This is a genomic window from Pseudomonas sp. PIC25 (genome assembly GCF_002286785.1).
In the GTDB taxonomy this organism is placed as follows: Bacteria; Pseudomonadota; Gammaproteobacteria; order Pseudomonadales; family Pseudomonadaceae; genus Pseudomonas_M.
This window is the reverse complement of the sequence record NZ_MUJY01000062.1, coordinates 1-106,500: the sequence shown is the minus strand read 5'-3', so window position 1 is coordinate 106,500 and position 106,500 is coordinate 1. Positions and strand designations below refer to the sequence as shown.

92 protein-coding genes and 1 pseudogene are annotated in these 106,500 nt (G+C 63.8%); 62 read left to right on the top strand and 31 right to left on the bottom strand.

Translation table 11 applies throughout. The features are described from left to right. Positions 1-127: 127 nt before the first annotated feature. Positions 128-1,495, top strand: coding sequence for a DUF1329 domain-containing protein (locus BZL41_RS07295; RefSeq protein WP_095598668.1), 1,368 nt, complete (start codon positions 128-130; stop codon positions 1,493-1,495). Between the two features lie 84 nt (positions 1,496-1,579). On the opposite strand, the gene fabB is transcribed toward BZL41_RS07295, so the two are convergent. The 5 genes from fabB to BZL41_RS07270 form a co-directional block, all read right to left on the bottom strand. Continuing rightward, the gene (gene fabB / locus BZL41_RS07290; protein ID WP_095598667.1) at positions 1,580-2,797 is read right to left on the bottom strand and encodes a beta-ketoacyl-ACP synthase I; all 1,218 of its coding nucleotides are present in this window, start codon (positions 2,795-2,797) and stop codon (positions 1,580-1,582) included. A gap of 11 nt (positions 2,798-2,808) precedes the next feature. Next, positions 2,809-3,324, bottom strand: a complete 516-nt coding sequence (gene fabA, locus BZL41_RS07285) for a 3-hydroxyacyl-[acyl-carrier-protein] dehydratase FabA (protein ID WP_084333807.1) — start codon at positions 3,322-3,324, stop codon at positions 2,809-2,811. A gap of 190 nt (positions 3,325-3,514) precedes the next feature. Next, entirely contained in the window at positions 3,515-5,437 is a 1,923-nt protein-coding gene (locus tag BZL41_RS07280; protein ID WP_095598666.1) for an ATP-binding protein, read from the bottom strand. Beyond that, entirely contained in the window at positions 5,434-6,360 is a 927-nt protein-coding gene (locus tag BZL41_RS07275) for an ABC transporter substrate-binding protein (protein WP_256578094.1), read from the bottom strand. The genes BZL41_RS07280 and BZL41_RS07275 overlap by 4 nt, the downstream gene beginning before the upstream one ends. After that, positions 6,361-8,472, bottom strand: coding sequence for a TonB-dependent receptor plug domain-containing protein (locus BZL41_RS07270; RefSeq protein WP_371916494.1), 2,112 nt, complete (start codon positions 8,470-8,472; stop codon positions 6,361-6,363). 147 nt (positions 8,473-8,619) lie between these two features. Here BZL41_RS07270 and BZL41_RS07265 point away from each other — a divergent pair, with 147 nt between their 5' ends. From BZL41_RS07265 to BZL41_RS07245, 5 genes are all read left to right on the top strand, one after another. Continuing rightward, positions 8,620-9,642, top strand: coding sequence for an NAD(P)H-dependent glycerol-3-phosphate dehydrogenase (locus BZL41_RS07265; RefSeq protein ID WP_095598664.1), 1,023 nt, complete (start codon positions 8,620-8,622; stop codon positions 9,640-9,642). A 42-nt stretch (positions 9,643-9,684) separates the two neighbouring features. Next, positions 9,685-10,032: a DUF4389 domain-containing protein gene (locus BZL41_RS07260; RefSeq protein WP_084333802.1), complete on the top strand. Its 348-nt coding sequence runs from the start codon at positions 9,685-9,687 to the stop codon at positions 10,030-10,032. Next, the gene (gene sixA / locus BZL41_RS07255; RefSeq protein WP_095598663.1) at positions 10,029-10,493 is read left to right on the top strand and encodes a phosphohistidine phosphatase SixA; all 465 of its coding nucleotides are present in this window, start codon (positions 10,029-10,031) and stop codon (positions 10,491-10,493) included. The genes BZL41_RS07260 and sixA overlap by 4 nt, the downstream gene beginning before the upstream one ends. 127 nt (positions 10,494-10,620) lie before the next feature. Beyond that, positions 10,621-12,288 (top strand): AMP-binding protein, encoded by a 1,668-nt coding sequence (locus BZL41_RS07250; protein ID WP_095598662.1) that lies wholly within the window; start codon positions 10,621-10,623, stop codon positions 12,286-12,288. 28 nt (positions 12,289-12,316) lie between these two features. Then, positions 12,317-12,745 carry a hotdog fold thioesterase gene (locus tag BZL41_RS07245; RefSeq protein ID WP_095598661.1) on the top strand — a complete coding sequence of 143 codons (429 nt, stop codon included), beginning with the start codon at positions 12,317-12,319 and terminating at the stop codon, positions 12,743-12,745. 224 nt (positions 12,746-12,969) lie between these two features. Here the strand turns inward: BZL41_RS07245 and BZL41_RS07240 are convergent, their stop codons facing one another. Further along, on the bottom strand, positions 12,970-13,800 hold the full coding sequence (locus tag BZL41_RS07240; protein WP_095598660.1) for a hypothetical protein: 831 nt from the start codon (positions 13,798-13,800) through the stop codon (positions 12,970-12,972). Between the two features lie 36 nt (positions 13,801-13,836). Beyond that, positions 13,837-14,916: a hypothetical protein gene (locus tag BZL41_RS07235; RefSeq protein ID WP_095598659.1), complete on the bottom strand. Its 1,080-nt coding sequence runs from the start codon at positions 14,914-14,916 to the stop codon at positions 13,837-13,839. Between the two features lie 177 nt (positions 14,917-15,093). Between BZL41_RS07235 and BZL41_RS07230 the strand changes: the two genes are divergently transcribed. From BZL41_RS07230 to BZL41_RS07215, 4 genes are read left to right on the top strand one after another with little or no spacing between them, the layout of a single operon-like run. Continuing rightward, positions 15,094-15,402: a PepSY domain-containing protein gene (locus tag BZL41_RS07230; protein ID WP_095598658.1), complete on the top strand. Its 309-nt coding sequence runs from the start codon at positions 15,094-15,096 to the stop codon at positions 15,400-15,402. Then, positions 15,402-15,713 carry a PepSY domain-containing protein gene (locus BZL41_RS07225; protein WP_095598657.1) on the top strand — a complete coding sequence of 104 codons (312 nt, stop codon included), beginning with the start codon at positions 15,402-15,404 and terminating at the stop codon, positions 15,711-15,713. Before BZL41_RS07230 ends, BZL41_RS07225 begins: the two co-directional genes overlap by 1 nt. Continuing rightward, a complete protein-coding gene (locus BZL41_RS07220) occupies positions 15,713-16,381 on the top strand; it encodes a response regulator transcription factor (protein ID WP_084333794.1) in 669 nt (222 codons plus the stop codon). The genes BZL41_RS07225 and BZL41_RS07220 overlap by 1 nt, the downstream gene beginning before the upstream one ends. Then, positions 16,378-17,706 (top strand): sensor histidine kinase, encoded by a 1,329-nt coding sequence (locus BZL41_RS07215; protein ID WP_095598656.1) that lies wholly within the window; start codon positions 16,378-16,380, stop codon positions 17,704-17,706. Before BZL41_RS07220 ends, BZL41_RS07215 begins: the two co-directional genes overlap by 4 nt. A gap of 19 nt (positions 17,707-17,725) precedes the next feature. Here the strand turns inward: BZL41_RS07215 and BZL41_RS07210 are convergent, their stop codons facing one another. Next, a complete protein-coding gene (locus BZL41_RS07210) occupies positions 17,726-18,322 on the bottom strand; it encodes an NADPH-dependent FMN reductase (RefSeq protein WP_095598655.1) in 597 nt (198 codons plus the stop codon). 226 nt (positions 18,323-18,548) lie between these two features. On the opposite strand from BZL41_RS07210, the gene BZL41_RS07205 reads away from it, so the two are divergent. The 3 genes and pseudogenes from BZL41_RS07205 (at position 18,549) to BZL41_RS29370 (ending at position 21,732) form a co-directional block, all read left to right on the top strand. Then, on the top strand, positions 18,549-19,868 hold the full coding sequence (locus BZL41_RS07205; protein ID WP_095598654.1) for a Na+/H+ antiporter family protein: 1,320 nt from the start codon (positions 18,549-18,551) through the stop codon (positions 19,866-19,868). 64 nt (positions 19,869-19,932) lie between these two features. Continuing rightward, positions 19,933-20,874, top strand: a pseudogene (locus tag BZL41_RS29375) (cache domain-containing protein); the annotation flags it as partial. Between the two features lie 36 nt (positions 20,875-20,910). Next, a complete protein-coding gene (locus BZL41_RS29370) occupies positions 20,911-21,732 on the top strand; it encodes a methyl-accepting chemotaxis protein (RefSeq protein WP_371916496.1) in 822 nt (273 codons plus the stop codon). 67 nt (positions 21,733-21,799) lie between these two features. Here BZL41_RS29370 and queD read toward each other — a convergent pair whose 3' ends face one another. Next, a complete protein-coding gene (gene queD, locus BZL41_RS07195) occupies positions 21,800-22,156 on the bottom strand; it encodes a 6-carboxytetrahydropterin synthase QueD (protein ID WP_084333789.1) in 357 nt (118 codons plus the stop codon). Positions 22,157-22,337: 181 nt separating this feature from the next. Here queD and BZL41_RS07190 point away from each other — a divergent pair, with 181 nt between their 5' ends. The 5 genes from BZL41_RS07190 to BZL41_RS07170 all read left to right on the top strand — a co-directional run bounded on the left by BZL41_RS07190 (position 22,338) and on the right by BZL41_RS07170 (position 26,724). After that, positions 22,338-23,147 (top strand): alpha/beta fold hydrolase, encoded by an 810-nt coding sequence (locus tag BZL41_RS07190; RefSeq protein WP_095598652.1) that lies wholly within the window; start codon positions 22,338-22,340, stop codon positions 23,145-23,147. Then, positions 23,144-24,007: an alpha/beta hydrolase gene (locus BZL41_RS07185; RefSeq protein ID WP_095598651.1), complete on the top strand. Its 864-nt coding sequence runs from the start codon at positions 23,144-23,146 to the stop codon at positions 24,005-24,007. Before BZL41_RS07190 ends, BZL41_RS07185 begins: the two co-directional genes overlap by 4 nt. Positions 24,008-24,058: 51 nt before the next feature. Beyond that, complete coding sequence (locus tag BZL41_RS07180; protein ID WP_095598650.1) at positions 24,059-24,721, top strand: glutathione S-transferase family protein; 663 nt, start codon at positions 24,059-24,061, stop codon at positions 24,719-24,721. A 7-nt stretch (positions 24,722-24,728) separates the two neighbouring features. Next, the gene (locus BZL41_RS07175) at positions 24,729-25,535 is read left to right on the top strand and encodes a DUF4892 domain-containing protein (RefSeq protein WP_095598649.1); all 807 of its coding nucleotides are present in this window, start codon (positions 24,729-24,731) and stop codon (positions 25,533-25,535) included. Between the two features lie 103 nt (positions 25,536-25,638). Continuing rightward, entirely contained in the window at positions 25,639-26,724 is a 1,086-nt protein-coding gene (locus tag BZL41_RS07170; protein ID WP_095598648.1) for an AI-2E family transporter, read from the top strand. Positions 26,725-26,738: 14 nt separating this feature from the next. Here BZL41_RS07170 and xopAW read toward each other — a convergent pair whose 3' ends face one another. The 3 genes from xopAW to BZL41_RS07155 all read right to left on the bottom strand — a co-directional run bounded on the left by xopAW (position 26,739) and on the right by BZL41_RS07155 (position 29,362). Then, complete coding sequence (xopAW, locus tag BZL41_RS07165) at positions 26,739-27,428, bottom strand: EF-hand domain-containing protein (RefSeq protein WP_095598647.1); 690 nt, start codon at positions 27,426-27,428, stop codon at positions 26,739-26,741. A gap of 99 nt (positions 27,429-27,527) precedes the next feature. After that, positions 27,528-28,592, bottom strand: a complete 1,065-nt coding sequence (locus BZL41_RS07160; RefSeq protein ID WP_095598646.1) for an ATP-binding protein — start codon at positions 28,590-28,592, stop codon at positions 27,528-27,530. After that, positions 28,589-29,362 carry a response regulator gene (locus BZL41_RS07155; RefSeq protein WP_095598645.1) on the bottom strand — a complete coding sequence of 258 codons (774 nt, stop codon included), beginning with the start codon at positions 29,360-29,362 and terminating at the stop codon, positions 28,589-28,591. The genes BZL41_RS07160 and BZL41_RS07155 overlap by 4 nt, the downstream gene beginning before the upstream one ends. A gap of 282 nt (positions 29,363-29,644) precedes the next feature. On the opposite strand from BZL41_RS07155, the gene BZL41_RS07150 reads away from it, so the two are divergent. The 7 genes from BZL41_RS07150 (at position 29,645) to glsB (ending at position 38,517) form a co-directional block, all read left to right on the top strand. Beyond that, a complete protein-coding gene (locus BZL41_RS07150) occupies positions 29,645-29,734 on the top strand; it encodes a potassium-transporting ATPase subunit F (protein WP_084333782.1) in 90 nt (29 codons plus the stop codon). A gap of 9 nt (positions 29,735-29,743) precedes the next feature. After that, positions 29,744-31,450, top strand: a complete 1,707-nt coding sequence (kdpA, locus tag BZL41_RS07145; protein ID WP_095598644.1) for a potassium-transporting ATPase subunit KdpA — start codon at positions 29,744-29,746, stop codon at positions 31,448-31,450. Between the two features lie 12 nt (positions 31,451-31,462). Continuing rightward, complete coding sequence (kdpB, locus tag BZL41_RS07140) at positions 31,463-33,517, top strand: potassium-transporting ATPase subunit KdpB (RefSeq protein ID WP_095598643.1); 2,055 nt, start codon at positions 31,463-31,465, stop codon at positions 33,515-33,517. A 30-nt stretch (positions 33,518-33,547) separates the two neighbouring features. Beyond that, entirely contained in the window at positions 33,548-34,108 is a 561-nt protein-coding gene (gene kdpC / locus BZL41_RS07135; RefSeq protein WP_095598642.1) for a potassium-transporting ATPase subunit KdpC, read from the top strand. Beyond that, positions 34,105-36,771 carry a sensor histidine kinase KdpD gene (locus tag BZL41_RS07130; protein WP_095598641.1) on the top strand — a complete coding sequence of 889 codons (2,667 nt, stop codon included), beginning with the start codon at positions 34,105-34,107 and terminating at the stop codon, positions 36,769-36,771. The genes kdpC and BZL41_RS07130 overlap by 4 nt, the downstream gene beginning before the upstream one ends. A 28-nt stretch (positions 36,772-36,799) precedes the next feature. Then, the gene (locus BZL41_RS07125; protein ID WP_095598640.1) at positions 36,800-37,501 is read left to right on the top strand and encodes a response regulator; all 702 of its coding nucleotides are present in this window, start codon (positions 36,800-36,802) and stop codon (positions 37,499-37,501) included. Between the two features lie 107 nt (positions 37,502-37,608). Then, positions 37,609-38,517 carry a glutaminase B gene (glsB, locus tag BZL41_RS07120; protein WP_095598639.1) on the top strand — a complete coding sequence of 303 codons (909 nt, stop codon included), beginning with the start codon at positions 37,609-37,611 and terminating at the stop codon, positions 38,515-38,517. A gap of 19 nt (positions 38,518-38,536) precedes the next feature. Here the strand turns inward: glsB and BZL41_RS07115 are convergent, their stop codons facing one another. Then, positions 38,537-39,568: a patatin-like phospholipase family protein gene (locus BZL41_RS07115; protein WP_095598638.1), complete on the bottom strand. Its 1,032-nt coding sequence runs from the start codon at positions 39,566-39,568 to the stop codon at positions 38,537-38,539. Positions 39,569-39,667: 99 nt separating this feature from the next. On the opposite strand from BZL41_RS07115, the gene selD reads away from it, so the two are divergent. The 4 genes from selD to BZL41_RS07095 all read left to right on the top strand — a co-directional run bounded on the left by selD (position 39,668) and on the right by BZL41_RS07095 (position 42,914). Then, positions 39,668-40,702, top strand: a complete 1,035-nt coding sequence (gene selD / locus BZL41_RS07110) for a selenide, water dikinase SelD (protein ID WP_095598637.1) — start codon at positions 39,668-39,670, stop codon at positions 40,700-40,702. Next, a complete protein-coding gene (gene mnmH, locus BZL41_RS07105) occupies positions 40,702-41,802 on the top strand; it encodes a tRNA 2-selenouridine(34) synthase MnmH (RefSeq protein ID WP_095598636.1) in 1,101 nt (366 codons plus the stop codon). Before selD ends, mnmH begins: the two co-directional genes overlap by 1 nt. A 148-nt stretch (positions 41,803-41,950) precedes the next feature. After that, positions 41,951-42,229, top strand: a complete 279-nt coding sequence (locus BZL41_RS07100) for a hypothetical protein (protein WP_084333772.1) — start codon at positions 41,951-41,953, stop codon at positions 42,227-42,229. A gap of 73 nt (positions 42,230-42,302) precedes the next feature. Beyond that, positions 42,303-42,914 (top strand): flavin reductase family protein, encoded by a 612-nt coding sequence (locus tag BZL41_RS07095; protein ID WP_095598635.1) that lies wholly within the window; start codon positions 42,303-42,305, stop codon positions 42,912-42,914. Positions 42,915-42,929: 15 nt separating this feature from the next. Here the strand turns inward: BZL41_RS07095 and BZL41_RS07090 are convergent, their stop codons facing one another. After that, on the bottom strand, positions 42,930-45,626 hold the full coding sequence (locus BZL41_RS07090) for a cation-transporting P-type ATPase (protein ID WP_095598634.1): 2,697 nt from the start codon (positions 45,624-45,626) through the stop codon (positions 42,930-42,932). 162 nt (positions 45,627-45,788) lie between these two features. Here BZL41_RS07090 and BZL41_RS07085 point away from each other — a divergent pair, with 162 nt between their 5' ends. The 5 genes from BZL41_RS07085 (at position 45,789) to BZL41_RS07065 (ending at position 51,419) form a co-directional block, all read left to right on the top strand. Beyond that, complete coding sequence (locus BZL41_RS07085; protein WP_095598633.1) at positions 45,789-46,706, top strand: MoxR family ATPase; 918 nt, start codon at positions 45,789-45,791, stop codon at positions 46,704-46,706. Further along, positions 46,706-47,665: a DUF58 domain-containing protein gene (locus BZL41_RS07080; RefSeq protein ID WP_371916493.1), complete on the top strand. Its 960-nt coding sequence runs from the start codon at positions 46,706-46,708 to the stop codon at positions 47,663-47,665. Before BZL41_RS07085 ends, BZL41_RS07080 begins: the two co-directional genes overlap by 1 nt. Then, positions 47,662-49,656, top strand: a complete 1,995-nt coding sequence (locus BZL41_RS07075) for a DUF3488 and transglutaminase-like domain-containing protein (RefSeq protein WP_095598632.1) — start codon at positions 47,662-47,664, stop codon at positions 49,654-49,656. The genes BZL41_RS07080 and BZL41_RS07075 overlap by 4 nt, the downstream gene beginning before the upstream one ends. Positions 49,657-49,742: 86 nt before the next feature. After that, positions 49,743-50,510 carry a CHAD domain-containing protein gene (locus BZL41_RS07070; protein WP_095598631.1) on the top strand — a complete coding sequence of 256 codons (768 nt, stop codon included), beginning with the start codon at positions 49,743-49,745 and terminating at the stop codon, positions 50,508-50,510. A 114-nt stretch (positions 50,511-50,624) separates the two neighbouring features. Continuing rightward, complete coding sequence (locus BZL41_RS07065; protein ID WP_095598630.1) at positions 50,625-51,419, top strand: acyl-CoA thioesterase II; 795 nt, start codon at positions 50,625-50,627, stop codon at positions 51,417-51,419. Positions 51,420-51,426: 7 nt separating this feature from the next. Here BZL41_RS07065 and BZL41_RS07060 read toward each other — a convergent pair whose 3' ends face one another. The 3 genes from BZL41_RS07060 to BZL41_RS07050 all read right to left on the bottom strand — a co-directional run bounded on the left by BZL41_RS07060 (position 51,427) and on the right by BZL41_RS07050 (position 54,317). After that, on the bottom strand, positions 51,427-51,789 hold the full coding sequence (locus BZL41_RS07060) for an Mpo1-like protein (protein ID WP_095598629.1): 363 nt from the start codon (positions 51,787-51,789) through the stop codon (positions 51,427-51,429). 89 nt (positions 51,790-51,878) lie between these two features. Further along, the gene (locus BZL41_RS07055; protein ID WP_095598628.1) at positions 51,879-53,360 is read right to left on the bottom strand and encodes a methyl-accepting chemotaxis protein; all 1,482 of its coding nucleotides are present in this window, start codon (positions 53,358-53,360) and stop codon (positions 51,879-51,881) included. A 150-nt stretch (positions 53,361-53,510) separates the two neighbouring features. Continuing rightward, the gene (locus BZL41_RS07050) at positions 53,511-54,317 is read right to left on the bottom strand and encodes a TatD family hydrolase (protein ID WP_095598627.1); all 807 of its coding nucleotides are present in this window, start codon (positions 54,315-54,317) and stop codon (positions 53,511-53,513) included. A 225-nt stretch (positions 54,318-54,542) separates the two neighbouring features. Here BZL41_RS07050 and BZL41_RS07045 point away from each other — a divergent pair, with 225 nt between their 5' ends. Continuing rightward, positions 54,543-55,964: a transglycosylase SLT domain-containing protein gene (locus BZL41_RS07045; protein ID WP_095598626.1), complete on the top strand. Its 1,422-nt coding sequence runs from the start codon at positions 54,543-54,545 to the stop codon at positions 55,962-55,964. Between the two features lie 101 nt (positions 55,965-56,065). Continuing rightward, entirely contained in the window at positions 56,066-56,500 is a 435-nt protein-coding gene (locus tag BZL41_RS07040) for a DoxX family protein (protein ID WP_095598625.1), read from the top strand. Between the two features lie 64 nt (positions 56,501-56,564). On the opposite strand, the gene BZL41_RS07035 is transcribed toward BZL41_RS07040, so the two are convergent. The 3 genes from BZL41_RS07035 to thpR all read right to left on the bottom strand — a co-directional run bounded on the left by BZL41_RS07035 (position 56,565) and on the right by thpR (position 59,303). Next, a complete protein-coding gene (locus BZL41_RS07035; protein ID WP_095598624.1) occupies positions 56,565-57,578 on the bottom strand; it encodes a lipase secretion chaperone in 1,014 nt (337 codons plus the stop codon). A 50-nt stretch (positions 57,579-57,628) separates the two neighbouring features. Next, positions 57,629-58,570, bottom strand: coding sequence for a triacylglycerol lipase (gene lipA, locus BZL41_RS07030; RefSeq protein ID WP_095598623.1), 942 nt, complete (start codon positions 58,568-58,570; stop codon positions 57,629-57,631). A gap of 202 nt (positions 58,571-58,772) precedes the next feature. Then, complete coding sequence (gene thpR, locus BZL41_RS07025; protein ID WP_095598622.1) at positions 58,773-59,303, bottom strand: RNA 2',3'-cyclic phosphodiesterase; 531 nt, start codon at positions 59,301-59,303, stop codon at positions 58,773-58,775. Between the two features lie 185 nt (positions 59,304-59,488). Here thpR and BZL41_RS07020 point away from each other — a divergent pair, with 185 nt between their 5' ends. After that, a complete protein-coding gene (locus tag BZL41_RS07020; protein WP_095598621.1) occupies positions 59,489-59,797 on the top strand; it encodes a hypothetical protein in 309 nt (102 codons plus the stop codon). On the opposite strand, the gene greB is transcribed toward BZL41_RS07020, so the two are convergent. From greB to BZL41_RS07005, 3 genes are all read right to left on the bottom strand, one after another. After that, complete coding sequence (greB, locus tag BZL41_RS07015; RefSeq protein ID WP_095598620.1) at positions 59,784-60,293, bottom strand: transcription elongation factor GreB; 510 nt, start codon at positions 60,291-60,293, stop codon at positions 59,784-59,786. The genes BZL41_RS07020 and greB overlap by 14 nt on opposite strands. Positions 60,294-60,469: 176 nt before the next feature. Continuing rightward, positions 60,470-62,965, bottom strand: coding sequence for an ABC transporter permease (locus tag BZL41_RS07010; protein WP_371916495.1), 2,496 nt, complete (start codon positions 62,963-62,965; stop codon positions 60,470-60,472). Between the two features lie 8 nt (positions 62,966-62,973). After that, a complete protein-coding gene (locus tag BZL41_RS07005) occupies positions 62,974-63,657 on the bottom strand; it encodes an ABC transporter ATP-binding protein (protein ID WP_095598618.1) in 684 nt (227 codons plus the stop codon). 10 nt (positions 63,658-63,667) lie between these two features. Here BZL41_RS07005 and BZL41_RS07000 point away from each other — a divergent pair, with 10 nt between their 5' ends. The 3 genes from BZL41_RS07000 to BZL41_RS06990 all read left to right on the top strand — a co-directional run bounded on the left by BZL41_RS07000 (position 63,668) and on the right by BZL41_RS06990 (position 65,708). Continuing rightward, positions 63,668-64,273: an arylesterase gene (locus BZL41_RS07000; protein ID WP_174706138.1), complete on the top strand. Its 606-nt coding sequence runs from the start codon at positions 63,668-63,670 to the stop codon at positions 64,271-64,273. A gap of 123 nt (positions 64,274-64,396) precedes the next feature. Then, positions 64,397-64,666 (top strand): hypothetical protein, encoded by a 270-nt coding sequence (locus tag BZL41_RS06995; protein ID WP_095598617.1) that lies wholly within the window; start codon positions 64,397-64,399, stop codon positions 64,664-64,666. Between the two features lie 85 nt (positions 64,667-64,751). Further along, positions 64,752-65,708 (top strand): L,D-transpeptidase family protein, encoded by a 957-nt coding sequence (locus BZL41_RS06990; protein WP_095598616.1) that lies wholly within the window; start codon positions 64,752-64,754, stop codon positions 65,706-65,708. 121 nt (positions 65,709-65,829) lie between these two features. Here BZL41_RS06990 and oprI read toward each other — a convergent pair whose 3' ends face one another. Then, the gene (gene oprI, locus BZL41_RS06985; protein WP_003239826.1) at positions 65,830-66,081 is read right to left on the bottom strand and encodes an outer membrane lipoprotei OprI; all 252 of its coding nucleotides are present in this window, start codon (positions 66,079-66,081) and stop codon (positions 65,830-65,832) included. Between the two features lie 384 nt (positions 66,082-66,465). Between oprI and BZL41_RS06980 the strand changes: the two genes are divergently transcribed. Both BZL41_RS06980 and BZL41_RS06975 read left to right on the top strand, forming a co-directional pair. Next, a complete protein-coding gene (locus BZL41_RS06980) occupies positions 66,466-67,737 on the top strand; it encodes a hypothetical protein (protein WP_095598615.1) in 1,272 nt (423 codons plus the stop codon). Between the two features lie 19 nt (positions 67,738-67,756). Then, complete coding sequence (locus BZL41_RS06975) at positions 67,757-68,038, top strand: GNAT family N-acetyltransferase (RefSeq protein WP_084333750.1); 282 nt, start codon at positions 67,757-67,759, stop codon at positions 68,036-68,038. Between the two features lie 57 nt (positions 68,039-68,095). Here BZL41_RS06975 and BZL41_RS06970 read toward each other — a convergent pair whose 3' ends face one another. Then, positions 68,096-69,172, bottom strand: a complete 1,077-nt coding sequence (locus tag BZL41_RS06970; RefSeq protein WP_095598614.1) for a 3-deoxy-7-phosphoheptulonate synthase — start codon at positions 69,170-69,172, stop codon at positions 68,096-68,098. A 158-nt stretch (positions 69,173-69,330) separates the two neighbouring features. After that, a complete protein-coding gene (locus BZL41_RS06965) occupies positions 69,331-69,741 on the bottom strand; it encodes a PilZ domain-containing protein (protein WP_095598613.1) in 411 nt (136 codons plus the stop codon). Positions 69,742-69,765: 24 nt separating this feature from the next. On the opposite strand from BZL41_RS06965, the gene BZL41_RS06960 reads away from it, so the two are divergent. The 4 genes from BZL41_RS06960 to cysB all read left to right on the top strand — a co-directional run bounded on the left by BZL41_RS06960 (position 69,766) and on the right by cysB (position 73,013). Beyond that, the gene (locus BZL41_RS06960; protein WP_095598612.1) at positions 69,766-70,125 is read left to right on the top strand and encodes a thioredoxin; all 360 of its coding nucleotides are present in this window, start codon (positions 69,766-69,768) and stop codon (positions 70,123-70,125) included. Continuing rightward, positions 70,125-71,081 (top strand): putative 2-dehydropantoate 2-reductase, encoded by a 957-nt coding sequence (locus BZL41_RS06955; RefSeq protein ID WP_095598611.1) that lies wholly within the window; start codon positions 70,125-70,127, stop codon positions 71,079-71,081. The genes BZL41_RS06960 and BZL41_RS06955 overlap by 1 nt, the downstream gene beginning before the upstream one ends. A 200-nt stretch (positions 71,082-71,281) precedes the next feature. Next, on the top strand, positions 71,282-71,782 hold the full coding sequence (locus tag BZL41_RS06950; protein ID WP_095598610.1) for a universal stress protein: 501 nt from the start codon (positions 71,282-71,284) through the stop codon (positions 71,780-71,782). A 256-nt stretch (positions 71,783-72,038) separates the two neighbouring features. Then, the gene (gene cysB, locus BZL41_RS06945; RefSeq protein ID WP_095598609.1) at positions 72,039-73,013 is read left to right on the top strand and encodes an HTH-type transcriptional regulator CysB; all 975 of its coding nucleotides are present in this window, start codon (positions 72,039-72,041) and stop codon (positions 73,011-73,013) included. Positions 73,014-73,064: 51 nt separating this feature from the next. Here the strand turns inward: cysB and BZL41_RS06940 are convergent, their stop codons facing one another. Next, complete coding sequence (locus tag BZL41_RS06940) at positions 73,065-73,799, bottom strand: phosphoadenylyl-sulfate reductase (protein ID WP_095598608.1); 735 nt, start codon at positions 73,797-73,799, stop codon at positions 73,065-73,067. A 188-nt stretch (positions 73,800-73,987) separates the two neighbouring features. Between BZL41_RS06940 and thrH the strand changes: the two genes are divergently transcribed. Beyond that, positions 73,988-74,605 carry a bifunctional phosphoserine phosphatase/homoserine phosphotransferase ThrH gene (thrH, locus tag BZL41_RS06935; protein ID WP_095598607.1) on the top strand — a complete coding sequence of 206 codons (618 nt, stop codon included), beginning with the start codon at positions 73,988-73,990 and terminating at the stop codon, positions 74,603-74,605. A 42-nt stretch (positions 74,606-74,647) separates the two neighbouring features. Here thrH and pabB read toward each other — a convergent pair whose 3' ends face one another. Next, a complete protein-coding gene (pabB, locus tag BZL41_RS06930) occupies positions 74,648-75,994 on the bottom strand; it encodes an aminodeoxychorismate synthase component I (RefSeq protein WP_095598606.1) in 1,347 nt (448 codons plus the stop codon). Between the two features lie 163 nt (positions 75,995-76,157). On the opposite strand from pabB, the gene BZL41_RS06925 reads away from it, so the two are divergent. The 7 genes from BZL41_RS06925 (at position 76,158) to BZL41_RS06895 (ending at position 86,905) form a co-directional block, all read left to right on the top strand. Further along, positions 76,158-78,869 (top strand): LuxR C-terminal-related transcriptional regulator, encoded by a 2,712-nt coding sequence (locus BZL41_RS06925; RefSeq protein WP_256578092.1) that lies wholly within the window; start codon positions 76,158-76,160, stop codon positions 78,867-78,869. Continuing rightward, on the top strand, positions 78,866-81,577 hold the full coding sequence (locus BZL41_RS06920) for a helix-turn-helix transcriptional regulator (protein WP_095598605.1): 2,712 nt from the start codon (positions 78,866-78,868) through the stop codon (positions 81,575-81,577). The genes BZL41_RS06925 and BZL41_RS06920 overlap by 4 nt, the downstream gene beginning before the upstream one ends. A 240-nt stretch (positions 81,578-81,817) precedes the next feature. Further along, complete coding sequence (locus BZL41_RS06915) at positions 81,818-82,249, top strand: DUF6160 family protein (protein WP_095598604.1); 432 nt, start codon at positions 81,818-81,820, stop codon at positions 82,247-82,249. 75 nt (positions 82,250-82,324) lie between these two features. Beyond that, positions 82,325-83,086 (top strand): C39 family peptidase, encoded by a 762-nt coding sequence (locus BZL41_RS06910; RefSeq protein ID WP_095598603.1) that lies wholly within the window; start codon positions 82,325-82,327, stop codon positions 83,084-83,086. Between the two features lie 49 nt (positions 83,087-83,135). Beyond that, positions 83,136-84,140 (top strand): transporter, encoded by a 1,005-nt coding sequence (locus BZL41_RS06905; protein ID WP_095598602.1) that lies wholly within the window; start codon positions 83,136-83,138, stop codon positions 84,138-84,140. 15 nt (positions 84,141-84,155) lie between these two features. Further along, positions 84,156-85,748, top strand: a complete 1,593-nt coding sequence (locus BZL41_RS06900; protein WP_090257137.1) for an outer membrane protein transport protein — start codon at positions 84,156-84,158, stop codon at positions 85,746-85,748. An 8-nt stretch (positions 85,749-85,756) separates the two neighbouring features. Beyond that, positions 85,757-86,905, top strand: a complete 1,149-nt coding sequence (locus tag BZL41_RS06895; RefSeq protein ID WP_095598601.1) for a MalM family protein — start codon at positions 85,757-85,759, stop codon at positions 86,903-86,905. 92 nt (positions 86,906-86,997) lie between these two features. Here BZL41_RS06895 and BZL41_RS06890 read toward each other — a convergent pair whose 3' ends face one another. From BZL41_RS06890 to BZL41_RS06880, 3 genes are read right to left on the bottom strand one after another with little or no spacing between them, the layout of a single operon-like run. Continuing rightward, a complete protein-coding gene (locus BZL41_RS06890; protein ID WP_095598600.1) occupies positions 86,998-87,984 on the bottom strand; it encodes an alpha-L-glutamate ligase-like protein in 987 nt (328 codons plus the stop codon). A 3-nt stretch (positions 87,985-87,987) separates the two neighbouring features. Continuing rightward, entirely contained in the window at positions 87,988-89,514 is a 1,527-nt protein-coding gene (locus tag BZL41_RS06885; RefSeq protein ID WP_095598599.1) for an inactive transglutaminase family protein, read from the bottom strand. A 5-nt stretch (positions 89,515-89,519) separates the two neighbouring features. After that, positions 89,520-90,056 (bottom strand): ATP-dependent zinc protease, encoded by a 537-nt coding sequence (locus BZL41_RS06880; RefSeq protein WP_095598598.1) that lies wholly within the window; start codon positions 90,054-90,056, stop codon positions 89,520-89,522. Between the two features lie 282 nt (positions 90,057-90,338). Between BZL41_RS06880 and BZL41_RS06875 the strand changes: the two genes are divergently transcribed. The 8 genes from BZL41_RS06875 to BZL41_RS06845 all read left to right on the top strand — a co-directional run. Next, complete coding sequence (locus BZL41_RS06875) at positions 90,339-91,061, top strand: GntR family transcriptional regulator (RefSeq protein WP_095598597.1); 723 nt, start codon at positions 90,339-90,341, stop codon at positions 91,059-91,061. Continuing rightward, positions 91,058-91,945 (top strand): methylisocitrate lyase, encoded by an 888-nt coding sequence (gene prpB, locus BZL41_RS06870; protein ID WP_095598596.1) that lies wholly within the window; start codon positions 91,058-91,060, stop codon positions 91,943-91,945. Before BZL41_RS06875 ends, prpB begins: the two co-directional genes overlap by 4 nt. Positions 91,946-92,009: 64 nt before the next feature. Beyond that, positions 92,010-93,137 (top strand): 2-methylcitrate synthase, encoded by a 1,128-nt coding sequence (prpC, locus tag BZL41_RS06865; protein ID WP_095598595.1) that lies wholly within the window; start codon positions 92,010-92,012, stop codon positions 93,135-93,137. 77 nt (positions 93,138-93,214) lie between these two features. Further along, positions 93,215-95,803, top strand: coding sequence for a Fe/S-dependent 2-methylisocitrate dehydratase AcnD (gene acnD / locus BZL41_RS06860; protein WP_095598594.1), 2,589 nt, complete (start codon positions 93,215-93,217; stop codon positions 95,801-95,803). Positions 95,804-95,910: 107 nt separating this feature from the next. Beyond that, entirely contained in the window at positions 95,911-97,092 is a 1,182-nt protein-coding gene (gene prpF / locus BZL41_RS06855; RefSeq protein ID WP_095598593.1) for a 2-methylaconitate cis-trans isomerase PrpF, read from the top strand. 1,187 nt (positions 97,093-98,279) lie between these two features. Then, on the top strand, positions 98,280-98,618 hold the full coding sequence (locus BZL41_RS29365; protein WP_168190959.1) for a lysozyme inhibitor LprI family protein: 339 nt from the start codon (positions 98,280-98,282) through the stop codon (positions 98,616-98,618). An 81-nt stretch (positions 98,619-98,699) separates the two neighbouring features. Then, positions 98,700-99,581, top strand: a complete 882-nt coding sequence (locus BZL41_RS27860; protein ID WP_143518036.1) for a hypothetical protein — start codon at positions 98,700-98,702, stop codon at positions 99,579-99,581. A gap of 22 nt (positions 99,582-99,603) precedes the next feature. Beyond that, positions 99,604-106,500: calcium-binding protein (locus BZL41_RS06845; protein ID WP_143518035.1), on the top strand; the 6,897-nt coding region annotated here is incomplete at its 3' end.

The following is a 106,500-nucleotide window of genomic DNA, read 5'->3' as shown; positions in this document are numbered from 1 at the left end:
TAGCGTGATATGGACGGCCAGCCTTCTTTGAGGGCTGGCCGTGCCCCCTTCTAGGGGGCCAAAAGCAAGTCCACGTTCTACGAACGTGGATGTTTACTCTGATCTTGCAGCCATGGAGAACCGCCGTATGCCGAAGACGATTTCCCTGTTCGCCATCCTGTCCCTGGGCCTGTTCTCGCCGGTGGCGCTTGCTGCCGTTTCCGCCGAAGAGGCTGCCCGTCTGAAGAGCGACCTGACGCCCCTGGGGGGCGAAAGGGCCGGTACGGCTGATGGACGTATCCCCGAATGGGCGGGCGGCATTACCCAGCCCCCGCCGGGGTACAAGGGGTCGGGTCAGCATCACCCCGATCCGTTTTCCGCCGACCAGCCACTGCTCACCATCGACAAGAGCAACCTGGAGCAGCACAAGGCGCACCTGACAGCGGGCCAGATTGCCTTGCTCAAGACCTATCCGGAAACGTTCCGTATGCCGGTCTACCCGAGCCGGCGTTCGGCCTCGGCGCCGCAGTGGGTCTATGACAACACCTTCGCCAATGCCACCAGCGCCAAGTTGCTCAACGGCGGCAACGGTTTCGCCGATGCCTATGGCGGCATTCCATTCCCGATTCCGCAGAACGGACTGGAGGCGCTGTGGAACCACATTGCCCGTTACCGGGGCACCTATATCATGCGGCGCTCGGGGGAGGTCGGGGTGCAGCGCAACGGGGCTTATTCGCTGGTGATTTCCCAGGATGAAGCGTTGTTCCGTTTCTACGACCCGCGCGGCAGCTATGCCACGCTGAACAACACGCTGTTCTACTACCTGTCTTTCACCACGGCACCGGCGCGCTTGGCCGGCAATGGTTCGCTGGTCCAGGAAACCCTCGATCAGGTCAAGGAGCCGCGTCAGGCGTGGGGATACAACCCCGGGCAGCGCCGGGTGCGGCGCGCTCCGACACTGGCCTACGACACGCCCATCGATGCCAACGACGGGCTGCGCACCGCCGACGACACCGACATGTTCAACGGTGCGCCGGACCGCTACGACTGGACCCTGCAAGGCAAGCGGGAAATCTACATTCCCTACAACAACTACCGAGTCACCAGCCCGGAAGTGTCGTACAAGGCGCTGCTGACCCCCGGCCATATCAATCCCGCCTACACCCGCTATGAGCTGCATCGTGTCTGGGTCGTCGAAGGGAAGCTCAAGCCCGGCGCCCGGCACATCTACTCCCGGCGTACCCTGTACCTCGACGAAGACAGTTGGAGTGCCGCAGTGATCGACCAGTACGACGGGCGCGACGAGCTGTGGCGGGTCTCCATGGCTTACCTGAAGAACTTCTACGAGCTGCCCACCGTCTGGACCGCCCTGGACACCTTCCACGACCTGCAGGCACGCCGCTACGGCGTGCAGTGGTTGGACAACGAAGAGCCCGGCACGGTGGACTTCAGCCAGCCGCCACCGCCCGATTCGGCATTCAGCCCGGCGGCTCTACGGCGCAAGGCGACGCGTTGACGGCCGGTAGCAGAAGCGAATCGAAACACCGCCACAACGAAAAAGGGCACCTCGCGGTGCCCTTTCTAGTGCCGTTCCGGCAGCTTACTGGCCGGTCCAGCGCTTCAGTACCAGCGTCGCGTTGGTACCGCCGAAACCGAAGCTGTTGCTCATGACGGTGTTCAGCGTGGCGTCGCGGGTCTCGCGGAGAATCGGCAGGTCGGCGACCTCGGGGTCGATTTCCTCGATGTTGGCCGAGCCGGCGGCGAAACCGCCTTCCATCATCAGCAGGCAGTAGATAGCTTCCTGGACGCCGGCGGCGCCGAGGGAGTGGCCGGAGAGGCTCTTGGTGGAGCTGATCATCGGCGCCTTGTCGCCGAACACGGCACGTACCGCGCCAGCTTCCGCGACGTCGCCCACTGGAGTGGAGGTGCCGTGGGTGTTCAGGTAGTCGATCGGGTCCTTGACGGTGGCCAGGGCTTGCTGCATGCAGCGGATGGCGCCTTCGCCGCTCGGGGCGACCATGTCGTAGCCATCGGATGTGGCGCCGTAGCCGACGATCTCGGCGTAGATCTTCGCGCCACGCTTGAGCGCGTGCTCCAGTTCTTCCACCACCACCATGCCGCCACCGCCGGCGATGACGAAGCCGTCGCGCTTGGCATCATAGGCGCGGGAGGCCTTTTCCGGGGTTTCGTTGTACTGGGTGGAGAGGGCACCCATGGCATCGAACAGGAAGCTCTGGCTCCAATGCTCTTCTTCACCGCCGCCGGCGAAGACCATGTCCTGCTTGCCCATCTGGATCAGTTCCATCGCGTTGCCGATGCAATGGGCGCTGGTGGCGCAAGCCGAGGAAATGGAGTAGTTGACGCCCTTGATCTTGAACGGCGTGGCCAGGCAGGCGGAAACGGTGCTGCCCATGGTGCGCGGTACGCGGTACGGGCCAACGCGCTTGACGCCTTTCTCGCGCAGGATGTCCAAGGCTTCCATCTGGTTGAAAGTGGAGGCGCCACCGGAGCCGGCGACCAGGCCGACGCGCGGATCGGAGATTTCTTCCGGGGTGAGGCCGGCGTCCTTGATCGCCTGCTCCATCGACAAGTAGGCGAAAGCGGCCGCGTCACCCATGAAACGGTAGACCTTGCGGTCGATCAGGGCTTCGAGGTCCAGGTTCACCGAACCGGAGACCTGGCTGCGCAGGCCCATCTCGGCGTATTCCGGGTTGAACCGGATGCCCGGGCGGCTGGCACGCAGGTTGGCGGAGACGGTGTCTTTGTCATTGCCCAGGCAGGAGACGATGCCCAGACCGGTGATCACGACGCGACGCATGGGAAAATCCTTCAGAAACTGTCGGTAGAGGTGAACAGGCCGACACGCAAGCCTTCGGCGCTGTAGATCTCGCGTCCATCGACGCTGACGGTGCCATCGGCGATGCCGAGAATCAGCGAGCGGTTGATGGTGCGCTTGATATGAATGTTGTAGGTGACTTTCTTCGCCGTCGGCAGTACCTGGCCGAAGAACTTCACTTCGCCGGAGCCGAGGGCCCGGCCGCGGCCCGGATTGCCCTGCCAGCCAAGGTAGAAGCCGACCAACTGCCACATGGCGTCGAGGCCGAGGCAGCCGGGCATCACCGGATCGCCTTCGAAATGGCAGGCGAAGAACCAGAGATCGGGATGGATATCCAGCTCGGCGACCAATTCACCCTTGCCGAATTTGCCGCCGGTTTCGCTGATATGGATGATGCGATCGACCATCAGCATGTTGGGGGCGGGCAGTTGCGCATTACCCGGACCGAACAGCTCGCCGCGACTGCAGCGCAGCAGGTCTTCCCGAGTGAAAGCGTGTTGTTTGGTCATGCGAGCTCCTCAATGGTCCCCGTGAGAAGGGCTGGGCGAATCGTCCTGGCTGCGGAAGGTTAGCCGGCAGCCTAGTCATAGACTGTTGCGTTGTGGTGAAAGTCACAGCGCGCCGAGTACAAGTGTTCACTCGGGGCGGTACGGCCAACGCAACGCCGCTCCCGGAGGCGGTCAAGCCTGAAGCACTTTATCACTGTTGGCCACTCGCCGAAGGTCGGGGTGACAACCAGCGCTGCAGCACTTGTTGCAGATCCGCTCGTTTGAACGGCTTGGCCAGGTAATCGTTCATTCCGGCGGCGAGACAGATTTCCCGGTCGCCCTGCAGGGCGTTGGCGGTCAGGGCAATGATGGGAACCCTCGCGCCGCCGTCCAGCCGGCGAATCTGTCGGGTCGCTTCATAGCCGTCGAGCACCGGCAGGCGGCAGTCCATGAGGATCGCGTCGAATGCCTGGTTCTCGACGCGCCGGACCGCCTGGGCGCCATCACCGACCAAGCTGACGCTGTAGCCAAGGCTGCGTAGCATGGCTTCGATCACGGTCTGGTTGACTGGATTGTCTTCCACCAGCAACACGTCCTGGCCGCCTCCGGAACCGCCGGCCTGCTGCGGCAAGCGGGTGGGTTGGGCTTCGCACAGACGGAACGGCAGCGGGATTTCCAGGGTGAATACGGAGCCGCGGCCTTCCTCGCTTTCGGCGCTGAGAGTGCCGCCCATCCGCTCGGCCAGGGTGCGGGCGATGGGCAGGCCGAGCCCGGTACCGCCGTAGCGGCGGGAAATCGAGCTGTCGGCCTGTTGGAAGGCGTCGAACATGTGCTCCAGGCGTTCCGTTGGGATGCCGATGCCGCTGTCGCGTACCGCGCAGGTGAACCAGAGCACCTCGGTATCCAGCGCCTGCCAGCGGATTTCCACGCGGATGCTGCCTTCTTCGGTGAATTTCAAGGCATTGCCGATCAGATTGACCAGGATCTGGCGGAGCCGGGTGGGATCGCCCTGTACCTCCATGTCCTCCAGGCCGGGCTGGGTTTCGATGCGCAGGTCCAGGCCGCGCTGCTGGGCGCTGTGCTGGAACACCAGCACCGAGCCCTGGATGAGCTCGAGGAGGTTGAACGGAATCCGCTCCAGCTCCAGCGCGCCGCGCTCGATACGGGAGAAGTCGAGGATGTCGTTGATGACTTTGAGCAGGTGCTCGGTGGATTCGGTCGCCAGTGCCGCGTATTCAGCCTGCTCCTGGTTCATTTCGGTGGTTTCGAGCAGTTGCAGCATGCCCAGTACGCCGTTCATCGGCGTGCGCAGTTCATGGCTCATCATCGCCAGGAAGTCGGACTTCGCCCGGTTTGCCTGCTCGGCTTCTTCCCGCGCCTTGACCAGTTGCTCGATGGATTGCTGCTGCTCCTGGCTGGCCTTTTCCAGGCCATTGGCGAGGCGATTGATGTGTCGCGCCAGCTCCCCCAGCTCGCCGTCGTCGACTTCCGGTAGGGCCGCCCGGTAATCGCCGGCCTGAATGGCTTCCACCGCCTTGCCCATGGCGCTGATCGGCTCCGACAGGCGCAGGGCCAGGCGGCGGGCAAGGAAAAAGGCAAGCATCAGGGCCAGCAGTGCGAGGCCAGCGGCCTTCAGCAGGATGACCTGCTGCTGGCTGGTGAAGGCGTCGCCGGACATGCCCACCACGACCCGCCCCAGAATGTCCTGATCCGGATTGCCGGCGGGCTCGCTGTCGAACAGCTCGTCACCCTGGAGGTCGACCCGTTGCAGGCGGATCGGCGCATGGAACACCTTCACCTGGGGCGTGCTCTGGCCCTGGTCGCTGGGGCGCTCCACGTACACCAGGATGTTGTCTTCGCGGTCGCGGACTTCCAGGAAACGCACATGAGGCGTGTCCAATGTGGCTTGGAGCAGGCTGCGCAGGACCGGCAGGTTGCCGGCGATCACACCGTATTCGGCCGCGGGAGCCAACTGATTGGCGATCAACTGGCCGGTGTGGTCCAGCTCCTGGCGGAGGTCCTGCAGCCGGGCGAAGGTGAAGAACGCGGTGAGCAGCAGCGTCAGCAGCAGGGCGGGGCCCACACTGATCAGCTGGGTTCGGGCATGGATGTCCCATCCTTTGAACGGGATCACTGAGTTTTCTCCCCTGCAACCAATTGCCGCTCCAATTCGCTATCGCTGGCCAGCTCCATGCCGAGCGCACGGGCCACTTGCCGGTTCCCCATCACTTTGTAATAGGCCGGATAGGCGGCCCTTGGCCAGTGCCCGGGCGGCTGGTCGAGCAGCTCGTCGAGCGTCGCCAGCCAATCGGCCTGGTCGCTATAGCTGCTGGCCAGGCTGCCGGCCCTGACGAAGCTGGCGCTGGGGCCGAGCAGGGCGCGTTGCTGGGTGTAGCTGGTGAGCAGCAGACTCTTCGCGGTCCTCGCATTGTAAAGATCCTGATCGTCCAGGCCGAGTAGAAGATCGCTGTCGCCGAGCAGGGACAGCAGCGGGCGACTGTCGCCCTGATCCGGCCAGGGCTGGCCGACCACCGTCAGGCCCTGGGCGGCGGCGGCATGGCGCAGCTCCTCGAGCAGGAAGGCGCTGTGCTTGTCGTAGAGCACACCGATGCGTTGGGCGCGGGGAAAAAGCAGGCGGGCCAGGCGCAACTGACGTGCCGGTTGAGGATCGCTCCAGAGCAGGGTGACGCCATCCGGGCGCTTCTCGCCGAGCAACCGGCGGGCCTGGATGCGGCTGATCCGCAGCGCCAGAGTCGGCGGACCCGAGGGGGAGGAAAGGCGCCATTCCAGGGCCTTCTCGCCGAGCAGGATCAGACGGCTGTCAGCGGGCAGGCGGTCAGGTGGCGGCAATTGGTCCAGCGGCAGGAAACGCACCTCATCCTGCGGACGGCGTTCGGCCAGTTGGTTGACGAAGCCACGCACGGCCGGACTGTCTTCGGCACTCAGCAACAGTTCGGCAGCCCATGTCGGCAGGCTGGCGAGAAGACAGCAGAGCAGGAGCAGGCTGGTGGACCAAGGGGCGTTTCGCCGGCTCGTCCGTGAGGCGGAGTGGCGCATCTAGAAGGCCAACTCCGCACTGAAATAGAGCAGGTGTCGATCTGCGTAGCGGTTCTCGCGCCAGGTCAGGGGCTCGTCATCGAGACGCTGCTGCAGGACACCGGACAGTTCCAGGTCCGCACGGCCGAGCGCAAGGCGCTTGGCGACACGCAGGTCGACACGCTCGAAACGGTACTCGTTGAGCTGGTCGGCACCGTAGTAGAAGAGGGCGCTGGACCAGCCCCGGCCCCAGTCGCGCAACCAGCCGGCCGAGCCGCTGTGGCGGGGAGTGAGGCGCTGGTCGAGGCGGTGACTGGCGTCGAATTCGATGTAGGCGTAGGTCAGGCGCAGGCGATCCTGCCGGCCCAGGCGCCAATCCAGCTGGGTTTCCGCGCCATCGAAGCTGATGCGGTTGCCGTTGCTCGGCGTGAAGTCCACCAGGCGCAGGGGCTCGCTGATCATCCGGGTGATTTCGTCGTGGAACAACTTGATATCGACGTTCAGGTCCGGGGTTTCGAACTGGCCGTTATAGCCCAGCTCGCGGGAGCGCATGATTTCCCTGTCCAGGGTTCCCGAGCCCTGGGCGCGGGCGAAGTAGCGGTCGTTCTGCAGCGGCCGGGAGGGGGATTGCAGCCGGTAGCTCCAGTCGGCGTTGTCTTCGAACATATCCGGGGAACGCACTGCTTCCGAATAGACAGCGCGCAGCCCGTGGCGCGGCGTGATCAGGTAGTTGGCAGCCAATCGCGGGCTCAGCGAGCTGCCCGAAAGCTGATCGCTTTCCAGCATGGCGCCTCCCTGCAACAACCAGTGCTCACTCATTCGCCATTCCAGGTGGCCGAACAGTCGCCACACCTCGTTATTTATCCGACCGCCAAGGTAGGTTTCTGAGACCGCTCGGTCGTAGCGGTAGTTCACGCCGCTGACCAGGCGCAGACGATCGGACAGGCTCAAGGTGTCCTGCAGCTCCAGGTCGTAGCGGGTTTCCCGGGTGTTTTGGTCGATGTAGCCGCAAACCGGCTGCTGGCCCGGCCCGGCGAGTTGCTGCAATACCTGCGTTGCCAGGCCCTGCTGCTGGGCGGTGCCGGACGGCGGACTGAACACGCCTCGGCGGATGTTGGCGGTCAGGGCTTCGACGTAGCCGGGATCGATCTGCCAGAGCGCGCCCAGTTGAGGGCTGAAGGCGATGGTCGCTTCGCAGGGGCGCCATTCCTGCAGGCGTTCCCATTGCTGCGCATAGCCCTGGACGTACAGGCTGTGGTCGGGGCTGGCATCGAAGGTCCAGCGTAGCGACGCGGCATAGTCCCGGGCTTCGATGTCGGCGTTGTCGCTCCCGTTAGGGATGCCGGCAAACACCGGACGGTAGGAGTTGGGCCGCTGCTTGCTGCCTTCCTTCGCGGCCAGTTGCCAATCGAGGGTCTGGTCGGTGGCCAGCGCATGGCTGGCGGACAGGTTGAAACGGCTCAGGCGGCGGCCGTCGCGGTAGTCCTGGCCAATCTCGTCATGGTCGAAGCCATCGTCCTGCTGGCCGGACAGCGACAGGCGCAGATCGTGACCGCCCTGGCCGAACCCCTGGCTGGCGTACCAGTCGCGGATGTCGCGCTGGCCCTGGGTGTACTTGAGCCGGGTGCCGTCGCTGTCGGCCGGCGCGCGGGTGATGATATTGATCACTCCCATCAGCGCATTGGCGCCATAGCTCACGGTGTTCGGCCCGCGGAAGACTTCGATCCGCTCGATGTCCTCGATGGCCACCGGAATGTCGCTCCAGTCGACGGTGGCCAGACCGGGTCGGTACTGCGAGCGGCCATCGACCAGCACTTGCAGGCGGCGGGCCTCGGTGGCGTTGGTGCCGTGGTAGTTCACCGTCGCCTGGTTGCCGTTGCGATAGCCAACCAGCATGCCCGGAACCAGGCGCAGCAGTTCGGGGATATCGCGCGCCCCGGAGGCGTCGATCAACTGGCGGTCGAGTACGGTCATGCTGCCTGGAACCGCGGCCGCCGCCTGTTTCAGACGGGTGGCGGTGAGCACCTGCGGCAGGGCGGGATCGTCCAGGAACAGGTCGTCGGCCAGCGTATGACCGCCAGTGAGCAGGGCGAGGAAGGTGATCGGCAGTGAAGTGCGCAGGCTCGGCAGCACGACGAAGCGTCTTATGGCGGTGGCAGGATGGCGGCATGTTAACCGAGCCGGGCGCGTTTGCCAGTCGGAAAATCCCGACTGGCCGGTCGCTCGGGCCTCCGTATAATGCCCGCTACTGCCACTCCGGTGGTCACTCATGGATGCGTTATGACTGCACAGCAACCCATCGCGGTTCTCGGCGGCGGCAGCTTCGGCACCGCTATCGCCAACCTGCTGGCCGAGAACGGCCAGCGTGTCCTGCTCTGGATGCGCGACCCGGAACAGGCCGAGGCGATCCGCAGCAACCGCGAGAACCCCCGTTACCTGAAAGGCGTGAAGATCCATCCGGCGGTGGAGGCGGTGACCGACCTGCCGGCCACCCTGGTCGCCTGCGAGCTGATCTTCGTCGCCCTGCCGTCCAGTGCGTTGCGCCAGGTGCTGCAGCCGCTGGCGGCGCAATTGGCCGGCAAGCTGCTGGTGAGCACCACCAAGGGCATCGAAGCGCAGAGCTTCAAGCTGATGAGCCAGATTCTCGAGGAAATCGCCCCGCTGGCGCGCATCGGCGTGCTGTCCGGGCCCAACCTGGCCAAGGAGGTCGCCGAGCATGCCCTGACCGCCACGGTGGTCGCCAGCGAAGACGAAGAGCTCTGCCAGCGCGTCCAGGCCGTGCTGCACGGCCGGACCTTCCGCGTCTATGCCAGCCGCGACCGCTTCGGCGTGGAACTGGGCGGGGCCCTGAAGAACGTCTACGCGATCATTTCCGGCATGGCCGTGGCCCTGGGTATGGGCGAGAACACCAAGAGCATGCTGATCACCCGGGCGCTGGCCGAGATGACCCGCTTCGCGGTGAAGCTGGGCGCCAACCCGATGACCTTCCTCGGCCTGGCCGGGGTCGGCGACCTGATTGTCACCTGTTCCTCACCGAAGAGCCGCAACTATCAGGTCGGCTATGCCCTCGGCGAGGGGCTCAGCCTGGAAGACGCGGTGGCGCGGCTCGGCGAAGTGGCTGAGGGGGTCAACACGCTCAAGGTGCTCAAGGCCAAGGCCGAGGAGCTGCAGGTCTACATGCCGCTGGTCGCGGGCTTGCATGCCATTCTCTTCGAAGGGCGCACCCTGGCCCAGGTGATTGAGGCCCTGATGCGCGGCGAGCCGAAGACGGACGTGGATTTCATTCCCACCAGCGGTTTCTAGCCGCGCAGCCTAACTTGATTGGAACGGATAAGGAGCTATCCCATGAGCGAACCCACCGACGACCTGCAACGCGAATCCATCCTGCTGCGCATTCTCTGGATGGTGATCTTTACCCTGGTCTGGCAACTGGCCGAGCTGTTGCTGGGGGCGGTGGTCCTCTTGCAGCTGGGCTACCGGCTGTTCTATGGCGCGCCGAGCGGCAGCCTGATGAACTTCGGCGACAGCCTCAGCCAGTACTTGGCGCAGATCGGCCGTTTCGGCACCTTCCACACTGACGAGAAGCCCTGGCCGTTTTCCGATTGGCCGGTGCCGCGCGCTCCGGAAGGCGAGGCTCCCCACGATATTCCCCCGGCGCCCAGCCCGGTGCGTGACGAAGAGCCCAAGCTGTGAGGCTCTGGCTGCTCCGTCATGGCGAGGCCGAGCCCCATGCTCCGACCGACGCCGAACGCGAGCTGACCAGGCATGGGCGCAAGGAAGTGCTGAGAGCGGCCGCGCATCTGGCCGGGCGGCCGCTCTCGGCGATTCTGGCCAGCCCCTACGTGCGGGCCCAGCAGACCGCCGAGCTGGTGCGCGAGGCACTGGGGTTCGCCGGGGCGGTCGGTGTCGCCCCCTGGCTGACGCCGGACAGCGATCCCCGCGAGGCATTGAAGTATCTGGCCGAGCGCGAGGACGAGGAGCTGTTGCTGGTGACCCACCAGCCCTTCGTCGGCACCCTCGCCGGATTGCTGATCCATGGGCATCGGCAGGACCCGTTGCCGATGAAGACCGCCAGTCTCGCCGAACTGGAGGGTGAGATGATCCTGGCCGGAGCGATGCGTCTGGCTGAACTGCATCACCCGAAACACCATTGATCCGGGCTTCGCAGCAGCGTGGCGGATCCCGATACATTTCTTAACTTGCTTCGCTCCTTTGTGCGTGGAATATTCGACCAAGCAAGTGCTTGGTTGACCCTACAAGAACAACAAAGGAGAAGACCCAGTGACTCATGCCGTCCGTTTGCCGCTCGAGCTGTTCTATGAGCGCGAGGTGCGTCACCCGAACAAACGCTATCTGGTCCAACCCCTGGGGGACGGGCGCGTGGAGGAACTGAGCTGGTCCGACGTGGGTGACCAGGCACGCCGTACCGCCGCCTGGCTGCGTGGCTTGGATCTGCCTCAGGGCAGCCGCATCGCGATTATCTCGAAGAACTGCGCGCACTGGATCGTCACCGATCTGGCGATCTGGATGGCCGGCCATGTGTCCGTACCGCTCTACCCGAACCTCACCGCCGATTCTGTCCGCCAAGTGCTGGAGCATGCCGAGGCGGTGGTCGCTTTCGTCGGCAAGCTGGACGACTGGCCGAGCATGGCGCCGGGTGTTCCCGAGGGGGTGCCCACGGTGGGCATGCCGATGCGCCCCGAAGGGCGTTTCGACTATCTGTGGAGCGACCTGCAGGCCTGCGCGCCGATCCAGGACGACCCCCGGCCCGCCGCCGATCGCCTGGCCACACTCATCTATACCTCCGGCACCACCGGGGCGCCGAAAGGGGTGATGCACACCTTCGCCAACTTCGGCTTCGCCGCCAGCCACGCCACCGAGCTGTTCGGTGTTGGCGAGAACGACCGGCTGCTGTCCTACCTGCCGCTGTGCCATGTGGCCGAGCGTATGTTCGTCGAGCTGTCGTCGATCTATGCCGGGCAGACGATCTTCTTCGCCGAGAGCCTGGACACCTTCATCGAGGACCTGCGCCGTGCGCGGCCCACGGTGTTCTTCGGCGTGCCGCGGATCTGGACCAAATTCCAGATGGGCGTCTACTCGAAAATGCCGGCGAAACGCCTGGACTTTCTCCTACGCTTGCCGCTGCTCGGCCCGCGGGTCGGTCACAAAGTGCTCGCCGGCCTGGGGCTGGATGCGGTGCGCTACGCGGTCTGCGGGGCGGCACCGGTACCGGAGGCGCTGCTTGACTGGTACCGGCGCCTGGGCCTGGATGTGCTCGAGGTCTATGGCATGACCGAGAACGCCGGTTACTCTCACATCTGCCGGCCGGGCAAGCAGAAGCACGGCTGGATCGGCCAGGCCAACCCGGGCGTCGAGGTGCGTATCAGCGAGGAGGGCGAGGTGCTGGTGCGCAGCGGCGCGACCATGCAGGGCTACTACAAGGACCCGCAGAAGACTGCCGAGGCTCTCACCGAGGACGGTTTCCTGCGCACTGGCGACAAGGGCGAGGTGGATGCCGAGGGCTATCTGCGCCTGACTGGACGGATCAAGGAAATCTTCAAGACCAGCAAGGGCAAGTACGTCGCCCCGGCGCCCATCGAAAACCGCTTGGCGGTACATTCGCGCCTGGAGCAGGTTTGCGTGGTCGGCGACGGCCTGCCGCAGCCCATGGCGCTCTGCGTGCTCTCCGACGTCGGTCGTCAGGAGGCGGCGAACGGCGCGCGTTCGGTGCTGGAGCAGAGCCTGCGCGAGCTGCTCGAAGAGGTGAACGCCGCCTTGGACAAGCATGAGCGGCTGCTCGGGTTGGTGCTGGTCAAGGACGCCTGGGCCGTGGACAACGGTTTCCTCACCCCGACACTGAAGATCAAGCGGAACGTGGTGGAGGGGGCCTACGGGCCGCGTATCCCTGAGTGGATCGCCCGTGGTGAGGCGATACTCTGGCACGAATGATCACCCGACTGCACCGAAGGAGAAGCCCATGAGCCTATGGCGCCAGCCCCCCGATCTGGAACAGCTCAACGCCACCTTGACGAACACCATCGGCGAACAACTGGACATCCGTTTCGAAACCTTCGATGACGAGTCTCTCACCGCCAGCATGCCGGTGGACCGGCGCACCCACCAACCCTATGGCCTGCTGCATGGCGGCGCGTCGGTGGTGCTGGCGGAAACCCTCGGCTCCACCGCCAGTTTCCTGTGCATCGACAGCAGCCGATACCGCTGCGTCGGCCTCGAGGTGAACGCCAATCACCTGCGTGGTGTGCGCAGCGGACGGGTCACTGCGGTGGCCCGTGCGGTGCATCTGGGGCGGACCACCCATGTCTGGGATATCCGCCTGTCCGGCGACGACGGCAAGCCCAGTTGCATCTCGCGCCTGACCATGGCCATCGTGCCGGTGGACAAATAGTCCGGGGGGAGGGGCTGCTGCGCGGTCCTTGGCGAATGAATTCGCCCTACAGGCCGGCCGAATGCTTTTCCGTAGGAGCCAGCTCTGCTGGCGAAGCTTTTGTGTGGTCCATTCGCGAGCAGAGCTCACTCCTACAAAGGGTTGCGTCCGAACCTCGACCGTAGGGGCGAATTCATTCGCCCGAGCAACCCGAAGGGTTGCCGTGTTCGCCTACGGCCATCCCCTCATTCGTCGATGCACGCGGGCAGCAACTGGCGCAGGTAGTTCGCCACATAGCGGTGAAATCCCGGATCGCGCCAGTATTCCATGTGGCTCAGGGGCGTGTGTCGTTTGTACCAGGCGCCGGCGGGCCAGGCATGGTCTTCGTTGACCACCGCCGCGTAGCTGGGCAGGGTGCGCAGCGGATAACCCAGCGGGTCGGCCGGGGCGTAGTAGTTCAGCCAGCGTGCCTGCTCGCGCACGGCTGGGGTCAGGTGGTCGCCGGGGAAGCGGATCGGCACCACCTTGTCGTAAGCGAAGGTGAACAGCGGGATATTGCAGCCGAAGGTGACCAGCCCGGCCAGCGTTTCCAGGGCGAGAAACGGGTCGTCCGGGCGGCTCGACGTCTCGTTGAGCTTCTGCTGGTCCCAGACGAAGTTGGAAAAGATGTGCCCACCGAGCGAATGTGCGAGCACCACCAATGGAGTGTCAGGGCCGACCTCGGCGCGCAGGGCATAGATGCCCTGGCGCACGCGCTGGTGGACCTGCTCATAGGTGTCGTCGTAGGCCTGGCTGACCTTGCGGTAGCCGCTGGCGTCGCCGAGGAACAGCGTCACCAGCCGGCGCAGCCAGCGCCAGGTGACCGGTTGGTTGTCCAGGCTGTCGAGGAAGTCGTGCTCGCGTTCGTCCATCACGCTGGCCCAGAACAGGCTGCGGAAGACGATCTGCCCGGCTTCCTCGCCGAGCTGCCGGCGAATGCCCCGGATCAGGCCCTGGGCGTATTCGTATTGTCCTTCTTCATCCTGCCGGTCCAGCTTGGGACCGATGCCATGAATGATCGCCACTGCCAGTTTCATGCATCTTCCTTGGTCGGTGCCGGGAGGGATCGGGGATCAGAGCGGCAACAATCGTTCTCCGAGGCGACCGCTTTCCACCAGTTCGAGGAACTCGTCGCCGAGACGCTGGCTTTCGTCCATCGCCTTGCGCCAGTAGCGCTCGCGTCCGGCATCGTCGCCCAGGTAGCGGGTGAAGTCCTTGCGGTCCGGCAGCTTGCCGTGGGGCAGGCGGGCCAGGTACTCGCGGGACGGCGAAACCAGCAGTACATCCTGCAGGCGCGTGGTACAGCCACGGCGCCAGGGCAGTCCCTTGTCGAACCAGCCGGGGATGACCCGGTCAGTGAAGTGCGGGTAGAGCACGATGTCGTCGCCGCGGTAGGGCAGGTCCAGGTGGTAGTCGAGCAAACCGCCATCGCGGTAGGTGCCGGGGCCGGCGCCGGGGATGTCGCGCACGCCCTCCATGACCATCGGAATGGAGCCGGAGGCGAGCAGGGCATGCCGCAGGTTGCCGGTGTCCAGGGCGAGGAAGCGTGAGGGGAAGTCGTTCAGCGGCGCCAGCGGCGGCGGCAGGCGTTCGTCGTGGAGGATGATCCGTTCGAAGTGCCTGGCCAGGCGCGGGCGGCCCAGCAGGTTATTGCCGATCACCGAGGACAGCCCCAGGCCGAGCGTGCCGCGCTGGTCGTGGGCGAGCAGGCCATGACTCTTCACCACCACCACGTTCAGCCGGTAGTGCGGGTTGGCGAGGATGTCCGCGTCACGGCCGTCGAGCAGCTCATCCAGCATGCGCACGCAACTGCGGCTGACCTCGGCCATGGTCACGCCTTTGGCGAAGCGTTGCGCGGTATACAACTCGCCGAGGCGGCGGATACCGGCCGCGGCATTCGGCAGGCAGACACTGGCGAAGCGCCAGGAGCCGATCGAGGCGCCGATCAGCGAGCGTTCCCGCGGCGCACGGGGCAGCCAGTCGCCGAACAGCGCCAGGTCCAGGCCCTGGATACCCAGCGCCTTGGGTCCGCCGGCCGCGCCGGGAAGGATACCGACGTCGGTGGGCGTCAGGCCGCGTTCGCGGATGCGCGCGGCGGCACGTTGTCCGGCACGCAGAGTCAGGGCGGGGAATTTGATCTGAACGGCGCTCATACTGGCCTCCATCGCACAAGGCAGCGATTATAGAGGGCAATGGTGGGCGGCCAAGTGGCTTCAGCGGATGAATGATGGGCAACAGGGTGATCGAACGGCGCGAGGGAAATTCAGGTTGGCTTAAGTCCGCTTGAATAACCTGAACACGTCGAAACCAATCCCGTGAGGAGAATCACCATGAACAAACTGACAGCCCTTTTCGCCACTGCCGCCCTTGCCGCTACCGCGAGCATCGCCCAGGCCCGCGACCTCGGCCCGGACGAGGCGCTGAAGCTGCGCGACGCCGGCACCATCCAGTCCTTCGAAAAACTCAACGCCGCCGCCGTGGCCAAGCACCCCGGTGCCACCGTCGAGGAAACCGAGCTGGAAGAGGAGTACGGCCGCTATATCTACCAGGTCGAACTGCGTGACGCCCAAGGCGTGAAATGGGACCTGGAGCTCGACGCCACCAATGGCCAGATCCTCAAGGATCACCAGGACGATTGATGCATACGACGCTGCACCGGATCGGGTTGCTTTTTCTGCTGCTGGGGTTACTGGGCCGGGATGTCTCGGCCCGTGACCTGGACCAGGACGCGGCCCTGCGCCTGCGCCAGGAAGGTGTTATCCAGTCGCTGGAGAGCCTGATCCAGGACGCGCTGGCGCGTTACCCCGGCTCGACCCTGCTGGAAGCCGAGCTGGAAGAGGAAGACGGTGTCTACGTCTATGAAGTGGAGCTGTTGACCCAGGGCGGTGTAGTGCGTGAGCTGGAATTGGATGCCCGCAATGGGGCCATCCTGAAGGACGAGGAAGACTGATGCGCCTGCTGTTGGTGGAAGACCACGTGCCCCTGGCCGACGAACTGGTCGCCGGCCTTGGTCGCCAGGGGTATGCCGTGGACTGGCTGGCCGATGGCCGCGATGCGGCCTACCAGGGAGCCTGCGAACCCTATGACCTGATCATTCTCGACCTGGGCCTGCCCGGCAAACCGGGGCTGGAGGTGTTGCGCGAATGGCGTGCCGGCGGGCTGACCACCCCGGTACTGATCCTTACTGCACGCGATTCTTGGGCCGAGCGCATCGAGGGGCTGAAGACCGGTGCCGACGACTACCTGAGCAAGCCGTTCCACCCCGAAGAACTCAACTTGCGCATCCAGGCGCTGTTGCGGCGGGCCCATGGGCTGGCCAACCAGCCACAACTGGAGGCCGCGGGCCTGCAACTGGACGAGGCGCGGCAGTGTGTCGGGCGCAACGGCGAATGGATCGAGCTGACCGCCGCCGAGTTCCGGCTGCTGCGTTATTTCATGCTACATCCGGGGCAGTTGCTGTCGAAGACGCACCTGGCCGAGCACCTGTATGACGGCGAGAAGGAGCGCGACTCCAACGTCATCGAAGTGCACGTCAACCGCTTGCGCGGCAAGCTCGGCCGCGAAGTGATCGAGACCCGGCGCGGACAGGGCTACCGCTACAACGGTGCCGGCGGGTGATAGCCCTGCAGCATCGGTTGAGCCTGGGGCTGGTGGCGGTATTGCTGGTCGTCGGGCTGATCTTTGCCCAAGGCAGCCTCTGGTTGTTCGACCTCGGTCTGCGCCGCTATCTGCAGAATTACCTGCGTGAAGAAGCCGAAGCGCTGTTGATCGCCATGGTGCGTGGGCCGCAGGGCCTGCAACTGGACGAACAGCGCATCGGCCCCGGTTACCAGCGGCCGTTGTCCGGGCATTACTTCCGCATCGATTTCGACGACCATGTCTGGCGCTCCCGCTCGCTCTGGGACCATACGCTGCCACGCCCGAAAACGGCCGGATTGCAAGAGGGGCTGAGCGACGGGCCGAGCGATCAGCACCTGCTGGTCTACCGGGCGGACTACCGGCGCTTCGGCCGCGAGCTGTCGATCAGCGTGGCGCACGACTACACGCCGGTGCTCGACAGCTTCCGCCGCCTGCGCCAACTCATCCTCTGGCTGGGTGCCGGCGCCTTGCTGCTGATCGTTCTGTTGCAGCGCTGGACAGTCCACCGCGCCCTGCGCCCGCTGGAGTCGGCACGCCAGCAGATCGCCCAGCTGCAGAGCGGCCAGCGCGGCGAATTGGATCGCGACGTCCCACCGGAGCTGGAGCCGCTGGTGGCTCAGGTCAACCACCTGCTGGCGCATACCGAAAGCACGCTCAAGCGTTCGCGTAATGCCTTGGGCAATCTCGGTCATGCGCTCAAGACGCCGCTGGCCGTCCTGCTCAGCCTGGCCAATCGTGAGGAATTGCAGGGTCATCCGGACTTGCAGGCACGGTTGCAGGAGCAACTGGCGCAGATCGAGCAACTGCTGGCCCGCGAGCTGGGCCGTGCACGGCTGGCCGGGGAGGCGTTGCCCAAGGCGCGTTTCGATTGCGCGGGGGAGCTGCCCGGCCTGTTTGAAACCCTGGCGATGATCCATGACCGCAACCTGGACCTGCGCTGGCAAGCGCCGCCAGGACTGCGCCTGCCGTGGGACCGTGAGGACCTGCTCGAACTGCTCGGCAATCTGCTGGACAACGCCTGCAAGTGGGCGCAAGGCCAGGTGCGCCTAGACATCGAACCGGTGGAAACGGGCTATCAGTTGACCATCGATGACGACGGTCCCGGTATTGCTGCCGAGGCTCGCGAGCAGGTGCTCGATCGGGGCTCACGGCTGGACGAGCAGGTGCCGGGGCATGGTCTGGGGCTGGGCATCGTGCGGGATATCGTCGATGCCTGGGCGGGACGCCTGGCGCTGGAGGAAAGCCCGTTGGGCGGGCTGCGGGTGCGAATCTTCCTGCCGGCGCGAGGCCCGGACATACGCTGATCCAGGCCTCTGCGCGTTCTTACATGCCGTTGGTAAACGCAGGATTCCCCATATCGATGGCCGCACGCACCGGCTTCAGCGCTTCCCCGTACTTCGCCAGGATATCCAGCGCATAGTCGATCCGCCCGCGCAGGCGCTGGTCGTCTTCGCTGGCCGGTTCCGGCGTGTTCAGCACCTTTTCCACCTGGCGCACGATCAGGTGCTCCGGCAGGTAGCACAACCGGCAGTTCTTGTAGCTGGAGGCGCGCAGTTCGCTGATCGGCGAGGCGCCGCCGATGCCGGCGGAGACCGCTACCAGCAGGCCGGGCTTATGGGCCAGTTCGGCCTTGCTGGCGTAGACGAAGAAGTTCTTGATCGCCGGGCAGGCCATGCCATTCCACTCCGGCGCCACCACTACCACCGCATCGGCGGCCTTCAGTTGTGCGGCGTACAGGTCCCAGGGACCGCTGTCTTCACCTGGCCACAGCGGCAGCGGGGCAAGTCCGAGGTCAATGACGGAGCTGGTGTCTTCGGTAGTGGTTTCGAGCTGGATTAGGCGTTGGCGCAGGAAACGCGCGACCTTGCCGGATTGGCTGTTGTTGCGGCTGGAGCCGGCGACGAGGGCGATGTTGAGCATGAGGGACTCCCAGGGAAAAGTGCACGCAGGCTAGCCGTGGGAACCCTTTGGAACAAGGGCGGAGATGCCGACGTGGGTGGCGGAATGCGCCAGCTGAGTCGTGGGTCACGCCCTGCGGCAATTCGCCTGTCGAACCGGACAGGTTGTGTTTTGACAGGCACGGCGGCCATGGGGCAGAGTACGCGCCTTTTTTCCGGGCCTTCCGGTCGAATCCTGGAGCTTATCGATGAATGCTGTGATCGCAGCGGTCGGCATCATGCTGATCCTCAGTCTGTGCCGTGTGCACGTGGTAGTGGCCCTGATCGTTGGCGCGCTGGCAGGCGGCCTGATCGGCGGCCTGGGTGTGGAGGGCACGCTCAATGCCTTCAACCAGGGCCTCGGCGGCGGCGCCACGGTGGCGCTGTCGTATGCCTTGCTCGGCGCGTTCGCGGTCGCCATCGCCAAGTCCGGTCTGGCCCATGCCCTGGCCGACAAGGTGCTGGCGCTGGTCGGTCGCCAGGACGCACAGGGCGGCGGGGCGGTGAAGTGGGTGCTGATCGTGCTGCTGCTGGCGGTTTCGGTATCCTCGCAGAACATCCTGCCGATCCACATCGCCTTCATCCCGCTGCTGGTGCCGCCGCTGCTGTACGTACTGACCAAGTTGTCGCTGGACCGCCGCCTGATCGCCTGCGTCATCACCTTCGGACTGATCACGCCCTACATGTTCCTGCCGGTGGGCTTCGGCGGCATCTTCCTCAACGAAATCCTGCTGGCCAACGTGACCAAGGCCGGGGTGGACGTCAGCGGCGTGAGCGTTACCCAAGCCATGGCAATCCCGGCCCTGGGCATGCTCTTCGGCCTGCTGGTGGCGGTGCTGTTCAGCTACCGCAAGAAGCGCGTCTATGACCTTGCCCGGATCGAGCAGGTCGAGCGTGCCGGTGTGCAGTACAACCCGCTGAGCCTGCTGATGGCCGGCGTCGCCATCGCCGCCGCGTTCGCCGTGCAGCTGTGGCTGGACTCGATGATCATCGGTGCTCTGGTGGGTTTCGTGATCTTCTCGGTGTCTGGCGTGGTGCGCTGGCGGGAGGCCGACGACCTGTTCACCGAAGGCATGAAGATGATGGCCATGATCGGCTTCATCATGATCGCCGCCGCCGGCTTCGCCGAAGTGATGAAGGCCACCGGCGAGGTGAAGACCCTGGTGGATGCCTCGGCCGCCTGGATCGGCCACAGCAAGGCGGTCGGTGCGCTGCTGATGCTGCTGGTCGGCCTGCTGGTGACCATGGGTATTGGTTCGTCCTTCTCCACGGTCCCGATCATTGCCGCCATCTTCGTGCCGCTGGGCATGCAGCTCGGCTTCAGCCCGCTGGCGATCGTTTCCATCGTCGGTACCGCCGGGGCCCTGGGCGATGCTGGCTCGCCGGCTTCCGACTCGACCCTGGGCCCGACCTCCGGCCTCAACGTCGATGGCCAGCACAACCACATCTGGGACACCGTGGTGCCCACCTTCCTGCACTACAACCTGCCGCTGCTGGTGTTCGGCTGGGCCGCGGCGATGCTGCTGTAAATCCTGCCGGGCCGCTGTCCTGGCGGCCTGTGTCGACATCTGGTGAGCTGTCCGTTCGATCAAGATGTCATTGAAGTGCCATCATTTTGGCGTCAAACTATTCGCTCAATTTTCCAGCGGGGTGGCCGATACGAAGGCCACCCCGTTTTCATTCCGCTTGCCGTCTCACGAGGAAAGGACAATGCGTCTGACGCTGAAATCGAAAGTTCTGTTGCTGGCCCTGGTACCGGTGCTGCTGTTCGCCCTGGTGCTCAGCGGCGCCACGGCGAAGGTACTGCTCGGTCTGGCGCAAGAAGAGCTGGAGGAAACCCGCGAACGCCTGATGCAGGAAAGCCGTGAAGAGTTGGAGCACTACGTGCAGATCGCCCTCGGCTCCGTGCAGGGTATGTACGACGCCGCCGCGTCCGGCGACATGGCCAGCCGCGAGGCGGCCATCGCCGTGCTGTCGAAGATCAAGTACGGCAAGGACTCCTACATCTTCGGCTACGACTCGGAGATCGTCCGGCTGTTCCGTGGCGACAGCCCGGTGGACGTTGGCAAGAGCTTCAAGGGTCGCCGTGACTCTAACGGCGTGCTACTGAACGAGGAATTGGTGAGTGTCGCCAAGAACGGCACGCATTTCGTCCAGTACTCCTCGCCGCTGCCGGGCAACGAGAGCGTGCAGGTCCCCAAGCTGGCCTACACCTATTACCTGCCGAAGTGGGACATGGTGATCGGTACCGCCGTCAACCTGGACGGCATCGAGGCCCAGGTGGTCGAGGTGGAGAAGGCCATCGACGACCGCATCAGCACCGTGGTCAGCAGCATCGTGGTCATCGCCGTGATCCTGCTGGTCCTGCTGGGTATTGCCGGTCTCGCGCTGAGCAACTCCATCCTGCGTCCGTTGCAGCAGATCAAAGACAACCTGGACGACATCGCTGCCGGTGACGGCGACCTGACTCACCGTCTGCCGGTGAACAGCCATGATGAACTGGGTGAGCTGGCCGGTTCGTTCAACCGTTTCGTCGAGAAGATTCATGGCCTGGTGCGCCAGATCGTCGAGATGACCGGCCAACTGACCAGCTTGGTCGGCGAGGTGTCTGCCCAGGCGCAGCGCTCGGAGCAGGCCATGGAGCGCCAGCGCCATGAGACCGACCAGGTAGCGACCGCGATCAACGAAATGTCCGCCGCCGCCAACGAAGTGGCCCGCAGCGCGCAGAATGCCGCCGAAGCGGCTCGCCAGACCGACCAGGAAGGCCAGGCCGCGAAGAAGGTGGTGGATGGCAGCATCCAGCGCATTCATGCCCTGGTGGACGATATCCGCAAGAGCGGCGTGTCTCTCGACAGCCTGCAGCAGGACGTGCAGTCCATCGTCAGCGTGCTCGGTGTGATCCGCTCCATTGCCGAACAGACCAATCTGCTGGCGCTCAACGCGGCCATCGAAGCGGCACGTGCCGGTGAGGCCGGGCGCGGTTTTGCGGTGGTTGCCGACGAGGTTCGCGCGCTGGCCAGCCGCACCCAGCAGAGCACTCAGGAAATCCAGGGCATGATCGATCGCCTGCAGCAGGGCACCCAGGAAGCGGTGACCGCCATGCGCCGCTCCAGCGAGGCCGGCGACACCACCAGCGAGCAGGCCAACCAGGCCGGCTCTTCACTGGACGCCATCGCTCAGTTGATCGGCACCATCAACGCCATGAACGCGCAGATCGCCAGTGCTGCCGAAGAGCAGACCGCGGTGGCTGAGGAGATCAACCGCAGCGTGCACCAGATTGCCGTGGCGGTGGACAGCGTGGCCGACGAAACCCAGCAGGGCGCCCAGACCGCCCGCAGCCTGGCCGGCCTCGGCGAACGCCTGGGTGCGCTGGTGAAGCAGTTCCGTATCTGAGTAAGGAAAAGGCCCACCCGTGATGAGGGATGGGCCGTGAGGTCAGGGCGGCCGTGGGGGATGGCGATCAATCGCCGCGATATTCGCAGCCGCTGGTGCAGGTCTCGTGGATACGTACGCGCGACAGTTCGGGCAGGAGCGGCTTCAGTTTCTGCCAGATCCATTTCGCCAGCACTTCGCTGGTGGGGTTCTCCAGGCCGGGGATGTCGTTCAGGTAGTTGTGATCGAGCTGCTCGTAGAGCGGCTTGAAGATCTGCTTGATCTCGGAAAAGTCACGGATCCACCCAGTGTAGGGGTCCACTTCGCCTTCGATGTAGATCGCCACGCGGAACGAGTGACCATGCAGGCGCCCGCATTTGTGTCCTTCCGGTACGTGGGGGAGGCGGTGGGCGGCTTCGAAGATGAATTCTTTGAACAGTTCCAAGGGACAACGCTCTGAAAGGGCCGGACGACGGGCAGAGGCGGCATTTTAACAGGTTCCGCGCATCCGGCGACCGGGACCATGGACATGGCCGGAGTGTCGTCATTCCTGGCCATTACGGTCATTGCTCCCTTTCTCGAAGGTGCCGGACAATCCTGCTCATCTTCGCCATCCGTACGCAGCCATGGTCCAGACTGTTTTTTTCGCCCATGCAAATGGCTTCCCTTCAGCCACCTACGGCAAGCTGTTCGCGGCCCTGGAGCCGGATTACCGGGTGCTGCATCTGGCGCAGCATGCCCATGACCCGCGCTTTCCCGTAAACGACAACTGGGAAAGCCTGGTTGAAGAACTGCTCCATCATCTCGGCGAGCTGGACGAGCCGATCTGGGGTGTAGGGCATTCGCTCGGCGGCGTGCTGCATTACCACGCGGCACTGCGGCGCCCTGAGCTTTACCGGGGCGTGGTGATGCTGGATTCGCCGGTCCTGACCCTGGCCGATCGGGTGCTGATCCGCGCGGCGAAGCGCTTCGGCCTCATCGATCGCATCACGCCGGCGGGGCGGACGCTGGGGCGGCGCGAGCACTTCGGCGGCATCGAAGAGGCGCGCCGATACTTTGCCGGCAAGACCCTGTTCCGACGCTTCGATCCGGATTGCCTGGATGCCTACGTACGGCATGGCTTGCAGGAGGCCGACAATGGGCTGCGCCTGCGTTTCGATCCGGCCACCGAGATCAGCATCTACCGCAGCGTCCCGCATACCACCCCCGGCCGTCCCCAGCAGCTCAAGGTGCCGCTGGCGGTCGTGCGGGGTCGCCACAGCCGGGTCGTGCTGCCGCATCATGCACGCCTGGTGCGGCGCGTGCCGCAAGGGCTTTACCTGACGTTGCCGGGCGGCCATATGTTTCCGCTGGAGCGTCCCCAGGAGACTGCCGAGTTGCTGAGGCGTGTGCTGGCCCGCTGGGATGGTTCGGCAGAAAGCGAGGAGAGCGCATGAGCAACCTGTTCGAAGAGGTCCGCCTGAATCTGCCGCATATCGAGCTGGCAGCCCACCTGTTCGGCCCGGAAGACGGGCTGCCGGTGATCGCATTGCATGGCTGGCTGGACAACTCCATGAGCTTCGCCCGCCTGGCGCCGAAGCTGAAAGGCGTGCGCATCGTCGTCCTGGATCTTGCCGGCCACGGGCATTCCGGGCATCGCCCGGCCGGTGCGGGATACGCGCTCTGGGATTACGCCTACGACATTCTGCAGGTGGCGGAGCAGTTCGGCTGGCAGCGTTTCTCGCTGCTCGGGCATTCGATGGGGGCCATCGTTTCCGTGCTGCTCGCCGGCGCGTTGCCGGAGCGTGTGGAGCGCCTCGCGCTGATCGACGGGTTGGTGCCGTTCACCGGCGAGCCGGAAACCGCCCCGGAGAAGCTGGGCGAGGCACTACGGGCGAAGCTGGCGCTGGGCAGCAAGCGCAAGCCCGTCTACGAGACGGTCGAGCGTGCGGTCGAGGCGCGCATGAAGGGTGTCGGCGCAGTCAGCCGGGAGGCGGCCGAGCTGCTGGCGCAACGTGGGCTGATGCCCGTGCCGGGCGGTTACACCTGGCGCACCGATCCGCGCCTGACGCTTCCATCGCCGCTGCGCCTGACCCAGGCCCATGCCCTGGCGTTCCTGCGCCGCCTGGGTTGCCCGGTTAGTCTGGTCCTGGCGGAGCAGGGCATGCTGGCGCATCAGGCGGCGGTGGTGAAGATGCTCAGCGAATTCTCCTTCGACGTGACCCACCTGGCCGGCGGGCATCACCTGCACCTGGACGATGAAAAAGGCGCGGATGCCGTAGCAGACTGTTTCAATCGCTTCTTTACTGTGGCTTGACTTGCCCTGACCAACTGCGGAGGCTGGGCGGGTTGCCACAGGAGAGAAGCAATGATCGACCTGTATACCGCCGCCACCCCGAACGGACACAAAGTCTCCATCGCGCTCGAAGAGCTGGGGTTGCCCTACCGCGTGCACGCGCTGAGTTTCGACCGAAAGGAGCAGAAGGCGCCCGACTACCTGAAGATCAATCCGAACGGACGGATTCCGGCCATCGTCGATCGCGAGAACGATGATTTCGCCGTTTTCGAATCCGGGGCCATCCTCATCTATCTGGCCGAAAAGACCGGGCGCCTGATGCCGCAGGACGTCAAAGGCCGCTCCCGTGTCATCCAGTGGCTGATGTTCCAGATGGGCGGCGTAGGGCCGATGCAGGGGCAGGCGAATGTCTTCTACCGCTACTTCCCGGAGAAATTGCCGGGCGCCATCGACCGTTACCAGCATGAGACTCGCCGCCTGTACGAGGTGCTGGACCGGCGCCTGGGCGAGTCGGAATACCTCGCCGGCGACTACAGCATCGCTGATATCGCCACCTTCCCCTGGGTTCGCATCCATGACTGGTCCGGGGTATCGGTAGACGGACTGGCGAATCTTCAGCGCTGGATGTCCGCGTTGGAAGCCCGGCCGGCCGTGCAGCGGGGACTGGAAATTCCCAAGCGAGAGGCGGATACCGACAAGGCCGTGAACACCGCTCAATCCATGCTGACGCTTTGAGGCCGGGATGCGCCTGATCATTCTGTTGAGCTTGTGTCTCGCGGGACCTTCGCTGTTCGCGGCCGATCTGCCGGGCAGCCGCGATCTCGAGATTCTTCCACGCTTCCCGCGGGCGGAGATTACCGACTTCCGCTCCGAGCCCACGATGGAGCGGCTCTATCCGCAAGGTTCCATCCGTCGTATCAGCGGCCAGTTGCGCTATGAGCGCGAGGTACTGGCGGAAGGAGCCTTCACCGCGGTGACTTACCGGCTGTCCAGCGAGCATTCCAGTGCGGAAGCCTTCGAGGCGGCGCGCCGGGCGCTGATGGAGAAGGGCGCCGAGCTGCTCTACTGGTGCCAGGGCCGCGACTGCGGGTCCAGCAGCCTTTGGGCCAACTCGGTGTTCGGCAAGGCGACCCTGTACGGCCCCGACGATCAGCAGGCCTACGCCTTGCTGAGGCTGGCGGAGCCGAACCCGGAGAGTCTGCTGGCGCTCTATGCGATCACCCGCGGCAACCGGCGTGCCTACCTGCATGTCGAGCAGTTGGATTCCGCCGCTTCGCTGGGAACGCTGCTGCCGGCGCCGGCCACCTTGCTCCGCCAATTGAAGAGTACCGGCGAGTTGAAGTTGCTGCGGTTGGGCGGCGAGCCGGAGCAGCCCTGGGTCGAAGTGCTGGCGCGCAGTCTCAACCTGGATACGACCCTCCGGGTCAGCCTCGACGGGCCGAATGCCGAAGCCTGGCGTGAAGCGCTGGTGGCTCAGGGCGTCAGGGCGGCCCGGCTGGAGCTGGGCGAAGGCGACGAAAAGGGCCTGCACCTGAACGTATTGCGTTGAGCACGCCGCAGCGGGGTTGAGCGCTGGCTCAAATCCGCCGGACAGGCCTTTCCCTACAATGGCCCGCTTTCGGCCTGCCTTCCTTGGATGCGGAGCGCTTTGCATGTTGAACAATGACCGTCTGCTGGTGCAAATCCTGCTACTGGCACTACTCGGTGCGTGTCTCTGGGTGCTGGCACCGTTCTGGTCCGCGCTGTTCTGGGCGGCGGTGCTGGCGTTTGCCAGTTGGCCCCTGATGCGTCTGCTGACGCACTGGTTGAAAGGCCGGGAGGCCGCGGCCGCCGCGATCCTGACCGCGGGATGGATGGTGTTGGTCGCCGTGCCGTTGGTCATGCTGGGTTTCAACCTGGCCGACCATATTCGCGATGCCACCGTGCTGGTCAAAAGCCTGCAAGTGGAAGGCTTGCCTCCGCCTCCTGCCTGGCTGGGCGATCTGCCGCTGGTGGGGGATCGGCTGGTGGCGTTCTGGCTGACCATCGATCAGCAGGGCGCGGCGTTCTTCGCCACCTTACGGCCCTATGTCGGGCAGGTGGGTAACTGGCTGCTGGCACGCAGCGCTCAGGTGGGCGGCGGAATGCTGGAGCTGGCCCTCAGCCTGGTGCTGGTGTTCTTCTTCTACCGCGACGGTCCGCGCCTGGCCGCCTTCGTACACCGTGTGCTGGAGCGGCTGATCGGCAACCGCGCCGACCACTACCTCGAACTGGTCGCCGGGACCGTGCAACGGGTCGTCAACGGGGTGATCGGTACGGCGGCGGCCCAGGCGGTGCTGGCGCTGATTGGCTTCTGGATCGCCGGTGTGCCGGGCGCCATCGTGCTGGGCATCCTGACCTTCGTCCTCAGTCTGATCCCCATGGGGCCGCCGCTGGTGTGGATACCAGCCACGGCCTGGCTGGCCTGGAAGGGCGACTACGGGTTCGCTGTGTTCTTGGGCATTTGGGGAATGTTCGTGGTCAGCGGGGTCGACAACGTCCTCAAGCCCTACCTGATCAGCCGGGGCGGGAACCTGCCGCTGGTCGTCGTGCTGTTGGGGGTGTTCGGCGGCATCCTGGCCTTCGGCTTCATGGGGCTTTTCCTCGGCCCGACGCTGCTGGCGGTCGCCTACAGCCTGCTCGGCGACTGGGTGGGTAATGGCAATGGAGACGTTCTCGACCCTGCCGAGCCGCTGGAAAAAGCCGGCCGCCAGGGGTAGGTGGCCGGTGGCCGTCAGGCCGAAAGGTTGAGTTGGCTACCGAGCCGGGAACTGTAGCTGGCGGCGCCGGCCTGGTAATGCTTGAGCAGGTTGGCCACGAGGTTGTCGTAAGCCTCATCGCTGCTGCTCTGGGCGGCCGACGTATCGGCCTCGGCATAGGTGCCTTGGCTGCTGGAAAACGCTCCGGGCGGCGGCGGAGGGGGCGGAGCCAGGGCGGCGCTTTCTTCCAGGCTCAGGCTGCCGTCCTCATCGGTGTCCAGGGCGGCGAACAATTCGCTGAGATCGGTGCCGCTGGTTCCCTGGACCGATTCGATGGCTTTGGCCAGTTCATCGAGGCTGACGCTGCCGTCGCTATCACTGTCCAGTTGAGCGAACAGCTCTTCCGGGTTGGGGCCGCCATGGGGCGGCGGAGCCAGGGCGGCGCTTTCCTCCTCGCTGATGCTGCCGTCGCCGTTGGCGTCGAGTTGGGAAAACAGTTCGTCGATATCGATCTCAAGGCTGCTATCGCTTTCCTGGGCGGCGCTCACCGCGGCAGTCAGTTCGTCCTTGCCGATCCCGCCATCGCTGTTGCTGTCCAGCTTGCTGAACAGCTCCGCCTGAAATTTCGCCGGATCAGGCGCGTCGCCGGCGGGCGGGCGCGCTTTGCTGGCGAAATTCGAGGTACAGCCGTACCCCGAATAAGCGCTGCTGACACCACTGATCATGGGAGTCACTCCTCTGTTGTATGCCTGGAGAAGGTTCTCCGGCCATGGCAGAGTCGGCGGGTCTGTTGTCAGGGGTGTGTGTGCTTTGTATCCGGCTTCTTACGCGCGTGGCAGGCGGAGTATGGCAGTCAGGCCGCCGCCCGGGGTTTCCTTCAGCGCGAGGCTGCCGCCCAGGCGCTTCGAGGCTTCCAGGGCGATGCTCAGGCCGAGGCCGACGCCCCCCGAGTTCCGGTTGCGTGAGCTTTCCAGGCGAAAGAACGGCTCGAAGACGGCCTCGCGCTTGTCCTCCGGTATGCCCGGCCCCCGGTCGATGACGCGTACCTCGATCTCTTGCTCGCCATCCAGCAACTGGATGTGTGCGTGTCCGGCGTAGCGCAGGGCGTTTCCCAGCAGGTTGCCGAGGCAGGAGCGTAGCGCCATGGGCTGGGCGCGCACCGGCCGGCAATGTCCTTCGACCTGGACATCGGCCCCTTGGTCTTGGGCGTTTTCCGCCAGCGACTCGGCCAGGGCCTGCAGGTCGAACAACTGGGCTTCCTCCTGGCTGCGTTGTTCGCGCAAATAGGAAAGCGTGGCCTCGAGCATCTGGTTCATCTCGCCCAGGTCCTGGGCTAGTCGATCTCGCAGCGCTTCGTTCTCGACCTGCTCGACCCGCAACTTCATGCGCGCCAGCGGCGTGCGCAGGTCGTGCGAGACCGCCGTCAGCATGCGGCTGCGCTGCTCGACCTGCTCGCGGATACGCGCCTGCATGCGGTTGAAGCTGTGCGCCGCCTGGCGGACTTCCGCCGGCCCGGTTTCGTTCATCGGCAGGCTGTCGAGGTTTTCGCTCAGTCGCTCGGCCGCCTGGGACAGGCGCCGGATCGGCCGTGTCAGCAGGCGTGCGCCAATCCAGGCGGCGATCACCAGCGCCAGCGACTGGGAGGCGAAGGGAATCCAGGGCCCGCCGAATACGCCGGGCTTGGGTGGAGGCCGGTCGTCAGGGGGACGAGGTCCCGGTGGTTGCCCGCCCGGTTCGCCGGGAGTGGTCCGGGGTGGAGGAGGATTCTGGCGTTCGGAGGGTGGCTTGCCCTGCTCGAACCAGGCGAATGCCAGCAGGTGGGCGAGAACGATGGCCAGCAGGAAGATGCCGAACAGCCGGGCGAACAGCGTGTCGGCATTTCGCATCATTCGATGTCTCGGGCGTCGAACAGGTAGCCCTCGCCGCGTACCGTCTTGATCAGCCGGGGAGCGCGCGGGTCGTCGCCCAGCTTCTGCCGCAGGCGCGATACCAGCAGGTCGATGCTGCGATCGAAGGCTTCAATGGCGCGTCCACGGGCGGCGTCGAGCAGTTGTTCGCGGCTGAGGACGCGGCGCGGCCGTTCGAGAAAGACCCAGAGCAGGCGGAACTCGGCATTCGACAGCGGCACCACCAGCCCCTCGGCGGAATGCAACTGGCGTAGCACGCCGTCCAGCCGCCAGCCATCGAAGCGCAGGTTGTTGCGCGGCTCCGGCTGGGCCGGCGCGCGCTCGTCGCGGACCCGGCGCAGGATCGTCTGGATGCGCGCCACCAGTTCACGGGGTTCGAACGGCTTGGCCATGTAGTCGTCGGCGCCCAGCTCCAGACCGATGATGCGATCCGTAGGCTCGCAGCGGGCGGTGAGCATGAGGATCGGAATGTCCGACTCGGCCCGCAGCCAGCGGCACAGCGAAAGGCCGTCCTCGCCGGGCAGCATCAGGTCCAGCACTACCACGTCGAAGCGCTCGTTGGCCAGGGCCTGGCGCATGCCGTCGCCGTTGCTGACGCCATGGGCGAGGATGTTGAAGCGTCCCAGGTAGTCGCAGAGGAGTTCGCGGATCGGCTGGTCATCGTCGACGAGCAGGGCGCGGACGTTCCAGCGGCGGCTGTCGGTGGTCGGGGCGGTCGGCATATCGCCAGGGCTCTGGGGCTTGTACTGCATGAGGTCCTGCCATGGGCTGGCTGCTGGAAAGCGGTGCCGGCAGGGCACCGGGTTCGTCGCCGGACATGCCCGCATCCTACTCGGCGCGAGGGGCCGCGGCCAGTGTAGAAGGCTCTTAGCCTGACGTATCGCAAGCATGTGTGCTTTGTATCCAGTTCGATACAAATCGGCTCCTCGGGGGAAATTTACGGCTTCTTTACGGGCGGACCGGCGTTGTCATCTCGTTCCTTTACGTCGGTGGGGAAAACAATGCCTCCATGCACATTCGCACAGGAGGCAAGCATGACCGTTCTCGATGGAATCTCACTGACACTCGCCGTGGCGCTGTTCGCGTTCCTGCTGGTCGCGCTGTTGCGCACCGGCCGGAGCTAGGGGGCGATCATGGCGATGCATGATGTACTGCTCATCGGCGCGTTCTTCGTTCTGGTGCTGGCACCGGGACCCTGGCTGGGACGCTTCATTCACCGGGCGATGGAAGGGCAGCGCACCTGGCTCAGCCCGCTGCTTTCGCCGCTCGAACGCTTCTGCTACCGGAGTGCGGGCGTCGACCCGGCCATCGAGCAGGACTGGCGGCGCTATGCATTGTCGCTGCTGGCGTTCAACGGCGCCTGCCTGCTCCTGTTGGTCGCGATCCTGATGCTGCAAGGCGCGCTGCCGCTCAATCCGCAGAAGGTGGCCGGGATGGACTGGCCGCTGGCGTTGAACACCGCGGTCAGTTTCGTCACCAACACCAACTGGCAGGCCTACAGCGGCGAAGCGCAGTTGTCCTATTTCAGCCAGATGATCGGCCTCGGCGTGCAGAACTTTGTCAGCGCCGCCACCGGTCTCGCTGTGTTGGTGGCGTTGTGCCGGGGCATCGCCCGGCGTTCGGCCGCGACCCTGGGCAATTTCTGGGTCGATCTCACCCGCGCCACGCTCTATGTACTGCTGCCGCTAGCGATCCCGCTGGCGCTGTTGCTGGTCTGGCAGGGCGTGCCGCAGAGCTTTGCCCACGCGGCTACGGCCACTACCTGGCAAGGTGCGGAGCAGAGCCTGCCCCTGGGGCCGGCCGCCAGCCAGATCGCGATCAAGCAGTTGGGCACCAACGGCGGCGGTTTCTTCGGCGTCAACTCCGCCCACCCGTTCGAAAACCCCACGGCGTTCAGCAACCTGCTGGAGATGGCGGCGATTCTCCTGATCCCGGCCGCCCTGGTGTTCAGCTATGGCCACTACGTCAAGGACCTGCGCCAGAGCCGCGCCATCCTCGCCTGCATGCTGTTGTTGTTCTGCATCGGGCTGGGTGTCGCGGTCTGGGCCGAGTGGCAGCCGAATCCGGCCTGGGCCGGGCTGCCGGTCGAGCAGGCGGGCTCCCTGGAAGGCAAGGAAAGCCGTTTCGGCATCACCGCCTCGGCACTCTGGGCGACCGCCACCAGTGCGGCCTCCAACGGTTCGGTGAACGCCATGCACGACAGCTTCAGTGCCTTGGGCGGCATGGTACCGCTGGTCAACATGATGCTCGGCGAAGTGATCTTCGGCGGTGTCGGCGCCGGCCTCTACGGCATGCTGCTGTTCGTCCTGATCGCGGTGTTCCTCGCCGGCCTGATGGTCGGCCGCACGCCCGAATACCTCGGTAAGAAGCTGGAGGCGAGGGAAGTGCGCCTGCTGGTGTTGAGCCTGCTGGTGATGCCGATCGGCGTGTTGCTGCTCGGTGCGCTGACAGCCATCCTGCCGGCCGGCGTGGCGGCGGTAAGCAATCCGGGCCCGCACGGCCTCAGCCAGATCCTCTACGCCTATACCTCGGGCGCCGGCAACAACGGATCGGCCTTCGCCGGCTTCGGCGCAGGCTCCACCTACCACAACCTGATGATCGCCCTGGCCATGCTGCTCGGCCGCTACGGGATCATCCTGCCCGTGCTGGCCATTGCCGGTGGCCTGGCGATGAAGCGTGCCGCGCCGCTCGGGCGGGACAGCTTCCCCACCCACGGCCCGCTGTTCGTCGGCCTGCTCACCGCCACCCTGCTGCTGGTGGGTGGCCTCACCTTTTTCCCGGTACTGGCTCTGGGACCGCTGGCCGAGCACCTCGGCCAACTGGCCGGCCTGAGCTGGTAAGTGGAGCGAGACATGAACGCACGAAACGAACTCATCGATCAGCCGGTACGTCACGAGGCTGACGCGCACCCGGCGCCGCTCTGGCGCGAGGCGCTGCTCCAGGCCTTCGTCAAGCTGGACCCGCGTCAACTGGTGCGCCAGCCCGTGATGCTGCTGGTGGAAATCACGGCCTTGATGACTGCCTTGCTCTGCTTCGTCCCCGGTCAGGCGGTGGCCACCGGGGTTGCCGTGCAGATCGCCCTGTGGCTGTGGTTCACCGTCCTGTTCGCCAACTTCGCCGAGGCGCTGGCCGAAGGGCGCGGCAAGGCGCGGGCGGACAGCCTGAAAGCCGGGAGCCAGGGTTTGATCGCCCGCCGGCAGGTCGCGCCGGGGCAATACGAAGGCATTGCCGCTTGCCGCCTGCGCAAAGGTGATGTGGTGCGGGTGCAGGCCGGTGAGCTGATTCCCGGCGATGGCGAGGTCATCGAAGGTATCGCCGCGGTCAACGAGGCGGCGATCACGGGCGAATCCGCCCCGGTGATCCGCGAATCCGGCGGCGACCGCTCGGCCGTCACCGGCAACACCCGGGTGGTGTCCGACTGGCTGCTGGTGCGCATCAGCGCCAATCCCGGCGAATCGACCCTGGACCGGATGATCGCTTTGGTGGAAGGCGCTCGGCGGCAGAAGACCCCAAACGAAGTGGCGTTGGACATCCTGCTGATCGGTCTGTCGCTGATCTTCCTGCTGGTGGTGGCGACTCTGCAGCCGTTCGCCCGCTTTTCCGGCGGCGAGCTGCCTCTGGTGTTCCTCGTCGCACTGCTGGTGACGCTGGTGCCGACCACCATCGGCGGCCTGCTCTCGGCCATCGGTATCGCCGGCATGGACCGTCTGGTCAGGCTCAACGTCATCGCCAAGTCCGGCCGGGCGGTGGAAGCGGCGGGGGACGTCCAGGTGCTGCTGCTGGACAAGACCGGCACCATCACCTTCGGCAACCGTCGTTGCAGCGCGATGCTGAAAAGCCCGGGCGTCAGCGGCCAGGCACTGGCCCAAGGCGCGCTGCTGGCGTCGCTGGCCGACGACACCCCGGAAGGCAAGTCCATCGTCGAATACCTGCGCAATCTGCACCCGATGCCGGAGCCGGCCCGTGATCGCTTGACGGTGGTGCCGTTCAGCGCAGAAACCCGCCTGTCCGGTGTCGACTGGGAAGGCCATGTCTATCGCAAAGGGGCGGTGGATGCGGTGCTGGGGTTCCTCGGCCTGGCCCGCGAACAGCTTCCCGAGCCGCTGGCGCGGGAAATCGAACGCATCGCCCAGAGCGGCGGCACGCCGTTGCTGGTCTGCGCCGATGGTCAGTTGCTCGGCGCCATTCACTTGAAGGATGTGGTCAAGCCGGGTATCCGCGAGCGTTTCGCCGAGCTGCGCCAGTTGGGCATCCGTACCGTCATGGTGACCGGCGACAACCCGCTGACGGCGGCAGCCATCGCGGCCGAGGCGGGCGTCGACGATGTGATCGCCGAGGCCACGCCGGAGAAGAAGCTGGCGCGCATTCGCCAGGAACAGGCCGACGGCCGATTGGTGGCAATGTGTGGCGACGGCGCCAATGACGCACCGGCACTGGCTCAGGCCGACGTCGGCCTGGCGATGAATGACGGTACCCAGGCGGCGCGCGAGGCCGCCAACCTGGTCGACCTGGATTCCGATCCCACCAAGCTGCTCGATGTGGTGCAGGTGGGTAAGGAGCTGTTGGTCACCCGTGGCGCCCTGACCACCTTCTCGGTCGCCAACGACGTGGCCAAGTATTTCGCCATCCTGCCGGCGCTGTTTTCCGGGATCTACCCGCAGCTCGGCGTGCTCAACCTGATGGGGCTGGCCAGCCCGCAGAGCGCCATTCTCTCGGCCATCGTGTTCAACGCCCTGATCATCGTTGCGCTCATCCCGCTGGCCCTGCGTGGGGTGCGGGTGGAGGCCGCCGACGCGGCCAGCCTGCTGCGGCGCAACCTGCTGATCTATGGCCTGGGCGGGCTGGTCGCGCCCTTCGTCGGGATCAAGCTGATCGACCTGTTGCTGACCGCCGTGGGGCTGGCCTGAGCGGCTTCGATTTTTCCGGAGGAACTGCATATGCTTGACGCACTACGTCCCACCTTCAGTCTTTTGCTCCTGATGACACTGATCACCGGCGTCGCCTATCCCCTGGGCGTGACCGCCATTGCCGAACTGGCGTTTCCCTGGCAGGCCAACGGCAGCCCACTCGTCGACGACAACGGCCTGGTGCGGGGCTCGCAGCTGCTGGCCCAACGCTTCGACGGTGCCGGCTGGTTCCAGCCGCGCCCGTCGGCCGCCGACTACGCCACCCTGCCCAGCGGCGCGAGTAACCTGGCGCCGAGCAGCGCGGCCTTGACCGAGCGTGTCGCCACCGAGAGCCGCCGCCAGCACGGATCGGGGCCGGTGCCGCTGGCCCTGGTGACCACCTCCGGCAGCGGGCTCGACCCGGACCTGCCGCCGCATGCCGCGATGTACCAGATTCCGCGCATCGCCGAGGCCCGGGGCATACCGGAGGCGTCCCTGGCACACCTGGTACGTGAACACACCGAGCGTCCGCTGTTCGGCCCGCCGGTGGTCAACGTGACCGGACTCAACCGGGCGCTGGCCGCACTCTCCAGCGGCGAGGGCGCTCGATGAGCGACACGGCGCGCGCCGAGGCGCTGCTGGCCGAGTTGCCCGACAGCACGCGGCCGAACGGCCGTGGGCGGCTGAAGGTTTTTCTCGGCGCCGCGCCGGGCGTGGGCAAGACCTACGCCATGCTGCAGGCGGCCCAGGCGCAGCTTCGCCAGGGCGTGAAACTGAGGGCTGGCATCGTGGAGACCCACGGCCGGGCGGAAACCGAAGCCTTGCTCGCCGGCCTGCCGCAACAGCCGCCGAGACGCCTGGAGTACCGCGGCCTGCCCCTGTTCGAGCTGGACCTGGACGGATTGCTGGCCGCTCGCCCGCAACTGGCGCTGGTCGATGAGCTGGCCCACAGCAACGTGCCAGGCAGCCGCCACGCCAAGCGCTGGCAGGACGTGCAGGAACTGCTCGCCGCCGGCATCGATGTCTTCACCACGGTCAATGTCCAGCATCTGGAAAGCCTCAACGACCAGGTGCGCGACATCACCGGCGTGCACGTTCGCGAAACGGTGCCGGACTGGGTGCTCCAAGAGGCTCACGAAATCCTGCTGATCGATCTGCCGCCCCGCGAACTGCTCGAGCGCCTGCGCGACGGCAAGATCTACGTACCCGAACAGGCGCGGGCGGCGATCGATGCCTTCTTCACCCAGACCAACCTGACCGCCCTGCGCGAGCTGGCCATGCAGACCGCCGCCGCGCGGGTGGATGCCGATCTCAACCGGCGCTACCGCCAGCAGGGGCAGGATGCACCCAGCCTGCAGGGGCGCCTGCTGGTCGGCGTCGATGGCGACGATCAGGCCGAGCGGCTGGTACGCCACGCCAGCCGGGTGGCCGAACGGCGCCATCTGCCGTGGAGCCTGGTGCATGTCGATGTCGGCCGGCCCCTGGGCGAGCCGTCGCGGGCCCGTTTGCAGGCCGCGCAACAGTTGGCTGAGCGGCTGGGCGGCGAGGTGGTACGGCTACGCGGCGGCGAAGTGGCGCGGACCTTGATCGAGCATGCCCGCGAGCGCCGCGCCAGCGTGCTGCTGGTGGGCGTCAGCCGGCCGCGCTGGCAACGGCGCTGGCTGGGCAGTCGGGGCGTGGCGGAGCGCCTGCTGGCGCGGGGGCGGGGCCTGGAAATCAGCGTGCTGGACAATGGCGACAACCTGCTGCCATCCCGGCATTTCGGCCTACACCAGGCGACGCGGCGGGACTACCTGCTGGCGGTGATCGCATCGGTGATCGCCACAGCCCTGGCCTGGGGCGTGTCCCATCTGCTCGCGCTGCCGAACATTTCCCTGGTGTTCCTCGCCGCCGTGCTGTTGGTGGCGGTGCGCAGCAGCCTGGGGCCGGCCTTGGTCTGCGCCGGGCTGGCGTTCCTGGCCTATAACTTCCTGTTCATCCCGCCCCGGCTCACCTTGTTCATCCAGCGCCAGGAAGACCTTCTGACGTTGCTGTTCTTCCTGCTCATGGCCGGGTTGACCGGCAACCTGGCCGCACGGCAGCGCCGGCAACTGGAGAGCCTGCGGCAGACCCAGCAGGAGACCACCGCGCTGCTCGACCTGACGCGCAAGCTGACCGCCGCCACCGACCGTCGCGCCGTGCTCGCCGCGGCGATCCAGCAATTCGAGCTGGCGCCCGATCTGGAGAGCTGCCTGATGTCGCGCGGCAAGGACGGCGTGTGGAAGGTCGAGGCCGGTGTCCATCGGTTGCTCGCCGAGCAGGAGCGCGCCGCGGCCGACTGGGCCTGGCAGCATGGCCAGCCGGCCGGCCTGGGCACCGGGACCTTGCCTGTCGGCCGCTGGTGGTGGTGCCCCTTGGCCAGTGAAGACGGGTCGCTGGCCCTGCTGGGCATGAGCCCGAAGGATGGCCATCCGCTGCCGCCAGAGCGTCGCCGTCTGATCGGGGCGCTCTGCCAGCCGCTGGTCCAGGCGCTGGAACGCGCGCAATTGGCCGAGGACTTGGAGGCCGCACGCCTCAAGGGGGAAACCGAGAGCCTGCGCAGCGCCTTGCTCGCTTCGGTGTCCCACGACCTGCGCACACCGCTGACCGCCATGCGCGGCTCCATCGACAGCCTGCTGGCCCTCGGTGAAAGCATTCCCGAGGCCGAGCGCCGCGAGTTGCTGGAAGGCACCCGTAACGAGGCCGAGCGCCTGGACCGCTATATCCAGAACCTCCTGGACATGACCCGGCTGGGCCATGGAGGGCTCAAGCTGAGCCGCGACTGGGTGGCGCCGGCGGATATCGTCGCCAGCGCCCTGCAACGTTTGCGGCCGGTGCTGGCGACCTTGCGTGTGGAGACCGAACTGCCCGCCGAGCTGCCGCTGCTGTATGTTCATGCGGCGCTGATCGAGCAGGCGCTGGTCAATGTGCTGGAGAATGCTGCGCGCTTCTCGCCACCGGGCGGCCGTCTGCGTCTGACGGTGACGGTGGGGCGCGATGAGCTGTGTTTTTCCGTCAGCGACCAGGGGCCGGGTATTCCGGAAGAGGAACGCAGCCGGATCTTCGATATGTTCTACACCGCCAAGCGCGGCGATCGCGGCGGCCAGGGCACCGGCCTGGGCCTGGCGATCTGCCAGGGCATGGTCGGGGCGCACGGCGGGCGGGTGACTGTCGACGAAGGGCTGGACGGCCGGGGCGCCACCCTGACGCTGCACCTGCCGTTGCAGGAGCAGCCGGCCGCGGAGGAGGAAACCTGATGACAGGGTTTGGGAGACAGGCCTGAGCATGACCGACAACAGCCACGTTGTTCTGGTGATCGACGATGAGGCACAGATTCGCAAATTCCTGCGTATCAGCCTGACGGCACAAGGCTACCGGGTGGTCGAGGCGGCCGATGGCCGGAGCGGGCTCGCCGAAGCGGCCCTGGCCCGGCCGGACCTGGTGGTACTCGACCTCGGCCTGCCGGACATGGACGGCCAGGAGGTGCTGCGCGAGCTGCGTGGCTGGTCGACGGTGCCGGTGCTGGTGTTGTCGGTACGTTCCGGCGAGGGCGAAAAGGTCCTGGCGCTCGATGGCGGTGCCAATGACTACGTGACGAAGCCATTCGGCATCCAGGAATTCCTCGCCCGGGTCCGCGTGCTGCTGCGCCAGAGCGGGCAGGGCGATAGCGGTGCGGCGGCGGTGGAGAGCGGCCCGCTGCGGGTGGATTTCGCCTTCCGCCAGGTCACCCTCGACGGCCGCGAGGTGGCGCTGACCCGCAAGGAGTACGCGGTCCTGGCGACCCTGGCCCAGTACCACGGACGGGTGGTGACCCAGCAGCAACTGCTCAAGGATATCTGGGGCCCGACCCACGTCGAGGACAGCCATTACCTGCGGGTGGTCGTGGGCCATCTGCGGCAGAAGTTGGGCGACGACCCGGCCAATCCCCGATTCATCGTCACCGAGGCGGGGATCGGGTACCGCCTGCGGGCAGAGCGGGACGCATAAGACAGGCCCTGGGCGGGCCACGAAAAATCCGTGTGATTCCACCGGTACGGCCGGCGTCTAGCGAGCTACCGTGCGGAGGGTTCCGCACAGCTTGAGCGAAGGACGTCATGCAAGAACTGTTGAATGAGATTCTCGCCGAAGTCAGCCCCCTTATCGGGCGGGGCAAGGTGGCCGATTACATTCCCGCATTGGCCCAGGTTCCACCCGCCCAGCTGGGTATCGCGGTCTACAGCAACCAGGGCGAGCTGTATGTGGCGGGCGATGGCCAGGTACCGTTTTCCATCCAGAGTATTTCCAAGGTGTTCAGCCTGGTCCAGGCGATCCAGCATTCCGGCGAGGCGATCTGGGAACGTCTGGGGCAGGAACCGTCCGGCCAGCCGTTCAACTCGCTGGTGCAGTTGGAATTCGAGCGCGGTGTGCCGCGCAACCCCTTCATTAACGCCGGCGCGCTGGTGATCTGCGACATCAACCAGTCGCGCTTTGCCGCCCCGGCCCAGTCGATGCGCGATTTCGTCCGCCGCCTGAGCGGCAACCCCCTGCTGGTCTCCGACGAGGTGGTGGCCCGCTCGGAATACCAGCACCGTTCGCGCAACGCGGCCATGGCCTACCTGATGCAGTCCTTCGGCAACTTCCACAATGACGTCGAGGCGGTGCTGCGCAGCTATTTCCACCATTGCGCCCTGCGCATGAGCTGTGCCGACCTGGCCCGGGCTTTCAGCTTCCTGGCCAACCGCGGGCATTGCCTGCACAGCGGCGAGCAGGTGCTGACGCCGCGCCAGGTGAAGCAGGTCAACGCCCTGATGGCCACCAGCGGCCTGTACGACGAAGCCGGCAACTTCGCCTATCGGGTCGGCCTGCCGGGCAAGAGCGGCGTGGGCGGCGGGATCGTCGCGGTAGTGCCCGAGCGTTTCACCGTCTGCGTCTGGTCGCCGGAGTTGAACGCGGCGGGCAACTCCCTGGCCGGCATGGCGGCGCTGGAGTTGCTGTCCTCGCAAATCGGCTGGTCGATTTTCTGACGAGACTTTGGACAGATTCTCAGTGGGATTCGTACTTATCCAGGGTATCGCGGGCAATCTGCCGTCCCAGCAGGATCAGCTCCGGTGCCTTGTAGAACTCGAAGAAGCGGCAGACCCGCTTGGGAATGTTGATCAGTACGTCCGGCGGGTAGCCGGCGATCTTGTACTGGGCGAGCGAGGTCTGCATGACTTCGAAGCTCTGGTTGATCAGTTCGAGCAAGGAAGCCGGGCCGCCGATATCCACCACGGTGGAGTCGCTGGCCGAGCGCGGGGCGCCTCCCGTCTCCGGCGCAGCCGGTGGCTGGACGGCCGGCACCGGCGGTTCGTCCAGCCAGGGGTCGCTGACCTCGGAGTCGTTCAAGGCAGTCTCAGATTCCAGCAGCGCGATCTCTTCGCCGGCCTTGCGGCGGAACGGTAGCCGCGAACCGAGCGAACTCATCAGCAGGTCGAAGCGGCCCTTGATCGCATCCGGCCGCTCAATGATCGGCAGTTGGTATTGCTTCTGGTTGGTGGCGTTGAGGTTGACCGCGATGATGAGGTCGCAATGGCTGGACACCACCGGAACAATGGGCAGCGGGTTGAGCAGCCCGCCGTCGACCAGCATCCGCTTGCCTTGCTGGACTGGGGTGAACAGGCTGGGAATCGCCGCCGAGGCGCGCATGGCCTTGTGCAGGCAGCCTTCCTGGAACCAGATTTCCTGCTGGTTGGTGAGGTCGGTGGCGACGGCGGTGTAGGGGATCGGCAGGTCCTCGATGTCGATCTCGCCGAGGATTTCCCGGATCTGGCCGAACACCTTCTCGCCGCGGATCGCCCCGAGGCGGAAGCTGACGTCCAGCAGGCGCAGCATATCCAGGTAGTCCAGGCTTTCGATCCATTCGCGGTACTGCGGCAGCTTGCCGGCGGCGTAGATGCCGCCGACCACGGCCCCCATGGAGCAGCCGGCGATGCAGCCGATTTCGTAACCCCGCGCTTCGATTTCCTCGATGACGCCGATGTGCGCATAACCGCGCGCACCGCCCGAGCCCAATACCAACGCCACTTTCGTCCCCATCGTACCCACCCCCGGCAACTCTCTTTCGACAATACGCGCGCGACAGGGCGGCGCCAAGGTAAAATCCGCCGCCAGTTGTCGTCTGCAGAGAGATTCCCCATGAGCGATCCCATTCGCCTGACCCAGTACAGCCATGGTGCCGGCTGTGGCTGCAAGATTTCCCCCAAGGTCCTGGAGGTGATTCTCGCCGGGAGTGGTGCGCAGAACCTCGATCCGCGTCTGTGGGTCGGCAACGCCTCGCGCGACGACGCAGCGGTCTATGCCCTGGACGACGAGCGCGGTGTCGTTTCCACCACCGATTTCTTCATGCCGATCGTCGACGACCCCTTCGATTTCGGCCGGATCGCCGCCACCAATGCGATCAGCGACATCTACGCCATGGGCGGCGACCCGCTGATGGCCATCGCCATCCTCGGCTGGCCGGTCAATGTGCTGGCGGCGGAAGTCGCCCGCGACGTAATCCGAGGCGGCCGCTCCGTCTGCGACGAGGCGGGCATCCCGCTGGCCGGTGGCCATTCCATCGATGCACCGGAGCCGATCTTCGGCCTGGCCGTCACCGGCCTGGTGGAAAAGCGCCACATGAAGCGCAACGACAGCGCCACTGCCGGCTGCACTCTGTACCTGACCAAGCCGCTGGGTATCGGTATCTTCACCACGGCGGAGAAGAAGGCCCGTTTGCGCGCCGAAGACGTGGGCGTGGCGCGCGACTGGATGTGCACCCTGAACAAGCCCGGCAGCCGCTTCGGCAAGCTCGCCGGGGTCAAGGCGATAACCGATGTCACCGGTTTCGGCCTGCTTGGCCATCTGATCGAGATGGCCGACGGCAGCGGCCTGACTGCACGCGTCGAGTTCGCCCGGGTGCCGCGTCTGGCCGGTGTTGAGTACTACCTGGAACAAGGCTGTGTGCCCGGCGGGACCTTGCGCAACTTCGACAGCTATGGCGAGAAGATCGCCCCGTTGCCCGAATTGCAAAAACTCCTGCTCTGCGATCCGCAGACCAGCGGTGGCCTGCTGGTGGCCGTCGCGCCGGACGGCGAGGCGGCGTTCCAGGCGACCTGCGCCGAGCTGGGCCTGGAGCTGCAGGCGATCGGCCAGTTGGTCGAGCGACAGCGTTACGCGGTCGAGGTGCTCTGATGCGTCCGGATACCGCCGATTACCGCACCATTTTTCTCAACGACCTGCCGATGATGGACGCCCGCGCTCCGGTGGAGTTTTCCAAGGGCGCCTTCCCGCACACGGTCAACCTGCCGCTGATGACCAATATCGAGCGGCAGAAGGTCGGCACCTGCTACAAGCTGCACGGCCAGAAGGCGGCCATCGAGCTGGGCCATCAATTGGTGTCCGGCAAGACCAAGGCCGAGCGCATCGAGGCCTGGGCCGCCTTCGCCAAGGCCAACCCTGACGGCTATCTGTACTGCTTCCGCGGTGGGTTGCGTTCGCAGATCGTCCAGCAGTGGTTGAAAAGCGAAGCGGGCATCGATTATCCGCGGGTGACCGGCGGCTACAAGGCGATGCGGACCTTCCTGCTGGAAACCACCCAGCAGGCGGTGGAACAGTGCGATTTCGTGTTGGTCGGCGGTCTCACCGGCACCGGCAAGACCGAAGTGGTGGCGCAGTTGGCCAACAGCCTGGACCTGGAAGGCCACGCCAATCATCGTGGCTCCAGCTTCGGCAAGCGCGCCACGCCGCAACCGGCGCAGATCGACTTCGAGAACCGCCTGGCCATCGACCTGCTGAAGAAGCGCGCGGCAGGGCTCGAGCAGTTCGTTCTGGAGGACGAGGGGCGCATCGTTGGCAGTTGTTCGGTACCGCTGGAGTTGTACCAGGGGATGCAGCGATATCCGCTGGTCTGGCTGGAGGACATCCTGGAGGGGCGGATCGAGCGCATTCTCAAGGACTATGTGATCGACCTGACCGCCGAGTTCATCGCCGAGCATGGCGAGGAGCGCGGTTTCCCGGCGTTTGCCGAGCGGCTCCAGCAGAGCCTGTCGAACATCGTCAAGCGGCTGGGCGGGGAACGCTACCAGCGCATGGCAGCCATCATGGACGCGGCGCTGGCCGAGCAGGAGCGCAGCGGCGACGTCAGCCTGCACCGTGGCTGGATCGAAGGGCTGCTGAGCGAATACTACGACCCGATGTACGCCTACCAGCGCGAGAGCAAGGCGGAGCGTATCGAGTTCGCCGGCGAGCAGGCGGCGGTGGTCGAGTACCTGCGTCAGCGTCGGCCGCGTTGAGGTGGCGACAGTGCCGGATAGGCCACAAAGCGGCACTTTTCCGGCTTCTCGTCGTCATAGCCTGGCGCTAGGATTCGATCGGGCGTGCACGGAACCCCGTATCGCGCCCGCATTTCCATCGTTGTCCCTTTTTCGAGGAGTTAATTGGATGAAAGCCTGGATCAGCCTGCCCTTGATCGCCTTGTTGCTGGCCGGATGTGCCGCCAAGACGACCTACCGCGACAATTGCGCGAACCAGTTGGACGCCGCCTGGAAGGAACTGGACCTGGCCAAGGCTGAAGGCTTCGCCGGTACCGTGAGCTACTCCAAGGCGCTGACGTTGCTCACTGGCGCAAAGACCCAGCAGCAGTTCGAGGCCTACGAGGGGTGCTCCCGCAAAGCGGAAAAGGCGCGCTTCTACATCCGCGAGTCCCGCGCCGGACGTTGATTCCCCACCGGGGTGCCGTGCTTTTGGCCCGGCGCCCATTTCCTTGTATTTTCGGCCCGCGCCGGAGGTTTCCATGCTCATCGACTTTACCCGGCTGACTCCGCTGGAGGCTTATCGCTGGCTGACCGCCACGGTGACGCCGAGGCCGATCGCCTGGGTGTCCAGCCTATCCCGCGAGGGCGTGAGCAACCTGGCGCCGTTCAGCTTCTTCCAAGTGATCAGCGACGAGCCGCCGACCCTGATGGTCAACATTGGCCTGCATGACGACGGCCGGCTCAAGGACACGCTGCGCAACGTGCAGGACACCGGCGAGCTGGTGATCCAACTGGTGACGGCGAAGCAGGCCGAAGCGATGAATGCCTCGTCGGCCTCCTTGCCGCATGGCGTCAGCGAGTTCGAAGCCTGTGGCATCGCCAGCCTGCCGGCCGAACGGGTCGCTCCGCCGCGGGTTGCCGGGGCGCCGGTGGCTTTCGAATGCTCCTTGGCCGAGGTGCAGCCCTATCCGCGCGACAACCCCAGCAACTACCTCATCTTCGCCCGCATCCTGCTGGCGCACATCGATCCGGAGATACTCGACGAGCGTGGCCGAGTCGACCCGCGCAAGCTGGATTTGATTGGCCGGCTCGGCGGGAGCGGTTATACCCACACCCGCGAGGTGTTCGAGATGCCCCGGCCGGTGGTTTGAGCACCGGGACCCGCATCAGGCCTGGGGCGACTGCCCCAGGCTCCGCACCAGAAGCTTCTCCAGCTCCACCAACACGCAGATGCCGACCGCCACGAGCAGGCACCAACCCCAGGCGCTCGCCGGCAGCGAGGTGGTCGCGAACAATGCCTGCAGCGGTGACCAATGGGTGAACGCCAGCTGCATGCCAGTGAGCAGCAGCACCATGCTCCAGACCATCGGATTGTCGCGCCAGCCGAAGCGGGCGGTGCCGTCCAGCCGGCGGCTGCTGAACAGATAGCCGATTTCGCTGGCGACCATGGCGTTGACCGCCAGGGTGCGGCTGCTGTCCAGGCTCCAGCCCAGTGATTGGGCGTAGAGGAACAGGCCCAGGCTGGCGACGGTCATCAGGATCGAAATGAACAGCACTCGCCAGAGCAGGCGAGGCGTCAGCAGCGGCATGCGCGGGTCACGCGGCGGCCTGCGCATCAGGTCGTCCTCGGCCGGCTCGAAGGCCAGCGCCAGGGCCAGGGTCACCGCAGTGATCATGTTGACCCAGAGAATCTGCAACGGCGTGATCGGCAGGGTCAGGCCCAGGGCGATGGCCACCAGCAATACCAGCGCTTCGCCGCCGTTGGTAGGCAGGATGAAAAGGATCGACTTGCGCAGGTTGTCGTAGACCGTGCGGCCTTCCTCCACGGCGTGGGCGATGGTGGCGAAGTTATCGTCTGCGAGCACCATCTGCGCCGCCTCCTTGGCCACTTCGGTGCCCTTGACCCCCATGGCCACGCCGATGTCGGCGCGCTTGAGTGCCGGTGCGTCGTTGACCCCGTCGCCAGTCATCGCCACCCGGGCGCCGCAGGCTTGCAGGCGCTCCACCAGGCGCAACTTGTGCGCCGGGCTGGTGCGGGCGAATACCGTGGTGTGGGGTAGGCGGGCATCCAGTTCGGCGTCGCTCAGCCGATCCAGATCGGCCCCGGTGAGCGGCGCACCGCCACCCAGGCCGAGGCGCTGGGCGATGGCGCTGGCCGTGGCGGCATGGTCGCCAGTGATCATCTTCACCGCGATGCCCGCGCTGTGGCATTCGGCGATGGCGGCGATGGCTTCTTCCCGCGGCGGGTCGAGCATGCCAACCAGGCCGAGCAGGATGAAGTCGCCTTCCAGGTCGCGGTAATCGAGTTCGTGTTGCGGCGTGGGCAGCGGCCGCAGGGCGAGACCGAGCATGCGCAGGCCCTGGCTGGCGCCGTTACCCAGCACCTCGTGCCAGTGGCGCGGGTCCAGCGGCTCGGGGCGGCCGTCGCGCCATTGCCGGTTGCATACCTCCAGCAGGCGTTCGGGAGCGCCGACCAGATAGATCAGACCATGCCCGGCGTGGTCGTGATGCAGGCTGGCCAGGCAGCGGCGTTCGGAACTGAACGGGATCGCATCGACCCGTGGCAGGGAGAGCATTTCTCGCTCCCGCTCCAGGCCCAGCTTACCGGCCAGGGTCAGCAGAGCGGCTTCGGTGGGGTCGCCGGTAATGCACCAGCGCTGCTCGGCCAGACACAGGCTGGCGCTGTTGGCCAGCAGCCCGGCACGGGCCAGTTCGCGCAGATCGTCCGCGCTGTCGAGGCTACAGAGCTGGCCGTCATCGCAGTGGATGCTGCCTTCCGGCGCATAGCCGACGCCATCGACCCTATAACGGTGGGCGGCGGTGAACACCTGCTGCACGGTCATTTCGTTGCGGGTCAGGGTGCCGGTCTTGTCCGAGCAGATCACCGTCACCGCGCCCAGGCTTTCCACCGCCGGCAAGCGGCGGATGATCGCCTGGCGCCGGGCCATGCGCTGTACGCCGAGGGCCAGAATTATGGTGAGTACCGCCGGCAAGCCTTCGGGAATCGCCGCCACGGCCAGGCCGACCGCCGCCAGCAGCATGTCCTGCGGGCTGTAGCCGCGCAGCAGGACGCCGAAGGCGAAGGTAAGTAGCGCCAGGCCGAGAATGATCAGGGTCAGGTGGCGGGCGAAACGCGCCATGTCCGCCAGCAGCGGCGTCTGCAGGCTGACCACCGTACCCAGCATATGGCTGATGCGGCCCAGTTCGGTATGGCCGGCGGTAGCGACCACCACGCCGCAACCGCTGCCGGCGCTTACCAGCGTCCCGGAGTAAGCCATGCTGCGCCGGTCGCCCAGGCCGACGTCCCGGGCCACCGGATCGGTAGCCTTGTCGGCCGGCAGCGACTCGCCGGTGAGGGCGGCTTCTTCGATGCGCAGGTCGCGGGTTTCCAATAGGCGCAGGTCGGCGGGGACCCGGTCGCCGGCCTCCAGCAGTACCAGGTCGCCAGGTACCAGGCGTTCGGCCGGTACGCTCTGCACGGCGCCGTCGCGGCGCACCCGGCTGTCCAGGGTGAGCATCTTCTGGATGGCGCGCATCGCCTGTTCCGCCTTGCCCTCCTGGATGAAGCCGACAATGGCGTTGATCAGCACCACGCCGAAGATCACCGCGCTGTCCAGCCACTCGCCAAGGGCGAGGGTGACCAGGGTCGAAATCAACAACACATAGATCAGCAGATTGTGGAACTGGCGCAAAAAGCGCCTCAGCGGTCCGGCGGCGTTGCGTTCCGGCAGTTGGTTGGGGCCGTGGAGAGCGAGACGGCGCTCGGCCTCCTCGGTGCTCAGGCCAGTGTCGCTGGCTTCGAGCTGTTGCAGGCTGTAATGCGCGGGTTGCGCATGCCAGTCGCGGGAAGCGGGGGCGTTCATGGCGTCCTCCGGTGATGAATACGACTCCAGCCTAGAAGGACGGTCCGAACCGGGTATTGGCCTGGATCAAACGGCTTCACAACTTTCGTCAGCAAAGATTGCAGAGGCTTTGCGGCGGTCATATGCACCAGTAGGATCGTTCGCCTGACAGAGGAGAGTGGCATGCGCACGAAACTTGAGGCCTGCCTGCAGGCGGTGAATCAGGTATTGCTCGGCAAGGAGGCCCAGGTGCGATTGGCGCTGACCTGCCTGCTGGCCCGGGGGCACCTGTTGATCGAGGACCTGCCGGGCATGGGCAAGACCACCCTGAGCCATGCCCTGGCCAGGGTGATGGGGCTGAGCTTCCAGCGCATCCAGTTCACCTCCGACCTGCTGCCCGGCGATATCCTTGGCACCTCGGTGTTCGACAAGGACACTGGCCAGTTCGTCTTCCATCCAGGACCGATCTTCGCCGAGCTGGTGCTGGCGGACGAAATCAACCGGGCCACACCGAAGAGCCAGAGCGCGTTGCTGGAAGCAATGGAAGAGGGGCAAGTGACCATCGAGGGCGCGACCCGGCCGCTGCCGGAGCCGTTCTTCGTCATCGCCACGCAGAACCCGGTCAGCCAGGGCGGCACCTTCGCTCTGCCGGAATCCCAGCTCGACCGCTTCCTCATGCGCCTGTCGCTCGGCTATCCGGCCAAGGCGGCGGAGAAGGCGCTGCTGCTCGGCGAATCGCGCCGGGAAATCCTGCCGCGCCTGGATGCAGTGCTGGATCATGCCGAACTGGCGGCCATTCAGCAGGAGGTCACCCGGGTGCGGGCCAGCGATGCGCTGGTGGATTACGTGCTGCGGTTGGTCGAGGCGACCCGCAGCCAACCGCAGTTCGCCTGGGGCCTGTCGCCACGGGCCAGCCTGGCGTTGCTCGCTGCGGCGCGGGCCTGGGCCTTTCTCGCCGGGCGCGATTATGTGATTCCCGAGGATGTCCAGGCGGTCCTGCCGTCGGTGGTCGGGCACCGCCTGCGCGAGCGCGCCGACCCCACTGGCCACGGTGGCGGCGCGCTGGTGCAGTGGCTGCTCACAGAGGTGGCGGCGGTCTGATGGCCGCCAAGCCCCTTAGGGCGCGCTGGAACCGCTGGCTGGACCGGCGCATCCCGGCGGCCGCCAGCGTTCGCTTGAATCAGCGACGCATCTTCATCATTCCCACCCGGGTCGGGCTGGCGTTCGGCATCGCGCTGCTGCTGATGCTGCTGGCCGCGATCAACTACCAGAACAGCCTCGCCTATGCGCTGACATTCCTGTTGGGTTCGTTGTTCATCGTCGCCATCTTGCATACTTACCGCAATCTCGCTGGCCTGATTATCAGGGCAGGGGGCGGGGGCGCGGTGTTCGTCGGCGAGCAGGCGCGTTTCCGGGTGCGTCTGGAAAGCGCCGGGCGGGCGCACCAGGCCATCGCCCTGGGCTGGCCGCCGGCGACGTTGCAGGCGCTGGATGTGCCCGCGCAGGGGCTCAGCGAATGCGAGCTGAGCCAGCCGGCGCTGCGGCGTGGCTGGTTGAGGCCCGGTCGGCTGCGGATCGAGAGCCGCTTTCCGCTGGGCATCCTGGTGGCTTGGAGCTGGGTGGACCTGGACCAGGCGTTGCTGGTTTATCCGCGTCCGCTGGAGGGCGACCTGCCTTTGTCGGTCGGTGCGCAGGAGAATGAGGACGACGAGGGGCGTCGCGCCCAAGGGCCGGGTGCCGATGACTACCAGGGGCTCAAGCCTTACCAGCCCGGCGACTCCAAGCGCCGTTTGCACTGGAAGGCTTTCTCCCGGGGGCACGGACTGTTGGTGAAGGACTTCGCCGCCCTGGCAGGACGTGACTTGTGCCTGGATTTCGACGCGCTGGAAGGCGACCCGGAGCATCGGCTGTCGTTGCTCTGTCATTGGGTGCTGCAATTCTCCGAGCGCCTGCAACCTTTCGCCTTGCGCTTGCCGGATCAGTTCCTGCCGTTGGACAACGGCGAGGCGCACCGTGAGGCTTGTCTGCGGGCATTGGCGCTGTACGGAGGGCCGCGATGAGCCGGACACCGGAGGCGATTCCGCGGATCAGTCTGACCTGGTTGCTGGTGGCCCAGGTACTGGTGATCCTGCCGCATCTGATCCACCTGCCGCTGTGGATCGTCTTCCTCTGGCTCGGTTGCGCAGGCTGGCGTATCCAGGTGTTCCTGATGCGGGCGCGCTATCCCAACGCCTGGGTCAAGCTCGGCCTGTTGCTCGGCACGGGTTTCGGCGTGTTTCTTTCCCGCGGCAGCCTGATCGGGTTGGAAGCCGGCAGCGTCCTGCTGATTGCCGCGTTCATTCTCAAACTGCTGGAGATGTGCAGCCGCCGCGATGCGCTGGTGCTGATCTTCCTCGGCTTCTTCGCCGTGGTCACGGCGTATCTGTTCGACGACGGCATCGTCAGCGCACTGTACAGCCTGCTGCCGGTGACCGCCTTGCTGGCGGCGCTGATCGGCCTGCAACAGACGCGCTTCGCCGAGCGGCCCTGGCCGACCCTGCGCCTGGCCGGCGGAATGCTGCTGCAAGCGCTGCCGTTGATGCTGCTGCTATTCGTCTTCTTTCCCCGCCTGGGGCCGCTGTGGACCTTGCCGCAACCAGGCGACCAGGGCGTGACCGGTCTTTCCGACAGCATGGCACCGGGCGATATCGCCGAGCTGAGCCAGTCCGGTGCCCTGGCGTTCCGAGCCAGTTTCGACGGCGAGCCGCCGCCGCGCCAGCAGCTTTATTGGCGCGCTCTGACCCTGGAACACTTCGATGGCCGCCGCTGGTCGCAGTCGCCTGCCGCACACATGCCGATCCCCCCGCGCTGGGAACGGCGAGGGACGCCGTTGCAGTACAGCGTCGTCATGGAGCCCAGCCAGCGGCCCTGGTTGTTCAGTCTGGATATCGGCGAGACCTCGCTGGACCGGGCACGAATGATGAACGACTTCCGCCTGGAGTATTACCGCCCGGTGGACCGTTCGCTGCTCTACCGGGTGGTTTCCTGGCCGCAGGCATTGCGCGAACCGCAGCTAGCGGGCGGACAATTGCGCCGGGCCCTGCAACTGCCGGAAACGGGCAACCCGCGCACGCGCGAATGGGCCGAGGCCCTGAAGCGGCAGTATCCCCAGCCTGACGAGTTGGCGCAGGCACTGCTGACGCATTTCAACCGCGAGCCTTACGTCTATACCCTGAAACCGCCGCTGGCCGGCGCCGACGGGATAGACGAATTCCTGTTCGACACTCGGCGGGGGTTCTGTGCGCACTACGCCGGCGCCATGACCTTCGCCCTGCGTGTCGCCGGCATTCCCGCGCGGGTGGTCGCCGGCTATCAGGGCGGTGAGTACAACCCGTCTGGTCGTTACCTCTCGGTACACCAGTTCGATGCCCATGCCTGGGTCGAGTACTGGCGGCCGGGGAAGGGCTGGGTCAGCGCCGACCCGACATTCCAAGTCGCTCCCGAACGGATCGAACAGGGCCTCGAACAGGCGGTGGCTGAGGAACAGAGCTTTCTCGCCAGCTCGCCGTTCTCGCCGCTGCGCTACCGCAACATCGGCTGGATCAACCAACTGCGCCTGACCTGGGATCGCGTCAATTACGGCTGGCAGCGCTGGGTACTGGGTTACCAGGGAGATCAGCAGTTGGAGGTGTTGCAGCGTTGGTTCGGCCGCATTGATAACGGTGTCCTGGCGGTGGTCCTGGTCGGTGGCGGTGGGTTGATGCTGAGCCTGCTGGCGCTGCTGTTGTTCAAACCCTGGCGCCGTGAGCGCGATCCCCAGCAGCGCCTGTTCCTTCGCTTCGAGCGCCTGCTGGCCCGCCACGGCCTGCGTCGGCGGACCGGAGAGGGGCCGCGTGCCTTCGCCGAACGCGCGTCTCTGGCGCTGCCGGCGCAGGCGGAGGCGATCCAGGGGTTCGTCCAGATATACGAAGCGCAGCGCTATGGCGGGCAGAAGGCTTCGCCAGCGACCTTACGACAGGCTCTGGCACGCGTGCGCCGAGATTTGCCCTGGCGTCTCACGCGCGCCGATTGATGCGACTTTCGGCCACTGTGCGGCGAAGCGGCGGCCGTCTAGGCTTATGGTCATTGCGGTCGAGACGAAGTCGGGAGCATGGCAGGATGAGCCGTTTCATCGATGCGCTGATTGCCCAGGTGCTGACGCTGGAAGTGCAACTGCGAGCCAGCCAGGCGCGCTTGGCGGCACGCACCGATGCCGAGGCATTGCACGATCTGCGCATCGCCTTGCGCAGGTTGCGCAGCCTGCTGCGGCCGTTGCGCGACCTGCCGGGTGTCGAGCCCTTGCGCGCGGCTGCCGGGGCCGTCGGCGAGTTGAGCGGGCCGCTGCGTGACCTCGAGGTACTGCTGCCGGAGCTGCGGGAGAAAGGCCTGAGTGATGCGGAGGCCGTGCGCTTGGCCCGACTCGAAGCCGGTTATGAACATTTGCTCGCGTCTTCCGCCTTGGAGCGATTGTTTCGTCATCTCGATGCCTGGCCGGCGCTCTGGCGTCAGGCACAGTACAGCGGGGCCTTGAGCGGCCTGCGCAAACGCGTGCGCAAGCGTCTCGTCAAGCAGCGACGACAATTGGCCCGTGCCCTGCGGGATCCTGCCCATGACCGCCATCGGCTGCGCCTGTTGATCAAGCGTGTGCGCTATGGCTTCGATGCGTACCCGGAACTGGTCCCGGTCGGCAGCGATGAGCCCGCGCGGCTCAAGGCCGCCCAGTCCGCCCTGGGAGACTGGCATGACCGGCTCCAGTGGCTGGCACGTGCCGAGGCGGAGCCCGATCTTCAGCCCTTGGCCGGCGCTTGGCGGGCGGAGCTGTCCGAGGCCGAGCAGCGTGCGGACCAGGCCCTGGAGTGGCTGCTGGAGCATTTCCCCAAACACTGACGGCCGTCATTCCTGTCTTTTTCCCTCTGCCTTTGGCTGAATCGGCCTCTTCTGGCTCTACCGTCGTAGATAACCGATCCCCTAAGATCGAACCCAATCATTGGGGAGGTAGGTATGACATTTTCCGAAATGATCCAGGCGGCGCGTGCCAACCCCAAAGCGGTGGTGGTGCCGGGCCTGTGGGGGCAGGGGCGTGCGGCGTTCGGCGGAATGGCCGCCGCGCTGGTCTATGAGGCCATGCGTGCGCAGGTGCCCGAGGGACGCCCGGTCCGCTCGTTGGCCATCACCTTCGTCGGTCCCTTGACCTGCGATGTGCCGGTCAGATTGGAGGCGGAAGTGCTGCGCGAGGGGAAGGCCGTCAGCCAGGTACTGGGCCGGGCGGTCCAGGATGGTCAGGTGGTCACACTGGTGCAGGGGAGCTTCGGTGCGTCCCGCGCGTCGGAGGTCGCCGTGTCGAGTGAGGCACCGCCGCCCATGAAGCCGGTGGATGAATGCCAGGAGCTGCCCTTCGTCAAAGGCGTGCTGCCGGAATTCACCCGCTTCCTGGCGATGCGTTGGGGCGTGGGCGGTTTGCCGTTCAGCAACACGCCGTCCCGCCGGATGGGCGGCTGGGTGCGCTTGCGCGATGCGCAGGAGGAGCGGGTCGATGAGTCCCACCTGCTGGCCTTGGTGGATGCCTGGCCGCCAGCCGTATTGCCGCACCTGAAGACGCCGGCCCCCGGCAGCTCGCTGACCTGGACCATCGAGTTCGTCCAGCCGACGCCCGACCTGAGCACGCTGGACTGGTGCCTGTATCAGGCCGAGATCGAGCATGCCCGCGATGGCTATGGTCACATCGCTGCCGCCCTGTGGAGCCCGGCCGGCGAACTGGTGGCGATCAGCCGGCAGACGGTGACTGTGTTCGGCTGACCGGCGTTCAGCGCCGGCGGTTCTTCCAGGACCGCCACCAGCCTCCGCTGAGCAGGAAGCGGGGGAAAGTGACGAACTGCTCCATCAGCAGGCGCTCGACGGCATCCTGCCGATCGAGAAAAGGTTCCGGCGCATGTTCTTCGAGGCGATGGCCATGCTGCTGCAGGGCGAGTGCCGCGAACAGGCCGATCACCCCGAGCAGCAAGGGCAACAGGCGCAGCTGGAACAGCGCGGTGAGCAACAGCAAGGTGGAAAGGATGAACAACGGCACGGCGATCAGGTGCAGGACCAGGTTGGTCGGGTGTCGGTGGTTGGCGGCGTAGCCGCGCCATTGCCAGTTGAGCGGGTGGGGGTGACGCTTGACGGCCATGCTGCAAATCCTCGAAAGATTTGCTGGAAGTCTAGGCCGGCCTCTTGAGGCCGGCGAATCGTTCCTGCCTATGGACGGTATAGAAGACGTTACAGCTTGAGCTGGCGGATCGCCCGGCTCAGTTCGCCGGCCAGCGAGGCCAGTTCGCTGCTGGTGCTGGCGGAATCGACGGTCTGCTGCACGGTCTGCTCGGTGACGTCGCGGATGCTCACCACGGCGCGGCTCATCTCTTCGGCGACCTGGCTCTGCTGCTCGGCGGCGACCGCGATCTGCGTGTTGCTTTCACGCATCTGCGCCACCGCTCCGGCAATGGCGGTCAGGGCGGCACCGGCCTCATGGGCCAGTTGCACGCAGTCGTCGGCCTTGAGCGAGCTTTCCTGCATGAACTCCACGGCATCGCGGGTGCCGGCCTGGAGCGCGCCGATCATGTTGGTGATCTCGTCGGTGGAGTCCTGCACGCGCTTGGCGAGGTTGCGCACCTCGTCGGCCACCACGGCGAAGCCGCGGCCCATCTCGCCGGCGCGGGCGGCTTCGATGGCGGCGTTGAGGGCGAGCAGGTTGGTCTGTTCGGCGATGCCGTGGATCACGCTGACCACGCTGCTGATTTTCTGGCTGTCCTCGGCCAGCTTGCGGATCATCTCGGCAGTTTGCTGTACGCCGCTGGAGAGCCCGGCAATGGACTGTTCGACGCGGCCGACCACTTGCTGCCCGGCGCCGGCCAACTGGTCGGCGTTCTTCGATTGGTCACGGGTATCCGCGGTGTGCTGGGCAATGTGATGTACGGTCGCGGACATCTCATTGATCGCAGTGGCCGCCTGATCGGTCTCGCTCTGCTGGCCAAGCATGCCGTGGCGGACATCGTTCATGCTTGCCGCCAGGCGCGCGGCGCCCTCGTCCAGGCGCATCGCAGCCTGCGCAACGGTGCCGACCACCCGCTGATAACCGGCCTGCATGGCGTTGAAAGCGCTGGCCATCTGGCCGACTTCGTCGCGGCTATCCAGTGGCACGCGGGCGGACAGATCGCCACTCTTCTCCACATGGAGCATGACGTCCTTCAAGGTATTCAGGTGGGTGAGCAGGAAGCGGATGAGCAATTGGGAGGCGCCGAGCAGGATCAGCATCAGAATGCCGACGGCCACGGCGTAGCTGAAGGCGCGTTTGGCGAATACTTGGATCAGGCTCGGGGCGTGCGCCAGCACGGCCAGGCGCTGTCCATCGGGTAGCTCGACCACCTGGGCGCCGATCAACGGATCGCTGCCGAACAGGCCGTCATGCTCCAGTTCGACCCAGCCGCGGGCGCGGCTCAGGGCGTTGCCGGCACCGTTGGTGAGTTTCGGGGGCTCGCCGTTGGCGAAGCGCAGTAGGTTCGCATCGCTGGGCAGGGGCTGCCCGGTCGGCCAGGCCGCTAGCAGGCGGGCCCGCTCCTGCGCGGTGGCCTGGGCATCGGCGACCCGGGCGAGGTGTTCGAGCTGCATGGCGTAGAGCACCAGCAGCAGGGTAGTGACGAACGCTACTGCGTTGACGGCCCAGAACTTGTACTTCAGCGAAATGTCGCGCATCCAGTCGCCCATGGCTTTCTTCTATGTCGGTTCGTTTTGCAGAAATGGTGGCATATTGCCGCGCGGGCGGCAGTCTACCTTTGATTCGCGTCAAAGGGGCCATTCTGGTTAACGGCGGCGCGGGCGGTTGCTTGAGCGTCGCGAAGCAGATTTTGCCGTGGTTCAGTCGATCGCCGGCAGGCCGAAGAACAGCCGGGCGCAGGCCGTGGTATGCGCGGCCAGGGCTTCCGGCGTTTCCTGGCGATGGTGAGCGACTTCGCGCAGCACTTCACTCAGGTAAGCGGGTTCGTTGCGATTGTTCTTCGGCCTTGGCTTGAGGCTGCGTGGCAGCAGGTAGGGGGCGTCGCTCTCCAGCATCAATCGCTCGGCGGGAATCTCGCGGACCAGCGGATGCAGGTGAGTGCCGCGGCGCTCGTCGCAGATCCAGCCGGTGATGCCGATATGCAGGTCCATGTCGAGATAACCGAACAGGGCGCGCTTCTCGCCAGTGAAGCAGTGCACCACCGCGGCAGGGAGGCGGTCCCGGTAGTCACGCAGAATGGCCAGCAGGCGTTGGTTTGCATCGCGCTCGTGGAGGAAGACCGGCATCTGCAGCTCCGCCGCCAGCGCGAGCTGCTCCTCCAGGGCCTTTTCCTGTTGCGGGCGCGGGGAAAAGTCGCGATTGAAGTCCAGGCCGCACTCGCCGACGGCGCGTACCTCCGGCTCCTTCAACAGCGAACGCAGCTGTCCGGCGCTGCCGGCATTCCAGTGGCTGGCGTCGTGGGGATGGATGCCGGCAGTGCTGAACAGGCGTTTGCTACTTTCGTCCAGTTGCCGGCACAGCCGGAGTGCCTGCTCGCTTTCGTCGAGGCTGGTGCCGGTCAGCACCAACTGGCAAACGCCGGCCTCGAACGCACGAACGAGCAGTGCCTCACGCTCCTGGTCGAAGCTCGGATGGGTCAGATTGACGCCGATGTCGATGAGTTGCATGGTGCTACCTCTGGCGGGTTGGGCAGCATAGCAGAGTCGGGTAATTTTTATAAAAGTTGATACAAAACAAGATGTTGTAACCTTTTGGTGAGGTGTTCTGTCGGGTTCGGGTGGCATCCGGGGGAGGGCTGTGAGAACCTCCGCGCCCCTTGCGAGCCGGAACTTGCCTCCGGTGAGTTGTCTTAGGCGGTCGGATTCGCGCTTGGCGCCCGGCCTGGAGATTCGATGACGCGACCCTTGGTGCTCTTGCTTTGCCTGCTGATGCTGCTCCCGGTAGCGGCGGTCGCGCGCGTGGCCGGCCCGCCCGAGGCTTGGCAGCAGCCGGGAACGGTACGCGACCTGGCGGAAATTCGCCGGAGCGGCGTATTGCGCGTGCTGGTCAACCAGAGCCGCAATAGCTCCGGCGAGGTCAAGGGGCAGGCCATCGGCGTCGAATACCATCGTCTGCGCGCGCTCGAGCAATATTTGAACCGCAACGCGCGGGATGGCCGCAGCCTCACCCTGAAAATCATCCCCAAGGCCAAGGATCAGTTGCTCGCTGCCTTGCAGCGTGGCGAAGGGGATCTGGTCGCACCCGGCGAGTTGTTCGGCGGTAAGGTAGGGCGTGACCTGAGCGCCAGCGCGGCGATTCGCGAGCACGTGCCGCTCCTGCTGGTTTCCCGGCAGGGCACCCGACGCTACCAGCGTCTCGAGCAACTGGCCGGACGTAGCCTGGCACTGCCTGCCGGGAGCGCAGCCGGCGAGGCGATACGCATGGTCAACCAGCAGTTGGCGCAGCGGAGAATGGCACCCATCGTGATCGAATGGGTCGATCCGACGCTGGCGGTGGAAGATGTGCTGGAAATGGTCCAAGCGGGCATCTATCCGATGACTGCCGTCGAGCAGCCCATCGCCGAGCGCTGGGCCAAGGTGCTACCGAAACTGCGCATCGAACGTCATCTGGTCCTGAGCATCCAGGGCAACATGAGCTGGTTCATGCGCCGGGATGCCTCGATGCTGCGCGCCAGTGTCGATCGCTTCCTCAAGGGCTACCGTAGTCCGGCCGACCTGGACAGTACGTTCCAGCGCACCTACCGGCGTCTCTACAAGGTGCATTACCCGTTGAACCGGGGCGACCGTCAGCGTCTGGAAAAGGTGCGCCCGGTGCTGCAGCGCTATGCCGAGCAGCATGAATTCGATTGGTTGAACCTCGCCGCGCTGGCGTTCAAGGAGTCCACCCTCAACCCAGCAGCGCGCGGTGCCAGTGGGGCTACCGGGCTGATGCAGATCACGCCGTCCGCCGCGCGGAGTGTCGGGGTGGGCAATATCCAGAATCTGGACGGCAACGTGCAGGCCGGAGCCAAGTACCTGGCGACGATTCGACGTAATTTCTTCGCCAGCGCCCAGCTCAATGAGCGTGAGCGCATGGCGTTCGTCCTGGCCGCCTACAACCTGGGCCCGCAACGGGTCCAGGGCTTGCGCGCCGAGGCGCGTCGGCGCGGGCTCAATCCCAATCAGTGGTTCTTCCAGGTGGAGCGGATCGCCGCCGAGCAGGTTGGCATGGGGGTGGTCAGCTACGTCAATAGCGTCAATAAGTACTACCTGGCCTATGCTCGCGAAAGGTATTTGCTAGAGCCGCAAGCGCAAACGGCGGGGAGAAACCGCTGATATCTATTCCTTCGATATTTATAAGTCGTTTTTCGCGATTCTAATATCGAAAATATCATCTATGCTGTCTCCATCTTTCCCAAACGAGGCGGCATTCGAAAATGAACAACCTGATCAAATCCATCACCTCTACCCAAGCCGGCTATGGCATTACGTTGCTGCGTATCGTGACCGGTCTTACGTTCGCCGCGCACGGCTCGCAGAAGCTGTTCGGCTGGTTCGGCGGCTACGGCCTGGCTGGAGTAGGGCAGTGGATGGAAAGCATCGGCCTGACGCCCGGCTACCTGATGGCCCTGATGGCGGGTAGCGCCGAATTCTTCGGTGGCCTGGCGCTGGTATTGGGTTTGCTGGTGCGCCCGGCCGCTGCGGCATTGATCGTGGCGATGCTGGTGGCGGTATTCACCGTGCACTGGGTCAATGGCTTCTTCATCACCGCCAATGGCTTCGAGTACGCGATGATCCTCGCCCTGATCAGCGCCGCTCTGCTCATCGAGGGGGCTGGCAAGCTGTCGCTGGACCGTCGCATCGCCGGTTGATTCTCCCGCTGGCCGATCTCATTCGTGGCGGACGCCTTGTGCGTTCGCCGCGATTCCCTTTCTGCTAAGCGCCGTTTGCTTCCTTCGTTACGGCCAATTGCTCGGCAGCGTCCAGACGCAGGCGCTCGTGCTCATCGAAGCTGTCCTCCGCCAGTTGCCGGATGGCGGCTTCCCTGTCACTGGCACTAAGTCCCGGATTGGCCTCGATCTCCGCCTTGGCCTCGCTGTAGGCCCTTACCCGTTGCTTCCAGGCGTCCCGCTTACGGTCCAGCTCTTCCAGGCGCTGGGTAGCGTCCGCGCCCACCAGTTGCAGGCGAAGTTGGCGAATCTGTTCGGCGGATGCGCCTTGGGCGCGCAGTTTGGAAGTCCGGTTGCGCAAGTCGGCCTGCAGTTGCGGCAGAACATTGGCTTGCAGTTCTTCCGGTAGGCTTTCGCGCAGGCGATCGACGGCAGCGGCCTTGCCCGCCGCATCGAGCGAGGCATCCTGCTGAATGGCCAGGCGTTCCAGGGTAAAGCGGTTGTAGGCTTCTTCCCGAGCGAAGAACGCTTGCCGCACGTCGTCGCTGAACAGGCGTGCCCGCAATGCCTGCACCGTTTGTTCGCGATGGCGGAGGGCCTCCAGGTTGGCCAGCTGCGGCAGGTTGCGTTCCAGCAGGACCAGTTCCCGTTTGTAGGTCAGATATTGGTCCAGCAGCGTCAGGGCCTGGGCTTCAGCCGGCTGCTCCAGTTGCCCGGCGATATAGGCCCGTAGCCGCTCGAGGCTGCGCGCCAGCGATTCTTCGCCGACCGAACTGAGGAAGTAATCGAAGATGCGCCGGATATCTTCGCTGATCAGCAGATCACCATTGGCATCGACACGGAAGATGCCGTCGACCTGGGTTCCCGTAAATGAGTTCGGCGTGGCCTGGGCACGCTCCGGGGGGAGCTGTGTTGCCGGCGTGGACGAGGGGATGGTGGTCGTTGGGGTGTTAGCTTGGGGAGCATTGGCCCCTGTGGTAGCGACTGGCGGTGGCAGGGCCAGAACCAGGGCCATGCAACCGACGAAAACCAGAGGGGGCAGGAGCAGCAGTTTTTTCACGGATACATCCTGAGGGATGCCGGGGCCGAACGGCCCCGGCTGGACGCTCTTTAAAGGCCGGCGTTCTTCAAACGATTGGCGTGCTGGCGATAGACCGTGACCGGGTCGGTCTCGAACAGGCTGGTAAGGCCAAAAGTCTGATTGACCTCGTCGAGGTGGTTCATCCGGTAGTTGTCGCGGATCACCTGGCCAAGGTGGGAGCTGCAGCGACCGACCAGGCCATCGTTGTCTTCGCCGTTGAAGGTGAGGGACGAGGCGCCGAGCATCAGGTCGCTGACGTCGAGGATGTTGGTCAGTGGGCTGGTGCCGCTCCAGGAGTAATAACGTACACCGCTGACCTGATAGGCCCCTTCGCCGCAAGCGCTGGTGGGAATGCCTTGGGGAAACTTGGCATTGAAGCGGGCGGCGCCTTCGCTGTTGAGCGACTCCAGCGAGCCGAGGGCGTTCTGCTCGCCCGGATCGCCGCTGGACAGGAAGCTGATCAGCGCACCGAGGCCATTGACGATGCCGGCCAGCACCGCTTCACCGGCGGAACCTTCCGGTACCTGGCGGAGGAAATCGGCGGTGGCCGAGCCTTTGTGCGGCGAGCCGACACTGGTGATCGAGGCGACCAGGTCCGGGCGCACGGCGGCGACGTAGCGAATGGTCGGGCCGCCATGGCTGTGGCCGATCAGGTTGACCTTCGGCTTGCCGCTGATCGCGACGATTTCCTCGACCTGCTCGAGCAATTGCTCGCCCCGTGCTTCCGACGTGTCCAGCTGGCTGACCTCGGTGACGTAGACACTCGCGCCATCGCGGCGCAGGGCGGATGGGATACCGTACCAATAGTCGACGCCCAGGATGCTGTCGAAACCCAGCATGCCGTGGGCCAGGACGATGGGGTACTTGGTCTGGGTGTAACCGCTGGAACCGAACCAGAACGCCTGTGTCTGGGTGGACAGGGCCAAGCCGGCGCCGAGGCAGAGGGCGAGCAGGGTTTTCTTGTTCTTCATAGGTGCTCTCGTGAAAGGAAATCGGCAGTGAAAAAGCATCCTTGCGAGGCCACTTGCATCACTCCGGATGCTGATGGGGTGGCGCATTTTCCATGCCATTTCCGTCTCGATCGGCGCGGGATGCTCTGGCGCAAGGCTTTGCGCGGGATGCGTCCGCTTCGTTGGCGATGCTCGGCAGGGCTTGCTGTTACGCGCTGAAACGTCAAATCGTGCCGGGAGCTCGTAACGGCCAGTCTGCAAGTGTGCGGTAATGGGTGCCTTTGGGGCTGTTTTCGGAGGCGAACAGGCTGAAGCGATCGGCCAGCCAATCGAAGGTTGGGATGACGCCGGCTGGCATTCGGGTGCAGCGGCGCGCCAAGGTCAGATGGGCGTGAAACGGCCGGCGTTCCAGCTCGAAGCCGGCACCCAGCAGCGCCTGCCGAAGTTGTCGCTCCAGTTGCAACAGCGCCTCGGGCGGATGGCTGGCATCCAGGTGGAGCAGGCCGTTGCGCCAGCGTCCGAGGCGGTCCAGGTGCAATACGAAGGCTTCGGTCGTACAGGTGGAAGCCAGGCTCTTCAGTTCGTCGACCCGGCCGCGCGGCTGGCTGCCGAGGAAGGTCAGGGTCAGGTGCAGGTTGGCGGCGGCGACCGGCTTGCCGTCCAGCCCCAAGGCGCCGCGCCAGTCCGCGATGGCGCGGGCCAGTTCGAGGGGGCACGGCAGAGCGAAGAACAGGCGCAGGGAGGGCGTCGTCATGGCGGTTCCTTCTCGTCGAAAAGCTGCCTTGACAGTATTGCGCGGGCTTCTCTAGGATTCCGCTCCATGCGCCGATTTAAACAGCTACTTGCGGGGCGCCGGGATTTTCCGAAATACCGCTAAAGCGCTGGTTCGGTGTCGCCTCCCACCGCTGCCCAGCGGAACCATGAGGCGGAGACCCAAGCATGACTCACACCCAACCTCTCGTTCGCTTGGCCCCCATTACGTCGGGGCTGACGCATCGCAATCCCAGGATTCTCCTTGGCGGCGCTCATCAGCCCACGCTGCTGCGCTATCTGGATGGATGGCCGAAGCGCTGGGGCAAGCCACGCACCTTCCTGATCCACTTCGCCCATGACGACGATTCGCTCGGACGTTTCGCCAACGATAGCTTCGATCTCGCGGTGATCCAGGCGCCCAGCCGCGAACGGCTGGACGCTTCGATTCGGGAACTGACCCGGGTCGCCCGGCAGGGGCTGATCACCCGCCACTGAGGGGGTATTCGATAGCCACCAGGTACCAGGTCTTCTCGCCAGTGGGGGTTTGCACCCGTACTTCGGCGTCGAGGGACTTGCCGAGCAGTGCACGGGCCAGGGGGGAATCGATGCTGATGAGGTTCTGCTTCAGATCCAGTTCGTCCGGCCCGACGATGCGGTAGCGCGACTCGTTGCCGTCTTCGTCTTCCAGGGTGACCCAGGCACCGAAGTAGACCTTGTTCGGATCGGCTGGCCGTTCGTTGACCACCTTGAGGTTTTCCAGGCGCTTGCTGAGGAAGCGGACCCGGCTGTCGATCTCGCGCAGCATCTTCTTGCCATAGGTGTACTCGGCATTCTCCGAGCGGTCGCCCTGGGCGGCGGCTTCACTGACCGCCTGAGTCACCTTGGGGCGGCGCATGTGCCAGAGTTCGTGCAGTTCGGCACGCAGGCGCGCTTCGCCTTCGGGGGTGATCAACGGGGTACCGGCGGAGCGAGGGGGACGATAGCGACTCATGGCTTGCGAGTGTCGGAAAGAAAATGGAGAGGAAGGGTAACCAAACCCGCTCCGATCTTGAACTGTCCGGCGCGAAAGACTACCAGGAGGCCCGCTCCAGCCTGCGCGGCCCGACCTGCGCGGCCCGACCTGTTTTCAGCGCCGCTGGGCCGACGCGCAGCAGATCGTGGGCGGGCTCAGCCTTCGCGCAGGACCGTCAAGGGACTGGCATTCAAGGCGCGACGGGTTCCGAGCACGCCAGCGCCGCCGATCAGCAGGGCTCCTACTAGGGGCAGCAGCAACAACCAAGGATGCGGCTGCCAGTTCAGGTCGAAGGCATAGCGATAGAGCAGGGCACTGATCAGCTCGCAGCCCAGCGCGGCCAGTAGACCGCTGGCCGCGCCGAGCAGGGCGAACTCGGCTCGGCGCGCCTTGACCAGAAGGGCGCGCTCGGCGCCCAGGGTGCGCAGCAGGGCGCCTTGGCGGATGCGTTCATCCAGGGTGGCTTGCAGGCCGGCGAAGAGCACGGCCAGTCCCGCCGCGAGCACGAACAGCAGCACGTACTCGATCGCCAGCGTCACCTGGGCGAGGATGCTGCGCAGTTGCGCCAGCAGCGCATCCACCTGCAGCAGAGTGACGGCCGGGAAGGCCCGGGCTAGTTCGACCAGTTCGCGCTCGTGGCGGGGCGGCAGGTAGAAGCTGGTCAGGTAGGTCGCCGGCAGGTCTTGCAGGGTTCCCGGTTCGAAGACCATGTAGAAGTTAGGCTGGAAGCTGTCCCACTCTACGTCGCGCAGGCTGGTGACTTGGGCGTCGCGGGTCAGGCCGCCGACGCTGAAGCTGAGCCGGTCGCCCAGCTTGAGCTTGAGGCTTTCGGCCAGTTCGCTTTCCACGGAGACGCCGGGTAGCTCGCTGGCATGGGCGCTATTCCACCAGCTACCGGCGCTGAGGCGATTGTCGCCGGGCAGCTCGGCCGCCCAGGTGAGACTGAGGTCGCGACGGATCGCCCGTTCACCTCGGGAGTCCTTGCTGACGAGATCCTTGACGGGTTCGCCGTTGATTGCGATCAGGCGCCCCGGTACGACCGGGTAGAGCGGTGCGGGGTGGGGGGACATCTCACTCAAGCGCGCGGCGAAGGCATCCTTGTCGGCCGGCAATACGTTAAGTGCGAAGTGGTTGGGCGCGTTCTCCGGCAACTGGTCCTGCCAGGTGTCCAGCAATTCGCTGCGCAGCAGGACGATCAGCGACATGGCCAGGAGGATGAGGCCGAAGGCCAGGGATTGACCCGCCGCTGCCAGTGGATGGCGCAGCAACTGGCCGAGCCCGAGACGCCATGGCAGTGCGGCACGCTTGAGCAGGCGCCGCAGGCCTTGGAGGCCGAACAGCAGACCTCCGCCCAGAATCAGCGTGGCGACGAGGCCGCCACCTAGCAGGGCGAAGGTCAGCGGCAGGTCCAGGCTCAGGCGCCACATGATCAGGCCGAGGGCGAGCAGGGCGGTACCGTAGACCAGCCAGGTGCTCGGTGGCACCGGCAGCACGTCGCGGCGCAGGACGCGCAGCGGCGGTACCCGGCCCAGGGCGGCCAGGGGCGGCAAGGCGAAGCCGCCAAGGGCAACCAGCCCGGTGGCAATTCCGGCGACGGCGGGAAGCAGGCCGCCGGCCGGTACATCGGCGGGCAGCAGGTCGCGCAGCAGATAGAACAAGCCGTACTGGGCCAGCCAGCCGAGCAGGGCTCCGCAGGCGCTGGCGATCACCCCGAGGAGTGCCAACTGCAGGCCATAGAGGCCAAGTGCTTCTCGACGCGAGAGGCCGAGGCAACGGAGCAGGGCGCTGGCATCGAATCGCCGGCTGGCGAAGCGGCTGGCCGAGAGGGCCACGGCGACACCGGCCAGCAGGACCGCGGCCAGGCTGGCGAGGTTCAGGTAGCGTTCGGCCCGCCCCAGGGCGCCGCCGATCTGGCGATTGCCGTCGCGGGCGTCCTCCAGGCGCTGGTTGGCTGCCAGCCCGGGCTTCACTGCTTCGCGATAGGCTGCCAGGGCGTCCGGAGCACCTCGCCAGAGGTCTTTGTAGCGGACCCGGCTACCCGGTTGGACCACGCCGGTGGCGGCAAGGTCGTCCAGGTGCATTAGTACGCGGGGCGTCAGGCTGTAGAAGTCGCCGGCGCGATCCGGCTCGTAGGTGAGCACCCGGCTCAGGCGCAGTGGCTTTTCGCCGATCTCGATGGTATCGCCGACCTTCAGGTTGAGCGCCGCGAACAGGCGGGCCTCGGCCCAGGCTTCGCCGGGTCGTGGTCCTTTGCCGGGTTCCTCGGGCTGGTAGGGCTCGGGTGCGCTCTTCAATTGGCCGCGCAAGGGATAGGCGTCATCCGCCGCTTTCACGCTGGATAGCTGGATGCTCTCATCCGTAGCGACCACGCTGGAAAACTCGACGATCTGTGCGTGGTCCAGGCCGAGCCGCTGGCCCGCTTCTATCTGCTCTGCCCGTGCCGGAGAACTGCCGTTGAGCAGCAGATCGGCCCCGAGGAATTCGGTGGCCCGCATTAGCATGGCGCCGTTCAAGCGGGCGCTGAAATAACCAATGGCAGTACTGGCCGCCACGGCTATCAATAGAGCGAAGAACAGCACGCGCATTTCGCCGGCGCGGGTATCGCGAATCAACTGGCGCGCGGCAAGTAGACACAGGCGGGACAGTGGCAGGCCGTTCATCAGGGCTCCACGTGATCGACCAGATGGCCGCCTTCCAGACGGATCAAGCGGTGGCAGCGATGGGCGAGACGCTCGTCGTGCGTGACCAGGACGAGGGTGGTGCCGCGCTCGTGGTTCAGCTCGAAGAGCAGGTCGCTGATGCGCTCGCCGGTGTGGCTGTCCAGATTCCCGGTGGGCTCGTCGGCGAACAGAACATCCGGTTCGGCGGCAAAGGCGCGTGCGATGGCGACGCGCTGCTGCTCGCCCCCGGAGAGCTGGCGTGGATAGTGCGACAGGCGCTGCTCGAGGCCGACCCGGCGCAGCAGTTCGCTGGCCCGTTCGCGGGCGTCGGGGCGGCCGTCCAGTTCCAGCGGCAACATGACGTTCTCCAGGGCGCTGAGGCTGTCGAGCAACTGAAAGGACTGAAAGACGAAACCGACGTGCTCGGCGCGGATGCGGGCACGCTGGTCTTCATCCAGGCTGCCGAGATCGCGGCCAGCCAGAGAAACACTGCCACCGCTGGGCACATCGAGGCCGGCGAGCAAGCCGAGCAGGGTCGATTTGCCCGACCCGGAGCTACCGACGATGGCCAGGCTGTCGCCGCGATTCAGCTCGAGGCAGAGGTCATGGAGGATGGTCAGCTCGCCTTCCGCGCTAGGAACCACTTTGTTAAGGTTCCGCGCACTGAGAATGCTTTGGCTCATGGAGAATCCGATGCGTGCGTGGTGGGTGAGAGGTGCATTGCTGCTGTCGCTCTGGAGCCTGGGGGCGGCCGCGGACACGCTGCTGGTCGTCGGCGATAGTATCAGCGCCGCTTTGGGCCTGGAAACCAGCCAGGGTTGGGTCCGCAAGCTCGACGAGCGCCTTCGGGAGCGCGGTTTCGAACACCGGGTGATCAATGCATCGGTTAGTGGCGACACCAGTGCAGGCGGCTTGGCGCGGCTGCCGGCGCTGCTTGCAGAGCATCGCCCCGGACTGGTGATCATCGAGTTGGGCGGCAACGATGGGTTGCGCGGAATGCCGCCAGGGCAATTGCAACAGAATCTTGCGGCGATGATCGAGCGGGTGCAGGCGACAGGCGCGCGGGCCGTCCTGTTGGGGATGCGTCTGCCGCCGAACTACGGCGCACGCTATACGAAGGCTTTTTCTCAGGTCTACGTCGATCTGGCCGAGGAAAAGCAGGTGCCGCTGGTGCCGTTCTTCTTGGAGGGCGTTGGTGGCGTCGAAGGCATGATGCAGCCCGACGGCATCCACCCCTCGGTCGCCGCGCAGTCTCGTCTGCTCGAAAATGTCTGGCCGACGCTGGAGCCGCTGCTCTGAGAGCCTGTTTACGAGCTCGTTTTTAACGAGCAGGGCCGACGCGCAGCAGATCGTAGGCAGGTTCTGAGACTTTTCCGCCGAAAGCCTTTCCGCTAAGGTGGCACCCCCGCCCTGGAGCTCTCGATGCCGCGTCCCGCCTGGTCTTTATTCGCTTATCGACTGATCGAGCCGGACGAACAGTTGGACTTGTTCGCCTGTCGAGAGGTGCGCCTGCATCTGGTGGCACGCCAGCTCGAGTTGGGCGGCCACGCCGATCGAACATTGTGTGGTGGATTGTTACCGGCGCAGCCACGCTGGTTGGGGGTGGACAGGGCGCGCTTGCAGGACCGCCGGCTGTGTCCGGCCTGCCGCCAGGTTCTGGAAGCCCAGCGTCGTGGCGAAGCGCCGATGTAGCCCGATGTGGGAGTGCTCCCGGTACGTCTCGCGGCAGTGTACAATTTCGATTCCTTCACAAATCAGCCTTGCCAAGGAAATCTGGATGTTGTCGCGTGCCTTCTTCGCCTGCTCTCTGTCGCTCGCTGCGTTGTTCGCGACGGGACCCGTCGCAGCCCTGGAGCTGCCGTTGCCACCGCCGGGCGAGGACATCGTCGGTCAGATCCAGGTCATCAAGGCGAAATACGAAGACACCTTCGCCGATATCGGCCAAGCCAATGACCTGGGGTATCTGGAGATGGTCGCCGCCAACCCGGGAGTCGACCCCTGGCTGCCGGGCGAGGGCACCGAAATCATCCTGCCGACCCGTTACATCCTGCCGCCGGGGCCGCGTGAAGGCATCGTGATCAATCTGGCCGAATACCGGCTGTATTATTTCCCGAAAGGAAGGGACGTGGTTTACACCTATCCGCTGGGTATTGGTCGGGAGGGCTGGGGCTCGCCGATCGCCAATACCAAGATCACCGGTAAAACGCCGAACCCGGCCTGGTATCCGCCGAAGTCCATTCGCGAGGAGCACGCAGCGGACGGCGATCCGCTGCCGACGGTGGTGCCGCCAGGGCCGAACAACCCGCTGGGGCCGTTCAAGTTTTCCCTCGGGGTGCCCGGATACCTGATCCACGGCTCGAACAAGAAGTTCGGTATCGGCATGCGTGTCAGCCACGGTTGCTTCCGCATGCTCAACAACAACGTGCTGCAACTGGCGGCTATGGCCCCTGTTGGCACGCCCGTCAGAATCATCAACGAGCCTTATAAGTTCGGGATCAGCAACAACAAGGTTTATCTCGAGGCGCATGCTCCGCTGGACGATCAGGGGCAGCCCTCCGTCGTGGACAAGCACACGGCGGTGATCAATGCCCTGCTCAAGCGCGAGGAGTTGGCCAACAACCTGAACCTGGATTGGGAAGTGGTCCGGGAAGTGGTGGCGGCCGAGGATGGCTTGCCGGTGGAAATCGCCGTGCCCGTCTCGTCGGTCGCGAGCAGTGCTTCCGTCGAACTCTGATTGACAGGAACCAAAAGACCCGCCGCGCGGCAACGCCCGGCGGGTTTTTTATGGCCGGCCCATAAATTGACAGGCAATAAAAAAGCCGACCCGAAGGTCGGCTTCTTCAGCCCGGGGGCTATTACTTGCGGCTGGCTTTTTCCAGCATGCGCAGAGCGCGCTCGTTGGCTTCGTCAGCGGTCTGCTGAGCCTTCTGAGCAGCGGCCAGAGCTTCGTCGGCCTTGCGGTAGGCTTCGTCAGCACGAGCTTGAGCGCGGGCAGCAGCGTCTTCGGTAGCGGTCAGACGTGCTTCGGTTTCTTTGGACATGCTGCTGCAACCAGTGGCCAGAACGGCGGCCAGGGCCAGAGCAGAGAATTTCAGAACGTTGTTCATCGTGTTCCCCTTAAGGTGGACTTCCATATAAAGCAATTTCCCAAGCTTGGGAAATTAGCCGGCCTACATAGTACTCATAACTTGTAGTAAGTAAACTGACTCCATGCAAGAGAGACATCTTTTTTTAGGGTTGACGGGGAAAGGTAAGGAAGTTGTCGCTCTTTTGTATAAAAAACATCCAATTAAGTGTGTGCCGAGGGGAACTCTTAGTCCGTTCGGGGGCATGCGTGGCGGTGGAGAAGTGCAAGTAAGCCAGACGCTTTTTATCGCCGGGGGACGTTCCGGTCTCCCATCTCACCACTGGTGACTGGCCAGGTGCCAGCCTGATAAGCTGCCGTCTTCCAGCCAATCCGGATAAATCATTACAAGTTCAAGGACGCTCGCATGTCGAAGATCATCAAGTGGGGCTTGCTGATGGCTGTTGCCGTTGCCCTGTTGATCAAGTTGTCGTTGTGGTTGTCGGTTCGCAGCATCGTGAATGATGCCGTCCAGCAGCTCTCACCTTTCATGGATATCCGCTACGGCGGCATCACCTCGTCGTTCGATGGGCGGGTCGGGCTGGAAAAGATCGAGATCAACGTGCCGGCGCTCCGTGATAGCGTGCGGGTCGCCCATGCTGAACTGAAGTTCAACGGCCTGGGCGAATTGCTGCGCTTCAAGGAGCGGCTGGGCGAAGGCAAGTTTCCCGAGCAGATGGCCGTCAAGTTCAAGGGGATTGAGCTGGAGGTTCATGGGCCTTTCATGCAGCAGCTGTACGACACGCCGCCGGAGCGCAGCGTATTCACTGCCATGAGCGAGGTGGCCTGCGGCAAGGTTCGTTACATCGGTACCGGCGAATTGCTCGACATGGGCTACCGGACGTTCGAGACCGACGCCGAGTTTTCCTACCTGTTCCAGCCCGGCGCACAGAAGCTGACATTTAATATGACGGCCGACATGCGCGACATGGGGGAACTGCGGTTGAGTCTGGGGCTTTCGAACATGTCCGAGAAGCCGGGTGACTTGCGCGTTAATCCGCCGCATCTATCGAGCGTCACGTTCGAGTTGAACGACAACCAGTATCAACGCAAGGTGCAGGAGTACTGTGCAGGCAAGATGGGGCAGAGCAGCGAGGTCTACCTCAAGACGGCGGTCGAGCAGTTCGATCGCGTGTTGCGCAGCCAGCGTATCGGACTGGATCAGCCGGTCCTGGATGCCTATGCCGGTTATTTGAAGGACCCGCAGTCGCTGCGCCTGGAGCTGAATCCCAGTGAGGGCATGGCCTGGGATGGCTTGCAGTTCTTCGAGGCGAAGGATGTGCTGGGCATGTTGAGGCCGACGTTGCTGATCAACCAGCAGGTGGTCGAGCCAATCGGTTTCGCCTGGGTCGACCCGCATGCGCGCAAGCCCCAGCGGGCCGATGAGTTGGTGGTTGCCGAGCGACCGGCGGATGCGTCTCGCCCGAGCACGCCGCAATATGAATTTGTCAGCGTGGCCAGTTTGCCGGAATATGCCGGGAAGCGATTGCAGTTCATAACCTATGATGGTGCCTACTACCAGGGTGTGTTGCACAAGGTGGAGAACGGCAAGGCGTTCCTCAGTGTCCAATTCGGCACGGGATCGGCGGAGATGTTTCTTCGTCTGGAAAAGATAGATAAGGTGCGGGTGCTGTTCTGAGCACCGTTGAGGAGAAGTAATGAGCGAGGCGTTGTCCATTCACCATGACCTGGTCGGTCATCAGTTCGAGACCACCGTCGAGGGTCACCGAGCGTACCTGGCCTATATGGATCTGGGGAAACAGACGTTGGACATCTATCGCACATTCGTGCCAAACGCCTTGCGTGGGCGCGGTATCGCCGCGGCCCTGACCGAGCATGCGCTGGGGTATGCGGAGCGTATGGGGTATACCGTGATTCCGTCGTGCTCCTACGTGGAGCGTTATCTCGAGCGGCGCCAGCGTCACCTGGCCAAGAGCTGAAACGAGGTGGGAAATGAAAACGCCGGGCATTGCCCGGCGTTTTTCGTTCCGGCGAACTTAGCTGCGATGGCGCTTGGGCAGGACATCCTTGAGCTTGGCGTGCATGCCGAGCAAGGTCTTCTCGGTAGTATCCCAGTCGATGCAGGCGTCGGTAATCGATACGCCGTACTTGAGGTTGCACAGGTCCTTGGGAATCGGCTGGTTGCCCCAGCCCAGGTGACTTTCCACCATCAGGCCAACGATGGACTGGTTGCCTTCGAGAATCTGGTTGGCCACGTTGTCCATGACCAGCGGCTGAAGGGCCGGGTCCTTGTTGGAGTTGGCGTGGCTGCAATCGACCATGATGTTCGGACGGATACCGGCCTTGGTTAGCTCCTGTTCGCAGACCGCGACACTGACCGAGTCGTAGTTCGGCTTGCCGTTCCCGCCGCGCAGTACCACGTGGCCATAGGGATTGCCCTTGGTGGTGACGATGGAGACGCCGCCTTCCTGGTTGATGCCGAGGAAACGGTGCGGGCTGGAAACCGACTGCAAGGCGTTTATCGCCACGGTCAGGCTGCCATCGGTGCCGTTCTTGAATCCGACTGCGGAGGAGAGACCGGACGCCATTTCGCGGTGGGTCTGGGATTCGGTGGTGCGTGCGCCGATGGCCGACCAACTGATCAGGTCCTGCAGGTATTGCGGAGAGATCGGGTCGAGGGCTTCCGTGGCGGTCGGCAGGCCCATTTCGGCCAGGTCGCGCAGGAGCTGGCGGCCAATGTGCAGGCCATCCTGGATCTTGAACGAGTCGTCCAGGTAGGGATCGTTGATCAGGCCTTTCCAGCCCACGGTGGTCCGCGGCTTTTCGAAATACACGCGCATCACCAGGAACAGGCTGTCGGCCACTTCAGCGGCGAGGACCTTGAGGCGCTCGGCGTATTCGTGCGCTGCCTTGATGTCATGGATGGAGCAGGGGCCTACCACCACGAACAGGCGGTGGTCCTTGCCATCGAGAATGTTGCGGATCACCTCGCGGCCATGAGCCACGGTGCGGCGGGCTGCCTCGGTGAGCGGGATTTCACGCTTGAGCTGCTCCGGCGTGATCAGGGTCTCGTTGGAGGCAACGTTAAGGTCATCGATCGGTAAATCAGCCATCGTGTTACTCATCAGTCACGGGTGCCGGCCGCCAGCGCCCCGGTGCGGCGGTGCACAGCGTTCTCATGGGCGCAGCGGGGAAGCGGAACCTTAGCGCGTTAGGGGCTGGCTCGACAATGGTCCTTCAGGATAACCGGCGGAAAAAACGAAGGATCGTCCTATACCTGAGCGAAATCCGCCGCATGGCGCGAAATCCACTCTTGGGCACAGGCCTCGACGGGGATGGCTTCTCCTGTTTCCTGTTCCCGTTGTCGCCGGTATTGCTCGATGTGGCAGATCTGCTCGACCATCCGGGCGCGGAACAGGTTGTCCTCGTCGACGAAGGCGATGCCGATCAGGTAGTCCGCTTCCTGCTTGCGGCACCAGGCGACCACTCCGGCGTAGTGGGCATCGTCGCCGAGCAGGGGAATCCGCAGTTCAATCGGCGTGCCCGGCGGAAAACCGCAGGAAGAATTACAGGCTACGCCTCCAAGGCTGATATTGTGCAGGCGCTGGCTCGGCAGGAGGGTCTGCTCGCCCAGGACGAGCTCGACCGGCATCTCGGATGGGTGGCGCAAGAAACGACGCATGAACGGACCTCGTATCGGATCGAAATGACATCATCCCTGAGAAGCAGACTTCCCGAATTGGAACTGACGGACTTCGACGCCGACCACTCGCTCCTGGCGTTCCCCGGAGTTACCTTGCTGATTTTTACCAGCATAGGCTGTTCCAGCTGCCGGTGGGCGCGTCGTGAGCTGCCGGGGATGAGCCTGCCGGTCGATCGGGTGTGCTGGGTGGATGCCGGCAACAATGGCGGGTTGGTGCAGCGCTATGAGGTTTTTCATTTGCCGGCCTTATTCGCCGTCTGTGATAGTCGTTTTTTCGGCGCAGTGCATGCGCGTCTGGCCCCTGTCGATCTCACCAACGCCCTGGCCGAGGCCTTGAATCGTCCTGCAGAGGAGCTCCCTTGATGTCTGAAGTCCCGCGTCCCCGTATCGGTATCATCGGCACCGGTGCGATCGGCGGTTTTTATGGCGTGATGCTGGCCCGTGCCGGCTTCGATGTGCATTTTCTGTTGCGCAGCGAGTTCGCTCCGGTGGCCGAGCGCGGCCTTCAGCTCAACAGTGCCGTGCATGGCGCTCTGGCCCTGCACCCGGTGCAGGCCTATCGCGATGCGGTCGAGATGCCGCCCTGCGATTGGCTCCTGGTCGGCGCGAAGACCACCAGTAACGCCGCACTGGTGCCGGCCATCGTCCAAGCCGCTGCGCCGGGGGCGAAAGTAGTGCTGATGCAGAATGGCCTGGCAGTCGAAGATGCGTTACGGCCGGCTTTGCCGGACTCGCTGCATCTTCTGGGCGGCCTCTGTTTCATCTGCGTCCATCGCTCGGCACCCGGGGTGATCGAACACCAGGCGTTGGGTGCGGTCAACCTGGGATATCACTCCGGTCCGGCAGCCGATTCGGCACAGCGTCAGGCCATCGTCGAGGAAGGGGCTGCTCTGTTCCGGGCCGCTGGACTGGATTCGTCGGCCATGGCGTCGCTGGATCAGGCGCGCTGGCAGAAGCTGGTCTGGAACGTACCTTACAACGGGCTGTCGGTGTTGCTGAACGCTGGTACCACCGCCCTGATGGGTAATCCGGACAGCCGGGCCTTGATTGAGGCACTGATGGGGGAGGTGGTGCAGGGTGCCGCTGCCTGCGGTCATGCATTGCCGGAGGGGTTCGCCGGCAAGTTGCTGGCCGCGACCGACCGCATGCCGGACTATCTGCCGAGTATGTACCACGATTTCGTTCAAGCGCGGCCGATGGAACTGGAAGCCATCTATGCGGCTCCTTTGGCGGCCGCGGCGCAGTCCGGGTGCGAGTTGCCCAGGATGCGGATGCTGTTTCAGGCCCTGCGTTTCCTAGACATGCGCCAATCCAGCTGAGCGGATGCCGCAGCCTACGGCCCCGAAGTTTCTCCATGGCCGGCGAGCCTGCACGAGGGCTCGCTTGTGTCTTCCCGCACGGGGGCTCGGAGATGCGGTTGGCGAATCTGCCGTCCCCATTGTCGCAGCAGCCGCCTCTTCATCCCCGGCACTGCTAAGCTCAAGCGAGGCCCCGCCAGATGGGCAGTAGAGGAGGCCGCATGATCCGTTCCATTCTGTACGCCACCGACCTTGGTCTTTACGCGCCTTACGTTCTGCAACATGCCTTGGCTCTGGCCCAGGCATTCAAGGCAGAGCTGTATGTGATACATGCCGTCGAACCCATGGGGTTGTTCGCCGAATCGGTACTGCAGACCTACCTGGACGAAAAGACTCTCAAGGAGCTGCGTACCCAAGGGCTCGGAACTGTGATGGCGAGCATCGAGCAGCGGGTACTGGAAGGATTCCGCGACGAACTGGGGGAGGCTCAGCAGGACCTGCCTGTGATCCGCGCGGTGCGGGTGGTGCAGGGGGACCCGCCGCTGGTGATTCTCGACGAAGCGCAGAAACTCGCCGTCGATCTGTTGGTCGTAGGCAGTCATAGCCATGGCACTGCGCTCGATACGCCGCTGGGGCGTACGGCGGCGCGGCTGGTGCAGCTGTCGGAGGTTCCGGTCTATCTGGTTCCGATGTTGCAGCACCGCAGCCGCGGCGAACTCTAGATCCGCTCATCTGACGAGGCGCCTGATCGAGGCGTTGGACGCGGGTGCGTCCGAGGGGGACGAACGTCCATTCTTGCCTGTGCTTGCGTGGCTCATGCGACCTGATCGACGCATCGGCTGCCGCCTTTCGCAAGGATTGGACGAAACGACATGCAAGACTGTGGAGATAGGTCTAGTTTATGCTTTGAACCATTGAATATGGTTATAAAGAGCGTCGCGTATCGAGGCGTCGTCGACCCGCTTTCGAGGGATTTCTATGAAGCTCCAGCAATTGCGCTACATCTGGGAAGTGGCGCATCACGACCTCAATGTTTCGGCTACCGCCCAAAGTCTCTACACCTCGCAGCCGGGCATCAGCAAGCAGATCCGTCTGCTGGAGGATGAGCTGGGGGTGGAAGTGTTCGCCCGCAGCGGCAAGCACCTGACCCGCGTCACGCCGGCCGGGGAGCGGATCATCACGACGGCCGGGGAAATCCTGCGCAAGGTCGAGAGCATCAAGCAGATCGCCCAGGAATTCTCCAACGAGAAGAAAGGCACGCTGTCCATCGCCACCACCCATACCCAGGCACGTTACGCCCTGCCGCCGGTGATCAGCAGTTTCATCAAGCAATATCCCGACGTGGCTCTGCATATGCACCAGGGAACGCCGATGCAGATCGCCGAGATGGCGGCCGACGGTACCGTGGATTTCGCCATCGCCACCGAGGCGCTGGAGTTGTTCGGCGACCTGGTGATGATGCCGTGTTATCGCTGGAATCGTTGCGTGATCGTTCCACAGGGTCATCCGCTGGCGAAGTTGCCGAAGCTGACCCTGGAGGCGCTGGCCGAGCACCCGATCGTCACCTATGTGTTCGGTTTCACCGGGCGCTCGAAGCTGGACGAGGCCTTCAATCACCGGGGCCTGACGCCCAAGGTGGTATTCACCGCGGCTGATGCCGACGTGATCAAGACCTATGTGAGACTAGGGCTGGGTGTGGGAATCGTGGCCCGGATGGCGGTGGACCCTAGGCTGGATACCGACCTGGTGGTTCTGGATGCCAGTGAGCTGTTCGAGGCCAGTGTGACCAAGATCGGCTTCCGTCGCGGCACTTTCCTGCGCGGCTTCATGTGCGACTTCATCGAGAAGTTCGCCCCGCACCTGACGCGGGATGTCCTGGCCAAGGCCGTGCAGTGCCACAACAAGGCCGAGATGGACGAGCTGTTCCAGGACGTCGAACTGCCGACCTATTGATGGTCTGTCCCTGTACTGCGGGAGCGGAGGAAATCCGCTCCCGCAGGCGCATCAGCTCTTCGCTATCAGATTGCCGGCGTGCAGGCCGCATTCCTTCTGCGTGGCTTCTTCCCACCACCAGCGGCCTTCGCGCTCGTGCTGGTTGGGCAGCACCGGGCGGGTGCAGGGCTCGCAGCCGATGCTGATGAATCCGCGCTCGTGCAGCGGGTTGTAGGGGATCTCCAGCATGCGTATGTAGGCCCAGACTTCCTCGCTGGTCATCTGCGCCAGCGGATTGAACTTGTACAGCGGCTTTTCCAGCGTGGAGAACGCGGTGTCGATTTCCAGTACGGCCACCTGGCTACGGGTGCCGGGGCTCTGGTCGCGACGCTGGCCGGTGGCCCAGGCGCTCACGGTGGAGAGCTTGCGCTTGAGCGGTTCGATCTTGCGGATGCCGCAGCATTCGCCGTGGCCATCCTTGTAGAAGCTGAACAGGCCCTTTTCCTTGACCAGCGGTTCGAGCAGACGCGGATCGGGGGAGAGCACCTCGATGGCGATGCCGTAATGCTCGCGGACTTGGTCGATGAAGCGGTAGGTTTCCGGGTGCAGACGGCCGGTGTCCAGGCTGAACACCTTGACGTTCTTGTTCAGTTTCCAGGCCATGTCCACCAGCACCACGTCCTCGGCACCGCTGAAGGAAATCCACAGGTCATCGCCGAAATGTTCGAAGGCGAGCTTGAGGATGTCTTGGGGGGACTTGCTGGCGTAAGTCGCGGCGAGTTCCGCGACGTCGAAGGGATGGCTCATCAGGCAGGCTTCCTCGGTATGGCGCTGCACGCGCTCTGAGGCGCGGATGGTAGCAAAAAGGGGATATGCCTCTAAATAACGACTCGGCTCGCTTTCCTTCGTTCCGGTTATAAGCAGTCGCGTTGCGTGCCGCCAAGCGAGCCGCTAGAGTGCCGCCTCCTTCAACCTTTGTTTTCGAGGAGTGTCCCGTGGAAATCGCCTGTCTCGACCTGGAAGGCGTGTTGGTGCCCGAAATCTGGATCGCCTTCGCGGAAAAAACTGGCATCGATGCGCTCAAGGCCACCACCCGGGATATTCCCGACTATGACGTGCTGATGAAGCAGCGCCTGCGCATTCTCGACGAACATGGGTTGAAGCTGTCGGACATCCAGGCCGTGATCGCCACCCTCAAGCCTTTGGACGGCGCGGTGGAGTTTGTCGACTGGCTGCGCGAGCGCTTCCAGGTGGTCATTCTCTCCGACACCTTCTACGAGTTCTCCCAACCGCTGATGCGTCAGTTGGGCTTTCCCACGCTGCTTTGCCACAAGTTGGTGGTGGATGAGACGGATCGTGTAGTGGATTACCAGTTGCGCCAGAAGGACCCCAAGCGCCAATCAGTGATTTCGTTCAAGAGCCTGTACTACCGCGTGATTGCGGCCGGCGACTCCTACAACGACACCAGCATGCTCTCCGAGGCCCATGCGGGAATCCTGTTCCACGCGCCGGAGAACGTGATCCGCGAGTTCCCGCAGTTCCCGGCGGTGCACACCTATGCCGATCTCAAGCGCGAGTTCATCAAGGCATCGAACCGCAAGCTGGGCCTCTGAGGCTGCGACCCTATCTAGCCCGAGCGCCTGGAGCGCTCGTGGCTACAAGCGCTCCAGTGTTTCCAGCAATACCTTCACTTTGGTGATCGACTCCTGATATTCGGATCGCCAGTCCGAATCGGCGACAATGCCGCCTCCGCCCCAGCAGCAGACCTGTCCGTCCTTCACCAGCAAGGTGCGGATGGTGATAGAGCTATCCATTTCTCCCCGTACGTCCAGATAGAGCAGAGAGCCGCAATAGATCGCACGACGGGTCGGCTCCAGTTCGTCGATGATTTGCATGGCACGAATCTTCGGGGCGCCGGTGATGGAGCCGCCGGGGAAGCTGCCGGCGATCAGGTCCAGCGCATCCTTGCCGTCCGCCAGTTCACCGCTGACGCTGCTGACCAAGTGATGGACGTTGGGGTAGCTCTCCAGGGTGAACAGTTCTGGCACCCGGACCGAACCGATCCGGCAACTGCGCCCGAGGTCGTTGCGCAGCAGGTCGACGATCATCAGGTTTTCTGCGCGGTCCTTGCGGCTGCTCAGCAGGTCTTCGGCCTGTGCCTTGTCTTCCGCGGCATTGCGTCCGCGCGGGCGGGTGCCCTTGATCGGGCGGGTCTCCACATGCCCCTGGCTCAGCTGCAGGAAGCGTTCCGGCGACAGGCTGAGGATCGCGCCTCCGCCGCCCAGGGCCTGGTAGCCGGCGAACGGCGTCGGACAGGCCGCCCGCAGTGCCCGGTAAGCCAGCCAGGGATCGCCCTGGCAAGGTGCACGGAAACGCTGGGCGAAGTTCACCTGATAGCAGTCCCCGGCCTGGATGTAGGCCTGGATGCGTTCGATGGCCTGTCGGTAGCGCTCCTCGTCGATATCCGCCTGGAATGGTGCCGACAGGTGGAATGTGGCGGCATCGGATGCTTCCCGAGGTTCGGCGAAAAGCGCAAGCAGACGCTGGCGTTCGCTCTCGGCGAGCTGTGGATGGCAAACCAGTTGGCTTGTCCGGCGCTGGTGGTCGCTGACCAAGGCCCAGGCATAGACGCCGAAACAGGCGTCCGGCAGGGCGAGGTCGTCCACTGCTCGCTGTGGCATCGGCTCCAGGCGGCGGCCAAAGTCATAGGCCAGATAGCCGACCAGCCCGCCAGTGAACGGCAGTTCGTACTCGGCCGGTGCCTCGGCCGGGCCGAGCAGGGCGAGACCGCTGCGTAGGCGATCGAAAAAATCCTTGGCCGATTCGTCGGGGGCGGCTGCCAACTCAGCCAATGGCCAGGCGCTGATTAGGTCATAGCGTCCTCGCTCGGCCAGCGGTCGCCCGGCATCCAGCAACACGGCGCCTGGCGCGTGGCGGATGGCGGCGAAATAGTCGGCGGGGTCGGCTCGATAGGGCAGTGGGTGAACGAAGCAGGTCGGCATGCTGGAGGTCGGCTGTGCGCGGGAGGCGATTGTAGATCGCCGTGACTGTTCATCCTAGAGCTGTGGCGTGGGTTTACGCGAGGATAGGGCGCTGATTAGTATGAGCAGGTCCCACGGAGACACGTCTCCGTACCACAACGATAACGATGAAGGGATACAGGCCGTGGACGTAGTTTCCGATCCAGCCGCGGGCAGCTTGTTGCGCTCGAAACTCACACCTCCACAGGTTGCTGCCGACTACCTGCCCCGCCCTATGGTGCAAGCCGCCCTGGCTGCCCATCCCCACGCCCGACTCCTGCTTTTTCTTGCCCCCGCCGGTTTCGGCAAGACCACGGCGCTCGCCGCCATGGCCGAATCGCGTCGGGCGGCCGGCGATGCGGTGGCCTGGGTATCGCTCGGACCGGACGATGACGATCCTTCCCGGTTCTTCCACCAACTGATCCAGGCCCTGGAGCGGGCGATTCCGGGATTGGGCGAGGATGCCCGGCGCTATCTGCAAAACACCATGCGGGTGCCGGTGGCGGCCGTGATGGAGAGCCTGCTGGCGGACCTTGCCCAGCACGACGTGCCCTTGCTGTTGGTGCTCGACGATCTGAACCTGATCCAGGATGCCGAGCTGTTCAGCGCTCTCAATCGGCTGGTCAAGCTGGCGCCGGCGGGTTTCACCCTGGCGGTGGGTAGCCGTATCCAGCCGCCGTTGAACCTGGCTACCTGGCGCGCCAAGGGGTTGCTTCTGGAGATAGGCCCCGAGGAGCTGCGACTGACCGAAGCGGAAACCCGCGCATACCTGGATCGCTGTGGCCTGACACTGGACGAGGCATCGCTGGCGGCGCTCTACGGCCATACCGAAGGGTGGCTGGTAGGCGTTCATCTGGCCAGCCTCTGGCTGCGTCACCAGCCCCAGGCTTCCCGGCAGATGGTGGAACTGATCGGCAATCAGGCCGCCGTCGGCGAGTATTTGTTGCGCGGGGTGTTCGAGCAACTTCCCCACGACTTGCAGGAAACCCTGCTCAACCTGGGGGTGGCCAGCCAGCTCAGTGGCGACCTGGCGAATACCCTGACCGGACGGCACGACGGCCAGCAATTGCTGGAACAACTCGAAGCCATGCAGTTGTTTTTGATGCCGCTGGACCGGGAGCGGCAGTGGTACCGCTTCCATAACCTGTTCGCCGACTTTCTCCGCGCCCGGTTGAAGGACCGCGATTCGGAGCGTTTCCAGCAGCTGCATTTCAATGCCAGTCTCTGGTTCACCAACCACCATATGCAGAACCTGGCGATCCAGCATGCCTGCCTGGCGGAAGATCCGGAAATGCTCGCGGCGCTGGTGGACGGCTGTGGCCTGGAGCTGGTCAACCGCGGCCAGCTCGGTGCCATCTACCGGTGGCGTCAGAAGGTCCCGGACGCCATCGCCGAGCGTTTTCCGATCCTGGTGCTGGCCGATGTCTGGCAGCGCGCGTCCGAACTGGCGCTGCCCGAAGCCAACCGTATACTCGACGAGCTGCTGACGCGTTGGGGCGATGCCCGGGCCAACAGTCCGTTGAATGACAATTACCTGGCCGCCCTGACCGTGAAGGGCGTGATCGCCTTGCAGAAGGACGACCTGGAGCTCTGCGTCGGTCTGGCTCGCCGGGTCGAAGGGCAGTTGGGGCAGCACAGCGCCTTTCTCGAAGTGGCCGTGCTGATCATCGGTGCGCTTGCCCAGGTGATGCTGGCACAACCGGAGCAGGCCCGGCGCCTGCTGGGGTTGGCGCAGCAGCGCAATCACTTCCTCGAAGGGCGCTTCCTCGACATGCAGCTGGCCCAGGTGGAGATATTCCTGGCGCTGGAGCAGGGGGAGGTGAAGCGGGCGCAATTGCTGTTCGATCAGTTGCGTGCCCAAGTCATCCCCTGGTTCGACGAGCGTTCGCGGGCGCTGGCCCTGCCGGCCATCACCGAGTCGCTGATCGCCTACCACCAGACCCGCCTGGACGGCCTGGAAGAGCGCCTGGCCTGGGCGCTGAGCCGGGTGGACGTGATCAACCCGATCGATATCTACGCCCGCGGCATGCTGTGCCTGGCGCGTATTCAACGCATGCGCGGCAACACCAAGGAGGCATTGGCAACGCTGGTGGGCATGCAGAATCTGGCGGCGCGCAATCAGTCCTGGCGCTTCTATGTGCAGGCGGTGGGCGATGAGATCGCCCTGATCCTCCAGGAGCCGGCAGTCGATCGCGTCAAGCGGGCCGAGCAGCGGCTGAAGAGCGTGGACTGGGCCAAGCTGGCCGCCAATTACAGCCAGCGTGCCTTCAACCCGGTGCTCTGGATGCAGGGGTTGATGCGTGTCCGCTTGCAGCAGGCGCGCGGTCATTACAGTGAGGCCCTGCATGAAATTGCGCAATTGCGCGGCCTGCTACAGCCGAACTGGCACGGTTTGCAGCAGCTCCGACTCGACCTGCTGGCCGCTCTCAGCTACCAGCGTCTGGGCTATCTGGAGCGGGCGCAGTCGCTGTTGGGGCAGTGTCTGGTCGGTGCCGAGCGCGAAGGTGTGCGCAGCCTGTTCATCGAGGAGGGCGAGGCGATCCGCCTGCTCCTGCAGCAGCTCGAGGCGTCGGAGCGGCAACCGGCGCTGTTGGGCTTCATTCGCAGTCTTCTGGCGGTCTGGCCCGGCCAGGCGGCGCGACAGTCCCAGGAAGTCCTCGAAGAGGGGCTGACCGACCGCGAGCGCGAAGTCATCTGCCTGGCCGCCAAGGGCCTTTCCAACGAGGAAATCGGCCAGCAGCTTGCGCTGGCGTTGGGAACGGTCAAGTGGCATCTGCATAACATCTACGAAAAGCTCAAGGTGCGTAACCGGACGCAAGCCATCCGGCGTGCCCGCGAGCTGAGTCTGCTGCAATGAGCGTTCAGTCTTCTGCTCCGTTTCGTCGTGTCCCCTTGTTGCGCACCAAGCTGTTCCCGGCGGAGGCCAGCGGGCGTCCGTTGTTGCCCAGGGGCGCGCTGATCGAGCGATTGTTCAACGAACGCGACCGCCGCCTGTTGGTGTTGAGCGCGCCGGCCGGCTACGGCAAGAGCACGGTGCTCGCCCAATTTCGTTTGCGCTTGCAGGGTGCGGGAGCGCAGGTGGCCTGGTTGTCTTGCGACGAGAGCGACAGCGAGCCGCAGCGCTTGCTGCAATACGTGGTGGCGGCCATCGAAGCGGTGGTTCCGGGCTTCGGCAGCAGTACCAGCGCCATGCTCCAGGGTGACGTGAGCTGGCCGGTGGAGGCAGTGATCGATTCCTTCCTGGCCGATCTCAAACGGCTGGAGAGCGAGCTGTACCTGGTGTTCGACGACTTCCACCGCATCCGCCACCCGGCGCTCGGCCAGGCAACGCGTTATCTGGTGGAGCATTTGCCGACCAACGTTCACCTGGTCACCAGCACGCGCTACCAGCCGCGTTTTCTCGTCGATGAACCCTGGGCTTTCTGGCTGAAGGGCGAGGACCTGCGCCTGACCCGCGAAGAAACCGAAGCCTATTTCCGCGACATCAAGCAACTGCCGTTGAGCGAATCCGAGCTGGACCAACTCCAGGCGCGCACCGAGGGCTGGATCACCGCGCTGCACCTTGCCTCTTTGGCCATGGCCCGTCACCCGGACCGGGCTGCGTTTCTCGCCGGCCTGTCCGGTACCGAGCGAAACATTGCCGACTACCTTGCCGAAGATGTGCTCGACAGCCTGCCGGAGCCGCTGCAGCAGTTCCTCGACCAGACCTCGGTGCTGGATGAGTTTTGCGCCGACCTGTGCAACGCACTCACCGGTCGCCGCGATGGCCTGGACATGCTGATGCGCCTGCAGGGCGAGCAATTGTTCGTGATCCCGCTGGACGACCAGGGCGAGTGGTTTCGCTACCACCACCTGTTCGCCGAGTTTCTCCAGGGACGGCTGGCCCGTCGCGGCGACAGCAGCGCGCTGCTGCATGCCGCAGCGCGCTGGTGTGAGAGCCGCGACCTGCCGGAGCGGGCGATCCGCTATTCGTTGCGTGCCCGGGATTACCGGTTCGCCGCCGAGTTGCTGGAGCGTCAGGGGGCTCACCTGATCGCCGGCAACCGGGTGTACAGTATCCTCGCCATGCTCAAGGGCGTGCCTGCCGAGGTGATTCAGGAACATCCGGTGTTCCAGATTTTCTATGCCTGGCAACTGGCGTTCGAGCAGAAATTCGCCGAGGCCGAGGCATTGATCGAGGAAGTGAGCACGCGGCTTCTGCAAGGGCGCGGTACCGTTCTTCACTTCGGGTTGGCCGAGCTGCTGGCGGCGGTGCAGGTGCTCAAGGCGTTGGTGCTGCTCTATCAGGACAAGCTGGAGAGCTGCCTCAAGGTTGCCCGGCACTGGCTGAGCATCGCGCCGGACAACCAGCCGGTTTTCCGTGCCAGCCTGGCCTGCGTACAGGCGGCGGCGCATGCCTTGCTCGGCGATTTCGGCGACGCCGAGAAGGCCATTGCCACCGCGCGCCACTGCCTGCGCCAGGTGGACAGCGAATACCTGCACGCGATGACCAGCCTGATCGAAGCGCTGATCTGTAAGGAACGGGGCGATCTCGAGCGCGGACGCTCCATCGCTGAGCTGGCGCGAAACCGGGTCGAGCGTGTGTTTGGCCGGCGCAGCCGGGTCGGTGGCCCCTTGGCGCTGGCCTATGCCGATCTGCTCTACGAGCAGGATCGCCATGCCGCGATCCTCGCCGAGTTGCCTTTGGCGACCACTTGGCGTGACGTGGCGACCCCAGTGGAGTTGATCAGCCGGGGCCATCTGGTCATGGCGCGGGCGCGTTTCTTCGCCGGCGAACCGGAGCAGGGCCTGGCCCAGTTGGACGAGTGGCTGGCCGGTCTGCAGGGGCCCGGCTACGAACGGGTCTTCGCCCTGGGCATGAGTTGCAAGGTGCAGTTCCTGCTCTGGATGCGGCGACCGAACGAGGCCGAGCGCATTTGCCTGCAACTGGAACGTCATCTCGCCGGTCTTTCGGTAGGGCGCTATCCCGATGCGCATGCCGCGCAGGTGCTGGCGGAGGCCCGGTTGGCCTTGAGCGAGCGGCGTGCCGACAAGGCGCAGGCCATGCTGGAGGCCTGCGTGAGCAAACAGGCGGCGGAAGTACAGCGCGACCGGCGTTTGCGCCTGTCCTTGTTACTCTCTGTAGCGTATTGGCGGCGCGGTAACAGCGAAAAAGCCTTCGCCCTGTTCCAGTCCACATTGGAAGACGCCTGGGCCAGCGGCTATCGGCGCCTGTTCCTGGACGACGCACTATGGCTGCTGCCGCTCTGGGATGCTTGGCGCGCTGCCGAACCCAGGCGTGCGGGAACCTGGCAGGGTGTCGCGGAAATGCTTCGCGAGCAGTGCCGGCGGCTCGCCGTAGACCCGGATACATTCGAAGAAAATCAAGACGTTAGTCATCGTGAGCGGGAGATCCTGAGGTTCGTGGCGGCGGGGTTGTCGAACCGCGACATCGCCCAGGCGGTGCATCTCTCGGAAGCCACCATCAAGTGGCACCTGCACAACCTGTTCGCCAAGTTGGGAGTACGCAGCCGCACGCAAGCGGTCTTGAAGGGGAAAAGCCTCGGCTTGCTCAGCGAGGCCTGAAATAAAGCCTCCGCAGCGCTGCCGTTCCGCTCCATCCGTTGGATGGGCTGGCAGGCAAGAGGGTGGCCAGTAGCTTGTTCACAGGACGCGAAGCCAGGGGCTTCACGAATCCATGTCCGACGCGACTAGGGAAGCAGCGTCGGGCCTGGAGATCGGCGCAAGCCGGTCCCACTGCCGGAGACAGGAGTCTGCGGCGGCACCCCGGGGTAACCCACCTGTGATCTTTTGGAGATAAGAAGAATGAAAAGATTCAACCAACTGGCGCTTGCTGCTCTGCTGACCGCTCCGCTCCTGGCCCAGGCCGATCTGAAGGCGATGGACGATTCCGCGCTGGCCGGCGTAACCGGTCAGGACGGCATCAGCATTTCCGGTAGTTTCAACGGCTCCATCGGCAGCATCGTCTACACCGACGGCGATACCAACGGCGGCTCGCTGCGCATGGAAACCGTGTCCTTCGACGGCTTCGACATTTCCGACGACAACCCGCTGATGGTCGATGTGGTCACCAATAGCGGCGGCACCCAGCAGCTGCAGATCAGCCTGCCGGAGATGACCGGCCAACTGGAAGTCGGCGCCATCAAGGTGGGTAACAGCAGCGCCGCCAGCCTGGGCTCCCTGGCCATCAACGACCTGAACATGGCCGGCAGTACCGTCAAGGTCTGGGGTCACTGAGTTCGGTTGCCCGACCGGAAAACCCCGCCGGGTCGGCGGGGTTTCTCCCCGGCGGGCGGGATCTGGGCGGACGGTATGATCGAAATTCTTGTGGGCAGCCTGATCGGTGTGTTCGGTTTCACCGAGGCGGTGGAAACCAAGCCGCAACAGCAAGGCACGGTGAACATTACCCAGGCGCTGAACGGGACCGTCCCGGTGCGCGAGTCGGTGGTGCTGGAGCCGATGAGCCAGCTGCAGTTCCGCAATGTGATCCGCCAGGCCTACGACTACAGCTGCGGTTCGGCGGCACTGACCACCATGCTCGACTACTACCTGGGCCGCAATCTCGAAGAGCGCCAGGTGATGGAAGGGCTGCTGCGTTTCGGCGAAGCGGAAAAGATCGTCGAGCGGCGGGGCTTTTCGCTGTTGGACATGAAGCGCTTCGTGGCCGCCCTCGGCTATGAGAGCGGTGGATTTCGCGCCGACTTCTCGGACCTGGATGCCCTGGAGCATCCGGCCATCGTGCCGATCGAGTACGCCGGGTTCAAACACTTCGTCGTGGTCCGGGACGTCTACAACGACCACGTGTTCGTGGCCGATCCTGCGCTGGGCAACATCAGTTTCACCCGGACCCGCTTCGAGGAGATCTGGGACCAGAACGTGCTGTTCGCCATTTTTCCCGGCGGGCAGGCGCCGCACAACGCCTTGCAACTGACCGAGCGCGACCTGCGTCTGGTAGACGATCGTACGGTCAGCCTGCTGGCTTTCCGGGAGTTTCCCGAAATCGCCAAGTTCACCTCGGAGCAGGCCACCGAGCTGGGCTCAGAAGGCGACATCCAGTACATCCGCCGCAAGTAAACGTCTGCTGCACGAAGCCCGACAACAATAACGAGATGGGGATAGCGTCATGGGAGTGAGGGGGTACGCATGGCTGGCCATGCTGACGCTTCTGGCCGCCGGGCCGGTGATGGCCGATGAGCCTTCCGTCGAGGATGCCCGTGAGGCATTGAGCAAGAAAGAGGACGATGCCGACAGCACCAAGGCCCTGGAGGAAGTCTTCCAGGCGGCGGAGAAGAGCTACACCCTGCTGAAGAAGGGCGAGCGCACGCTGACCTACGGCTTCGACTATTCCCTGACCCGCGACACCCTGATCGAGACGGTTCGCACCGGCAACAACGTCTACAGCGTGATCGGCCAGAGCGAGGCCCAGCACACCTTTACCAACTCGTTCACCTTCGACTATGGCGTCTGGGACAACCTGACTTTCAGCGTGCGCCTGCCGTTCGTGGCCAAGTACGACACCGAACGCGACCTCAACGTCTACAGCCTCGGCGACGTCTCCGCCTCGCTGCGCTGGCAGCCCTGGGCTTCGCTGCGCGGTCGTCCGGTGACCACGCTCTACGCGACCCTCGGTCTGCCCACCGGGGAGAGCCCCTACGACATCAACAGCGATACCGATCTCTCCACTGGCAACGGCTACTACAGCCTCGGTTTCGGCGCCAACATGTCCTATGTGATCGATCCGGTCGTGCTGTTCGGCTCGCTGGGCTACGCCTACAACCTGCCGATCCACGGCATCCACCAGGTCCGCGGCGGACGCCTGCTGGAAGGGGTCGATCCGGGCTCGACCTTCAACTTCAGCATGGGCTTCGCCTATGCGTTGTCTTACGACGTTTCGCTGGCGGCCTCCTACCAGATGGCGCATTCCCTGGCACCGGAGTTCAAGTTTTCCGACGTCACGCTGGAAGGGCGCGAGCAGACCAGTTCGGTCATGAACTTCTCCCTCGGCCTGCGCACTTCGCCGGAACATATCGTCAACATCAACGCCGGCTTCGGCATGACGGAAGACTCTCCCGACGTGTTGCTGGGGCTTTCCATGCCCCTGGACATCAAAGGCCTGAAGGCCCCCTGACAGCGAGCGATCACTATGATCATGCGTATTTCGCCGCTCGCGCGGGCGATTTCCGGGATAGCTCTGCTCTGGGCCGGCGCCGCCAACGCCCAGCTGGCACAGAACCTGACCATCGGCAACCCCAAGGCCATGGCCCTGGGTAACGCGATCACCGCCGACTCCAGCGGTATCGATGCCGTGCACTACAACCCGGCGGCCTTGACCAAGCTCAAGGGGCGCCAGACCGTCGTCAAGTTCATCACCGGCATGATGGATATCCGTGCCGACTTCGATGCGCCGCCGGACTACGGCAGCAGCTTCTTCGGCCTGAAGGACGATCCGGTGGCCAACAGCTCCAGCCGGACGACCACGGCGGCCATGTACCTGCCCGGCCTGGGCGGGGCGATGGAAGTCCCGCTGCTGTTCGCGCCTTTGGCGGGCCTGTCGATCAATCCGCCGGGGTCGAAATTCACCTTCGCCACCAACGTCTATACGCCTCAGGCCCTGGGCTTCACCCGCGACTCCGACGACCCGGCTCGCTACCAGGGCCGGGAAGTGGTGCTGCAACGGCTGACCTATTTCTCGCCATCGATCGGCTATCAGGTCAACGACGAGCTGTCGGTGGGGCTGTCGATCGGTTTTTCCCACCAAGCCATGGCCATCAACCAGGATTTCCGCGCACCCAACGTCCTGACCGGCCTGACCGGTGCCGCTCAGGATGCGCTCTGTACGGTCGACGGCAACCCGTTCGAGGTACTGCTGAACATCTGCGGCGGCGACCTCGGTCCGTTCACCGACATCGCCAACATCGATATCGACATGCAGCAGACCCTGTCGCCGACCTGGAACATCGGCTTTCTTTGGGAGCCGACCGACTGGTTCGCCTGGGGTGCGGTGTACCAAAGCGAGGCGAAGATGCACCTGCAAGGCAAGTACCGGGTCGATTATTCCCAAGACTGGCAAGGCTTCTGGCGGGGCTTGGACAGTTCGCTGATCGGCGTGATCTTCAGCAGCATCACTCCGGACGGCGTATTCGACGAAGAAGAGGGCAATGTGTCCCTGGACCTGACCTACCCAGCGCACTTTGCCACGGGGATCAAGATCAAGCCGCATCCGAAATGGCAGATCAACTTCGATCTCAAGTGGACCGATTACGATGCCTGGGACAAGTTCGAGCTGGAGTTCGACCGCGAACTGGACGTGCTGCGGATCGCCAAGCTGTTTTCGCCGAACAACGCCACTTCGCACAGCATCATTCTCGACCGCAACTACGAGTCGGTATGGAGCTGGGCGTTGGGTGTCCAGTACGAGGTCAACGACCGCCTGAGCCTGCGTTTCGGCTACGAGCCACGCCGTTCGGCGATCCCGGGCAATGCCGCCGATGTCCTGGCGCCGCTCGGCGAGGCCACGTTGTACGGTCTTGGCGCGGGCTATCGCTGGGACAAGGACACGGTGATCGACGTCGGCTTCAATTATCTGGTCAGCAAGCAGGACATCCCAGCCCGCTCGAGCTGCAACGTCAACTGTTCGAACCTGGACAGCATGGTCTACAACCCGTACGCCGACCTGGACATCGAAACCACGGTCAAGGCCTACGTGTTCGCGTTGACCTACCAGACCGCTTTCTGAGGCCTTCCATGCGCGTTCTTACTCTCGGTCTCGCTCTTTTACTCAGCCTGCCGGTCCAGGCCGCTGGCGGGCGTTACCTGACCTGGATCGATGACCAGGGGCGACTGCACAATACCTTCGTCGATTCGCGTTATGCCGAGCAGCAGCGCCAGGCCCAGCAGCGGATCCTCCGCAGCGACCAGGCGCGCCAGGGCGACGAGCAAGGCACCCGCTGGCCCGGCAGCCAGAACAGCGGCGAGCAGAAGCGCCGGTATTTCACCTGGGTGGATGCCAACGGCAACCTGCAGAACAGCTTCTACGCCGGCGGTCAGGCCGGCGACGGCCGGCCTGACATCCGGCTGCCCAATGGCCAGAGTTCAGGCGAATACATCGACGCCGACGTTCTGGAGGGGAGGGGATTCGTCCGTAGCGAGCATGGCAACCCCTATTACACCTGGGTCGATGAGCAGGGCCGAATGCGTAACTCCCCTGTGCCGAGGGAGCGCGTCGCCGAGGAGGCTCCAACGCAGCAGGCCCGTTTCAGTGAAGGGCGCGAGGTAGCGTTCGAGCGACGCGTGCCAGTGCTGCCGGGGTTGGATGGCCAGCCGACGGAGGCGATGAAGGCGCTCCTGCAGGGCAGCAAAGAGCAGCAACAGAGCCTTTATCAGAGCCTGGTGGATCGCTGCTGTGCCCAACTGCCGGAGGACGCGTTCACCGACCTGTCGGTGGATCAGCCGCGTTACGAGGAGCTGAATCGCTATTCGCCGAGCTTCGATTTCCCAATGGGGCGTAGTTACTACGCGGCCCTCCGGTTGCCACGCTCGCATCGGGTCTACGGCTTGCGGGTGCGCAGTTTCGCCAATAAACAGGTGGTCTATCCGTCGCTGCTGTTCCTCGACGAGGCGAAGCGCCCGACCCGCCTGGTCAGCGATGCGGTCTACCAGTTGCACGGCGAGACCTGGTATCGCTATGCGTTCATCGAAGGGACGATTCCGGTTCGGGCGGCGGAGGGGGAGCGTTACGTGCTGCTGCTGACTACCGACGAGGACCGTACTCTACAGACCCTGGACAACAAGCCGTTCAAACGCCCCTTGCAGGCGCTGCCGGTGAACGAGATGGGGATGCAGGTGCACGCCCATGGCAACGAAGGCGGCTTCGAGCTGGCGATCGTGCGATAGGGGGATGATTGCCCTGGGGCACTCGCTGAGCTGCCTTGGGTGAATGAATTCGCCCCTACGGGATCGAGGGGGCGAATCCTTGGTGGTGCGACTCAGCTTTCTGCCGGGTGCACGTGGCCGAACAGTTGCTGGGAGAAGCGCACGCGCTCCTCGACACTTTCCTTGATGCCTTTTTTCTTCAGCTCTTCCAGGCGCGCTTCCACGGCATGGGTGCGGTGCACCAGGCCGCAGTCGTTGGCGATCTGGATGTTCAGGCCGGGGCGGGCGTTGAGTTCCAGGATCAGCGGTCCCTTGTCCTGGTCCAGCACCATGTCCACACCGATGTAGCCAAGGCCGCACAGCTCGTAGCAGCCAGCGGCCAGCTTCATGAAGCCGTCCCAGTTCGGCAGTTGCACACCGTCCACCGCGTTGTTGGTGTCCGGGTGCTTGACGATCTTGTTGTTCAGCCAGGTGCCGCGCAGGGTCACGCCCGTGGCCAGGTCGACCCCGACGCCGATGGCACCCTGGTGCAGGTTGGCCTTGCCGTTGGACTGCCGGGTCGGCAAGCGCAGCATGGCCATCACCGGATAGCCCATCAGCACGATGATGCGGATGTCCGGCACGCCTTCGTAGCTGATGCTCTTGAAGATCTGGTCCGGCGTGACCCGGTATTCGATCAGCGCGCGGTCGCGGTGGCCGCCGAGGGAGTAAAGGCCGGTAAGGATGCTGGAAATCTGATGCTCCAGCTCCTCATGGGTGACGATCTTGCCGGATACCGTCTTGTAGCGGCCCTCGAAACGATCGGCGATCACCGTAATGCCATCACCGCCGGCGCCTTGCGCCGGCTTGATCACGAAGTCGTTGTGCTCACCGATGATCTCGTTGAGCTTGTCGATCTCTTTTTCCGTCTCGATGATCCCGTACAGTTCGGGCACATGGATACCGGCATCGATCGCGCGCTGCTTGGTAATGATCTTGTCGTCGACGATGGGATACAGGCTGCGCTTGTTGTACTTCAGCACGTAGTCCGCATTGCGCCGGTTGATGCCCATGATGCCTTTCGCTTCGAGGGCCTTCCACGTCTTGATCAGACCGAACATGGCTTAGTCCTTGAGAAAGGCTTTGAAGCGGAACAGCTCCGTCAGGCGGTAGCCGCGGTAGCGACCCATCGCCAGCATGAAGCCCACCAGCACCAGCAGCACAGCCGGAAAGGTGAAGACGAAGTAGGTCAGTTCCGGCACGTTCATCAACACGTGCGCCAGGGAGGCGGCAATGATGGTGCCCACGCCGACCTTCATCGCATGGCCGCCACCGCGTTCCTCCCAGGTGATCGACAGGCGTTCGATGGTCATGGTCAGGATCACCATCGGGAACAGCGCCACGGACAGGCCGCGCTCCAGACCCAGCTTGTGGCTGAGCAGGCTGATCACGGCGATGAGTACGACCACGAAGGTCAGCACCACCGAGAGTCGCGGCAGCATCTGCAGCTTCAGGTGCTCGAGATACGAGCGCAGCGACAGGCCTAGGGCGGTGATCAGGGTGAACAGCACGATACCGAAGCCGAGCTGGGTCTCTCGGAAGGCGAGGGCGATCAGCACCGGGGTGAAGGTGCCGAGGGTCTGGATGCCGATCAGGTTGCGCAGCACCAGGATCACCAGCACGCCGATCGGGATCATGATCATGATCTGGTAGGTCTGCTGGGTGGAGAGCGGCAGGCCGTACAGCGAGTATTCGAGAAAGTCGACGTCGGTATTTTCGTCGGTCAGCTTGGCCAGGCGGATGGCATTCATCTCGCTGTTGTTCAGGGTGAAGCTGACCTGGGCCTGCTTGCCGCCCTCGACGGCCACCAGCGGGTCGTCGCCGATCCACCACATCAGACGGTCCGCAGGCATGCCTTGCTCCCCGGTTTCGGGGTTGAAGTACAGCCACTTGTCGCCATTGAAGCTACGCAGCCAGAGCTCGGGGCTCTGCGGCTGGTCGCCGATCAGGCGGATGGTGTGGACGCGCTCCATCGGCACGTGGGCGATGGATAGCAGCAGCTCGATGATGCGGGCCTTGTTCGGCGTCGAGGCATCGCCGGCCATCAGCAGCTTCACGTTGTCGTCGTTGACGTTGTTGACCCGCTTGATGGTTTCGCCGATGAAAGTCTCCACGTCGGCCGAGTGCTGGCGGATGGGTGCCAGCAGCGCTTCCGCCGCGATCTTTTCCGCGCCTTCGACGGGGATGCTGTCACGGAAGATCGGGCCCTTGGGCTTCGCCTGCTCGCCGCTGTAGCGCTTGGTCAGCACCAGGCGGTAGTAGAGGGTCTGCTTGCCGCTGGCGCGGCGGGCCGACCAGGTCACCCGGCGGTTGCCGTCGACCCGGTTGACGCTGACGCCGTAGTTGTTGGAGATGAAGCTCTCGTTAAGGCTGACGTAGTCCTGGTTCAGCGGCGGGACGAACATCTGCACCTTGACCGGCTCGCGAGGGTTGGCCTGGAACTCGACCTTGGCGTCGATGTTCCAGAGATCGTCGGTTTCGTCTTCCGTCACCGGGATACCGAGGATGAAGATCTGATAGGCCGTGATCAGAACGCCAAGGGTCACCAGCAAGGTGATCAGGACTTTCAGATGCAGGTTGAGAGAGCGCATGTGTATTACTCAGCGGAGTTTGCGTCGGAAGTACAGTCGGGCTTGCCGGCTGCATATTTTAGGCTCGGGTCGACCAGCGCCCCAAAGCGCTTGAGTGCCTCGGAGCCGATCAGAAGCGGGTATTGGAAGGCGCTCCGGTCGGTCAAGTTCACTTCGATGTTGCGTAGCGTCCTGCCCATGCAGATTTCCATCTCGATCACCGGGCGCGCGGTGTAGGTCTTTTCTTCCTCGGGATCATAGTCGCCGGCGCGGCGCTTGATTTTGCTGATGCGGGCCAGCGGCCGCTCGATGGGATGCTCGTGGGCATCGTCGACACCGAGATAGAAACGTACCCAGGTTTCCCCATCGCGCTTGAAGCGTTCGATATCGCGTGCGCTCAGGGACGCGGTCTTGGCGCCGGTGTCCAGTTTCGCGGCGATTTCCACGTCGATGTCGGTCAACTGGGCGTATTCGTTCAGACCATAGATGGTCTTCTCGGCGGCGAGACTCTGGCCGGTCACGAGAGGCAGGCAGGACAGCAGGGCGTAAGGCTTGAGTCTCATAGATCCTTGTTTGATGTATCGCGATCGTCGTTCGGTGGATCGGCTGGGCACGGGTAACTCCCGCGAGCCGGGCGAGCGGGCTCCGATCGGGCGCAATGCGGCCGGCATTCTAACATGCGGTCCTTTCGTCGCCACTGCACTTATAGGCATTTTTAGGTAATTACCGAGGCGATGTGATTTTTTGGTTATGAGTGCGATTGTCGACAATAGTCTAGGTTTGTTTGACAGGTAACCTGTCTGGAGGTAGTTTTTTGCCGAAACGAGCGCCTGGTTGTCGACAATATGCAAGACGTCCTTGAATCCGCCCCTGTCGCCCCGGAAGACTCCGGCACGCTTTCCGAACACGTGTTCCGGCGTATCCAGGCGGCGATCGTGAAAGGTGAGATCGCGCCGGGCAGCAAGATTTCCGAGCCCGAGCTGGCGCGTACCTACGGCATCAGCCGGGGCCCCCTGCGCGAGGCGATCCATCGTCTGGAAGGGCAGCGCCTGCTGGTGCGAGTGCCTCATGTGGGCGCCCGGGTGGTTTCGCTCAGCCATGCCGAGCTGATCGAACTCTACGAAATCCGCGAGTCCCTGGAGGGCATGGCCTGCCGGCTGGCGGCCGAGCGCATGAGTCAGGCGGAGATCGACGAACTGCGCCGGGTGCTGGAGACCCACGAGCGCGATGCGGCGTTCCAGGCCGGTGTCGGCTACTACCAGCAGGAAGGCGATTTCGATTTCCACTACCGGATCATCCAGGGCAGCGGCAACCGTACCCTGGCCAAGCTCTTGTGCGACGAGTTGTATCAACTGGTGCGGATGTACCGCATCCAGTTCTCCGCCACGCCGAACCGGCCGCGCCAGGCGTTCGCCGAACACCACCGCATTCTCGATGCCATCGCCGACCGTGACGGCGAACTGGCCGAGCTGCTGATGCGCCGCCACATCGGCGCGTCCAAGCGCAACATCGAGCGTCATTTCCAGGACGCTTCGGACAAGACAGCCACAAAACGAGGTGAGTCATGAGTCAAGCATCTGCCGGGCAGCGCTTTCGCGATGCCGTCGCCAGCGAACATCCGCTGCAAGTGGTCGGCGCGATCAATGCCAACCATGCGCTGCTGGCCAAGCGCGCCGGCTTCAAGGCGATCTATCTGTCCGGCGGCGGCGTCGCGGCCGGTTCACTGGGCTTGCCGGATCTCGGCATCACCGGCCTGGACGACGTGCTGACCGATGTTCGCCGCATCACCGACATCTGCGACCTGCCTCTGCTGGTGGATGTCGACACCGGCTTCGGCGCCTCGGCGTTCAACGTGGCGCGTACCGTCCGCTCGATGATCAAGTTCGGCGCCGCCGCCATCCATATCGAGGACCAGGTAGGTGCCAAGCGTTGCGGCCACCGGCCAAACAAGGAAATCGTCACCCAGCAGGAAATGGTCGACCGGATCAAGGCGGCGGTGGATGCGCGCACCGATGACAGCTTCGTGATCATGGCGCGCACCGACGCACTGGCCGTGGAAGGGCTCAACGCTGCCCTGGACCGCGCGGAAGCCTGCATCGAGGCGGGGGCGGACATGATCTTCCCCGAGGCCATCACCGAGTTGGCCATGTACAAGACCTTCGCCGACCGGGTGAAAGCGCCGATCCTGGCCAACATCACGGAGTTCGGTGCCACGCCGCTGTACACCACCGAGGAGCTGGCCAGCGTGGACGTATCCCTGGTGCTCTATCCGCTGTCGGCGTTCCGCGCCATGAACAAGGCGGCGGAGAACGTCTATACCGCGATCCGCCGCGACGGCACCCAGCGCAACGTGATCGACACCATGCAGACCCGCATGGAGCTGTACGAGCGCATCGACTACCACAGCTTCGAGCAGAAACTGGACGCCCTGTTCGCCCAGAAGAAGAGCTGACCCGCCGGCCGGCGTGGCCGGTCGAAATTGCAGCATCCAGAACATGTTCAAGAAGGAGAGAGCAATGGCTGAAGCAAAAGTATTGAGCGGGGCCGGCCTGCGTGGTCAGGTAGCCGGCCAGACTGAACTCTGCACCGTGGGCAAGACCGGCGCCGGGCTGACCTACCGCGGTTATGACGTACGCGAGCTGGCTGCCGGGGCCTGCTTCGAGGAGGTCGCCTACCTGCTGTTGTATGGCGAGCTGCCGAACCAGGCACAACTCGATGCCTACCGCAAGAAGTTGCAGGGACTGCGCGATCTGCCCCGGGCGCTGAAGGAAGTGTTGGAGCGCATCCCGAAGGATGCCCATCCGATGGACGTGATGCGCACCGGCGCGTCGGTACTGGGTACGCTGGAGCCGGAAACCGGCTTCGAACAGCAGCGCGACAAGGCCGACCGCCTGCTGGGCATCTTCCCGGCGATCATGTGCTACTGGTATCGCTTCACCCATGAGGGCGTGCGCATCGACTGCACCTCCGCCGAAGAATCCATCGGCGGACATTTCCTCGCGTTGCTGCACGGCAAGAAGCCGTCCGAGCTGCACGTGAAGGTGATGAACGTTTCGCTGATCCTCTATGCCGAGCATGAGTTCAACGCGTCCACATTCACCGCGCGGGTCTGCGCCTCGACGCTGTCCGACATCTTCTCCTGCGTCACCGCTGCCATCGGCTCGCTGCGTGGCCCGCTGCATGGCGGTGCCAACGAGGCGGCAATGGAGTTGATCGAGCGCTTCAAGTCGCCGGAAGAGGCAGTGGCGGAACTGCTCAAGATGCTCGAGCGCAAGGACAAGATCATGGGCTTCGGCCATGCCATCTATAAGGAGTCCGACCCGCGCAACGAGGTGATCAAGGGCTGGTCGAAGAAGCTCGCCGACGAAGTGGGCGACACCATGCTGTATCCGGTGTCCGAAGCCATCGACAAGACCATGTGGGAGCAGAAGAAACTGTTCCCCAACGCCGACTTCTACCACGCCTCGGCGTATCACTTCATGGGCATCCCGACCAAGCTGTTCACCCCGATCTTCGTCTGTTCGCGGGTAGCGGGCTGGACTGCCCACGTGTTCGAACAGCGTGCCAACAACCGCATTATCCGCCCCAGCGCGGAATACACCGGCGTCGAGCAACGGTCGTTCGTGCCCGTGGAAAAACGCTGAGTGAAAGCCCGGGGAGCCGGCGGCCGTGGCCGCTCCCCGGACTTGCCCCCGATGAGTAGCCGACCGAGTCCGAGACCATGAACACCGCATACCGCAAACCCTTGCCGGGCACTTCGCTGGACTACTTCGACGCGCGTGCCGCGGTCGAAGCGATCCAGCCCGGCGCCTACGCCACCTTGCCGTACACTTCGCGCGTACTGGCGGAAAACCTCGTGCGTCGCTGCGACCCGGCGGCCCTCGCCGACTCGCTGAAGCAGCTCATCGAGCGCCGTCGCGACCTGGACTTCCCCTGGTTCCCGGCCCGTGTGGTGTGCCACGACATCCTCGGCCAGACCGCGCTGGTGGACCTGGCCGGTCTGCGCGATGCCATCGCCGACCAGGGCGGCGATCCGGCCAAGGTCAATCCGGTGGTGCCGGTGCAACTGATCGTCGACCACTCGCTGGCAGTGGAGTGCGGCGGCTTCGATCCCGATGCGTTCGCCAAGAACCGCGCCATCGAGGATCGGCGCAACGAGGACCGTTTCCATTTCATCGAGTGGACCAAGCGGGCGTTCCAGAACGTCGAAGTGATCCCGCCGGGCAACGGGATCATGCACCAGATCAACCTGGAGAAGATGTCGCCGGTAATCCAGGTGCGCGACGGCGTGGCTTTCCCTGATACCTGCGTCGGTACCGACAGCCACACCCCTCACGTCGATGCGCTGGGTGTGATCGCCATCGGCGTCGGCGGTCTCGAAGCCGAGAACGTGATGCTGGGGCGCGCCTCCTGGATGCGCCTGCCCGACATCGTCGGCGTCGAGCTGACCGGCAAGCCGCAGCCGGGCATCACCGCCACCGACGTGGTGCTGGCGCTGACCGAATTCCTGCGCAAGGAAAAAGTGGTGGGTGCCTACTTGGAGTTCCGTGGCGAGGGAGCCGCGGCCCTGACCCTGGGCGACCGTGCGACCATCTCCAACATGGCCCCCGAATACGGCGCCACGGCCGCGATGTTCTTCATCGACCGGCAGACCATCGGCTACCTGAAGCTCACCGGCCGCGACGACGCCCAGGTGCAACTGGTCGAGACCTACGCCAAGGAAACCGGGCTGTGGGCCGACAGCCTGGAGAGCGCCCAGTACGAGCGGTCGCTGACGTTCGATCTGTCCAGTGTGGTGCGCAATATGGCCGGGCCGTCCAACCCGCATGCACGGGTGGCGACCACCGACCTCGCCGCCAAGGGCATCGCCGGCCACTGGGAGGAGGTGCCCGGGCAGATGCCGGATGGCGCGGTGATCATCGCCGCCATCACCAGTTGCACGAATACCAGCAACCCGCGCAACGTGATCGCGGCGGGCCTGCTTGCCCGCAATGCCAACCGGCTCGGCCTGGTTCGCAAGCCCTGGGTGAAGTCATCCCTGGCGCCCGGCTCCAAGGCGGTGAAGCTTTACCTGCAAGAGGCCGGACTGGAGCAGGAGCTGGAGAAGCTGGGCTTCGGCGTGGTGGCCTTCGCTTGCACCACCTGCAACGGCATGTCCGGCGCGCTGGACCCGAAGATTCAGCAGGAAATCATCGACCGCGACCTGTACGCCACCGCCGTGCTGTCCGGTAACCGCAACTTCGACGGACGTATCCATCCCTACGCCAAACAGGCATTCCTGGCTTCGCCACCGCTGGTCGTGGCCTATGCCATCGCCGGCACCATCCGCTTCGACATCGAGAAGGATGTGCTGGGCACGGTCGACGGCAAGGAAATTCGCCTGAAGGACATCTGGCCGTCGGACGAAGAGATCGATGCCGTGGTCCGTTCCTCGGTGAAGCCTGAGCAGTTCCGCCAGGTCTACATTCCGATGTTCGACCTCAGCCGTGAGACCGCCGCGCAGGTCAGCCCGTTGTACGACTGGCGTCCGATGAGCACCTACATCCGCCGTCCGCCCTATTGGGAGGGCGCACTGGCCGGCGAGCGCACGCTGCGCGGCATGCGTCCGTTGGCGGTGCTCGGCGACAACATCACCACCGACCACCTGTCGCCGTCCAACGCGATCCTGGCCAACAGCGCGGCGGGCGAGTACCTGGCGAAGATGGGCCTGCCGGAGGAAGACTTCAACTCCTACGCCACCCACCGCGGCGATCACCTGACCGCCCAGCGAGCCACCTTCGCCAATCCGCAACTGATCAACGAGATGGCGGTGGTCGATGGCCAGGTCAAGAAGGGCTCGCTGGCGCGCATCGAGCCTGAGGGCAAGGTCACCCGTATGTGGGAAGCCATCGAGACCTACATGGAGCGCAAGCAGCCGCTGATCATCGTCGCCGGCGCCGACTACGGCCAGGGTTCGTCCCGCGACTGGGCGGCCAAGGGCGTACGCCTGGCCGGCGTCGAGGCCATCGTCGCCGAAGGCTTCGAGCGCATCCATCGCACCAACCTGATCGGCATGGGTGTGCTGCCGCTGGAATTCAAGCCAGGCACCACGCGCAAGACGCTGGGTATCGACGGTACCGAAACCTTCGATGTGGTCGGGACACGCAAACCGCGTACCGACCTGACCCTGGTGATCCATCGCCGGAGTGGCGAGACTCTGGAAGTCCCCGTGACCTGTCGCCTGGACAGCGACGAGGAGGTCTCGATCTACGAGGCGGGTGGCGTATTGCAGCGTTTCGCCCAGGACTTCCTCGAAGGCGCCGTCGTTTGAACCCGTAGGGTGGATCGCGCATCGCCGGTCCACCGTTGCGTTTTTCGCGGTGGATGGAAAAAGAGCCATCCACCCACGGCTATCCATTCATAAGCCAGGACGAAATCATGGCCCAGCAACCCCAGATCAAGATTCCCGCCACCTACATGCGCGGTGGCACCAGCAAGGGTGTGTTCTTTCGTCTGCAGGACCTGCCGGAACGCTGCCAGGTGCCGGGCGAGGCGCGCGACCGGCTGTTCATGCGTGTGATCGGCAGCCCCGACCCTTACGCCGCGCATATCGACGGCATGGGCGGCGCCACCTCGTCGACCTCCAAATGCGTGATCCTGTCGAAAAGCAGCCAGCCCGATCACGACGTGGACTATCTCTACGGCCAGATCTCCATCGACAAGGCCTTCGTCGACTGGAGCGGCAACTGCGGCAACCTGTCCACCGCGGCCGGCGCCTTCGCCCTTCATGCCGGTCTGGTCGATCCGGCGCGCATCCCCCGGAACGGCACCTGCACGGTGCGTATCTGGCAGGCCAATATCCGGAAAACCATCATCGCCCACGTGCCGGTCACTGATGGTCAGGTACAGGAAACCGGCGACTTCGAACTGGATGGCGTGACCTTTCCGGCCGCGGAGATCGTGCTGGAATTCCTCGATCCATCCGATGACGGCGAAGGCTCGATGTTTCCCACCGGCAACTTGGTGGACGACCTCGAAGTGCCCAGTGTCGGCACCTTCAAGGCGACCATGATCAGCGCCGGCATCCCGACTGTATTCGTCAGCGCCGAAGACATTGGCTACCAGGGCACCGAGCTGCGTGAAGCCATCAATGGCGATCCCGCACAACTGGCGCGCTTCGAACAGATTCGCATCGCCGGTGCGCTGCGCATGGGCCTGATCAAGAGCCCGGAAGAGGCCGCCACCCGTCAGCACACGCCGAAGATCGCCTTCGTGTCGCCGCCCAAGGACTACAAGGCATCCAGCGGCAAGCAGATCGAGGCCGGCGAGGTCGATCTGCTGGTGCGCGCGCTGTCCATGGGCAAGTTGCACCACGCCATGATGGGTACCTGTGCGGTGGCCATTGGCACCGCTGCGGCGATTCCCGGCACCCTGGTCAACCTTGCCGCCGGCGGCGGCGAGCGCAGTGCGGTGCGTTTCGGACATCCGTCGGGCACCCTGCGCGTCGGCGCCGAGGCCCGTCAGGTGAACGGCGAATGGACCGTGACCAAGGCCATCATGAGCCGCAGCGCGCGGGTGCTGATGGAAGGCTGGGTGCGCGTGCCGGGTGATAGCCTCTAGGACCTGTTGGACTTGGAGACGATCTGCTGCGTGTCGGTCTTGCGGCATTGAAAGCAGGCCGGGCCGTGCAGGTCGAGCTGCGGAGGCTGGCTGGATCGCCAGCCTGGTCGCTTCCTTGCCTATGCAGCCCGGCCAGTATTCGTCGGCTCGCCGAGCCTTGTCATGGCTCTATCCGAGAGCCCCATCACCCACCGAACGAGCCCGGCGTGGGTTCGGTAGGGCCATCGACAGCAAAACTCTTATTCGTGTAAGCCTTTCGACATACGTCTCCGTCATGTGAGCCATCGCACGCCATGCGGCGCGTGGCGCCAAGGACAATGCGCATCGTTGCCGCACGAGGCACTCCTTGAAGAAGGATGACGGATGTACATGCAGGATGCGCTCCCCTCAGCTTTCCCCAAACTCCATATCAGCTCTTGGCTTGTCAGGCCATGCTGTCGCAGCTTCCGCTCGAACAGCTCACTCACGAATTCGCCAAGGCGGCCGCCTGCTGCTGGGCAGCGTGGGTCGAGTAACTTGCAGCAGGCTTCTCGATTACCGCGCAGCTCCCGATTGATGGCCGATGGGATGCATTAGATGTTGCACTCAGTTTTTGCCGTCGCCTGGCCTCATTTCCTGTTTCTGGGTTTACGTTACCGGAAATATTGATTTTTCAATTGGGGCGTGCTGTTGAGTTGAAGTGCTTGGCGGTTCCAAGCAGATGGAATTAATTTAATTAGAGGGAATGTAATATGGTTGGCGCAGTAGAAAGCCTAGGGAAACTCTGAAAAAGCCCCGAATTTGCGAAGCAGCCGCTCTGTAACCCGCATGGTTGCAGGGGCGTATTTTTCAAGGGCTGGCTTTTTCAGACCATCCCTAGGTCAGCTACACGATAACTACTCTGATTTTTCAACAAGTCAAGGCAGTCCGTCGAATTTTGAGGATTGCGTAATTTGGAATCTCATAGATCTTGAGAATGCCAACTATATTCCGCTTCCTCATGCAGTGGCAGCCGATAATGGCGAAGTTACGCTAACAATCGGGTATGGACTAGATGTAGATGGCTGGAGAATAAATATGTCCCCTTTTTTGCTGTCCCTTTTTGCTTTAAGGAAGGAAATGAATGAGACTATTTCGAGTATTTGTGGTTCTGGTTTTTTTCGCTTAGTGCTTATGCCTCTGAGTATGTAAGCAAAGAATTGGGCAGGGTGGCGCAAGCAGTAAATGAATGCTTTGATCTTGATGATGTTCAAGTCAATTTGTGTGTCGAGCATTTCTATACGCAGTCAACAAAGGAATTTGATTTCGTCGTAATGAGTGTTCGGAAGAGACTGAAGCAGGATATTGAATTGTTTGATGATGTTCAAGAAAAATGGGTGGCCTTCAGAAGTAGTGAGTGCGCTGTTCGGTCTATAGGCGCCCGAGCTTTTCGAGATGCAGAGGCTCAAAGACAGCTTTTAATTAAAGCGTGTGCGGTCGAGCTAAATAATGAGCGAATTATACAACTCAAAAAAGTCCAATTAGAGTGTGACTCATGCTTGCAATAGTTAGAAAGCTAGGTGGGCAACCAAAATTTTCTGTGAGGTTTTCTGATGTGTAATTTAAAAGTCGAGTTCTTAAGAACACATATGGTCACGAAAGCTCTAGCTTTTACTTTGGGGGTTGGTGATCTTGTGGCTTTCCAGGCTTGTGCGGATCAGTCAAGAGAGATGTTTTATTCTGATGTTAGAAAAAATGTTGAAGTGACTGCAGGTTTGCTCCCCGCACTTGGCTCGCTTGATGGTAGGCCGGAGAAGTTCTATCAGGGTGCAGGGTCAGTAAATTCTGAAGTCTGCAATGATATCTTGATGTCTTTAAATAAGTCTAAGAATAGAACTGAGGCGGACTTTGCGGGGTGGCTTTCTGAAAGCGAGGAAAGAGTTGAGTTCAGCGCGCTAGAAAACTCAGGAGGACTACCATCTTGGACTGGGCGTGAGAAGGAAGTGGAGTTTGCTGAAATTGATATCGATCAGGATGGGGAGGTTGAGTATGTCTATAGGCGTACTGGAATAGTAAGTAATCAGACTTATCAGCGGTTAATGATTGTTGATACTCCTCTTCATATATTTCCTAAGGTTCTTGAAGCATACAGATCGCGCTGTGTAACTTGGATGTCTTCAAGTGAAAAGTGTGATAGTGAGTCGGACCTGATTTCATATCTGATGAATGAGTCGCCAAGGCATCGGCTTGCATTTGAATGGGAGTCTACAAAACAGAATTCCCTCTCGAGAGTTATTGGGGATGAGAAGTCAAGAAGTATAATTTTCCATTCTGGAGGTAATTTGGCTGCGCGTAATGTGGGGACAAGCACTAGTGTCCATTGGGAGCTTTATCAGCTTAAAACGAAGGTCGTTATGGTGTCTATTCCGATGTCTTCTTTCGCACCGCCAGAGCTTTTGGTATTTACCCCTGAAAAATACAAAGCAGGTCAGTTGCAGTGTGTTTTAATGCCTGTTTCATGGAAAAAATAAATTTTTACAAAGGAGCTATGTCATGGCAACTGCTACAGAAAAACTTGGAGAGCTTCATTCTAACTATAGTGACTTTCAAACGAGTAGTGGAAGTCCTGCTTCATTTGAGGATTTGGTTGTATGGACGCTAATTGATCTGGAGAATGCAAGTTTTATCCCTCAGATACATGCTGTGACTGCCGATAATGGTGAAGTAACTGCAACCATCGGATATGGCTTGGATATAGACAGGTACGGAGCATGGTCGGAAGTTCGTCAGCTTATTGTTTTTGGGCTCGGAGGACAAGATAACCTGTCGCAGGCGCAGCTTCAGGGGCTGGAGTTGTTGAGCCAATACAAAAGTGGGGCATCTCCTTGGACTGCTGAAAATATCGCATCCATGGCGCGCGGAGAGGTATCGCCAACAGGTTTGTGGACCCAGTTGCAGTCAGATGCATTGGCAAGTCTTTCATTTACCGAAGCGCAGGCAGACTCTGTGCTACGTGCAATAACATTCGGTAACGTCGAGGCGGGGGTTTCTGAACAGAGATCCGTAATGGGTGACGTTCGTCGCTTAATAAATAATAATTACGATATTGCTGAGCCGTTCCCCGTAAGCACAGAGCTTGCTTCCATGATTATTATGAGATTTCGAGGGGATTTTACTGGATTCGGCAATCCGGATAATATATTTACTTCTTCTGGGTATGCAACTCCCGGGGCGCGTCGGGCCGAGTTTTGGTGGCGAATTATTAATAAGATAAATAATGTTGCGGCCGGCATGGGAGGGCTGGTGACAAGGCTGGAGTTGAATGCAAGGATGTTTGGTGCATTCTCATCTGATACTGGCGAGGATAATGTTCGCCCGGTTCTTGAGGCTGTTTCGCATTTGTTTCGAGTCAGGTTGAGTTCCGGGCTGTCGGCGAATGTCAATGATACCATTAGGAGTAATTTTTCAGCTGTATTGTCTGCCGGCATTGACTTGCTTAAGGGCACTTATACCGGTGAGGGGGATGGATTTGATGTGGTTCAACTGGCAAAGTCCTCAGGAGAGTTATTGCAGGTCATTTCTTTTGCGGAAAATAATAATCTGCTTCGTAATTTGATGGTCGGTAGTGACAGCTCCGACACCCTGATAGGAGGTGGTCATACTGACTATTTGTGGGGTATGGGAGGTGCGGACTCAATAAGTGGTGGCGGAGGAGAAGATTATATATATGGGGGTGAAGGAAATGACACCATCTATGGCGGTGCAGATTCGGATGTTTTAAAAGGCGGAGCCGATAACGACGAACTTCATGGAGAGTCAGGAAAGAATCAATTATTCGGCGAAGGAGGTTCTGATACCCTTCATGGCGGCGACGAGTCTGATTACCTGGATGGAGGCGAAGGGGTCGATTACCTTTATGGTGGCGCCGGCTATGATGTTTATGTGGTGGATGATAAAGATGTAATTCAGGACGATGCGAATGGGTTCGGTCGGGTCCAGTTGAATAATAAGTTGCTAACTGGCGGGGTTAGAAAGGAAACCGATCCGGAAAATACCTATAAAGGTGGCGGTAATACCTATGTTCTCAATGGCACAACGCTCGTAGTCAATGGTGGTCTCACCATCAATGATTTCACAGATGGCAAGCTTGGCATCTTTTTGAAATTGGACGACGAAGAGGAAGAAGAGGAGGAAGAAGAAACCCCAGAAACCGACGACGCCGAAAGCCGCACTTCCCCTATCGTTATCGACCTGGACGGCGACGGCATTGAGACGCTCAAGGTGGGTGTTACCTATTTCGACCTGGACAGCGACGGGCTGAGCGAGCGTTCCGGTTGGGTGAGCCCCGACGATGGTTTGCTGGTTCATGATCGGAACGGCGATGGCCGCATCACTGATGGTGCGGAGTTGTTCGGCAACAACAGCATTCTGCGCAATGGCGAGAAGGCTGCGAACGGCTTCCAGGCCTTGGCCGAACATGACGACAACGGTGACGGAATCGTCGATGCGCAGGATGCTTCCTACGCCTCGTTGCAAGTCTGGCGGGACCTGAACGGTAATGGAATCAGCGAGGTTGGCGAGTTGCAGAGTCTGGCTGACGCTGGTGTGGTTTCGATCAGCACCGGTTACAGCAATTCCAGCCAAGTCGATGCATACGGCCATGAGCATCGGCAAGTAGCGACGGTGGTACTTGGCAACGGCACTGCGTCCACTGCGGCGGATGTCTGGTTCAAGGTGGATGCGGCGCGGCGGGTCAACAGCGGCAGTATCGCGCTCACGCCGGATGTCGTGTTCCTGCCTAACGCCAAAGGTTTCGGCAAGGTGCATGACCTGCACCAGGCGATGGTGCTGGATTCGGGGCTGAAGGATCTCTTGAACCAGTACCTGTCGGCCACTGACACCACCAGCCGGGACGCTTTGCTCGACAACCTCATCTACCGCTGGGCCGGTGCGGCCGATGTGGATCCGTATAGCCGCGACCCGAAGAAAGTCTATGGGCATGTCATGGATGCCCGCCAGTTGGTCACCCTGGAAAACCTGGTGGGCCGTCCTTACCTGGGTACCTGGTGCTGGGGCGAGCGGGACCCGAACCCGCACGGACAGGCGGCGCCGATCCTGGTCGCCGAGTACCTGGAGTTCAAGCGATTCACCGCTGCACAGATCTTGGCGCAGACCGAATATGCCAGCGAGCTGGCCATCATCCGTTCGCATTTTGGCTCGGATGCTCAGTCGATCGTCTTGGACTGGGACGCTCTGCAGGGGCGACTGGAAGCTTTGTTCACTTCGGGGCAGACAGAGCGTATCCGGGGCATCGTCACCGTGCTGACGGACCTGGGTACCTATTCACCGAGCTACCGAGCCAAGCGCGATGCCGCCTTCCAGGCCGTCGCCGCATCCAATAGCGATCTGGCCCCGTTCTTCGACTTCTCGACCCGAATCGGTACCACGGATAACGACGTCCTTTATGGCGTAAACGCTGGAACGATCTTCCATGGCCTGGAGGGCGACGACCGCTTCTATGGGGAGGCCGGAGGCGATAGCTATCACTTCTCTCGCGGCCAGGGTAATGACGTCATCCTCGACCGTGGCGGCCTGGATCAGGTGGTATTTAGTCAAGGCATCGGCCCGGCCGATCTGGAGTTTTCCCGCAACACCACGTCGGTGTGGATCAAGGTCAAGCACGTGGATGGTAGTGAGGCTGGCTCACTGCGCATCGACAATTTCTTCGACTTCGACGGCACGCTGGATTTTGGTGCGGTGGAACTGATTCGTTTCGCCGATGGCAGCAGCCTGAACCAGCAGCAGATTCTCGCGATACTCACCGCTTCGTCGATCACGTCGGGCGATGATCTGATCTTCGGTTCCGCTCAGGGTGACAGCATCGATGCCTTGGAGGGCAACGACAGCATCCATGGACTGGGTGGCAACGATCAATTGTCCGGTAATGCGGGCGAAGATGTGCTGATGGGCGACGACGGCAACGACATCCTGAATGGCGGGACCGGCAACGACTCGCTTATCGGAGGGCGCGGCAGCGATACCTATCTGTTCGACTTGGGCCACGGTACCGACGTCGTCGATAACGCAGCGGAAAGTGGCGGCAAGCTGGATCGTATCCTGTTTGGCCAGGGCGTCGAGCGTAGCGCCGTCAGTCTCAAACGGGAGCGCAACGACCTGCTGATCATGACGTCTGCCACGGACAGCATCCGAGTGACCGACTATTTCACCGGCGAGGCAGCCAACGGAACGGCGATCGACCGGATCGAATTCCAGGACGGCACCGTCTGGACCATCGATGACGTCAAGGCGATGGTTCTGCAGGCCGGGGCTGGTGACGACGTCATCGAGGGGTATGCGGCTCACGAGGCGTTGTCCGGTCTCGCCGGAGACGACCGCCTGTCCGGCAATGCCGGCAACGACACGCTGTCTGGCGGGGAGGGCAACGACACCCTGGACGGTGGCGTGGGTGACGACCGTCTGTCCGGCGACGCTGGCAGCGACGTGCTGCGTGGCGGGGAAGGCAACGATGTGCTGGAGGGGGGCGCGGACAATGACCGTCTGGATGGGGGAAGCGGCGACGACCATCTGACTGGCGGTGACGGTGCGGACTATCTGGATGGCGGGGCCGGGCGCGATACCCTGCAAGGAGGCGATGGCAACGACACGCTCGTGGGCGGTGCCGGTGATGATTTCCTCGCCGGAGGCAAGGGAAATGACCGGCTCGATGGGGGCACCGGAACCAACCGATACCTGTTCGCCAAGGGCGACGGCCAGGATGTGATCGTCGATGCGTATGACGATGTCGTGACCATCTACGTGTCCGGATTGCCTCTGGACGAACTGGTCTTCCGGCGCGATGGGACCAGCCTGGTGGTCACCTTCCTCAACAGTCCGGGCGACCAATTGAGCTTGAGCGCCTTCTTCCGCAACGGGCTGCCGGTCAGCGGTATTCGTTTGCAATACGGCGAAGGCTTGGAGACCCTGATCGACCCCGCGCAACTGTGTCTGTTGACCTTGGAGGGGACGGCGTTCGTCGACGTGATCCAGGGGTACTCCAGCGATGATCTCATCGACGCGCGTGGCGGCAATGACACCGTATATGCCGGCGAAGGCAACGACACTCTGCTGGGTGGCGACGGTAATGATCGGCTATTCGCGGGTGGTGGCAGCGATCTGCTCGACGGGGGGCGCGGAGATGATCGGCTGGAGGGTGAGGCCGGGGACGATCGCTATCGCCTGGCCGCAGGCTGGGGAAGCGATGTCATTTTGGACAGTGCGGGCAACGACAGTCTTCATTTTGCCGACGTGGCGCCCGAGGACCTCCTTCTACGCCGGGATGGTGCCGACCTGCTGGTCAACAACCAGGTAACCGGTGATGCGCTGCGCATCCTGGGCCAGTTTTCCTCCCAGGCAGGGGTAGCGGGCGCCACCGCACTGGAACGGTTCGTTTTCGCCAATGGCGTGGAATGGGATTACCAAGCTATCAAGCTGAAGGCATTGGAAGGTACGGCGCAGGACGACGCCATCTACGGCCATGCCGATGCTGACGTCATCGATGCTGGAGAGGGCAACGACCAAGTCTTTGCCGGTGATGGTGACGATATCGTCTCTGGTGGGGCTGGCAACGATACCCTCTATGGCGGTGCAGGCCATGATGAGCTTGTCGGCGGTGCCGGGCTGGATGAGTTGGTAGGCGGAGAGGGCAACGATACGTATCGCTTCAGCCGCGGTATGGGCAGCGATCTGATCTTCGACAACGCAGGTACGGACCGGATTGAGTTTGCCGATATCGCCTCGACAGAGGTTCGGGTTCGTCGTAGTGGTAGCGATCTGACGCTTTACGTTGCCGGTACGGGCGATGTCGTTACCATTCGGAGCCAGCATTACGGCAGTTCTCCCGATGTGATGCCAACCAGCATCGACGAGGTTCGTTTCAGCGATGGCGTCAACTGGAACTATGCCGATCTGATGATACAAGCCGTCGCCGGCACGAGCGGCGATGACCAAATCAATGGCTATGACAATAATGAGGTCATGCAGGGCCTGGATGGTGCCGATCTCATCCATGCCGAAGCGGGCGCCGACACCGTATCCGGTGGAGCAGGCAACGACACGCTCCATGGCGGTGCCGGTGACGACAACTTGAGTGCCGATGCCGGGGATGATCGCCTGTTCGGAGATGCTGGGGGCGATATGCTCTTCGGCGGCGAGGGGAGCGATGAACTCAATGGAGGATCGGGCAACGACATGCTCGACGGCGGCGCAGGCACCGACACCCTCTTCGGCGGTGCCGGGGACGACACGCTGCGCGGCGGATCGGGTGTGGGAGACAGGTTGTCCGGCGACGACGGCAACGACACCTACCTGTTCGCCCTGGGCGATGGGCATACCACTATCGACAATAACCACCGCGATGACGGCAGCATCGACACCCTACGTTTCATGGATGGCATCACCCCCGATAGCCTGCGAGTGACACGCTCCGGCGCTCATCTGCTGCTCACAGAGCTAAGCACGGGCGAGGTGATCACCGTCGAGTACTTCTTCTACAAGACTCGATACGAACTGAACCGCATCGAATTCGCCGACGGTACTGTCTGGTTAACGGACGAGATCAAAGCGATAGCGATACGCGGTAGCGAAGGGATCGATGACCTGACAGGTTATACGACCGATGACGCTATTGCGGGATTGGGCGGTGACGACATCCTGCGCGGCGATGGCGGCAACGACACCCTGGATGGCGGCGCCGGAAACGATCGCATCATGGGCGGTACCGGTGATGATCGGCTGCTGGGCGGCACGGGCAACGACCGCCTCTACGGCGACGAAGGCAATGACGACCTGAATGGCGGCGAGGGCATCGACTACCTGTTCGGCGGCCTGGGCGACGACACCCTGAGCGGTGGCGGCGGGCCAAGAGACGTACTGGACGGGCAGGAGGGCAACGACACCTACCTGTTCGGCCCGAGCGACGGCGACCTCATCATCAACAACAACGACAGCGATGCCGGCAGCATCGACACCCTGCGCTTCCTGGACGGGATCGCCGTCGACGCCGTGAAGGTGAGCCGGGTCGGCGACGATCTTCTGCTCAATGTTCAAAGCAATGGCCGTAGCCTGACACTGACTGGCTTCTTCGTTGATATCCATCATGAGATCGACCAGGTCCGCTTCGCCGACGGCGCCACCTGGACGGCCGACACCCTCAAAACGATGGCGGAACGCCCCCCGGCCGATGACACCGGGACCTCCAGCCTCAACACCCTGACCGGCACGGACAGTGCCGAAGAGCTGCGCGGCACAGCGCTGGATGATCGCATCGATGGCCTGGCCGGCAACGACGTCCTGCGTGGCGAAGATGGCAATGACCTGCTCGATGGCGGTGCCGGCGCTGATACCCTGCACGGCGGTAACGGTAACGACCAGCTCAAGGGTGGCGATGCCCGT

Excerpts from the sequence above, each read along its gene's own strand:
- BZL41_RS07295 (WP_095598668.1), top strand. The coding sequence starts at position 128 with ATGCCGAAGACGATTTCCCTGTTCGCCATCCTGTCCCTGGGCCTGTTC.
- fabB (WP_095598667.1), bottom strand. The coding sequence starts at position 2,797 with ATGCGTCGCGTCGTGATCACCGGTCTGGGCATCGTCTCCTGCCTGGGC.
- fabA (WP_084333807.1), bottom strand. The coding sequence starts at position 3,324 with ATGACCAAACAACACGCTTTCACTCGGGAAGACCTGCTGCGCTGCAGT.
- BZL41_RS07275 (WP_256578094.1), bottom strand. The coding sequence starts at position 6,360 with ATGCGCCACTCCGCCTCACGGACGAGCCGGCGAAACGCCCCTTGGTCC.
- BZL41_RS07265 (WP_095598664.1), top strand. The coding sequence starts at position 8,620 with ATGACTGCACAGCAACCCATCGCGGTTCTCGGCGGCGGCAGCTTCGGC.
- BZL41_RS07260 (WP_084333802.1), top strand. The coding sequence starts at position 9,685 with ATGAGCGAACCCACCGACGACCTGCAACGCGAATCCATCCTGCTGCGC.
- BZL41_RS07245 (WP_095598661.1), top strand. The coding sequence starts at position 12,317 with ATGAGCCTATGGCGCCAGCCCCCCGATCTGGAACAGCTCAACGCCACC.
- BZL41_RS07240 (WP_095598660.1), bottom strand. The coding sequence starts at position 13,800 with ATGAAACTGGCAGTGGCGATCATTCATGGCATCGGTCCCAAGCTGGAC.
- BZL41_RS07235 (WP_095598659.1), bottom strand. The coding sequence starts at position 14,916 with ATGAGCGCCGTTCAGATCAAATTCCCCGCCCTGACTCTGCGTGCCGGA.
- BZL41_RS07230 (WP_095598658.1), top strand. The coding sequence starts at position 15,094 with ATGAACAAACTGACAGCCCTTTTCGCCACTGCCGCCCTTGCCGCTACC.
- BZL41_RS07225 (WP_095598657.1), top strand. The coding sequence starts at position 15,402 with ATGCATACGACGCTGCACCGGATCGGGTTGCTTTTTCTGCTGCTGGGG.
- BZL41_RS07220 (WP_084333794.1), top strand. The coding sequence starts at position 15,713 with ATGCGCCTGCTGTTGGTGGAAGACCACGTGCCCCTGGCCGACGAACTG.
- BZL41_RS07210 (WP_095598655.1), bottom strand. The coding sequence starts at position 18,322 with ATGCTCAACATCGCCCTCGTCGCCGGCTCCAGCCGCAACAACAGCCAA.
- BZL41_RS07205 (WP_095598654.1), top strand. The coding sequence starts at position 18,549 with ATGAATGCTGTGATCGCAGCGGTCGGCATCATGCTGATCCTCAGTCTG.
- BZL41_RS29370 (WP_371916496.1), top strand. The coding sequence starts at position 20,911 with ATGACCGGCCAACTGACCAGCTTGGTCGGCGAGGTGTCTGCCCAGGCG.
- BZL41_RS07190 (WP_095598652.1), top strand. The coding sequence starts at position 22,338 with ATGGTCCAGACTGTTTTTTTCGCCCATGCAAATGGCTTCCCTTCAGCC.
- BZL41_RS07185 (WP_095598651.1), top strand. The coding sequence starts at position 23,144 with ATGAGCAACCTGTTCGAAGAGGTCCGCCTGAATCTGCCGCATATCGAG.
- BZL41_RS07180 (WP_095598650.1), top strand. The coding sequence starts at position 24,059 with ATGATCGACCTGTATACCGCCGCCACCCCGAACGGACACAAAGTCTCC.
- BZL41_RS07175 (WP_095598649.1), top strand. The coding sequence starts at position 24,729 with ATGCGCCTGATCATTCTGTTGAGCTTGTGTCTCGCGGGACCTTCGCTG.
- BZL41_RS07170 (WP_095598648.1), top strand. The coding sequence starts at position 25,639 with ATGTTGAACAATGACCGTCTGCTGGTGCAAATCCTGCTACTGGCACTA.
- xopAW (WP_095598647.1), bottom strand. The coding sequence starts at position 27,428 with ATGATCAGTGGTGTCAGCAGCGCTTATTCGGGGTACGGCTGTACCTCG.
- BZL41_RS07160 (WP_095598646.1), bottom strand. The coding sequence starts at position 28,592 with ATGATGCGAAATGCCGACACGCTGTTCGCCCGGCTGTTCGGCATCTTC.
- BZL41_RS07155 (WP_095598645.1), bottom strand. The coding sequence starts at position 29,362 with ATGCAGTACAAGCCCCAGAGCCCTGGCGATATGCCGACCGCCCCGACC.
- BZL41_RS07150 (WP_084333782.1), top strand. The coding sequence starts at position 29,645 with ATGACCGTTCTCGATGGAATCTCACTGACACTCGCCGTGGCGCTGTTC.
- kdpA (WP_095598644.1), top strand. The coding sequence starts at position 29,744 with ATGGCGATGCATGATGTACTGCTCATCGGCGCGTTCTTCGTTCTGGTG.
- kdpB (WP_095598643.1), top strand. The coding sequence starts at position 31,463 with ATGAACGCACGAAACGAACTCATCGATCAGCCGGTACGTCACGAGGCT.
- kdpC (WP_095598642.1), top strand. The coding sequence starts at position 33,548 with ATGCTTGACGCACTACGTCCCACCTTCAGTCTTTTGCTCCTGATGACA.
- BZL41_RS07130 (WP_095598641.1), top strand. The coding sequence starts at position 34,105 with ATGAGCGACACGGCGCGCGCCGAGGCGCTGCTGGCCGAGTTGCCCGAC.
- BZL41_RS07125 (WP_095598640.1), top strand. The coding sequence starts at position 36,800 with ATGACCGACAACAGCCACGTTGTTCTGGTGATCGACGATGAGGCACAG.
- glsB (WP_095598639.1), top strand. The coding sequence starts at position 37,609 with ATGCAAGAACTGTTGAATGAGATTCTCGCCGAAGTCAGCCCCCTTATC.
- BZL41_RS07115 (WP_095598638.1), bottom strand. The coding sequence starts at position 39,568 with ATGGGGACGAAAGTGGCGTTGGTATTGGGCTCGGGCGGTGCGCGCGGT.
- selD (WP_095598637.1), top strand. The coding sequence starts at position 39,668 with ATGAGCGATCCCATTCGCCTGACCCAGTACAGCCATGGTGCCGGCTGT.
- mnmH (WP_095598636.1), top strand. The coding sequence starts at position 40,702 with ATGCGTCCGGATACCGCCGATTACCGCACCATTTTTCTCAACGACCTG.
- BZL41_RS07100 (WP_084333772.1), top strand. The coding sequence starts at position 41,951 with ATGAAAGCCTGGATCAGCCTGCCCTTGATCGCCTTGTTGCTGGCCGGA.
- BZL41_RS07095 (WP_095598635.1), top strand. The coding sequence starts at position 42,303 with ATGCTCATCGACTTTACCCGGCTGACTCCGCTGGAGGCTTATCGCTGG.
- BZL41_RS07090 (WP_095598634.1), bottom strand. The coding sequence starts at position 45,626 with ATGAACGCCCCCGCTTCCCGCGACTGGCATGCGCAACCCGCGCATTAC.
- BZL41_RS07085 (WP_095598633.1), top strand. The coding sequence starts at position 45,789 with ATGCGCACGAAACTTGAGGCCTGCCTGCAGGCGGTGAATCAGGTATTG.
- BZL41_RS07080 (WP_371916493.1), top strand. The coding sequence starts at position 46,706 with ATGGCCGCCAAGCCCCTTAGGGCGCGCTGGAACCGCTGGCTGGACCGG.
- BZL41_RS07075 (WP_095598632.1), top strand. The coding sequence starts at position 47,662 with ATGAGCCGGACACCGGAGGCGATTCCGCGGATCAGTCTGACCTGGTTG.
- BZL41_RS07070 (WP_095598631.1), top strand. The coding sequence starts at position 49,743 with ATGAGCCGTTTCATCGATGCGCTGATTGCCCAGGTGCTGACGCTGGAA.
- BZL41_RS07065 (WP_095598630.1), top strand. The coding sequence starts at position 50,625 with ATGACATTTTCCGAAATGATCCAGGCGGCGCGTGCCAACCCCAAAGCG.
- BZL41_RS07060 (WP_095598629.1), bottom strand. The coding sequence starts at position 51,789 with ATGGCCGTCAAGCGTCACCCCCACCCGCTCAACTGGCAATGGCGCGGC.
- BZL41_RS07055 (WP_095598628.1), bottom strand. The coding sequence starts at position 53,360 with ATGGGCGACTGGATGCGCGACATTTCGCTGAAGTACAAGTTCTGGGCC.
- BZL41_RS07050 (WP_095598627.1), bottom strand. The coding sequence starts at position 54,317 with ATGCAACTCATCGACATCGGCGTCAATCTGACCCATCCGAGCTTCGAC.
- BZL41_RS07045 (WP_095598626.1), top strand. The coding sequence starts at position 54,543 with ATGACGCGACCCTTGGTGCTCTTGCTTTGCCTGCTGATGCTGCTCCCG.
- BZL41_RS07040 (WP_095598625.1), top strand. The coding sequence starts at position 56,066 with ATGAACAACCTGATCAAATCCATCACCTCTACCCAAGCCGGCTATGGC.
- lipA (WP_095598623.1), bottom strand. The coding sequence starts at position 58,570 with ATGAAGAACAAGAAAACCCTGCTCGCCCTCTGCCTCGGCGCCGGCTTG.
- thpR (WP_095598622.1), bottom strand. The coding sequence starts at position 59,303 with ATGACGACGCCCTCCCTGCGCCTGTTCTTCGCTCTGCCGTGCCCCCTC.
- BZL41_RS07020 (WP_095598621.1), top strand. The coding sequence starts at position 59,489 with ATGACTCACACCCAACCTCTCGTTCGCTTGGCCCCCATTACGTCGGGG.
- greB (WP_095598620.1), bottom strand. The coding sequence starts at position 60,293 with ATGAGTCGCTATCGTCCCCCTCGCTCCGCCGGTACCCCGTTGATCACC.
- BZL41_RS07005 (WP_095598618.1), bottom strand. The coding sequence starts at position 63,657 with ATGAGCCAAAGCATTCTCAGTGCGCGGAACCTTAACAAAGTGGTTCCT.
- BZL41_RS07000 (WP_174706138.1), top strand. The coding sequence starts at position 63,668 with ATGCGTGCGTGGTGGGTGAGAGGTGCATTGCTGCTGTCGCTCTGGAGC.
- BZL41_RS06995 (WP_095598617.1), top strand. The coding sequence starts at position 64,397 with ATGCCGCGTCCCGCCTGGTCTTTATTCGCTTATCGACTGATCGAGCCG.
- BZL41_RS06990 (WP_095598616.1), top strand. The coding sequence starts at position 64,752 with ATGTTGTCGCGTGCCTTCTTCGCCTGCTCTCTGTCGCTCGCTGCGTTG.
- oprI (WP_003239826.1), bottom strand. The coding sequence starts at position 66,081 with ATGAACAACGTTCTGAAATTCTCTGCTCTGGCCCTGGCCGCCGTTCTG.
- BZL41_RS06980 (WP_095598615.1), top strand. The coding sequence starts at position 66,466 with ATGTCGAAGATCATCAAGTGGGGCTTGCTGATGGCTGTTGCCGTTGCC.
- BZL41_RS06975 (WP_084333750.1), top strand. The coding sequence starts at position 67,757 with ATGAGCGAGGCGTTGTCCATTCACCATGACCTGGTCGGTCATCAGTTC.
- BZL41_RS06970 (WP_095598614.1), bottom strand. The coding sequence starts at position 69,172 with ATGGCTGATTTACCGATCGATGACCTTAACGTTGCCTCCAACGAGACC.
- BZL41_RS06965 (WP_095598613.1), bottom strand. The coding sequence starts at position 69,741 with ATGCGTCGTTTCTTGCGCCACCCATCCGAGATGCCGGTCGAGCTCGTC.
- BZL41_RS06960 (WP_095598612.1), top strand. The coding sequence starts at position 69,766 with ATGACATCATCCCTGAGAAGCAGACTTCCCGAATTGGAACTGACGGAC.
- BZL41_RS06955 (WP_095598611.1), top strand. The coding sequence starts at position 70,125 with ATGTCTGAAGTCCCGCGTCCCCGTATCGGTATCATCGGCACCGGTGCG.
- BZL41_RS06950 (WP_095598610.1), top strand. The coding sequence starts at position 71,282 with ATGATCCGTTCCATTCTGTACGCCACCGACCTTGGTCTTTACGCGCCT.
- cysB (WP_095598609.1), top strand. The coding sequence starts at position 72,039 with ATGAAGCTCCAGCAATTGCGCTACATCTGGGAAGTGGCGCATCACGAC.
- BZL41_RS06940 (WP_095598608.1), bottom strand. The coding sequence starts at position 73,799 with ATGAGCCATCCCTTCGACGTCGCGGAACTCGCCGCGACTTACGCCAGC.
- pabB (WP_095598606.1), bottom strand. The coding sequence starts at position 75,994 with ATGCCGACCTGCTTCGTTCACCCACTGCCCTATCGAGCCGACCCCGCC.
- BZL41_RS06920 (WP_095598605.1), top strand. The coding sequence starts at position 78,866 with ATGAGCGTTCAGTCTTCTGCTCCGTTTCGTCGTGTCCCCTTGTTGCGC.
- BZL41_RS06915 (WP_095598604.1), top strand. The coding sequence starts at position 81,818 with ATGAAAAGATTCAACCAACTGGCGCTTGCTGCTCTGCTGACCGCTCCG.
- BZL41_RS06910 (WP_095598603.1), top strand. The coding sequence starts at position 82,325 with ATGATCGAAATTCTTGTGGGCAGCCTGATCGGTGTGTTCGGTTTCACC.
- BZL41_RS06905 (WP_095598602.1), top strand. The coding sequence starts at position 83,136 with ATGGGAGTGAGGGGGTACGCATGGCTGGCCATGCTGACGCTTCTGGCC.
- BZL41_RS06900 (WP_090257137.1), top strand. The coding sequence starts at position 84,156 with ATGATCATGCGTATTTCGCCGCTCGCGCGGGCGATTTCCGGGATAGCT.
- BZL41_RS06895 (WP_095598601.1), top strand. The coding sequence starts at position 85,757 with ATGCGCGTTCTTACTCTCGGTCTCGCTCTTTTACTCAGCCTGCCGGTC.
- BZL41_RS06890 (WP_095598600.1), bottom strand. The coding sequence starts at position 87,984 with ATGTTCGGTCTGATCAAGACGTGGAAGGCCCTCGAAGCGAAAGGCATC.
- BZL41_RS06885 (WP_095598599.1), bottom strand. The coding sequence starts at position 89,514 with ATGCGCTCTCTCAACCTGCATCTGAAAGTCCTGATCACCTTGCTGGTG.
- BZL41_RS06880 (WP_095598598.1), bottom strand. The coding sequence starts at position 90,056 with ATGAGACTCAAGCCTTACGCCCTGCTGTCCTGCCTGCCTCTCGTGACC.
- BZL41_RS06875 (WP_095598597.1), top strand. The coding sequence starts at position 90,339 with ATGCAAGACGTCCTTGAATCCGCCCCTGTCGCCCCGGAAGACTCCGGC.
- prpB (WP_095598596.1), top strand. The coding sequence starts at position 91,058 with ATGAGTCAAGCATCTGCCGGGCAGCGCTTTCGCGATGCCGTCGCCAGC.
- prpC (WP_095598595.1), top strand. The coding sequence starts at position 92,010 with ATGGCTGAAGCAAAAGTATTGAGCGGGGCCGGCCTGCGTGGTCAGGTA.
- acnD (WP_095598594.1), top strand. The coding sequence starts at position 93,215 with ATGAACACCGCATACCGCAAACCCTTGCCGGGCACTTCGCTGGACTAC.
- prpF (WP_095598593.1), top strand. The coding sequence starts at position 95,911 with ATGGCCCAGCAACCCCAGATCAAGATTCCCGCCACCTACATGCGCGGT.
- BZL41_RS27860 (WP_143518036.1), top strand. The coding sequence starts at position 98,700 with ATGGTCACGAAAGCTCTAGCTTTTACTTTGGGGGTTGGTGATCTTGTG.